Source organism: Flavobacterium ammonificans, assembly GCF_020886115.1.
In the GTDB taxonomy this organism is placed as follows: domain Bacteria; phylum Bacteroidota; class Bacteroidia; order Flavobacteriales; family Flavobacteriaceae; genus Flavobacterium; species Flavobacterium ammonificans.
The window spans coordinates 2018503-2133845 of sequence record NZ_AP025185.1 but is presented as its reverse complement, the minus strand read 5'-3'; the positions used below and the strand labels follow the sequence as shown (position 1 = coordinate 2133845).

Sequence of the window (115343 nt, the reverse complement as noted above, 5' to 3'; positions counted from 1 at the left end):
AAATTTTTATATATCTGTTTTGTTTTAACTTGTTGTCAGTCGATTTTTGCTCAAGACTTTTTGGTGAAAAACCAAAATAAAGTAATGGGTATGATTAATCCGAGTTTTTATGGTTTTGGAGAATCTTCAAAGGCAGGAGTTGTTTATGGAACCGAGGGTTATAATGATGGCAATAAAATTGAGTCTCGTTTTGGCTTTGCCAATCATTATTTTGATAGGAGTGATTTTTCTTTAGCCTTGGATGTACAATCTACAAAAATAACGCAGCTAGGTTTTTCAACAGCTCAAGCAAATTTGCACTATATTTATAAAACACAATTATCGTATGATTGGACATTTAATCCTTCTGTGTCTGTGGGTTATGGTAATAGCAGATTGGATTTTTCTTCACTCGTGTTTGAAGATCAAATTAATGTTTTGACTGGTTTCATAGCTGGGGTTTCTAGAGATCCGGTAACTATTGATAATAGAATTAATTATATGGATATTGGAGCAGGAGCTACCGTTCATAATAATCGTAACTTATTCTTTGGATTAAATCTAAAGCATATCAATAGACCTGAAACTTCATTTAATAGTGAATCCAGTAACAAGAGAGAATTATCTATGTCATTTCAATCAGGATTTGAAAAAGATATCAATCCATACGGGCAAAGTTTATTTTTACCTGAGAATTCCTATTTGTATTTGTTTAATTCGATAACAAAACAAGGGGATAGATTGCGAATGGATTTGTATCAAGAATTAATTTTAGGTAATATTTCGGTGGGAATAAATCAGCACTTGAATAAGTTCGAATCTTTTTCGATTGGACAATTAGGAACTTCTTTGAGTATCTTTATTGAAGAAATTGAGATTGGGGCTAATTACTCCTTTGATATTGGAACTAAAAAAATAGGAGGGACTACCTATAATACTTTCGAACTGTACGTAACTTTTGATTTTAATCCATTCAAGAAAAATAGAAGAGGTAACAATAGCCGTTTCTACGATATGCAATAAATTTATTCAAGTTGATTGTATTAAAAAAGGCTACCAACAGGTAGCCTTTTTTAATTGTATTAATACAAATCTGGAAATTGATTTGGTTTAACTTCTCCCATCATAGCGTAAACTTTTTCAAATATATCTTCAACTGAAGGCTTTGAGAAATAATCTCCATCGGTGCCATAAGCTGGACGATGAGCTTTAGAGGTTAAAGTTTGCGGTTTGCTGTCTAAATATTCATACGCATTTTGTTCTTCTAGTATTTGTTGTAATATATAAGCTGAAGCGCCGCCCGGAACATCTTCATCAATTACAAGTAAGCGATTTGTTTTTGCCAAACTTTTGACAATGTCTTTATTAATGTCAAAAGGAAGTAGCGATTGGATATCAATCACTTCACACTCAATTCCGAATTCACTCAACTCATTTGCAGCTTGTTCCACTAAACGTAAAGTAGAACCGTAAGAAACTAAAGTAATGTCTTTTCCTTCTCTTAGTGTTTCTACAATTCCAATTGGTGTTTTGAATTCTCCATAATTTAGAGGTGCTTTTTCTTTTAAACGGTACCCATTCAAACATTCGATAACTAAAGCAGGTTCATCTGCTTCAAATAAAGTATTGTAAAAACCAGCAGCTTGCGTCATATTTCTTGGAACCAAAACATGTATTCCTCTCAAAGCATTAATGATCATTCCCATTGGCGATCCAGAATGCCAAATTCCTTCTAAACGATGTCCTCGGGTACGAATAATTAATGGAGCTTTTTGTTTTCCACTAGTTCGGTATTGTAAAGTAGCCAAATCGTCACTTAAAATTTGCAAGCCATAAAGTAAATAATCTAAATATTGGATTTCAGCAATAGGACGAAGTCCTCTTAAAGCCAAACCAATACCTTGTCCAATAATAGTAGCTTCTCTAATTCCTGCATCCGATACTCGAAGCTCACCATATTTTTCTTGCATTCCTTCTAAACCTTGATTCACATCGCCAATATTTCCCGCATCTTCCCCAAAAACAAGCGCTTCAGGGTATTTGGTAAATAAGGCGTCGAAATTATCTCTTAAGATAACTCTGCCATCGGTATCTAAATCACTTTTTTCAGAATAGCGAGGCGCACTACTTGGTATGTTTAATACGTTAGAATTCGATTCAGAAAATAAATTACTGCTAAATTTCTTTTGAGTTTTGTTAAGGTAGTTGGTAATCCATTCTGAAATTTCTTGTTTTCCACTTTCATTAACAACCAAACGAAGAATTTTTCTAGCAGTACCTAATATTTCTTTTTTTAATGGATCTTTAATTCCTCTAAGCGAATTTAAAAGTTGGTTGATTTTTACTTTATTGGAACTGTTAAACGTAACTTTTTCTACTAAATCTATAAATTCTTTTTGTTCATTAATAATTGGGCCAATAAAATTTTTCCAAGCCTCTTTTTTGCCTTCCAAAACTTGTTTTTTAGCCTCTATTTCAATCACATCTAATTCTTCTGGTGAAGCAATATTAATAGCAATCATCCAAAGTCTCATTTGTCTAATGCAATCAAACTCTCTTTCCCAGGCTAATCTTTCAGTGCTTTTATATCTTTCATGTGATCCTGAACTAGAATGTCCTTGAGGCTGCGTCAACTGAGAAACATGAACTAAAACAGGTACATGTTCTTCACGGGCAATTTTTGCTGCTTTTTCATAAGTAGCAATTAAATCAGCATAATCCCATCCTTTGACATTGAATATTTCATATCCTTTATTCTCATTATCTCTCTGATATCCTTTCAAGATTTCAGAAATATTCTCTTTAGTAGTTTGGTATTTTGCATGAACAGAAATCCCATATTCATCATCCCAAACACTCATAATCATAGGAACTTGTAAAACTCCTGCAGCATTAATTGTTTCAAAGAAAATACCTTCTGAAGTGCTTGCGTTTCCTATAGTACCCCATGCCACTTCGTTACCTTCATTAGAAAAATTAGAGGCAATTTTAATTCCTGGGACTTGTTTGTAAATTTTTGACGCATAGGCCAATCCAAGTAGTCTTGGCATTTGAGCAGCAGTCGGAGAAATATCTGAACTGGAATTTTTTTGTTTTGTTAGGTCTTTCCATGAACCATCTGAATTCAAACTGTGGGTCATAAAATGTCCTCCCATTTGTCTTCCTGCTGACATTGGATCAGAATCAATATCCGTATGTCCGTAAAGGCCAGCAAAAAACTCTTGAATGGTTAACTTACCAATAGCCATCATGAAAGTTTGATCTCGATAATAACCGGATCTAAAATCACCATCTTTGAAAAATTTAGCCATAGCAAGTTGAGGCACTTCTTTTCCATCTCCGAAAATACCAAACTTAGCTTTACCAGTTAGTACTTCTTTACGTCCTAAAAGGCTGCATTCTCTACTAACAACTGCTAATTTGTAATCACTTAAAACCTCAGTTTTAAAGTCTTCAAAAGTTAACGTGGTTTTTGTTTCTTCTTTTACCATGATTTAATGAGCTAACATATTCTACAAATTTAAGTAAAAACTAACTATTTTCAACACAGCAATTGGATTAAAATTTTATTTTCAATAATTTTTAGGTAAAAAAAGCAATTTTTGTTGAATAATTATCTTTAAAATGACTATTTGTTAAATAATTATGTAATTTAAAACCATTTCCTGTTAAATAAATTAATTAGGGTAGCTGGAGATAATGTTAAAACAAAACGTATTTTTTCATTGTAACTGTTTTGAAGTGGTTCGAAACCATTACTAGAGTACAATGGGAAATACACTTCAAAATAGTCTGTTACTAAATTCAATCGCAATCCACTATCATATAAAAACTGACCTTTTGAATGTCTATTTTTTAGATAACCGATATCTCCATATAGTTCTATCCAATTCCAAATATTAAAGCTGCCATTTATGGTAGATATCCATTGATTTGAAAAAGATTGATTTAATTTTGATTTAAAACCTCCTTCACTTTGAATGTATTGTTGACTAAAAAAACCACTACTTTCTGACCTTCCATAAAAGCCATAATCAAATAAGTAATCCGTAGGTCTATCCAATCCAAAACTAAAAAAATCGGAATTAGTTGTATTGAATAAGAATACTCCAGTATAAAAACGAATGTTAATTTGCCTATTATTTTCAAATAACTTTCTATACTCAATTTCACTAGCAATCTTGCCAAAGTTTCTGGCGAACTGAACATCAGTTAAACTGCTAAAATGATGAGTTACTTCTGTTTTTGAATTGGAATATCTAAAATTGAAAATGGAATAGTTTTCGGTTAAATCGGAACTATTTATTTCACTTTGTTCTCTATTGACCATCACCTGACGAGCCATAAAGCTTTGCTTTCTATTATCCCTCAAATCGGCTTCTCTAATTCTAAATTCAACTGATGGAGTTATTTTTGAGTACGAGGCATTAGGAGCATAATGAAAATACGATCCAGATAATGCATAGCGAATAGTATATAAACTACTATTCCTGTAATTTTCATTCATGATTAAAGCGCCACTACCTATTAAATTATTTGTTTTTGAAGAAAAAGCAGGATTTATATCAAAGGTTATTGGCTTGTCTAAAATGGTTTTATTGTGTAATCTAATTCCTGGTGAAACGCCATCATAAAGGTTATAGGTTACTGTAGGAATGTAGAGTATCTGATTAAAGTAGGGATCTTCTAAATCCTTCATAAAAACGAATTTTATTGGTCGATTATTTGGAAAAAAGCCCTCTAATTTTTTCCAATTATTACGTAAATTAATTTCAGGAACTTCATTATTATAGTTGAGTATAATTCGGTCAGCTTGATTTCTTTTAATTGTAAAAGTGCTATCACATTCTTTCAAATCAAGCCAATCTTTGAAAACAATTTCTTTTTTCTTCACTCCATAAATTGGAATAGGAATGGGTAAATCTGTTTTATTTTTGATAGAAAAAGTAATACTATCTTTTGTTTTGGAAACTTTAGCAAACTTGTAGTCAATTAATTCTCTTGAGTGTACAATCGTACTAAAAAACCAGTTAATATTTTTGGTAGCATTCGATTTTAAAATACTTTCAAAATCTTTGCTTGAAGTTTGTTGCGACTTGTTTAGAGTATAAAATTCTTGAATACTTTTCTTAACAATTCCGTTTTGCAAGTATTTGTCTAAGAAGTTGATACTTAAACCAGCTCTGTATTTACTAGCAATTTGTTCGTTAAACTTTATCAATTCAGTCTTTGAACTACTTAACGATTGATCTAAATTCTTTCTAGCCATTAACATATAAAAATAGCTGTACTGTTGGTTGAATTTTAGTGTTGCTAGATTGTAATTTTTCAATAATTTAAATTGAGATGCCTTTCCCAACATAGTCGTAGTTGGATGAAACTGTTCAATATATTTGATCATCAAATCCATTTGGATGGCATCATAAATCCAATTGTCTTTTCTAGGATCTAAACGCAAACTGGTTTTTAAATAGGTCTCAACATAGGTTTTTAGAAATTTTATTTCAAACAAAAAATCATCCTCAAAGGGATTTAAAAATTGAGGCAATTGATTCAGTCCATAAAAAGGATTTCGGTCATAATTGGTTTGAGTTACCAATATTTTTGGATGAGGATATGCTCCTATAATTTCATCAACAAAATGAGCAATTCTATTTATAATTAATATTTTTTGAATAGCATCTAATTTAGCAGAATTGATATCTGTAATCACTTCATTTTTATCGTTTTGATAGCTTATGAAATTGGATTTTGATTCAATAAATAAATTAAAATCAGTTCTACTTTTTCCTTCTAAATGATAATTAATTTGTGCTTTATCTTCGATTTGATTAGTTACAACTAGGTCAGTGGTTAAAACAGCTTCTTTAGGTATTTTGAATTGAATAAAGAAATCTACTGTTCCATTAGCGCTATCGTCTAAGTTGCAATTACTGTATTTAACAAACGCGCTGTTTTCATATCGAGCAGGGGTTACATACCAATTTTTGAGATTCAAATTTCCATTAGAAGCATATCCATATTTGGTAAACTGATTACTCGGAATTTTAGAGAAATAGGTAAGGTAAAGTGTTACGGATTGATTTGGCATTAATTTATCCCGTAAATCGACAGTAATTAAATCTGGGTTTTCTGTACTTCTATTCCAAGAAAGAAATAATTTCTCGAAATTTAAAATCGTTAAATTAGAAGTTCCTCCACGTTCAGAATCCTTTGCCAAATGGAATCCTCTATAAAATTCATCAGAGAATCGTTGCGCTAAGGGAGTGTTTTTATCAGAATAAGCGTGATTCCAATCGTTTAAAACAATCGAACTTAATGTATCATTGGATTGATTAGTAAAAGTGATTTCTTGTTGAATTCGCAGTGTGTGCGTTGCAGGAACTAGTTCAACAATTATTTTAGATTGATGTTGCGCTAGAGTTCCAATAGAACTAAATACTATTAAATAATAAAGAACTATTTTGTACAATGATTTCAAAACAAAAAGATTTACCTACAAGATACGTTATATTGTCTAACAAAATCAATAAAATGGGAACCTAATTTTAAAAATTAGGACTTAAATCATATTTTTTATAAAAAGAGTCTAAAACAGCAAGAACTTCGTCTTCCGTATCAACAATCTTGATTAAATTTAAATCGGAATCACTTACAGTTTTTTCTTGTTCTATTAATGTAGTTGTTATCCAATCCACCAATCCAGACCAAAATGATTTACCAACAAGAATTATTGGGAAACGACCTATTTTTTTAGTTTGTATTAATGTAATTGCTTCAAAAAGTTCGTCTAATGTTCCGAACCCCCCTGGCATTACTACAAATCCTTGGGAATATTTTACAAACATTACTTTTCGAACAAAGAAATAATCAAAGTTCAAATTTTTATCTCTGTCAATATAAGGATTGTGGTGCTGTTCAAATGGTAATTCAATATTCAATCCTACAGAAGTTCCACCACCTAAATGAGCTCCTTTATTTCCAGCTTCCATAATTCCAGGACCACCACCAGTAATTACTCCATAACCGGCTTTACTGATTTTATAAGCAATTTTTTCAGCTAATAAATAATAGTGATCTTCAGGTTTAATCCTAGCTGAACCAAAAATACTCACACAAGGCCCGATTCGTCCCATAGATTCATAACCATTAACAAATTCAGACATGATTTTAAAAATACCCCAACTATCATTGGTTCGTATTTCATTCCATGTTTTTTGTTTCAATTTATCTTGGATTACCTTTTCCTCGTCGTTTTCAAAATCTTGTAATTTCATATTTCGTACTATTTATTTCTTTTACTGAATACTTTTTTCCACTTCTGGATTTACAATACTAAACTAATTCTTTTTTCAAAAATTGCGCAGTGTAACTTTTTTTATTTTTAATTATTTCTTCGGGAGTTCCTTTTGCAACTAGTTGTCCACCACCTTTTCCACCTTCTGGGCCAATATCAATAATGTAATCGGCTAGTTTAATCACATCCATATTGTGTTCAATAATTAAAATGGTATTGCCTTTGTCTACCAATTTATTAATTACGCCCATCAAAACCCGAATGTCTTCAAAATGCAATCCAGTAGTAGGCTCGTCTAAAATATAGAAAGTATTTCCTGTGTCTTTTTTCGACAATTCGCCAGCTAGTTTGATACGTTGTGCTTCGCCTCCCGAGAGTGTTGTGCTTTGTTGTCCTAAAGTGATATAACCCAATCCTACTTCCTGAATGGTTTTTACTTTTCGGTAAATTTTCGGAATGTTTTCAAAGAAAGGAACAGCTTCATCCACTGTCATATTCAATACATCCGAAATGGACTTTCCTTTATATCGAATCTCCAAAGTTTCTCTGTTAAAACGTTTTCCTTGACAAGTTTCGCATTCTACATAAACATCGGGTAAAAAGTTCATTTCAATAGTTCGTACCCCCGAACCTTCACAAGTTTCACAACGACCGCCATTTACGTTAAAACTAAAACGACCAGCTTTATAACCGCGAATCATACTTTCAGAAGTCATCGTAAATAAATTTCGAATCTCAGAAAATACTTCAGTATATGTAGCTGGATTCGACCTTGGCGTACGCCCAATTGGACTTTGATCAATATCAATAACCTTGTCAATGTTTTCTAAACCTTCAATTTTTGTGTAAGGTTGTGGTTTTTTAACTCCGTTGAAATAGTAGGCGTTTAAAATAGGGTAGAGGGTCTCGTTAATCAAAGTAGATTTTCCACTACCTGAAACTCCCGTCACGCAAATTAGTTGTCCTAAAGGCAATTCGATGGAAACATTTTTTAAATTGTTTCCTGTGGCGCCTGTTAGTTTTAAGAATTTACCATTGCCTTCGCGACGCTTTTTAGGAACTTCGATTTTCATATCGCCATTCATAAATTGAGCGGTAATCGTATTGCTTTTTAAAATCTCAGCAGGCGTTCCTTGACTGATGATTTCACCACCATATTTTCCAGCTCTTGGACCAATATCAATCACATAATCGGCACGTTCAATCATGTCTTTATCGTGTTCTACCACTATGACTGAATTGCCAATATCTCGTAATTGTTCCAAAGAATGAATCAATTTCTCGTTGTCTCTTTGGTGTAAACCAATACTTGGTTCGTCCAAAATATACAACACGCCAACTAACTGTGAACCAATTTGAGTAGCTAGTCGAATGCGTTGTGCTTCACCACCCGAAAGGGATTTTGAACTTCGGCTTAATGCCAAATAATTCAATCCCACATTCATTAAGAAATCCAATCGGTCTTTGATTTCTTTGATGACTTCAGAAGCAATCTTTTTTTGTTTGTCAGTTAACTGACTTTCTAATTCTTGGAACCATTTGGTCAAATCTGAAATATCTAAATCGCTTAATTCGGCAATATTTTTATCGTTTACTTTAAAAAACAATGCTTCTTTTTTCAATCGTGAACCCTCACATTCAGGACATTTTACTTCGTCCATAAATTCTTTAGCCCAGCGTTTAATTGTAGCCGAACCACTTTCGTCGTGTTGGTTTTTGATAAAATGAGCAATACCCTCAAAGTCTATTTTGTATTCTCTGGTTACACCTAAATCTTTTGAATTGATGGTAAATTTTTCTTTTCCGCCGTTCAAAATCATTTCCATGGCTTCTTCCGAAATGGTTTCTACCGCATCGGTTAACTTGAAACCATATTTCTCACCTATAATTTCCAATTGCTTAAAAATCCAAGATGATTTGTATTCTCCCAAAGGAGCAAATCCTCCGTTTTTAATGGATAATTTAGGATTCGGAATAATTTTTTTACGATTGATTTCATTCACTGTTCCCAATCCGTTACAATTCGCACAAGCGCCTTTTGGTGAATTGAAAGAAAATAAATTAGGTTCTGGATTTTGATACGAAATCCCGGTAGTTGGACACATTAAATTCCTACTAAAATAGCGTACTTCGTTGGAATCTTGATCTAAAACCATTAATACATTTTCACCATGATGCATCGCCGTGTTAATGCTTTCTGACAATCTTTTCTGATTGTCTTCGCTGTTGTCGACTAGGAGTCTATCGACTACAATTTCAATGTCATGGGTTTTATAACGATCTAATTTCATGCCACTAACCAAATCTTGAATTTCACCATTCACACGCACTTTTAAAAAACCTTGCTTGGTGATTTGTTGGAAAAGCTCAGCATAATGTCCTTTTCTAGCTCGGATAATTGGTGCTAAAATATTGATTCGTTTACCTGTAAAATCTTGAATTATCAACTCTTTGATTTGCTCATCAGAGTACGAAACCATTTTTTCTCCCGTATTGTAACTATAGGCATCAGCACCACGGGCATACAACAAACGTAAAAAATCATAGATTTCAGTAATTGTCCCCACAGTTGAGCGAGGACTTTTACTAGTTGTTTTTTGCTCAATGGCAATTACGGGTGAAAGTCCATCAATTTTATCTACATCTGGACGTTCTAATCCGCCTAAAAACTGTCGTGCATAGGCCGAGAAGGTTTCGACATAACGACGTTGACCTTCGGCATAAATGGTATCAAAAGCCAAGGATGATTTTCCAGAACCCGAAAGCCCAGTGATCACCACTAATTGTTCACGCGGAATTGAAATATCGATGTTTTTTAGGTTGTGAACGCGCGCGCCTTGAACGTCAATTGTATTCTCAGTTTCTACCATAATTTTTGCAAAAAAACAAAGTTACCATTTTGATTGATTCTTTTGGTACAACAGTATAGAAGTTTATGTTAAAATGAAGCATAAAAAAACGCTAATTTATCTTAGCGTTTACGTTTTCTATTACTAATGTAATCTTCAACGGCTTCTCTTGTTGTGAGCCAATTCCGACCTTCTTTGTACGCATCAATCTTACCTGTTCTAGCTAATAAGCTGATATATTCTTGACCATAAGGCATGTTAGGTTCTTGAACCAAATTAGAAATTTCAACGTATTCAGTGTCATTATCAGGTAATGCATTGATGTAAATGTTCAAAGTACGCTCTAAAGATTGACACATCAACAACGTTAATTTTTGATAATTACCATTATTGGCCTGGTTGAGTGCTTCGTAATATTTCTTACGATCATTTTTTAAAATGATTGCAGGCGGAAAACCACAACGCATTAATAATAAATTCATTGACAAACGAACGGTTCTTCCATTGCCATCAAAAAAAGGATGAATCCAAACTAATTTATGATGAAAAAAAGTTGCTAATTCAATAGCATTCAAATTCAAAGGATTGGTATTTATAAAATCAATCAATTCATCTAATAAATCAGGAACTTTATTGGCATTTGGTGGAGTAAAATTAGCTCCTGTAATGCGAACCCCTCCATTGCGAATACGACCTGCAAAATCCTCCTCAATAGACCGAAGTACTAAACCGTGTAAAGATAAAATATCGATACTTCGTAGTGTATATTCTTCATTAATGATAGAATACAAATAATCAATGGCTTTGTCGTGATTATGGGTTTCAAAATGCTCTCTCAGTGATTTGCCTTTTACAGTAATTCCTTCTTGCAAAACCATTTGAGTCTCACGCAAGCTCATAGTATTTCCTTCTATACTATTCGAATTGTAAGTCCATTCTATGGAAAGACTTTCTCTAATTTTATTTAATGCAATTGCTGGCAGCGGTCTGCTTGATTGCAAATGCTGTTTTTTGTGATACAATCTTTCAAAAGTAGATTGTAGTTCTTCTCTGTATGATAAATCAATATTCCACATAACACCACAAAGATACAATAATATCGGTTGAATTAAAAAATAATACTATCCGATATTAAAATTATTCTATCGTCATTGATTTAAGTTTGGTACGATAAGCTTCTAATGCAAGTGATTTGGAGATAAAACCGTAGTATTTATCGTTTTTAAGTACGGGTAAAAAGGCTACTTTGGTTTGTTCAAATTTATCCATTACCATTTCCATACTGTCATCAAGCGTGATGATCTGTTTTGGAGCGGTCATAATTTCTTTAATTTGCGTGTACTTTACCCGGTAGCTATTGAAGATAATTTCCTTGATATCATTGAAATAGACTACGCCAACCAATTCGTTTTCTATGTTGACCACTGCGAAAACAACTTGAGTAGAATTGGAAATTAAGTCTACTAATTTATCTAAATTTTCTTCTGGAGAAACAGTCAAATAATCCGTTTGTATAACTGAGTTCATATCTAAAGTAGATAATACATTGGCATCTTTATTACTAGTAAATGCATGACCTTTCTTGGCTAAATTCTTCACATCCATTGAATGTTTTTCGAAACGTTTTGAAATAGCAAAACTAATCGATGAAACAATCATCAAAGGAATCATCAAGTTATATCCTCCAGTAATTTCTGCAATTAAGAAAATAGCAGTTAATGGTGCGTGAAATAAACCACTTAATATTCCTGCCATTCCTACTAAAGTAAAGTTGCTTATCGGTAATTTGGCAAGACCAATAAGATTAATCAATTTCGAAAAGAAAAAACCTACATAGGAACCTAAGAATAAAGAGGGAGCAAAGTTACCACCATTTCCTCCACTTCCGATAGTTAAACCTGAAGCAAAAGCTTTAAGTAGCATCGTACAGCCAACAAAAAGTAAAAGCGCCCAGCTATTGTTTCTAAATCCGCTAAACAAAGTGTCTTCTAATAATTGTCCAGGATCACTTTCTGATAAAATTCGGATACTTTCGTATCCTTCACCAAAAAGCGTAGGGAATACATAAATTAAAATAGCTAAAAGTGTCGAACCAAAAAGTGCTTTTTTATAAGGTCCTAATTTTAAACGACTGAAAAAATGTTCCACTCGTTGAAAATTTCTAGAATAATAAATAGAAACTAAACCGGTAAAAACTCCTAAGAAAGCGTAAAATGGGATGTTGTGAAAATTAAAATCTTCTTGTTGCTGAAAGGAAAGTAAGATGCTTTCGTCCAAAACAATTACTGAAACTAATGCACCTGTAGCAGCAGCAATCATGATGGGTGTGAAAGCAGCAATACTTACGTCGACCAAAAGGACTTCAATGGCAAAAAGGACTCCTGCAATTGGTGCATTAAACGCAGCAGCGATACCAGCAGCAACTCCGCATCCAATAAGTAAAGTTCTGTCTTTATAATTTAATCTGTATTTCTGTGCAAAATTGGACCCAAAGGCCGCTCCTGTAATTACAATTGGACTTTCCAATCCAGCAGAACCACCCATACCAACGGTTAATGAACTGGTGATAATTTGCGCGTACATTTGTTTTCTAGGAATTAGACTAGCTTTTTTGGCAACAGCATATAAAATTTGAGAGGTGCCTTTTTGAATTGTGCCACTCAAGAACTTTTTGACAACAAAAACGGTCAATAGAATACCAATAATAGGTAAAAAACTATTTAAAAAACCTAATTTTAAAATTCTACTAACATAAGTAGCAAAGGTAAAAACCCCATGAGCAAAAGCTTTTAATAAAATAACTGCCAAAGCTGCTGAAATACCCACCAATACTGCTGATAAAAAAATAAATTGTTTGTCACCCAATTTTGATCTTGACCAAGCAATAGTGCCTTCTATTTTAAGAATAATTTTTTTAAACATGTGATTTTTTTCAGCCCGCTAATTTACAATTAAATATTTTTTAATGCTTCTTTTTTACTCAAAGGCTTTAAGTTGGATTGCAATACAAATTCCCGAACCGCTTCTGGATCGGTTTTGGCATACTCGCGAAGCGCCCAACCAATTGCTTTCCGAATGAAGAACTCATTATAATGACTGTGTTTTAGACATAAAGATTGTAAAAGATGAAAATTAGTTTTTGATTTGTAACCCAGTTGGAACAAGATTACGCTTCGGTTCAACCACATATTTTCTGCATTTGAAAATCGTTGTACAACAGTAGCAATTTCTGTTGGGAATTGTTCTAAATAACTACCAAGAATATATTTAGAAATAGTATCTACACTATCCCACCAAGAATTGGTAATCAATAATTTTTCTATCCAAACTATATCTTCAATTATATAGTTATTTTTTAAGCTTTTAATTATGATTTCAATTCCACAGTACTGCAGTTCTCTTTCTTTTTTTAGAAATAGCTCCCACGCAATTGTTCTTGCATTACTATCAATATCTGCCTGGTGTTTTTTGCAAACGGACTTTAAAATAGCTCTTCTTTCGTCTGTTTTGATTCCATAAAACGGAAATAAATCCTTCATGTACTTGGCCATAGCCAAAGCATTTTCTGCATTGGAACTCGCAGCGAATGTATTTTCTAATTCAGTAATAAAGGTCATAATTGATATTTATAATCCAACCGCTTTGTCATCTCCTCTATAATCGGCACCACCTTCTATTTTTCCATTAGGTAAAACCAAAATAGCATCTACCTTACCAATAATAGGAGTAGTTTTTTCGTTTACTAAATAGGATTTTGATTTTAATGTTTCTAATGTTTTTGTATCAAAGGCTTTAGGTTCAAAAGTAATTAAATCGGGCAACCATTGATGGTGGAAGCGTGGGGCATTGACTGCATCTTGCATCCCTAAACGAAACTCATATACATTTAAAATAGTTTGCAAAACGGATGTAATAATTGTAGAACCTCCTGGCGAACCCACTACCATAAACAATTTTCCATTTTTTTCGACAATTGTTGGTGTCATGGAACTTAACATACGTTTTTGAGGAGCAATGCTATTGGCTTCATTTCCAATTAATCCAAACATATTAGGTTCTCCTGGTTTGGCACTGAAATCATCCATTTCGTTATTCAAGAAAAAACCTAATTCTTCGCAATAGTATTTTGAACCATAACCCGCATTAATGGTTGTAGTTGCCGAGACTGCATTTCCAAAAGAGTCGACAATTGAATAATGTGTAGTTTCTGTACTTTCATTAATTGAAATCGTACCTTCCTTTACAGTAGAGGATAAAGTAGCTTTATTGAAATCAAAATTAGACATTCTGTCTCTAAGATATTGGTCGTCCTTTAATTCTTTTAACGGAATTTTTGTAAAGTCAGGATCACCTAAAAAGAAACTTCTATCGGCATAGGCTCTTCGTTCTGCTTCTACAATAACTTGAATGGCATCAGGCGAATTATGACCCATTGTTGCCAAATCAAAGGGGGCAATCATTTTCATGATTTGTGCCAGGCAAATTCCGCCACTGCTAGGTGGCGCCATGGAAATTATCTTTAAATCTTTGTATCCAAATTCGATTGTCTTTCTCCATTTGGCTTCGTATTGTGCCAAATCTTCTTTGGTAATTATTGCGCCTATTTTTTCAAAATAATGAACTAATTTTTCAGCAGTTTGTCCTTTGTAAAATTCTTCTTTTCCATTTTGTGCAATTCGTTTGAGCGTTTCAGCTAGTGCCGGATATTTGATGGTATCATTTTCTTTGAATACAGTAGCAAATTTGGTATTCTTTCCATTGGCTTTAATAATTGATTCGCGATATTCATTTAAACTTTTTTCTTGTTTTTTAGTAACAATAACTCCTTTCTCTGCTAATTCAATTACCGGTTTCATAATTTCAGACATAGGTAGCGAACCCATTTTTTCATGAACAGCAAATACGCCAGCAATAGTTCCAGGAACTCCAATGGCTAATGGAGAGTCGGTGCTTTTATCAGGGATGACTTTCCCGTCTTTATCCAAGAACATATTTTTAGTGGCAGATAGTGGGGCTTTCTCCCGATAGTCTAAAGAACCTGTTACTCCATTGGCTTTGCGATAAACCATAAAACCACCCCCTCCAATGTTTCCAGCGAAAGGGTAGGCTACAGCCAAAGCCAATTCAGTAGCTACCATAGCATCAAAGGCATTACCGCCTTTCTTGATGATAGCAACCCCAATTTTAGAAGCTTCTTCTCGAGCGGATACAACCATAGCTTTATCGGCAACTAAACCGCTTTGTGCTTTAGTTAAATTGGAAATAAATAGTACTATAAAACAATAAAAAATACGGTAAGTTAACTTCATAATTCGTTGAGTTTATTTTTTGAAAATAGTTGTACTTCTTTATAAAAAAGCGAAAATTCTGCTTCAAATTCATCATAGTGAGCCACTAGTTCTTCGGCGGCAAATCGCATCAAAGATTGATTTTTGGTACGATGATCCATTTGGTTTAAAATACGTTCTATTCCTGAAACGGATTGGTAATTGACTAACCAATTGTATTCCATCATATAGGGCAGTAAATGTTGTGCTTTAGAAGTTAGAATCGAATGATTGTCTAACAACGATTGGTAAAATTTTTCAGAATAAAGTGCTAAACTTTCATTGTGATAATCCGACCAGTTTTTAGCCAAAAAATGATCGTAATACATGTCCACAATTACTCCGGCGTAATGGTGGTATCGTGAGTGCAACTTTTTAGTGCTTTGTCTAAAGACGGGATGCGCATCAGTAAAAGTATCGATAGCCCGATGCAATAAAATTCCTTTTTGAATTTCGCTAGAAAAATTTTCATACTGCTTGCCACGAACCCCATCGGCCATAAAATTGCCGATTTTGATCATTTCGTTTTCACCAGAAAGATGAATGTGCGCAAGGAAATTCATAGTATTTATCAAGTTGTTGCTTTTCAAATATACAAAGTTCAGTTCATTAAAGAATTTCATTTTTAAGAAAAAACTTAGTAATTATATGGTTTAGCTTATCGCGAACTTTTATATTTGTATTTCAAATAAAAATTTAATTCATATATACATGACTTTAATAAAATCAATCTCAGGAATTCGAGGAACAATAGGTGGCAAAGTGGGCGATAATTTGACGCCAGTTGATGCAGTCAAATTTGCTTCGGCATACGGAACTTGGTTAAAAAACTATTCGGGCAAGGAAAAACTATCAGTGGTAATTGGACGTGATGCTAGAATTTCAGGGCCGATGATTCACAATTTAGTTGTAAACACTTTAGTTGGACTAGGAATTGATGTAATTGATTTAGGATTGTCTACTACACCAACAGTAGAAGTAGCCGTGCCTTTAGAAAAAGCTGACGGTGGAATTATCTTAACGGCTTCTCATAATCCAAAGCAATGGAATGCCTTGAAGTTACTAAACGAAAAAGGAGAGTTTTTGAATGGAGTAGAAGGGGAGAAAATTTTAGAAATTGCTGAAGCAGAAGCTTTTGATTTTTCAGATGTGGATTCGTTAGGAACTATTGTAGAAAATGATGCCTATATGGACATTCATATTGATGAAGTGTTGAATTTGCCTTTAGTGGACGTCGCTGCTGTAAAAGCGGCTCAATTCAAAGTAGTAGTTGATGGTGTGAATTCGTCTGGCGGAATTATTATTCCAAAATTATTAGAATTAATGGGCGTGGAAGTAGTAAAATTATACTGCGAACCTAACGGACATTTTCCTCACAATCCTGAACCACTGAAAGAACATTTGACGGATATTTCAGAATTGGTAGTCAAAGAAAAAGCCCATCTTGGAATTGTTGTAGATCCAGATGTAGATCGTTTGGCTTTCATTTCTGAAGATGGCGAAATGTTTGGGGAAGAATATACTCTTGTAGCTTGTGCCGATTATGTGTTGAGTAAAACTCCTGGAAATACGGTTTCTAATATGTCTTCGTCTCGTGCATTACGTGATGTGACCAATGCACATAATGGAAGTTACGAAGCTAGTGCTGTGGGTGAAGTGAATGTGGTTGAGTTAATGAAGAAGAACAATGCCATTATTGGTGGTGAAGGAAACGGCGGAATTATTTATCCTGAATTGCACTATGGTCGTGATAGCTTGGTGGGAGTAGCTTTGTTTTTAACTCATTTGGCCAACAAAAAAATGACGGTTTCTGCTTTACGCGCTTCATATCCAGAATATTATATGAGCAAAAATAAAATCGAATTGACTCCTCAAATTGATGTGGATGCGATTTTGGTAGCGATGACTGAGAAATACAAAAACGAAGATATAACGACGATTGATGGCGTAAAAATTGATTTTGCATCAGAATGGGTGCATTTAAGAAAATCAAATACAGAACCGATTATTAGAATCTATACTGAGGCTCCTTCACAAAAAGAAGCAGATGTATTAGCATTGCGCATTATCGATGAAATAAAAGCAATTGCAGGAATCTAATTGCAATCTGATTTAAAATTAAAATCCCCTTTCTGAAAAGAAAGGGGATTTTTTTTATGATTTACGATGTTTCCATCTTTTGTGTGTCCAAAAATAATACTCAGGTGCTTCTATAATTTGTTTTTCAACTTCATTCAAGTAAGTATCAGTAATTTCATAATTAGGAATGGATTTTGAAGCAGTCGATATCGGAACAAAAGTGGCTTCATAGTAGCCTCGTTTTACCTTTCTTACTTGGGCGAAAAGTACGTCCAAATCGTATTTTTTTGCTAGCATCTCAGCCCCAGTGTGAACTGGAACTTCTATCCCCATGAATTTTTGCCAGTGATATGTTTTATGAACTTGCGGCGATTGATCACTTGCTAATCCATACAAACTAACGATTCCTTTTGTTTCATTTTCTTGGATTAAGCTTATCGTTTTACTTGTAGTTACCAATTCAGATTTGAATTTGGAACGAATGGCTCTTACTTTAGCATCAAAGTATTTATTACTTAATTTTTTATAAACACCATAACATTTAAAGCTTGTACTTTCATTGATTGATAAAAGCCATTCCCAACTAGCATAATGCGATGCAAGCAGAATTACACTTTTATTCTTTTGTTCGTATTCCTTAAGTAATTCAATATTGGTAATCACAAAGCGTTTTTTCATTTCCTCCGATGAGATAGAAATAGTTTTTATCATTTCTAGAAAAACATCACACATGTGTTGGTAGAATTTTTTTTCTATTGCCAAACGTTCCTTATCGGATAAATGAGGAAGTGCAATTGATAGATTATGACGCACTATTTTTTTTCGGTACCCAATGCCATAATAAACTAAATAATAAATACCGTCTGAAAACCAATAAAATAGTCTAAAAGGCAGGATAGAGATGATCCAAAGAAAGGGAAAGCTTATGTTAAATATAAGAAACTGCATCGGGTAATTTTTGACAAATATAATTCAAAAAAAAATGAAAATTTTAACTAAAACAGTAACAACTTCATTTTAACTGAATGACTATCTTTACCCATACGATAAACGATAATTTATGAACGTGATTTTAATTATAGTCATCGCTGTTACAGTTTTGATTAGCTACAAAGGGTTTAACGATACCAGTTTTTTTAGAAAGTTTGAGTTTCATTTGGGAAGCATTCAAAAAGGAGAGCAAATTAGGATGATTTCTTCAGGTTTTCTCCATGTCGATATGACGCACCTATTATTAAATATGTTGACGCTTTGGTTTTTTGCGCCTTTAGTTTTAGCCTATATGGGCAATTGGACTTTTATACTGATCTATATGGGTAGTTTGATTTTCGGAAACTTATTGACTTATGTTTTCAAAAAAAACGATTATAATTATCGCGCTGTCGGAGCATCTGGCGCAGTCACAGGTGTCTTATATTCTGCTATTCTATTGCAACCCGACATGATGTTGGGGCTTTTCTTTATAATTCCTATACCAGCTTACTTATTCGGAATTTTGTACTTACTGTATTCTATTTACGGAATGAAATCTCAAAATGATAACATTGGACATTCAGCACACTTTGGAGGAGCTGTTGGTGGTTATGTCATTACATTGATTGAACAACCACAATTACTAGTAGATCATACCTTAATGGTCATTTTGTTAACGATTCCAATCATTGTGCTATTTCTATTGCAGCGTTTAGGAAAGTTGTAATTAAAAATTGACTTGTGCTTGAATACGAACTAAACCTCCTTTTTGTAGATTATCTTGTCTTGTAAAATCTTCAAATCGTCGGTTTGAGTTGGTATAATTTACAACCAATTCAAAGTTTTTATTTACTTGCCATTCTGCACCAAGTTCAAATTCTTTAACATTATAACTACGAGCATCTCTTTCATGTTTTTTTCCACCATCATAATATTGATATCTTAAAAATGGAATTAATACTTGTTTTTTTATTTTGAGTAAATAACTAGTAGTAATATATCCTCCATGTAAAGAAGTTAAATCAATTGAATCAGTATTCTTATTAAATTCAGGTCCTCTTCCTATGGTGTATTCCGTTTGAATCCCGAATGGTTTTGGATATAAAATAAAACTTGCAGCAACTCGTTCGTCTTTGTAACCAAGATCAGAATTTGTTTTTACTTGTGATGAAATATTTGACTTTGGTAATGTATAAGTTCCTGAATAGGCTTGCAAGCTAAGTTCTACTATTTGTTTTTTTAATTGAAATGGATAGGTGATTCTTGAAACAACATGTGGTTTATTGTTTAATTCAGGATTGTTAGCGGTTTGACCATTAAATACTCCAAAAGCAAAAATTCCATAATCACCGCTGCCTTTCAATCCATCATTTACTAATTCTGAAAATAATTTTCTCTTTTTTTTTGGCGCCCAATAAAAAAATACACCTAAATCTCTTTCATTAGATACAGCACTGTTTAACGCATCATTTCGATCAAGTGGAATTCTATTTTGACTAGACTGCATATTTTCAAACCCATAAGGGATTTTACTTTGTCCGATTCTAAATCGGTATTCATTATCGGAGTCTATTCCAACATCAAAATAAGCATCTCTAATTTGTCCAAAATGTAATCTGTCAGCAGAGGGACTGCTCGCGAAGTCTGGTTGAATATAGAAATAAACATTTTTATTTATTTGTCCGAATAAAATTACTCGCATTCGTCTCATAAAAAAACCACCGTCTTTTCCCCATGATCGATCACATTGTTCACATGATAAATTTTCATTAGTTTCAAGAAGTCTATTGTATCTAATTTGCGTATAACCTCTTATTGAAAATGTTTCGTACCATTTTTTTGGTAAATCAATCTGTTTTTTGGGGATTGAATCGGTTTGAGAAAAAAGATTAAGTGAAATAAATAGTAAAATAAAATACCTCATAGATAATATTGGGTTTAAATTGCAAAACTAACATTTAATTTTAGTCATTAGTTTAGAAAAGCAAAAAAATGAAATGGATTAAGTTAAATCGTTTGTTGATAGTTAATAGAAGGAAAAATTAAAAACTAAATTATTAGGGTGTTTAATAATTAATAACAAAAAAAAATGACCTTAGATTAAGGTCATTAAAAAAAAGTGGGGAGAGCAGGATTCGAACCTGCGAAGTTTTCACAGCAGATTTACAGTCTGCCCTCGTTGGCCGCTTGAGTATCTCCCCATTTCCTAGACTTGGCCGTATGTGTTTGTCTAAGCGGTTGCAAATATATAAACTGTTTTGATGTTTCCAAATTAAAATAACACTTAATTTCAATTAAAATAACACTTAATTTCAGCATTATTTTTAACCTATTGGAAGTGAATTAAATAAAAAAATCTCCCGTTAAGGAGATTCTTTATATTTGATTGATGCCAACCTTTATTTAGACAAAAGTTCGGCAATTTTATTGCGCAATTCTACTCCTCTAAGATCTTTTGCAACTACTTTACCAGTAGCGTCTAAAATGAAGGTAGCTGGAATCGATTCCACATTGTATTGTTTAGCTATCGGTTCATCCCAAAACTTTAAATTCGATACATGAATCCAGTTCAATTGGTCTTTTGCAATTGCTTCTTTCCAAGCTTTCGCCTCTTTGTCTAAGGAAACTCCAACGATATTTAAACCTTTGCCATGAAACTCTTTATACAAAGCTACCATGTTAGGATTTTCTTTTCGACAAGGACCGCACCAAGACGCCCAGAAATCGACAATAGTGATTTTACCTAAACTTTCTTTTAAAGAAATAACTTTTCCTGCAGGATTAGGTGCAGAAAAATCCGCTCTTCATTTAGCACCGCCCATAGAAGGTGCCGCAGTAGGTCCTCCTTTTAGTCTTGCTAAAGCTTCTTTTACTGCTTTACCAGGTTTTGAGTTTTGCAATTTTTCTTCAAACTCATTGAACATGGCTTCTGCCTTTTTGATGTCAGTACTTGGATCATTTAACATTCCTTGTAAAATAAGAACTGAAATGAATGATTTTGGATGACTTTCAGCATAAGCCAAATATTTAGCTTTAGTAGTTACTCCAACCTCTTCTTGAATTTTTCCAAATTCTTGCATTAATTTGTTGATTGCAACAGTATCTTTAGACTGCTGAGCCGCTTGCATAGCTGGTGTGTTTTTAGTTTGAAAATCAACTAATTTCTTTTGAATTTTAGTAAGCTCTTCAGTAAATTTCACATACTCATCATTATTGTAAGTTCCTGAAACTTTTGATTTTTGGATACTATCTTTGTTCACTTCAATAGTAACTTCTTCACCTTCTTCTAAGATAAAAGGAATAGGAGCTTGAGCACCTTCCACTTTAATGGTATAAAATGCAGGTTCAGTAATTTTACCATTCATTTCAAATTTACCATTTTCTACCTTCACAGTATCTTTAGCAATAAGCATTCCTGTTTCATCTTGTGTTTCAAGGATAATCGTTTTTCCGTTTTCAATTCCCTTTGCTGTACCAGAAATCATGTATTCTCCTTTTCCAACTTTGCTACAAGCAACAATTACTAAAGCTGCAGAAAGTAATAAAATTATTTTTTTCATTTCGATTTTGTTAAATGATTTAAGTGGCAAAAGTATTTAAAATTATAAATTATAACCACTTTTTGCACCTAAATTTTTGTTATAGTTAGTTTTTGGGTTTTAATTTGAGGATATAAGAGGGTATTTTCTTAATTTTCAAATAATTAGAATAAAAAAAGCACACTATTCAGTGTGCTTTTTTAAAACGTTGTATTAATCTTGGTTAATGGTTTTTCTCCAAGTAAAATTATTTAGGATATGTCTTTTAGCAAAACGTCCCGGAGAATCAGCATTGACCATTTTTACGTAAGTTGCTTTTGGTACACTTATGTATTCATAAACACTTCCGTTAGAAAAGTTGATGATTAATCTACCATCCACAAATTTATAATCAGTAATGGTTGATGTTGTAATAGTCTCAGTGTATTCTGGCATGTTTTGTTTAATCGTTTCAGGATTAATACTTACTAAAAAGTGGTACGCCTCAATGATTAACTTACTATTTTCTTCAGCCGCTTTTAAACCATCTTCATCACCTTGAAATTTATCAGGATGTGCATCTTTCATCGCATTGCGATAAATGGTTTTTAAATCTTTTAAATCGACATTTTTGTCAACATTTAATAACTTGCGGTATTCAACTATTTTTTTCATAAATAAAAATAACTATTTGTCGTTTAGTTTGTTTGTAATGGAAATTAGATCCAAAATCGACAAATTTTTTGCAAAGGTACACTTTTTTTTAAGTTTTCGGTTTGGACCAATAAATATTCTTACATAGAAGAGGGGTTTGGCGAATGCTATTCCTCTTTGTAATTGGCTTTATCAAAGTTTTTCGATTTCTTCGGATATTTGTTATAGCTGATGTCACTCGGATTTTCGATAACTGATTTAATAGTGATCCAATCACCAATAGCATGATTAGATGTAGCTAATTTATAGTCCAAAAGGTATTCGCCACAAAAGTAGTTGCCATTTTCATCCTGTTCCATTATTCCTGTAAAAACTCCTTTTTGAAGCATTTTATCATGAGAAGATTTAGACATAATCTTAAATTTAGTAATTTTTAGACTGCAAACTTAATCAATTATTGTTTGTTTAGGCTGAAAAGCAGATTCTACTTACTTTTGCAGCATGACAAATCAATTTCGTCCAAGTCCTAATGCGTTTAAAAACACCTTTTGTGTTTTTGACGAATTACCACTTACTGCTATTGAAGGATTGTCCGTTCAGTATGAAAGTAAGGCGGGAAGTTCGTATTATTATACCAAGCAAGGAATGTACCGATTGTCAAACCATTGGGGGAGACTCGCTAATAGTAAGTGGCGATTAGAGCCAATGGAACCGGAGTCGCCTACAAAACACAAATTAGGTTTTGCGCTTTGGACTAGTTTTTATCCAGATAATCCTACAGATAAGTTGTATTATCTCCAAGCTAATTTCGAAAAGAAAACGGTAAATTACCAACACAAAAACAATCCTACTTACGATCAAAAAGCAGTGCTTCGAACGAGTTTTGAAACGGCTAAAAGAATCAAACAAGTTCGGAATTTATTCGAACTAACTTCTTGGGCAAAGTATTTTGAGTATGATGATATAGACGATTTAAGAATGAAGATTATTAACGGACTTATCTATACGGACAAGTCGTTGGAAGAAATAAAACGAGAACAACTGTAACAAAAGCATGGGAAGAAACAACGAAAGAAATATCAAAAAGCATAACGACAAATTGCACAAGGAGCAAGACAAAGCCAAAAAAGCAGCCATGGCTCGTAAAGAAAAGCTAAAGCAAATTACCAAGCAATTTAACGCTAACAAGCAAGACGAAACAACTAATTAAGATATGGAACAGAACGATTTTAATTTATTGCAACAAGAAGTGCAAAAAATAATTGATTTAATTGCCGCCAAAAACGGTAAAGATGCCAATAATAAATTGGTAGAAATTAGCCAGCAACTGGATGATTTTCTTGATTTTTCTGACGATGATGCTGATTTGATTGAAATAAGTCGCTACCAAGTCTTATTGAATCAATTGCATCAAAAAATTAACGAACTGAATTAATACTAATGGATAATTGTTATTGTGGTTCAGGAGTTTTATTTAATCAATGTTGTCAGCCCATTATTGAAGGAACGCAAGCTGCCACTACCGCTGAGGCGTTAATGCGTTCACGTTATGTAGCCTATGTACTAAAAGAAGCCGATTATTTAATTGCAACTACAGCCCCCTCACATCAGGCACTTTATTCAAAGCAAGACATTTTAGATTGGGCAACACAAAATCAATGGCAACGATTAGAAATTACTAATGTGACACCAACTACTGTTACATTTAAAGCGTATTTTATAGATGATGAAAATCAATCACAGATTCATCATGAACATTCCCGTTTTGTATTTGAAAATGGAGCATGGTTCTATGTGGATGGGGATTATTTCGACAATTAGATTAATTAATTTTATCCAATTCAAGATTCAATCGGTTTTGTTCGGCTTCTAAATCTTCTAATTCTTTTTCAAACGATTCAATTTCCAATTGTATCTTTTTTATTTCTTCTGATTTTTCATTGGATGTTCGTAATACCTTGAAATTAGAAGCTTTTGCTAATTTTTCTTTAGCAGTATCTAAATTATCTTTAATTACGGCCATTTCGCTTTCAATTTCTGAAATACGATCTATCGCAGCTTGTTTTTTATCTCTAGCATTCCGTTCTTCTTCTGCTAATTGTTGTTCTTCGATTAATTTCTTTTGTTCTTCTATTTCTTTTTGTTGTAACAAAAATTGTCTGTTTTCAATTTCTGTTTTTTTATTTTTTGCTTCTAATTCTTCACTTCGATTATTTTGAATAATATTGATAGCAATTGTAGAAGCAACAACAATTACGACAATAACCGTAATAAATGTATTTTTAGACAAACCCAGAAACGTAGCGTTTGAAGTCGTTTGAGTCGTTTGAGTTGGTTGAGGAATACTTTTTTCTTCTACTTGAAATGGTGGTGGGGTAACGGCAACTAATTCATACAGTTCTTCCACATCTTTTGCATATTTCCATTTTTCCATTCCTTCAAACCAAACCGGAGTGGTTTTGGTGATATTCATAGCTCTCAATTCGTCAAAACTAAATGGTCCAGAGCTTTCGGTTCCGTTATGTAAAAAATATTTTTTCATGAGTGAATTTATATTCAAAAATAGGGTTTTTATTTCCCGATACAAAAATTAGCAAATATATTTCCAAGTAACTCATCATTAGTCACTTGTCCTGTAATCAATCCGAAATGATACAAGGCTTCTTTAATATCCAAAGCCATTAAATCACTGGATAAGTTGGATTCCAATCCAAATTTTACTTTTTGAATTTCGTCCAAAGCTTTGAGTAAGGAATCATAATGACGGGTATTGGTCACAATCGTTTCATTATTACGCAAAGCACCTGTATTGACAAAAGAAAGCAAGGTGTTTTTCAGTTCGTCAATACCCGTTTTTTGTTTGGCTGAGATTAAAATTTGTTTCAGCTGTAATTTTTCAAGTTGTTGAAGCAAACTTTGTGTTTCTTCAGCTGAAATTAAATCCGATTTATTGATTACAATTACTAGAGGTTTAAGCGGATATTTGTTTTTAACTTTTTCAATTTCAGTAATATATTCAGAACCTGAAACTTTAAACTTTAAACTTTCAAATAAATAAAGAACCACTTGCGCTTGTTCAATTTTTTCAAATGTTTTTTGGATTCCAATGCTTTCCACTACATCTTTCGTTTCTCGGATTCCAGCAGTATCAATGAATCGAAATCCAATTCCGCCAATATTCAATTCGTCTTCAACGGTGTCGCGCGTGGTTCCAGCAATGTCTGAAACAATAGCACGTTCTTCGTTCAACAACGCATTCAGCAAAGTTGATTTTCCTACATTGGGTTCGCCCACAATAGCCACAGGAATTCCGTTTTTAATGACGTTACCTACCGCAAAAGAGTCAATCAATCTTTTTAGAACAAACTCGATTCGGTTCAATAATTCATGAAATTGAGTTCGGTCAGCAAATTCTACATCTTCTTCGGCAAAGTCCAATTCCAATTCAATAAGCGAAGCAAAATTCAATAATTCTTCACGCAATTTGGCAATTTCGTTAGAGAATCCTCCACGCATTTGTTTCATCGCAATTTGGTGTGAAGCTTCATTGTCTGACGAAATTAAATCCGCAACTGCTTCGGCTTGAGATAAATCGAGTTTTCCATTCAAGAACGCTCGTAAGGTAAATTCGCCAGCATCGGCCATGCGACAGCCTTTTCGAAGTAATAATTGAATAATTTGTTGCTGAATATAAGTAGATCCGTGACAGGAAATTTCTATTGTGTTTTCTCCTGTGTACGAATTGGGTCCTTTGAAAATAGAAATCAAAACTTCGTCCAAGGTTTTACTCTCGTCAATAATATGTCCTAAATGTAAGGTATGGGTTTTTTGTTGGTTTAAATCCTTGTTTTTGATAGATTTAAACACACTAGCACCAATTTGGATGGCGTCTTGACCAGAAACCCTAATTATTGAAATTGCTCCCGCTCCCGAAGGGGTTGCCAAGGCTACAATAGCATCGTTTTGTATCATTTTTTTGATTCTTCTAAGTCACAAAGATAATAAAACTCTGGCTCTCTATTTTCATATTGTTGTTTGTGTGATTTTATTTATTGCTTAATTGTAAATAACTGATAATTATCATATTGAGTGATATGAATTATGACTAACTTAGAGGTAGATAAATACATAAATCTAATAAAAATGAAAAAGATTCTATTTCCAACAGATTTTTCTGAAGCTTCACATAATGCTTTTGTTCATGCATTAAAGTGGTCCAAATTGGTTCAAGGCGAACTAGTTTTATTGCACACATTTGAGTTACCTATTTATGATAACCAATTTTTCCCTGAAAATTATATCACAATATATAATTCAATTGAGTTGAGTCAATTTGAAATGTTTAAGCACGAAATTCCTAAACTGAGGGCTATTGCTGAAAAGGAACATTTAGATAAAATAAAAATGTCTCATCGACTCAAGCAAGGTGATTTAGTTTCCAATATAAAAGAAACCATCAAGGAAGAATCAATTGATTATGTGGTTATGGGAACTTCGGGAGCGACCGGTTGGGAAAGTTTTTTTATTGGAACCAATGCCACTTCAGTAATTATAGATGCGGGTATTCCTGTCTTTTGTGTTCCGTCTGATGCGCCCTTTCAAAATATCAATACAATTGGATTTACTACACGTTTTAGAGCTAAAGATAAAAAAGCTTTAGAATTGGTTTTACAATTGGCACACAAAGCCAAAGCAAAGGTGAAGTGTTTGTATGTTAAAACCTCAGATTCCGATGTTACTAAAGCTACTATTGCCGCATGGAAAGAAGAATACAAATCAGAACCTATTGAGTTTTTTGTTATTGAAGACGATGATGTCCAAGCAATAATTACCGATTTTATAATGTACAAAGAAGTAGACTTATTGATTATGTTGCCCTATAAAAGAGGTTTTTTTGAAGGACTTTTCAAACCAAGCTTGACTAAAAAATTAACAATAGATTTTGAAATTCCTATTTTGTCTATCCCTGTGGAATAATCTCTTGTAAAAAAGAAAAACCGCTATCCTTTTAAGAATAGCGGTTTTTTTTATTTCAATTTTGGATGGTTGTTTTATGCATTCAACATTACTGGCATAACTAACATCGTTACGGTTTCTCCTTCTTCTAAACCATCAACTGGAGTAAGGATTCCGGCACGGTTAGGTAATGACATTTCTAACATAATCATATCCGATTGTAAGTTGGTCAACATTTCAGTTAAGAAACGAGAGTTAAACCCAATTTGCATATCGTCTCCTTGATAATCACAAGTCAATCTTTCTTCCGCTTTGTTAGAGTAGTCAATATCTTCTGCAGAAACGTTCAATTCAGCACCTGCAATTTTCAAACGAATTTGGTGAGTGGTTTTGTTAGAGAAAATCGCCACACGACGAACAGAACTCAAGAATTGAGAACGATCAATCATTAATTTGTTTGGATTTTCTTTTGGAATAACGGCTTCGTAGTTTGGATATTTTCCATCGATTAAACGACACATCAACAAATAATTGTCAAATGAGAAAGTCGCGTTAGAATCGTTGTATTCAATTTTTACTTCCGCATCTGAAGCACCTAAAATACTTTTTAAGATGTTCAACGGTTTCTTTGGCATGATGAAATCAGCTACTTGAGAAGCCGTAACATCAGTACGTGCATATTTTACTAATTTATGAGCATCAGTTGCCACAAAAGTCAAGCCTTGTGGAGAGAATTGGAAAAACACTCCTGACATAACTGGACGTAAATCATCGTTTCCAGCAGCAAAAATAGTTTTGCTAATTGCTGTTGCTAAAACATCAGCAGGAACTAAAGTTACAGAAGGTTCGTCTAAGTTAACTGATTTAGGGAATTCTTCACCTGGAGCATACGCCAATGCATATTTACCAGAATTCGAACTGATTTCGATAGTACTGTTTTCTTCAACTGTGAAAGTTAAGGGTTGTTCAGGAAAAGTTTTAAGGATTTCCAAAAGCAATTTAGCAGGAACAGCAACACTTCCTTGACTGGTAGAATCAATATCCAAAGTAGCCGACATGGTAGTCTCTAAATCAGAAGCTGAAACAGTCAAAAGATTGTTGTTCAATTCAAATAGGAAATTATCTAAAATAGGTAAGGTATTGTTACTATTGATAACGCTCCCTAGAACTTGTAATTGTTTCAATAAGTACGAACTCGATACTATAAATTTCATCTGTTATATTTTATATTTTTTGGGATATACTTTTTTACAAATATATCGTAAACTAGTTTAGTATGGAAAATTTTTTATTAACATCTACCTACTGTATTTTCTTTTTCTGAGGAAAGTAAATTGAAAGCCAAAAGCTGCTAAAATTACTATTGGCAGTCCGATAGTTAGGAATTGTATGTAGGTGTAGTTTTCATAGACCTTTTCTTTGTCTAATAAAGGCAAATCTAAATCCTTGGAGCGAATGTTAATAAGTCCAGTATCATCCAATAAATAATTGACACAATTCATTAGAAAATCTTTGTTGTCGTATAAATTTCCTGAGCGTTGATCGTAGCCCAATTCGACAGGAAGTAAATTTTTATCCAATTGGTTTTTTATCACATCTCCATCCGAAATGACAATCATTTTACCGCTTTTTCCACTAGCTTGAAAATTAGTTTGGTCAAAAGCCAACACTCTGTTTTCGAACATCGAATGGAAATTACCTTCTAAAAGAACCGCAAGCGGAATAGTGCCTTTATTCAAATAATCAGCAGGCGTAGTTTCCTCGTTAACGCTATTCAAGTTGATTTCGGTTGGTGTACCAATTCGTTTCGAATAAAGTGAAGATTGTAATAAAACCGTTTTCTTAATGCCGTTTTTCAAGGTATCAATGGCATTGGCAAAATCAAATTTAATTCCGCCCAAATTTTTCACAATGGGATGCTTACTCTGTGGATAAACCTGAGGTGCAAATTTCCAATTGAATTCTTGAAATTGAGTGGCACTTCCTTGTTCGCCAGTAGCTAATTTTATAGGACTTCCTTGTTCGTCTTTGACTAAATCAGGATAAATTCGAACGCCATATTTAAAGAAAAAATCATTCAGATTTAAGTCTCTTGAAAACGCCATTGCACTTCCTGTCGGACTATACAAGCTATCCATTTCGGCTACAACTTGTTCCATTAACCAAATGGTTTTTCCTCCATTGACAATGTATTGATCCAATACTTGTTTTTCGCTTTCAGAAAAAGCTTCGGTAGGTTTAGCAACAATGGCTAAATCGTATTTTTTTAATGCCTCAAGCGTATTGACAGGTTGTTTGGTTACCGAATCCAAAGTAAATGGTCCAATGTGGTAACTCTCTTTGGTTTGCAACAAAAACTTAGCAATATAGGCTTCGTGCAATTCGCCGTTTCCTTTGATAATGGCGATTTTCTTTTGCTTTTCTTTTGTGATTTTGTTAAGTGCATCGGCAATGGAATATTCCAGATGTTGCACCGAACCAATTACTTTATCGGTAGTCGATGCGCCCATGATATTTTTCAATAAAGGAATGTTGACTTCTTTGTTGTCATATACGGCAATAGCCCAAGGAAAAACCATTGCTTGCGACTGCTTTCCTTTGTCATCAACTGAAATGTTGATAGGCGTAAGCCCTTTACGGTACAATTCTTTGATATTGTCCATGCTGGTTGCTTCGTCTTCCAAAGGATCAATAAATTCAAAAACGATTTTGGAATTATAGCCTTGAAATTCCTCCAACATTTGGCGCGTTTCCAATTGCAATCGCTTGAATTCAGCAGGCAATTCTCCTTGCATATATACTTTGATGTACAACGGATTTTTAACTTGTTCAATAATTTGTAACGAAGTAGGAGAGAGTGTATATCTTTTGTCTTTGGTTAAATCAAATCGAAAGAAAAAGAAACTCCCAATGGCATTTAAAACCAATAGTAGTACTATAGTTATTCCTACTGATTTCAGCCTGTTTTTAGTTGCAGTATTCATTAGGATTGAAACGATTTTAATTGGTTAACAGTCAAAGAAAGAAAAACCACCATGATACTTGAAAAATAGAGAATATCTCGAGTGTCCAACACGCCGCGGCTCATGCTTTTATAATGATCTTGCATACCTAAGTAAGCAATTGTATTTGAAATATTAGGAAAAACCGAAGCTAAACCTTCAAAACCAAAAAAGAACAAAAAGCATAAAAACACAGCAAGAATAAAGGCAACAATTTGATTCTCTGAAAGTGTCGAGGTAAAAATTCCGATAGCAGCATAAGCTCCTATTAGGAAAAGCAATCCAAAATACGAGCCTAAAGTACTGCCCATATCAATATTTCCTTCGGGCATTCCTAAACTGGAAATGGCTTCTACGTAGATAAAAGTAGGAACAATTGCCATACCAATTAGAAGAGTTGCTCCGATGAATTTGCCAGAGACAATTTCCCAAACACTCAAGGGCTTGGTAAGCAATAATTCTAAGGTACCTTGTTTCTTTTCATCCGAAAAACTGCGCATCGTTACCGCAGGAATTAAGAAAATCAGAATCCAAGGTGCCAATGTGAAAAACGGAGTCAAATCAGCAAATCCTGAGTTTAAAATATTGTAATCTCCTTCAAAAACCCAAAGAAACAGTCCGTTTAAAATAAGAAAAATAGCAATCACCAAATAACCTATTGGTGAGCCAAAGAACGATTTTATTTCACGTAATACTATTGATTTCATATTTAAGCCCCACCCTAACCCTCCCCTAAGGGAAGGGAACCGATTGTGGAAATTAGGTTCAAAAATTATTTGTTTTTATCAATTTACTATGTTGCTCATTCCCCCTTTGGGGGTTAGGGGGCTTAATTTATCGACACTCCAAGCTTCTGGTTTGTCATTGAATAATTTCTTGGTAAAATCCCAAACTTCATTAAAAAGCGCTGATTTTCTATAGTTTTCCAAATCGTCTTCGCTTTCCCAATAACTGTAAGTAAAGAAAATCGATGCGTTGTTTTTGTCTTGATACAATTCTAATAAACGATTTCCTGGGAAATTTCGTATTTGATCCTTAACCAATTCAAAATTTTCTAGAAACGCAGGAATATTTTCCTCGTGAAAACTCAATTTTACGATGCGTATCAACATAGCCGAATTAATTTTTAAATTGAATTAGTACAACGTCTCTGTAACTCAAACCAAGTAAACTACTTGCGGAACCAATTTTTGAAGGATTACTTCTAAAAATGGCAATTTCTAAAAAACCAGCTTCGTTAAAAAGAGCTAATTTTTCGCCTTCATAATTCTTTATGGCATATTTTTCATTGGTTGCAATAGAAGAATAGTTAGGTAAAATAGTTTTGATGTTTTTGGTTTTCATAACAATTTCATAAGGCCTTCCTTTGGCAACATCTAGAAATTGTTTTTTTGAAATATTGGTGACCACATTACCAAAATGATCGATGTAAATCACATTCCCTTTGATAGAATTAAAATCATTCGCCACAGTTGCTTGTAAACCAGTAACTGCTTTTAATTGGGTAATTTCTTTACCAATTACATTTAGTAAACCACCTTTAGATAAATGACAGGCCACTTTTACAAAAACATCTAAGTCAGTAGCGTCGTTATGCAGACGGTCGTGAATGGTAATAGCCACCATTTTTTGAGGAACCACTTTTTGCGTAAGCATACTCAAAATTCCATTATCAGCACCTATAAAAAACTGATCGTTCCATTGGATAGTAATGTGTTGGTTTTCTTTATTTCGCTCACTATCTACTCCAATGATATGTACTGTTCCTTTAGGAAAACTGCTGTAAGCTGCTCCAATTATATAACTAGCTTCAAGTATGTTGAATGGATCGATATCGTGCGAAATATCAATAATGGTAATTTCAGGATATTCAGAAATAATTTTCCCTTTAAGAGCACCCACAAAGTGATCTTTCAAGCCGTAATCGGTAGTAAGGGTAATTATTGACATAATTTTGTTTATAAGTATTGGGGTTGGGTAAGCCTAATTTTCATTAAATTTGAGAATTGCAAAGCTAACAATAGTAAATTCAAAAACGAAATAAAGAAAAATATTTTCTAATTTGAATCTTTAATTATTTTAGACCTGCTCAAGATGAATTAATCTACTAAATACTACCACTTTTGAACGAAAGAATAATTGATTTGGTTGACATCGCTCCAAAGGAATTTTGGGGAGACCAAGATGCTCATTTAGAAACCATAAAAAAATACTATCCTAAATTAAAAATAGTTGCTCGTGGGACTACTTTGAAAGCTTTTGGCGAAAGAGAAGTTTTGGACGAGTTTGAAAAACGATTCCAACGTTTGATGCTGCATTTTACCCGTTATAATAACATTGATGTTAATGTAATTGAACGAGTGATTCTAGGCGATGGTCAAGAGGAACGAAAAATCCAAGGACACGACAAAATATTAGTTCATGGTGTAGGCGGAAAATTGATCAAAGCCTTGACTCCAAATCAACAATTACTCGTTGATACCTTACTAAAAAACGATATGGTTTTTGCTGTTGGACCTGCGGGAACTGGTAAAACATACACAGGTGTGGCGATGGCGGTTAAAGCCTTGAAAGAAAAAGAAGTCAAGCGAATTATTCTAACTCGCCCAGCAGTTGAAGCCGGAGAAAATCTTGGTTTTTTACCTGGAGACATGAAGGAAAAACTAGATCCGTACATGCAGCCTTTGTATGATGCGTTGCGAGACATGTTACCTAGTGAAAAAATTGAAGACTATATTTTGAAAGGAATCATCCAAATTGCACCTTTAGCATTTATGCGCGGACGAACCTTAGATAATGCGTTTGTTATTCTAGACGAAGCACAAAACACGACCCATTCCCAAATGAAAATGTTTTTGACCCGTATGGGGAAAAATGCCAAGTTCATGATTACGGGCGATCCTGGGCAAGTCGATTTGCCTCGCCGAACCATTTCAGGTTTAAAAGAAGCGCTTTTGGTTTTGAAAGATGTGGATGGTATTGGAATCATTTACTTGGATGATAAAGATGTCGTGCGCCACCGATTGGTTAAAAAAGTAATTGAGGCCTATAAAAAAATAGAGAATAACGATTAATTAAGTCGAAGCAGTTATACAATGATAAGAGAAAATTGTAAGGTTATTATTAGTGACTTGGATGGGACTTTATTAAATCAACATCACGTAATTTCCGATTACACAAGATCCGTTTTTCAAGAATTACACCAACAAGATTATTTGATAGTTGTGGCTACAGGTCGGCATCATTTAGATGCAATCCCTTTGGTCGAAAGACTAGGAGTTCCATTGTACTTAGTCACTTCTAATGGTGCAAGAATCCATTCGCCAGAAAAAGAATTGCTTTTTTCAATTAACATGGATAGCCAAGCCGTAAAATCAATTTTGGATTTGGATATTGACCCAGATATTACCACTGTTTTGTTTAAGGAAGAGGTGTGGCAAACCAACATCCACAATGAAAAATTGAATAGTTTTTCTAAAGAAGTAACCTATCATCGCGAATTAGTTAATTTTGGAGAGTTAGAGGATTTTGAAGCGATTAAAATTTTCTTTACGCATGAAAATCAAGATAAATTAATTGCGGTTCGTGATTTGATTTTAGAACATCACCCAGAATCATTTAACCATGCTTTTAGTCTTCCAATTTGTCTTGAATTTATGGATAAAGCAGTTGACAAAAGCCATGCTATTGCTAAAATATTGGAGAAAGAGAATTTAGATTTTAGCCATGCGGTTTCTTTTGGTGACGGATTTAATGACGAACTAATGCTTGTTACCACCGGAAAAGGTTTGATTATGGGCAACGCTCCTGAAACTTTAAAAAATAAATTATCTCACTTAGAAGTAATTGCTACCAATCATGAAGATGGAGTGGCAAAATACCTTTCAGAGACAATATTGAACTATTAATAAACCAAACCCAATTACTATGAAAAATAATATAGTATTACTTATTTGTATTTTGTTTTCTTCTTTTTTTCAAGCACAAACATTGAAAATGGAAGAGATTATGAAGGGGAATGATTTTATTGGAAATCTTCCTGAAAACGAAAGATGGTCTCTGGATGGAATCACAATTTATTTTGATTGGAATCCGAATAAAGAATGGGGCAATTCGACTTATTTCTGGAAGAAAGGAATGAAGGCTCCTCAAAAAGCTTCCAAAGAAGAAGCTAAATTTTCGAAGTTGAGAATGCTTCAAAAAGAGGGGACAGGAATCTATTATTTTGTAGACAAAGGACAACTTTTTTCTTATTCGATTAAAGACAAAAAAACACAAAAGATATACCAGCATAGTGTACCGGTTTCTTCTCTTCAAATAGGTAAAGAACTAGGCGTTCTATTTTTCAAACAAAGCGACAACCTATTTAAATTCGACACAAAACTAGGTTCGTTAGTTCAGTTGACAAATTTCAGAAAAGGGAAATCAGATGATAAACCAAAAGAAAAAGAGACTTTCCTGAAAGAACAACAAAAAGAATTGTTTCAGTTTGTTAGAGACCAAGAAGAAAAAGAGAAATGGAATACTGCTAATGAAGATCCAAAATTGGATTTTCCTAGACCTTATTTCGTTGGAAAAAACACGATTGAAGCCTCAAAAGTTAGTCCTAAAGGAGATTTTGTCACTTTTCGTTTAAGAGAAGAATCTGAGGTGAAGCAGGAAGAAATGGAAGTGTTTATTACTGCTGACGGTTACAATAAATCAAAAGATACCAAATCCAAAGTGTCAATAAACAATTTGGTAAACACTAAATTTGGTATTTACAATGTAGCAAAAGATACGGTTTACACCGTTAATTTTTCGTCTTTAAGTCATATACAAGATGTTCCAGAATATTTTAAATTGTATGAGAAGAATAAAAATGCAGACAAAAAAGACAAATTAATTGTTGCTCAAGCTCCCATCTATAATGAAGATGGTTCGTATGCAATAGTTGAAATTAGAAGTCAGGATAACAAAGACCGTTGGTTAGTTAATTTGAATTTAGCTACAGGAAGCTTTAAAGAAATTGAACACCAACACGATGAGGCTTGGATAGGTGGACCTGGAATTCCATCATACGCTTTTAGTTCTGGAACCTTAGGTTTCCTTGCAGATAATGAAACCATTTATTTTCAATCTGAAAAAACTGGTTACTCGCATTTGTATACCTATAATTTGAGAACCAATAAGAAAGTGCAACTCACTCAAGGAAATTGGGAAGTACGTGGCGTTGTTTTGTCAAAAGATAAAAAAGCGTTTTATTTAACCACCAATCAGACACATCCTGGGAATAGAGGTTTTTATAAAATGAACCTTTCGGATGCTGTTTTACAGCCTATTTTAACGAAAGATGGCGCTCATGAAGTAAGTCTTTCACCAGATGAGAAAAATTTGTTAGTTCGTTATTCGTATAAAAATAAACCTTGGGAATTGTATTGGGCTTCCAATAAAAAAGGGAGTACTTTAGAACAAATTACCGTTTCAACCACCAAGGAATTTGAATCATACAAATGGAGAACACCAGAAGTGATTACTTTCAAAGCGCAAGATGGAACATCGGTTTATGCTCGTTTGTACAAACCATCTACTAGTCAAGCCAACAAAGCGGCCGTGATTTTTGTGCATGGTGCTGGGTATTTGCAAAACGCTCATAATCATTGGAGTACTTACCATAGAGAATATATGTTTCATAATATGTTGACTGATTTAGGGTATACTGTTTTGGACATTGATTACCGTGGAAGCGATGGTTACGGACGTGATGTGAGAACAGGAATTTACCGTTTTATGGGCGGAAAAGATTTGTCAGACCAAATTGATGGAAAAAAATTCTTAGTTCAAAATTGTGGAGTAGATGAAAACCGAGTTGGAATTTATGGAGGCTCTTACGGGGGATTTATCACTTTAATGGGTATGTTAACTACTCCTAAAGAGTTTGCGGCAGGTGCTGCATTGCGTTCGGTGACGGATTGGGCACATTACAATCATGGTTACACAGGAAACATTCTGAACTTTCCAGAAACCGATCCCGATGCCTACAAAAAAAGTTCGCCAATCTATTTTGCGAATAATTTAGAAGGCAACTTATTGATGTTACACGGTATGGTGGATGACAATGTAGAATACAAAGATATTGTGCGTTTATCCCAACGTTTTATTGAATTAGGAAAGAAGAAATGGAGTTTAGCTAGTTTTCCAGTAGAATCACATGGATTTAAAGAAACCTATTCGTGGGTAGATGAGTACAGTAGAATCTTAGATTTATTCAATTCAACATTGCTAAATAAATAGTTTTATTCACTTCCATTCTAGATGAATTAATGCTAAATTTGCAGCCATTACAAACAACACTATTATATAATGAGTACTACAATTACAACTACTAACTTTAATTTTCCAGGTCAAAAATCAGTGTATCGCGGAAAAGTTCGTGAAGTTTACACTATAAATGATGATCTATTAGTCATGATTGCTACGGATAGATTGTCGGCATTTGATGTGGTTTTGCCAAAAGGTATTCCATATAAAGGACAAATTCTAAATCAAATAGCAACCCAATTCATGAACATGACGCAAGACATCGTTCCTAATTGGTTAGTCGCAACACCAGATCCTAATGTAGCTGTAGGGCATTTATGCGAGCCTTTCAAAGTAGAAATGGTCATTCGCGGGTATGTCTCAGGACATGCAGCTAGAGAATATGCAGCAGGAAAACGAATGCTTTGCGGGGTAACCATGCCTGAAGGATTAAAGGAAAATGACAAATTTCCAACACCAATAATTACGCCAACTACCAAAGCTGATAATGGTTCTCATGATGAAGATATTTCGCGCGAAGCTATTTTAGCTAACGGAATCGTAACCGAAGAAGATTACCTAACTTTAGAAAAATACACGAGAGCTTTATACCAAAGAGGAACTGAAATTGCTGCGAGTCGCGGATTGATTTTAGTAGATACCAAATATGAGTTTGGTAAAACCAAAGACGGTAAAATTGTGTTGATTGACGAAATTCATACTCCTGATTCTTCTCGTTATTTCTACGCAGAAGGATATGCTGAAAGACAAGCAAATGGAGAAGAACAAAAACAATTATCAAAAGAGTTCGTACGTCGTTGGTTAATTGAAAACGGGTTCCAAGGACAAGACGGACAACAAATTCCGGATATGACAGACACTTACATCGAATCGGTTTCAGAACGATACATTGAGTTGTACGAAAATATCTTGGGTGAGAAATTTGTAAAAGCCGACATTACGAATATTAATGAGCGAATTGAAAAGAACGTTGTAGATTTCTTGAAGAACAGATAAGAATTCCAATTTGATATAAAAAAACGCAATTCGTAAGAATTGCGTTTTTTTATTTAGCCCCGATTGAAGAGGCATCCTTTATAGTCTTAAAGCTGAGATTCTCGAAGCTAGGGCTATAAAGATATAGCGAAAAGCGGGAATAGCTCCTAAACTATTTGAAATACGAAAAAGTTTCTTCGTTTTCTATTTTTAATAAGGTTTCATAAATCAAATTAATGACATTTTCCACGTCCTCGCGATGCACCATTTCTACGGTGGTGTGCATGTAACGTAACGGAAGTGAAATTAAAGCCGAAGCCACACCGCCATTGCTGTATGCAAAAGCATCCGTATCAGTTCCAGTCACTCTTGACGAAGCCAATCGCTGAAAAGGAATGTTTTTCTCGGTGGCAGTATTTAAAATCAATTCTCTTAAATTATTCTGTACAGCAGGAGCGTAAGTAACAACAGGTCCTTTGCCAATTTTCGTTTCTCCTTCAATTTTTTTATCAATCATTGGAGTAGTAGAGTCGTGACACACATCGGTTACAATGGCTACGTTAGGTTTGATGGTTTGAGTAATCATTTCGGCACCACGTAATCCCACTTCTTCTTGAACCGAATTGGTGATATACAATCCGAAAGGTAATTTTTTACCATTTTCGTGTAACAATCGCGCCACTTCAGCAATCATGAAACCTCCCATACGGTTGTCAATGGCACGACAAACGAATTTGTTTTCGTTCAATACCATGAATTCGTCAGGATAGGTAATTACACAACCTACGTGAACGCCTAGTTTTTCAACTTGTTCTTTGTTTTCGCAACCGCAATCAATAAAAATATTGTCGGTTTTGGCTGGCTCTTCTTTTCCTCTGTTGCGAGTATGAATGGCTGGCCAACCAAAGACTCCTTTTACGATTCCGTTTTTAGTATGAATGTTTACTCGTTTAGAAGGTGCAATTTGATGATCAGAACCACCATTTCTAATTACGTAAATTAATCCGTCGTCAGTAATATAGTTGACATACCAAGCAATTTCGTCAGCATGACCTTCAATCACCACTTTATAAGGAGCATCCGGATTGATGATTCCCACAGCGGTTCCGTAGGTATCAGTGATAAAAGTGTCCACATACGGTTTTACATATTCCATCCAAATTTTCTGACCTTCGGCCTCAAATCCAGTCGGAGATGCATTATTAAGGTAGCTTTCTAAAAAGCTAATCGATTTTTCGTTTAATATAGATGTAGTGCTCATAAATTATTTTTTTGCTAAATTATAAATTTGGCATTAGAGTTGTGTATAGAATGTATAATTTTGTAATTAAACTTTTCAACGATGAAACGCACACTATTTTTAATTTGCTTCCTACTACTTACTTCAGCTATTCAAGCCCAAGTGATTCAAAAAGAGTCGGACATTATTATAGAGAACGACACGATTTTAAATGATACTATTGAACTTCCGGAGTTAATTGTTCGAAAAGAAAAATTAGATATCGAAGCGAGAAAACAATTTGCCTTGCTTCAAAACCGAGTTTTAAAAGTATATCCTTATGCTAAAATTACTGCAGAGAGATTGACGGCTTTAAACAGAGGTATGGCAAATCTTAAAACAGAACGCGAAAAAAAGAAATACTTCAAGATTGTCGAAAATTATTTAACCAACGAGTTTGAGGCAAAACTTAAAAAGTTATCCCGTAAACAAGGTCAGATTCTAGTTAAATTAATTCACAGACAAACAGGTACATCAACTTATGATTTAATTGCTGATCTCAAGAGTGGTTGGAAAGCCTTTTGGTCCAATACCACAGCAAGAGTTTTTGACATTAATTTAAAAACCAAATACGATCCGTACAACAATAATGAAGACTACTTGATAGAATCCATTTTGGTCTACGCCTTCGAAACGGGTCGTTTACAAAATCAACCACCAGCAATTAAAGTAGATTTTGATAATCTAAGTGCGACTTGGGAAGCCAAAGTTAGTTCTGCCAATAAATAATTGTGTCCACTGAGCTTGTCGATGTGGGGCGTTCCCTTTCAGGTCGGGCTATCCGCTTTATCTTTTTAAAAGTTGACTTCGAGTTCCTCAGTCCCCTTTTAAAAAGGATGCCGCTACTATCCCTAACGCGGGTTGAACTTCAATAATAATTTCAAAGTTCAAAATTCAATATTCGTTGTTCAACATTCCAAGTTCAATAACAATATCAAATTTCCCAAACCTTATATTCTCTTATATTCCTTATACGGTTAAATGCAATTTCAAAATTCAATATTCGTTATTCAACATTCCAAGTTCAATAACAATTCAACATTCCAATTTTCTTGATATAGCATCATAATTCATTATTCAAAATTCGTAATTCAAAAAAACTTTCATTTATAGAAAACGGGTTATCAGCAAGTTAAGAAAAAGAACAAAAATAAAGTGTAGAAAAGCTTGTGAGAGCGGATTTAGGTTGTACTTTTGCACCCGCAATAAAGCAGACGTTCTTACTTCAATATTGAAAAGCAAACCAAATAAGATAAAAGAAATTTTGCTTTAAAAATTTGCCAGAGATAAAAAAGTAATTATCTTTGCCCTCCCGAAAAGGAGACAAGTTCTTGAATAGATTGAGTGAGTAAAAAGAGAGAAAAAAGGAAAAGTAATTTTCTTAAAAAAAACTTTTAATAATACTTGCGAGATAAAAAAGAAGTTGTACTTTTGCACCCGCTTTGAGAAACAAGCGACAAACAAAAAAGACACGTTCCTAGACATATTGAATTGACAGCCGTTTTGAAAGAGATTTCAAAACAAATTAAAGAGTAATAGAATCGTAAGATTCGAAAAAGACCATTAGATCATTGTCATAATACATAGAAGTAAATTTATTTGCTTCGCATAATATACGATGAAGAGTTTGATCCTGGCTCAGGATGAACGCTAGCGGCAGGCTTAACACATGCAAGTCGAGGGGTATAGTTCTTCGGAACTAGAGACCGGCGCACGGGTGCGTAACGCGTATGCAATCTACCTTTTACAGAGGGATAGCCCAGAGAAATTTGGATTAATACCTCATAGTATGTGAGAATCGCATGGTTTTCACATTAAAGTTCCAACGGTAAAAGATGAGCATGCGTCCCATTAGCTAGATGGTAAGGTAACGGCTTACCATGGCGACGATGGGTAGGGGTCCTGAGAGGGAGATCCCCCACACTGGTACTGAGACACGGACCAGACTCCTACGGGAGGCAGCAGTGAGGAATATTGGACAATGGGCGCAAGCCTGATCCAGCCATGCCGCGTGCAGGATGACGGTCCTATGGATTGTAAACTGCTTTTGTACAGGAAGAAACACTCCCTCGTGAGGGAGCTTGACGGTACTGTAAGAATAAGGATCGGCTAACTCCGTGCCAGCAGCCGCGGTAATACGGAGGATCCAAGCGTTATCCGGAATCATTGGGTTTAAAGGGTCCGTAGGCGGTTTAATAAGTCAGTGGTGAAAGCCCATCGCTCAACGGTGGAACGGCCATTGATACTGTTAAACTTGAATTATTAGGAAGTAACTAGAATATGTAGTGTAGCGGTGAAATGCTTAGAGATTACATGGAATACCAATTGCGAAGGCAGGTTACTACTAATGGATTGACGCTGATGGACGAAAGCGTGGGTAGCGAACAGGATTAGATACCCTGGTAGTCCACGCCGTAAACGATGGATACTAGCTGTTGGGAGCAATCTCAGTGGCTAAGCGAAAGTGATAAGTATCCCACCTGGGGAGTACGTTCGCAAGAATGAAACTCAAAGGAATTGACGGGGGCCCGCACAAGCGGTGGAGCATGTGGTTTAATTCGATGATACGCGAGGAACCTTACCAAGGCTTAAATGTAGTTTGACCGTTTTGGAAACAGAACTTTCGCAAGACAAATTACAAGGTGCTGCATGGTTGTCGTCAGCTCGTGCCGTGAGGTGTCAGGTTAAGTCCTATAACGAGCGCAACCCCTGTTGTTAGTTGCCAGCGAGTCATGTCGGGAACTCTAACAAGACTGCCAGTGTAAACTGTGAGGAAGGTGGGGATGACGTCAAATCATCACGGCCCTTACGCCTTGGGCTACACACGTGCTACAATGGCCGGTACAGAGAGCAGCCACTGGGCGACCAGGAGCGAATCTACAAAACCGGTCACAGTTCGGATCGGAGTCTGCAACTCGACTCCGTGAAGCTGGAATCGCTAGTAATCGGATATCAGCCATGATCCGGTGAATACGTTCCCGGGCCTTGTACACACCGCCCGTCAAGCCATGGAAGCTGGGGGTGCCTGAAGTCGGTGACCGCAAGGAGCTGCCTAGGGTAAAACTGGTAACTAGGGCTAAGTCGTAACAAGGTAGCCGTACCGGAAGGTGCGGCTGGAACACCTCCTTTCTAGAGCTTGAATGTTAGTTGCCTTGGTAACACTTTCAAGAAAGAAGACGATAGATCGACATGGGATTGAATTTCATGATAATATTACTCTTGCTGTTAGTTCAAATAATACAAATAAGTAAAAAACAGAGTCTCGTAGCTCAGCTGGTTAGAGTACTACACTGATAATGTAGGGGTCCCCAGTTCGAGTCTGGGCGGGACTACTATTTTTTAACTTATGGAAATTTTAGAAGTTGAGTCATCCGATGGATGTTGTCTTTATCATTATACTGTCAACAGACGACTGATAACTGACAACTAAAACACGGGGGATTAGCTCAGCTGGCTAGAGCGCCTGCCTTGCACGCAGGAGGTCAACGGTTCGACTCCGTTATTCTCCACAAAAACAGTGGACAGTCCACAGGACTTAGTTATCAGTAGTAACTGAATACTAAAATCTGAATACTGCACACTAGTTTAACGTTCATTGACATATTGAGATAAGAAAATAATAAAGTAGAAAACATTTTTGCTTGTTTATCATTAGACAAGTAAAAGAAACGGCTTATTTTAATTAATAAGTTGGTACAATAAGCAAAATAAGGGCGTATGGGGGATGCCTAGGCTCTCAGAGGCGATGAAAGGCGTGATAAGCTGCGAAAAGTTACGGGGATTGGCACACACGATACGATCCGTAAATACCTGAATGGGGCAACCCACTATGTTGAAGACATAGTACACCGATAGGTGGGCAAACCCGCTGAACTGAAACATCTAAGTAGGCGGAGGAGAAGAAAACAAAAGTGATTCCGTAAGTAGTGGCGAGCGAACGCGGATTAGCCCAAACCAATGTTGTTACGGCAATGTTGGGGTTGTAGGACCACGAGATTTCTTGCACAAAGAACTAGAATCTACTGGAAAGTAGGACCGTAGAGGGTGATAGTCCCGTATAGGTAATGAGTGTAAAGGATAGTGGTATCCTGAGTAGGGCGGGGCACGTGAAACCCTGTCTGAATTTGGCGGGACCATCCGCTAAGGCTAAATACTCCTGAGAGACCGATAGTGAACCAGTACCGTGAGGGAAAGGTGAAAAGAACCGTGAATAACGGAGTGAAATAGATCCTGAAACCATACGCTTACAAGCGGTCGGAGCCCTTTCGTGGGGTGACGGCGTGCCTTTTGCATAATGAGCCTACGAGTTAACGTTGCTGGCAAGGATAAGTGGTTAAGTCACGGATCCGTAGCGAAAGCGAGTCTGAATAGGGCGCTTTAGTCAGTAGTGTTAGACGCGAAACCGTGTGATCTACCCATGGGCAGGATGAAGCTGTGGTAACACATAGTGGAGGTCCGAACCGGTTGACGTTGAAAAGTCTTCGGATGACCTGTGGGTAGGGGTGAAAGGCCAATCAAACTCGGAAATAGCTCGTACTCCCCGAAATGCATTTAGGTGCAGCGCTGGATTTAAGTTATATAGAGGTAGAGCTACTGATTGGATGCGGGGGCTTCACCGCCTACCAATTCCTGACAAACTCCGAATGCTATATAATGTTTACCAGCAGTGAGGGCTTGGGTGCTAAGGTCCAAGTCCGAGAGGGAAAGAACCCAGACCATCAGCTAAGGTCCCCAAATCTATACTAAGTTGAAAGAACGAGGTTTGTCTGCCCAGACAGCTAGGATGTTGGCTTGGAAGCAGCCATTCATTTAAAGAGTGCGTAACAGCTCACTAGTCGAGCGGACGAGCATGGATAATAATCGGGCATAAGTATAGTACCGAAGCTATGGATTTGTATTATATACAAGTGGTAGGGGAGCATTCCAGCAGGGTTGAAGGTGTATCGTAAGGTATGCTGGACTGGCTGGAAAAGAAAATGTAGGCATAAGTAACGATAATGCGGGCGAGAAACCCGCACACCGAAAGACTAAGGTTTCCACAGCTATGCTAATCAGCTGTGGGTTAGTCGGGACCTAAGGCGAACCCGAAAGGGACAGTCGATGGACAACGGGTTAATATTCCCGTACTACTTATTACTGTGATGGGGTGACGGAGTGATGAAAGCGCCGCGAACTGACGGAATAGTTCGTTGAAGTACCTACCTATAAGATCTGCAGGCAAATCCACAGATCTTGGGGAAATACGATAGTACTCGGAGACTTCGGTCAAAGAGATAGTGCGCCTAAGGGCTTCCAAGAAAAACCTCTAAACTTCAGGTAATAAGTACCCGTACCGCAAACCGACACAGGTAGTCGAGGAGAGAATCCTAAGGTGCTCGAGAGATTCATGGCTAAGGAATTAGGCAAAATAGACCTGTAACTTCGGGAGAAAGGTCGCCAGCGCAAGCTGGCCGCAGTGAAGAGGTCCAGGCGACTGTTTATCAAAAACACAGGGCTCTGCAAAATCGTAAGATGAAGTATAGGGCCTGACACCTGCCCGGTGCTGGAAGGTTAAGAGGAGATGTTATCTTCGGAGAAGCATTGAATTGAAGCCCCAGTAAACGGCGGCCGTAACTATAACGGTCCTAAGGTAGCGAAATTCCTTGTCGGGTAAGTTCCGACCTGCACGAATGGTGTAACGATCTGGACACTGTCTCAGCCATGAGCTCGGTGAAATTGTAGTAACGGTGAAGATGCCGTTTACCCGCAGTGGGACGAAAAGACCCTGTGCACCTTTACTATAGCTTAGTATTGACCTTGGATAAATGATGTGTAGGATAGGTTGGAGACTATGAAGTGGCGTCGCCAGGCGTTGTGGAGTCATTGTTGAAATACAACCCTTTGTTTATCTGAGGCCTAACCCCGCTTAAGCGGGGGACATTGCTTGGTGGGTAGTTTGACTGGGGTGGTCGCCTCCAAAAGAGTAACGGAGGCTTCTAAAGGTTCCCTCAGTACGCTTGGTAACCGTGCGTAGAGTGCAATGGCATAAGGGAGCTTGACTGAGAGACATACAGGTCGATCAGGTACGAAAGTAGAGCATAGTGATCCGGTGGTTCCGCATGGAAGGGCCATCGCTCAAAGGATAAAAGGTACGCCGGGGATAACAGGCTGATCTCCCCCAAGAGCTCATATCGACGGGGGGGTTTGGCACCTCGATGTCGGCTCGTCACATCCTGGGGCTGGAGAAGGTCCCAAGGGTTGGGCTGTTCGCCCATTAAAGTGGCACGCGAGCTGGGTTCAGAACGTCGTGAGACAGTTCGGTCTCTATCTACTGTGGGCGCAAGAAATTTGAGTGGATCTGATTCTAGTACGAGAGGACCGAATTGGACAAACCTCTAGTGTATCTGTTGTCCCGCCAGGGGCACCGCAGAGTAGCTACGTTTGGAAGGGATAAGCGCTGAAAGCATATAAGCGCGAAACCCACCACAAGATGAGATTTCTTTTAAGGGTCGTGGGAGATGACCACGTTGATAGGCTATAGATGTAAAGGCAGTAATGTCATAGTCGAGTAGTACTAATAACCCGTAAGCTTATGTACGTTTTCCCTCCTCCCTTCGAGTCACCTCAGGGGAAGGAGGGGAGAAATTTTCTAATTACTTTTCTTTATCTCAGTATGTTAAGATATTTGCAGCGAAGCTGCGTTTGAAGTTCAATGTTTAAAGTTCAAGGTTACAACCTTAAACTAAAAAAACTTGAAACCTTAAACAATAATCTTAAGGTGGTTATTGCGGCGGGGCTCACCTCTTCCCATCCCGAACAGAGTAGTTAAGCCCGCCTGCGCAGATGGTACTGCAGTTATGTGGGAGAGTATGTCGTCGCCTTTCTTTTTAAAACCCTGTTTCTAACGAAACGGGGTTTTTGTTTTATACCTGAAGCCTACTGGGCTTCCTCCTCTTAAAATCAAATGTCGCCTTTAGCTTCGCTCAGTCGGGCATAGCCCTCAAGTCTTTTAAAAACCCTGTTTCTAACGAAACGGGGTTTTTTGTTTTAAAATGATTGTGTTTTGTTATAGAATACAAACGTCTTTAGTAGCCCCGATAGAAGCTAGCTACCTTGTAGCGCGGATAGCGGGACAGTTCATGTTCCGGTACTACAACTGCTGCTCTTATAAAGTAATGGAATAGGCTCTCTAGAGTGGGAAAACTTTTGTAACTTTAGTACTTTACTCTATGCTATGATGCCTACCACTATTGTTGATCAACACCAAATTCTACAACGCTACCAACCGATGGTTGCTACTACTCATAAAGGGAGGCAAGGACATGTGTTGTTAGTAGGAGGGAGTTATGGTAAGATGGGTTCGGTTTGTTTGTCGGCTAAAGCGGCGATGAAGTCGGGCTGTGGATTGGTCACTGCTTTTATTCCTCAATGTGGTTATGAGATTGTACAAATAGCGGTACCTGAAGTCATGGTGTTGACGGATGTTCAAGACCATTGTATATCGGTAATTCATTTTGATATAGTGCCTAATGCTATTGGTATTGGTCCTGGTTTGGGTCAAGATGCCATTACGCAACAGGGATTGTATGAATTTTTGAAAACGAATACCATTCCTCTAGTTCTTGATGCGGATGCGTTGAATATTTTGGCATTGCATCCGGATTGGTTGTCTTTGCTGGCTCCTAAAACAATTGTCACGCCACATCTAAAAGAATTGGAACGTTTGATTGGGAAATGGAATTCGGAAGCCGAACTGTTTGAAAAAACAATTGCTTTTTCTAAAAAATACCAATTGATTGTTGTGATGAAAGGGGCTCCCACGCATTGTATTGATGGCGATTTGGTTTATAAAAATACCACAGGCAATTCGGCTTTGGCTACGGCGGGTAGTGGCGATGTGTTGACGGGAATGATTACTAGTTTATTGGCACAGTCGTATGAACCCATCGACGCGGCACTTTTAGGGGTGTGTCTTCACGGATTGACGGCAGACATTGCCTTGCATGAAACAGGTTATCAATCGTTTATCGCTTCGGATATCATTTCGTATTTAGGGAAAGCGTATTTGAGTTTGGGTCTGTAATTATGCAATTACTTTTTCCAAGACCATAAACTCCAAAGGTTCTTGTGTTATTGGATTGAAAACGTCGCTCACAGGGAAAGGCTCTCTGGCTCCTGTATCCACATATCCATTTCGTTTGTACCAGGCAATCAATTCTTCACGTACTGTAATTACAGTCATGATTATTTTTGGCAGGCGTATTGCAGCGGCGAAAACTTCGGCTTGATGCAATAATTTTTTTCCGATACCACTATTTTGCAAGTCAGGAGAAACAGTTAGCATTCCTAAATACAGTTCGTTTGCTTTGACTTTTAAAAGTACACAACCTATTATTTTACCGTTGTCCGAATATTTTAGAATGGTGTTGGAAGCGTCTAGAATGATGTCAAGTAGTTCAGCTTCAGTGGTTCGACCACCTTCCAAAAGATGGGCTTCGGTAGTCCAGCCTTTTTTGGAAAACTCGCCACGATAAGCCGAATTGATTAGTGTATTTAAAGAGGCAATGTCTTCTGCTACTGCTTTTGCAATCATACTATAGTTTTTACTTAGAATCTATCGAGTGTAAATTTCGGAATTTTATCCCAAATAGGCTTTCAACTCTTCGTAAGTTTTGATTTTGGTTCTTACTTTTTCTTTTCCTAAGACACTTTCGATTTGTGGTGGAATAGGCAATTTTACATTCAGCGCCGGTTCTACCACATCTAAAAACTTGATAGGATGCGCGGTTTCTAAGAATATTCCAATCGCATCCGAATGGTTTTCTAATTCTTTTTTCAATCCTAAATAACCTACAGCGCCATGCGGTTCAGCTATATATCCATTGGTAGTGTAAATGGTTTTCATTGCTTCCAAAGTGGCTTCGTCTGAAAAAGTATAGGAAGAAAAATCGGTTTTGAATTGCTCCAAATCGTTCTGATACATTTCTTGGATTCGGATGAAATTACTTGGGTTACCCACATCCATAGCATTAGAAATCGTAGCGATAGATGGTTTTGGGTCGTAAATTCCATTGATTAAAAATCTTGGAACCGTATCGTTTACATTCGTAGATGCTACAAAGTGCTGTACCGGTAATCCCATTTTTTTAGCAATGATACCGGCACAAATATTTCCGAAATTACCACTTGGGCAAGAGAATACTAAGGGTTTTTTTTGGCTTTTCAATGCTTTGTAAGCAAAGAAGAAATAAAACATTTGCGGTAACCAACGGGCAATATTAATGGAATTGGCTGAAGTTAAATTGTGATGTTTCAGACTTTCGTCCAAAAACGCTTTTTTGACCATGTCTTGGCAATTATCGAAAACGCCATCCACTTCTAAGGCTTTGATGTTTTGTCCCAAAGTAGTCAATTGTCTTTCTTGAATGTCGCTTACTTTTCCTGAAGGATAAAGTATAATTACATCTACACCTTCCACACCAAGAAAACCACTTGCTACGGCTCCTCCTGTATCTCCAGAAGTAGCGACTAAAACGGTATTTTTTGCGGTCTTGTCATTGCGATTGAAATAACCCAAAAAACGTGACATAAATCGCGCTCCCACATCCTTAAACGCCATTGTTGGACCATGAAATAATTCTAAGGAATAAATTCCTTTTTCTACTTCGACCACCGGAAAATCAAAACACAAGGTTTCTTTAATAATAGCTCGAAGTTCGGTTTCAGGAATCTCATCGCCTACAAATTGTTGTATAGCTTGAAAAGCAATTTCTTCGTTGCTTTGATTTTCGATGGTATCAAAAAAGGCTGCAGGTAATGGGGTAATGTTTTCTGGAAAATACAATCCTCTATCGGTTGCTAATCCTTGTATAACAGCTTCTTCGAAAGAAACTTTAGGTGCGTTATGGTTTAAACTGTAATATTTCATTTGATTTTAGATTGAAGATTGTGGATTAACGATTTTTGATTTTTTAGTAACTTGGGTTACATCTGCAATCAAAAATCGTTAATCAGAAATCTTAAATAATTTTTATAGTATTTTAACTCCTTCTGAATTCACTTTGGATACATGAATTTCATAAGGTAAGTTGATCGCGTCATATACCGCACTCATGGCTTTGGCGATTTTTTCGGCGGTTGCCGCTCCTTTGCTTAACGCAAAAATCGAAGGACCTGAACCGGATATTCCTGACCCTAGCGCGCCATTTTCAAGAGCAGCTTGTTTGATTAAATCAAATCCTGGAATAAGAACACTTCGTAACGGTTCTACAATTTCATCGTGTAAGGAACGACCAATTAAATCGTAATCTTGGGTGTACAATCCCGCGATTAATCCGCCCACATTTCCCCATTGCATGATAGCACTTTTTAAAGAAACGGTTTGTTTCAATACCGAACGCGCATCCGAAGTTTTTAATTCAATTTGTGGATGTACTACTGTCGCATACAATTCGGATGGACTTTCTATTTTGATAATATCCAAAGGGCTGTAGCTTCTTACCAAGGTAAAACCACCCAAAAGGGCAGGAGCTACGTTATCGGCATGTGCATTGCCACAGGCTAATTTTTCGCCTTGCATGGCAAACTGCACTAAATCTTTGGTAGAATAGGGATATCCTAACAAGGCATTGATTCCAAAAACAGCTCCAGCCGAACTTGCCGCACTACTACCAATTCCGCTACCTGCTTTGATGTTTTTATAAATCTCAATCTCAAAACCAAAGTCAGTGTTCACCGTTTCTAATAATGCCAATCCGGCTACTCCTGAAACATTGTTTTCGGTTTCCAAAGGCAAGTCAGCCCCAATAATTTTAGTAATTCGAATCCCTTTTTGAGCTGATTTCCGAATCACCATTTCGTCACCTACATTGTCAAGACAAAGGCCTAAAACGTCGAATCCACAAGACAGGTTAGCAATGGTTGCTGGGCAAAATAGTTTTATTTCATTCATAATTCATTGCGAGGCACGAAGCAATCTCATTTTATGTTTTACATTTTTTTTGCCACGAAGGCACAAAGACACTAAGTTTTTTTTGTTTCAGGTTTAAAGTTTAAAGTTATCTCGAAACTAGCAACTTTATATATGAACCTATATTTTATACATTTCCAATTCCCCCTTCGGGGGTTAGGGGGCTTTTATACGTTTCCAATTCGGATAACATCAGCAAATATTCCTGAAGCCGTTACCGCAGCACCAGCACCAGCACCTTTGATTAATAAAGGTTGGTCCACATAACGATCGGTGTAAAACAATACGATATTGTCTTTTCCTTCTAAATTGTAAAAAGGATGGTCTTTCGGTATGAATTGCAAACCAACGCTTGCTTTCCCATTTTCAAATTGCGCCACATATTTCAAACGCGATTCTTTGCTTTGGGCTTCCTTATACAATGCATCAAAATGTGCTGCATGTTTTTGCAATGACGAAAAGAAGGCTTCATTTGATGTTGTTTCCAAACATTCCGATGGCATAAACGATTCGTTAGCAATAGATTCAATATCCATTTGGTAACCGCTTTCGCGAATTAATATTAGGATTTTTCGAGCTACGTCAATTCCGCTCAAATCAATTTTTGGATCAGGTTCAGTAAAGCCTTGTACTCCAGCTTCTTTCACCACATCGTGAAAAGAATTATTTTCGTCAAAATTATTGAAGATAAAATTCAAACTTCCGGATAAAACGGCTTGAATCTTATTTACTTTATCACCTGAAGCAATTAAGTTTTTTACAGTGTCAATAATAGGTAAACCCGCTCCAACATTCGTTTCAAATAAGAAAGGCGCATTGTATTGGCGGGATAGATTTTTTAAATTTTTGTAATTGTCGTAAGCCGATGAACAAGCAATTTTGTTACAAGTTACGACACCAACGCTTTGTTTTAAGAAATGTTCGTAGGTTTTTGAAACACTTTCGTTAGCTGTGATGTCAACAAAAATGCTGTTTCGTAGATTCAATTCTTTTACTTTAGCGATGAATAGGTCTTGGTTCGCCGTTTCTCCATTGTTCAAAACTGTTTGCCATTCTTTCAAAGAAATTCCGTCTTCGTCAAAGTGCATTTTTCTAGAATTAGATAAAGCAACAACTCTTACATTGATCTTAAGATTTTCTTTTAAGAATTTTTTCTGTTGGTGAATTTGCTCGATGAATTTCTCTCCAACATTTCCAACGCCCATTACAAATAGGTTCAATTGCTTTGTGTTTTCTTCAAAGAAGTTTTCGTGTAATGTATTTAATGCTTTTTTGACATCACGCTCATTGATTACCGCAGAAATATTTCTTTCGGAAGCACCTTGAGCAATAGCGCGAATGTTTACGTTGTTTTTTCCTAAAGTACTGAACATCCTTCCGCTCAACCCTTGGTGGTTTTTCATATTTTCGCCTACCAATGCAATGATGCATAAGTTGTTCTCTACAATACAAGGATCGATTTTGTTTTGGGCAATTTCAATTTCAAAAGCTTTGTTGATGGCTATTTCTGCTGTTTCTGCATCTGAATTTAATATTCCGATACAAATAGAATGCTCCGAAGAAGCTTGTGTAATAAAAATCACGTTGATGTTTTCATGTGATAAGACCTCAAATAATCGTTTTGACGAACCTGAAACTCCCACCATTCCCGGACCTTCTAATGTTAGTAAGGCAATATTATCAATATGACTAATTCCTTTTACAGGATTGGTTTGCGAAATCACATCATTTGAAATATAAGTACCAATAGCTTCTGGCTCAAACGTATTTTTGATTAGAATTGGAATATTCTTTCTCAATACCGGTTGAATGGTTGGCGGGTACAATACTTTGGCACCAAAATGCGACAATTCCATCGCTTCTTGATACGAAATGGTAGCAATAGGTTGGGCTTGTTTTACAATTTTTGGATTGGCGGTAAACATGCCGTTGACGTCTGTCCAAATTTCTAAATCCGTTGCATTCAAAGCAGCTGCAATGATTGCTGCAGTATAATCCGATCCTCCACGTCCTAGAGTAGTTGGTATTTTGTCGGCAGTAGAAGCAATAAAACCAGGTAGTATTACCACTTGATTTTGGTTAGTAGCAAAAAAATCAGCCACCAATTTGTTGGTCGTTTCAAAGTCTACCACTGCTTTTCCAAAAGTAGCATTGGTTTTGATTAGTTCACGACTATCTGTATATCCATTATTTTTTTCTTTTTGTTTTAGTGCTTCCGCAATAATATAAGACGAAAGTAATTCGCCAAAACCTAAAATAGTATCTGAAGTTCTAGGAGAAAGTTCGCCCAAAAGGAAACAACCGTCTAATAAGGTTTCTAGATGATTGACAATTCTTTTTACATGGCTTAGTAAGCTACTTTGTTCGCTTACCGGAATTAATTCCTTTAAGGTATCTAAATGTTTCTTTTCAATCTCAGTTACAATTTCTTTATAATTTTCGTCATTCGAAGCCGCTTTTTGCGAAGCCAATTGTAATAAGTCGGTTACCTTACTTAAAGCCGAAACGACTACCACTAGTTTCTCGTGTTTTGTTTTTTCAGTAACTATAGTAAGGACTCGTTTTATATTTTGAGCATTGGCAACTGAAGTTCCGCCAAATTTTAATACTTTCATTGTGTGTGTTTTATTTTAAAATGCAATTATTTTCTATACTTCCATTAACTTTTCCCCTTTTAGAAAAAGTACTATATAGCAAGATTATATGTAAAATGTATACCCCTAAGGGGTAGTAGTTGTTGTAGTAGTAAATGTAACAGAAAACGCAACTTCAGTTGAAGTTGTTATTGTAGATGGATATGTAATTCTGTTGCTTTTCATTTGTTCCAAAGGTACTACATAATATTAGCTAGAAAAGGGAGAGCTTGATTTTTACGAATAGTTGAATTTAGCACTATTTATAATGGGTGATTTAATCAATCTCAAAAAAAATAGCTGTATTTATTGAATGCTAAGCTTATTTACTACTATTATTCTCTTTTAAATTAGTGTACTTTTAATCAAGAAAATGGGTAAATTTTATGTTTTTGGACGCTATCTCTATCTATACTTTATAATTGTATAGAAAGGATATTGTAAGTTATTAACTTAAAACTTAACACTGACTTAACGTTAGCCATATATAATAATCTAATTTTGCTAAAAAATAATATAAGATGTCGATAAACAGTTTTTTTCAGTTTTTAGTACCAAAAGACAAAAAGTTTTTCCCTCTATTTGAAGAGGCAACTACTAATTTAGTTCAATTGGCTTCGTATTTACATGAAGCAGTTAATTTGCCATTAAAAGAAAGAGAAGCTCTTTTTCAAAAGATTGATGAATTAGAACAAAAAGGTGAAGATATTACTCGCCAAACAAATCTTGAGTTGAGTAGAAATTTCATTACTCCATTTGATAGAGAAGATATCTATTCTCTTATTATTTCTATTGACAATGTTGCTGATAATCTTCAAGGTGCTGCAAGTAGAATGAGACTTTATCATGTAGATAAGATTACAAAATCAATCCGAAAGTTAACTGAAATTAACTTAGAAGCTTGTCAAAATATTGAATTGGCAGTTAGAGAGTTAAAAGATTTAAAGTCGGTTAAGAACATCACTAGCGCTTGTTCTAAGATAAGTAAGTTGGAAAACAAATCAGACGGTGTTTATAACAAAGCTGTATTTGAAATTTTTGAAAATGAAACGGATGCTATCAATGTAATTAAATACAAAGAAGTATTGTCTGTTTTAGAGTCAGCTACTGATAAATGTAAAAGTGTTGCTAGTGTTTTAGAATCAATTGCAGTAAAACATTCTTAATTAATTTCAGTTTACTGATATACATCTATGGATTTTACTTTATTAATTATTATCATATTGTTAGCATTAGTCTTTGATTATATCAATGGATTTCATGATGCTGCAAATTCTATTGCAACTATAGTTGCTACCAAAGTATTGACTCCTTTTCAAGCAGTTGTTTGGGCCGCTTTTTTTAATTTTTTAGCCTATTGGGTTTTTGGTTTTGGAGTTGCTAATACAGTAGCTAAGACTGCTAATCCAGATTATATTGATCTTTCAGTAATTTTAGCGGGTGTTATTGCGGCCATTATTTGGAATCTTTTTACTTGGTGGAAAGGAATTCCGTCTTCATCATCACATACCTTAATTGGAGGTTTTGCGGGAGCGGCAATAGCGCATGGTTTTAGAGGTGTTACTGATCCTGAACATGCAGGCTTTAAAATCGTAAATTGGTTGAAAGCAGCTAAAGAAGGAGAATTATTACCCTCTGGAGTATTAATCGTAATAATATTTATCGTTTTTGCTCCTCTGCTAGGAATGATTATTTCCTATTTTATCTCTCTTTGGTTGATGTATTCTTCCAAGAAAAATATCTATCCTAAGCTTCTAACCGTTTCATTGATGCTAATAGTGGCTTGGTTTTTATCTTTAGTCCTAGTTTTTGATTATGTGCCAGAAAAGGCTCTTTTTCATAATTCCTTTTGGTATTTTTTAAGTGAACCTCACAATATTAAATGGTTTTTGGTTGCTATAATTTTTTATAGTTTGGCAATTTTCAATTTATTTTTCAGTTCATTTTCTACGGCAAAAGCCGAAGCTATACTTAAGAAAATGCAATTACTGTCTTCTGCCGCTTTTAGTTTAGGCCATGGAGGAAATGATTCGCAAAAAGTGATGGGAATTATTGCAGCAGCCGTTACTGTATATGTAAATGCAAATCCGGGTTCTACTTTGTCTATTGCAGGAGTTTTGGACTTAAACATCGATATTGATAAAGGAATTATGCCAGGTTGGATTCCTTTGACTTGTTATTCTGTAATTGCTATTGGAACACTAAGTGGTGGTTGGAAAATTGTGAAAACAATGGGTTCTAAAATCACAAAAGTAAATGCTTTTGAAGGAGTAGTTGCTGAATCGGCTGGTGCGGTTACTTTATTTTTAACCGAGCACTTTAAAATACCGGTGTCTACGACCCATACTATTACCGGTTCTATCATTGGAGTTGGTGTAACTAAACGTGTTTCTGCAGTGCGCTGGGGTGTAACTGTTAGTTTACTTTGGGCATGGATATTGACCATTCCAGTTTCTGCTGTTTTAGCAGCTGTGACCTACTATGTTATCAATTTATTTTTGAATTAAATAGAACTTTATAATAAAAAAAAGCTGACTAATTAGTCAGCTTTTTTTATTTAAAGAAGTAGCAACTATTTAGTTGGTTCTTCTGTTTTGTGCACTCTTACAGTTAATTCTTCTGCGCCCTCTTCAATATCCATAAAGATTTCATCACCCAATCCTATTTTTGAAGTAATAATCTCTTCGGCTAAGGAATCTTCTACATATTTTTGAATCGCGCGTTTTAATGGTCTTGCGCCAAATTGTTTGTCAAAACCTTTATCGGCAATGAACTCTTTGGCTTTATCGGATAAAGATAGGGTATATCCTAAGTCGGTAATACGAGCACATAATTTCTTCAATTCAATTTCAATAATCAAATTGATATCGTGTTTCTCTAATGCATTGAAAACAATAACATCGTCAATACGATTTAAAAATTCTGGTGCGAATGTTTTCTTTAAAGCATTTTCAATAATACTTTTCGAATTATCATCGACTTGAGCAGTTCTAGCTGCCGTTCCAAAACCAACACCCTGACCGAAATCTTTTAATTGTCTTGCACCCACATTGGATGTCATTATGATGATAGTGTTTTTAAAGTCAATTTTACGGCCTAAACTATCGGTTAAGAATCCGTCATCCAATACTTGAAGTAACATGTTGAATACATCTGGATGCGCTTTCTCGATCTCGTCTAATAAGACTACGCAATACGGTTTTCTTCGTACTTTTTCAGTTAATTGTCCACCTTCTTCGTAACCCACGTATCCTGGAGGAGCACCAATTAATCTGGAAATCGCAAATTTCTCCATGTACTCGCTCATGTCGATACGCACTAAAGCGTCTTCTGAATCGAATAATTCTTTTGCAATTACTTTGGCTAATTGTGTTTTACCAACACCCGTTTGTCCCAAGAAGATAAAAGAACCAATTGGTCGATTAGGATCTTTTAACCCAGCACGATTTCTTTGAATAGAACGAGCAATTTTCAATACTGCTTCTTTTTGCCCAATTACCTTTCCTTCAATAAGTTCAGGAAGCTGAGCTAATTTATTACTTTCAGTCTGTGCAATTCGGTTTACTGGAATTCCTGTCATCATCGAAACCACGTCAGCCACATTGTCTTCCGTAACTTGAATACGGTTATTTTTCGATTCTTCTTCCCATTGTTCTTGGGCTATAGCCAAATCTTTTTCAATACGCTTTTCGTCATCACGAAGCTTGGCAGCTTCCTCGTATTTTTGTTTTTTAACGACTTCATTCTTTAATACACGCACATCTTCCAACTGACGTTCCAAATCCAAAATTTGCTTAGGAACTTCAATATTAGTAATGTGTACTCTTGAACCTGCTTCGTCTAGAGCATCAATCGCTTTGTCTGGTAAAAAACGTTCCGACATGTATCGGTCAGTTAATTTGACACAGGCTTCAATTGCTTCAGCTGTATAGGTTACATTATGATGGTCTTCGTATTTATTTTTGATATTGTTCAAAATGGTAATTGTTTCCGGAACCGAAGTAGGCTCCACAATTATCTTTTGAAAACGTCTCTCTAAAGCGCCGTCTTTTTCAATATACTGTCTGTATTCGTCTAAAGTAGTCGCTCCAATACATTGGATTTCGCCACGTGCCAAAGCAGGTTTAAACATATTGGAAGCGTCCAAAGAACCGGTAGCGCCTCCAGCACCAACAATGGTGTGTATTTCGTCAATAAAAAGAATGATGTCGTCATTTTTTTCTAGCTCGTTCATTACGGCTTTCATGCGTTCTTCAAACTGACCACGGTATTTGGTTCCGGCAACTAAACTCGCTAAATCCAAGGTAACCACACGTTTGTTGAACAAGATACGCGACACCTTTTTCTGAATAATTCGCAAAGCTAAACCTTCTGCAATAGCTGATTTTCCCACTCCAGGCTCTCCAATTAATAATGGATTGTTCTTCTTTCTACGGCTTAGAATTTGCGATACACGCTCAATTTCTTTTTCGCGACCTACAACTGGATCAAGCTTTCCTTCCTCAGCCATTTCCGTTAAATCTCTACCAAAGTTATCTAGAACAGGTGTTTTTGACTTCTTATTGGATTTATTAGAAGGCATATTGAAACTGCTTTCTTTCAGGCTGTCATCTTGTCCTGATTCGTCATTATACGACTCGTTTTTTGGCAAGTTTTCCATAAAATCATCTTCTGATGGAGTCATATTTACGTATTGTTCTTTAACTACATCATAGTCGATTTTCATCTTATTGAGTAGTTTGGTTGTTGGATCGTTTTCATTTCGCAGGATGCACAAAAGCAAGTGTGCGGTACTGATAGAGGGGCTTTGAAATACTTTAGCCTCTAAAAATGTAGTTTTTAAAGCTCTTTCCGCTTGGCGTGTCAGGTGCAAGTTTTTCTTGTCGAGATTAAGATCACTAGTTGGATTTGCAGGGCTTAAAATTTCTACTTTTCTGCGTAAGTGATTTAAATCGACAGCCAAATTATTTAAAATTTGAATTGCTTTGCCATTTCCATCGCGAAGTATTCCTAACATAAGATGCTCTGTGCCAATAAAATCATGGCTTAAGCGTAAGGCTTCTTCTTTGCTGTACGTAATAACATCTTTTACTCTCGGTGAAAAATTATCATCCATATGTATCTATTTGATAGTGTAAATTTAAGTAATTGAGGTTTCAAAAACAAATATCATTCCGTAACCAACGGCTGTCAGCTAATTGACAAAAAAAATACCAAAAAAACTCAAAAGAGCTTCCTATTTTATTAACTAAATTACCTTTAAAACTTGTTAATAAATCATTGAAATAAGTAGCGTAAATTAGTTCTAAAAATTTCAAATATCCGTATATTGGCACGTTTGAAACTAATATAATTTTTTAATATAATAACTTATGTCTGAAGGAGAAAAGTTAATTCCTATTAACATAGAAGATGAAATGAAATCAGCTTACATCGATTATTCGATGTCGGTAATTGTATCAAGAGCACTTCCAGATGTTAGAGACGGTTTAAAACCGGTGCATCGAAGAGTACTTTATGGAATGTATGATTTAGGAGTTTTTTCAAATAAAGCCCACAAAAAATCCGCAAGAATTGTTGGAGAAGTTTTAGGTAAGTACCACCCTCATGGTGACACCTCTGTTTATGACGCTATGGTGCGTATGGCTCAAGAATGGAGTATGCGTTATTTATTAGTTGATGGACAAGGTAACTTTGGTTCTGTCGATGGTGATAGTCCAGCAGCAATGCGTTATACTGAGGCTAGAATGCGTAAGATTTCGGAAGAAATTATGGCTGATATCGAAAAAGAGACAGTGGACTTTCAACTGAACTTTGACGATACCTTGTATGAGCCGAAAGTAATGCCAACACGAGTTCCTACCTTATTAATTAATGGAGCTACAGGTATTGCTGTAGGTATGGCAACCAATATGCCGCCGCACAATTTAACTGAAGTAATTAATGGAACCATTGCTTATATTGAGAATAACGATATTGAAATAGACGAATTAATCACTCATATTAAAGCGCCTGATTTCCCGACAGGTGGAATTATTTACGGATATGAAGGTGTTCGTGAAGCATTTAAAACAGGTCGTGGACGTGTCGTTATTCGTGCTAAAGTAGGTTTTGAAGAAGTTGATGGTAGAGAATCTATCATTGTGACTGAAATTCCGTACCAAGTGAATAAAGCAGATATGATCAAACGTACTGCTGATTTGGTAAACGAAAAGAAAATTGAAGGTATTGCCAATATTCGTGATGAATCGGATAGAAATGGTATGCGTATCGTGTATATCTTGAAACGTGATGCTACACCAAATGTAGTATTGAATACCTTATATAAGTATACCCAATTACAATCATCATTTAGTGTTAATAATATTGCCTTAGTAAAAGGGCGTCCAGAAACGTTGAATCTGAAAGATATGATTCATCATTTCGTAGAACACCGTCATGATGTGGTAATTCGTAGAACACAATTTGAATTACGAAAAGCAGAGGAAAGAGCCCATATTTTAGAAGGATTAATTATTGCTTCGGATAACATTGACGAAGTAATTGCTTTAATCAAAGCGTCTAAAAACACGGATGAAGCCAAAGAAAAATTAATCGAGAGATTCAAATTATCGGATATTCAAGCACGTGCTATTGTTGAAATGCGTTTACGTCAATTGACAGGTTTAGAGCAAGATAAATTGCGTGCTGAGTACGAAGAAATCATGAAGTTAATTGAGCATTTAAGAGCTTTATTAGCCGATGTGAATTTGAGAATTGCATTAATTAAAGAAGAGTTAATTGAAATCAGAGATAAATATGGTGATGAGCGTCGTTCTCAAATCGAATATTCTGGTGGAGATGTAAGTATTGAAGACTTAATTGCTGATGAAAATGTAGTGATTACTATTTCGCACGCAGGGTATATTAAGCGTACGAACTTGTCTGAGTACAAAACTCAAAATAGAGGAGGAGTAGGACAAAAAAGTGCTGGAACCCGTGACCAAGATTTCTTAGAACACATGTTTGTGGCTACGAATCACCAGTACATGATGTTCTTTACGCAAAAAGGAAAATGTTTCTGGATGCGTGTGTACGAAATTCCAGAAGGAAGTAAAACTGCTAAAGGAAGAGCGTTACAGAACTTAATCAACATTGAGTCAGATGATAAAGTGAAAGCATTTATCTGTACACAAGACTTGAAAGATAAAGAGTATGTAAGCAGTCATAATTTAGTAATGGTAACTAAACAAGGACAGGTAAAGAAAACGTCTTTAGAGAAATATTCTAAACCTCGAGTGAATGGTGTTGCTGCCATTACGATTAAAGAAGGCGACGAATTATTAGCGGCTCAATTAACCAACGGTGAGAGTCAAATTATTTTGGCTGTTAAATCTGGTAAATTAGTTCGTTTTGAAGAAACTAAAACCCGTCCAATGGGAAGAACAGCTTCTGGAGTTCGTGGTATTACTTTAAAAGATGACAAAGACGAAGTAATCGGAATGGTAACGGTAAACGATATGAGCAGCGAAATTTTAGTTGTTGCTGAAAATGGTTACGGTAAACGTTCTAGCCTAGATGAGTACAGAATCACGAATCGTGGAGGAAAAGGGGTGAAAACCTTGAATATTACTGAGAAAACAGGTCAGTTGATCTCGATCAATGCTGTGACTGACAATGACGACTTGATGATTATCAACAAATCAGGATTGACTATCAGAATGGCAGTGGAAGATCTTCGTGTAATGGGACGTGCTACTCAAGGTGTTAAATTAATCAACATCAAAGGAAACGATTCTATTGCAGCGGTAACTAAAGTAATGAAAGACGATCCAGCTGAAATTGAATTAGACGAAGATGGCAATCCAATTGAAGTCGAAGTTATTGAAAGAGTGAAGCCTGTTCTAGAAGTACTAGAAGATGATGGCGCTGCAGATGACGACGATGAAGAAGACGAGGAAATCGAAGACGAAGAAGATATCGATGATACTGATGAAGACGATTCAGACGAATAATTAAAAACAAATTCAACCAAAAATTAAATTAGAATATTATGAAAAGTAAATATGTACTACTAGCATCAGCATTATTGATATCAGTTGCCACTTTTGCTCAAAAAGATCAAATTAAAGCAGCTGAAAAGGCTTTAAAAGCAGGAAATGCTCAAGAAGCAATTACTATTTTGCAAGGAGCAGAAGCTGCGTCAGCTGCAGCACCAGATGCTGAAAAAGCCCAGTTTCATTTTGTAAAGGCTAATGCTCATTTGGCTTTAGCTACTAAAAATGAGGATGTAGATACCAACCTTTCGGCTGCTGCCAAAGGATACCAAGAAGTAGTTTCAATTGAAAAAGCTTCTGGAAAAGACAAGTTCGCTGCTCAAGCTACTAAATCAATTATTGATGTTAAATACAAATTAATCAATGGCGCTATTGCAGATTCTAAAGCAGAAAAACATGCTTCAGGAGCAAAAAAACTATACGATGCATATCTGTTAGATAAAAGAGACACCATCAATTTGTATTATGCGGCATCGACTTTTGTAAATGCTAAAGAGTATGAGACTGCTTACAACGCTTACGATGAGCTTAAGAGATTAAACTATTCTGGAAAGGGAACCAATTATTATGCTGTTAACAAAGTTAATGGTGAAGAACAATTTTTCTCTACAGCGAAAGAGAGAGACCAAATGGTTAAACTTGGAACTCATGAAAAACCAAGAACAGAAGCAATTCCATCAAAAAGAGGTGAAATCTATAAAAATATGGCTTTGATTTTAGTTCAAAATGGAAAAATTGCTGAAGCTAAAAAAGCAGTTGCCGAAGCTAGAGTTACTAATCCAGATGATAAATCATTGATTTTGACTGAAGCTAATTTGTATTTAGATACTAAAGATTATGATACTTACAAAAAATTAATCACTGAGGTTTTGGCTCAAAGCCCAAATGATGCGGATTTAGTTTTTAACTTAGGAGTAATTAGTTACAATGCTAAGAATTTTGCTGAAGCTGAAACGTATTACAAAAGAGCTGTCGAAATTAAGCCAGATTATGTAAATGCGTATTTGAATTTAGCTATTTTGAAATTAGATGCTGATAAAAAATTATTTGATGAAATTCAAAAGTTAGGTAATTCGGAAAAAGATAATAAACGTTACGAAGTGCTAAAAAAACAAAGAGAGGCAGTATTTACTTCTGCTTTGCCTTATCTTGAAAAAGCCGCTGAGTTAGACGATACTAATGAAGAGGTTAAGTCAACCTTATTAAGTGTTTTCAGAGCATTAGAAATGACAGAAAAAGCTAAAGCGTTGAAAGCTAGAATGAAAAAATAGGCTTTAGATTTAAACCAAAAAAAAACCGAATTGAAAAATTCGGTTTTTTTATTTAAATTATTTTTTTGATTACTCTTAGTTTGTGTGTATGTTTTTGTGTTTCGGGATTGAATATTCCCAAGTGATCAAGGCGATCTACTCGAACTTTTCCGCTAGCGTGAATAATGTAATTGTTTTCCATTATAATTCCCACATGAATGATAGCACCTTCTTCGTTATCAAAGAAAGCCAAATCACCAGGTTCGCTTTCTTCAATAAAGCTTAAAGCATCGCCTTGAGTTGCTTGCTGCGAAGCATCTCTTGATAACCTGTAACCATTTAATTTATATACCATTTGCGTAAAACCAGAACAATCGATTCCAAAAGGTGTTTTTCCTCCCCATAAATAAGGTGCATTCAAATACATAAATGCGGTAGTGATTAGTTGGCTTTTATCCTGTATTCCGCTTATTTTGCTGCCATCAAAAACAAACTGCGAGGAGTTAATTTCGGAATGATCTAAAAATGAAAGCGATGCTCCTAAAGGAATAGGAAGCAAGGTATTATTTGGTGCTGAAATGTAATCAATCAAATCTGCATTTAATGTAATAGGTTCTTTTGAAAGTGTTTTGTAATCAGTTTCGCTAATAATTTGAAATTGTTTGAAGTCTACCCAACCTTCATAGTTGTCAAATTGCAGTCGGATTTTGCGCCATTGTTTTAGTTCTTCTACCACTTCAAAATGTTCACCAAACAAGACTTGAGAAACGATTTCGCTTCTGTCATTTGGTTCCGCTCGAAGTGGGATTATGGCTAGGTTACAAATTCCAAACATGGACAACTCTTTCTATTTTTGAGGTTACTTTTAGAGGCAATTTATGCTCTCTCAATTACTATGGCAGAAGCACCACCACCACCATTACAGATAGCAGCTGCTCCAATTTTACCATTATTTTGTTGTAATACATTCAATAAAGTCACAATGATTCTGGCTCCTGAACAACCCAACGGATGTCCTAATGAAACAGCACCACCATTAACATTCATTTTATTCAAATCAATATTTAATAATTTGGCATTAGCCAAACCTACAACAGAAAAAGCTTCGTTAAATTCAAAATAATCTACATCTTCAATTGAAAGATTAGCCTTCTTAAGTGCTTTTGGTAATGCTAAAGCTGGACTCGTTGTAAACCATTTAGGTTCCTGAGCAGCATCGGCATAGGAAAGAATATACGCTAGAGGTTGAAAACCCAAAGCAATTGCTTTTTCCTCACTCATGATTACCAATGCAGCTGCTCCATCATTAATTGTTGAGGCATTTGCAGCAGTAACAGTTCCTTCTTTAGTAAAAGCAGGGTTTAAGCTACTAACTCTATCTAACTTCACATTGGTGTACTCTTCGTCTTTTGATACAATTACAGGCTCTCCTTTTCGTTGAGGCACAGCAACCGGAACTATTTCATTATCAAATTTCCCTGCTTCCCAAGCTTTAGCACTTTTCTCATAGGATTGAATTGCAAATTGGTCTTGTTCTTCTCTAGAAATTTTATGTTCTGAGGCACAAAGATCGGCACTCACACCCATAGCGTTGTTATCATAAGCATCAGTAAGTCCATCCTTTTGCATTCCATCAATTAAAGCATTTGGACCAAATTTAGTACCCGCTCTTAAATAAGTATAATGTGGGATAAGGCTCATGTTTTCCATTCCGCCTGCAACAATAATTTCAGCATCACCTGATTGAATGGATTGTGCAGCAAACATAACTGCTTTCATTCCTGAAGCACAAACTTTATTTACAGTAGTACAAGGAACCGAATTGGGTAAACCAGCAAATAGGGCTGCTTGTCTAGCTGGAGCTTGACCAACACCAGATTGAACTACATTTCCCATAAATACCTCGTCTACTAAATCAGGACTAAGGTTGATCTTCTCCAAAGCACCTTTGATTGCTACTGCACCTAGTTGAGATGCGCTTACGGTGGACAAACTTCCCATAAAACTTCCCATAGGGGTACGAGTGGCAGCAACAATTACGACTCTTTTATTCATAATATTTAGAATTTAGATGATAAGCAAATTTAATCTTTTTTATGCAATTTCAAATGGTGATTATAGTATTCTGATTTAAATGATTTTGATTGTAGCTAGTATGTTGATTGTGAACTCATTTAACGACAATTAAAAAATAAAAAGAAAAAAAACTTTAAAATAGTTGTGATTAATACAATGATGTGCTACATTTGCCACCGCAAAATAGGACAGGTTTCTTGAGCTTGGAGAGGTGCCAGAGTGGTAATGGAGCAGATTGCTAATCTGTCGACGAGCAATCGTCGCCAGGGTTCGAGTCCCTGTCTCTCCGCTTTTTAATTTTGCTTTTTCGGGGTGTAGCGTAGCCCGGTTATCGCGCCTGCTTTGGGAGCAGGAGGCCGCAGGTTCGAATCCTGCCACCCCGACAACAATAAGACTGGTCGCATAGCTCAGCTGGATAGAGCACCTGCCTTCTAAGCAGGCGGTCGAAGGTTCGAATCCTTCTGCGATCACATTACAAACCTACTGGAAACAGTAGGTTTTTTTGTTTTTGGTAGTTATTTTGTTATTAATTGTATTTTGGTTTCTTAAATTATATGATCCAATATATAGTTTGCACACTTATTTTTTCTTTTCCAATTGCTCTATAATCTTGGTGTAATTTTCAGGACCTACTTTTTTAGCAATAATTTTTTTGTCCTGATCCAAAAGATACATAACTGGAGTTTGTCTCACATTATACAAAGTTTGGAAATCAACATCTTCCTTGGTGTAATTCCCTGTAACTACGGGAGCAGGGTACACATTAATCCAACTGGATAGTTTTTCTTTTTCAATAAACTCTTTCCATTTTGCCATTTCGTTCGTATTGTTGTTTATGGCAAAAACGACTACGCCTTTTTGCTTCCATTCGGTTTCATACAATTGAAGCATTTTTGGAATTTCGGTCGCACAATGTCCGCAAGTAGGATCCCAGAAGGCAACAACCGTATATTTAGCCTTAATATCGTATAAATCAATTCGTTTTTGATCTTGAGTTAGCATGAATAGGTTTTTACCTTTATCGCCAATTAAATTATCCTTGATACTCGATACTTTAAATTTGAAAAACTCTTTTTGTTTGAGTTGTAACCAAGGATATTCTTTGTTCTTAAAAAAGCTATTGTAAATATTAATAAATACTCGATCCATTCCCATGATTTTTGCTTCAGCATACAAATCAATGAAATGTAAACTCAGGTATTTAAATACTTCTCCATTGGGTTGGTCCGTTTGGTTTAAAATTTGTGTAATTTCCTGAGTTACTGCTTCAGGAGTAACAGGGATAAAGGTGTTGAAGTAGGTAGTGATTCGGTTTTCTAAAAAGGGATTGCGCAATAGTCGTGCGTCTTTAAAATTAATTCCATCAAAAAAATGCTTTTTTAAGTAAGCGATCGAGTCGGTTTTAGTAGCCAGTTTTTCTTCTTCGGCTTTGTTTAAAAAGTTGTCAATTGGTTGGCTCATACTGAACAAAAGCGCCATCGTATTTCCTGAATTAGTTTTGATATACTCATTTTTGAACAAGTTAATCTCTGCTTGAATTTTCTTTAAATCAGTAATTACGAATGCACTATCTTGTTTGGTCTTTTTATCGGCTAAGCTTTTTTCTAAGTTTTTGATAACTTCCATTTTAGTTCTAAAAAAGGAATTGAAATTAGCAAAATCTTGGTTCAAATTGGAATTACGTATCTCCAACGTTTTTTCGGTTGGATTGGTAACTTTGATGGCAAATTTTTGTTCATTGTCCATCAAAAACTCTAGATCTATCTTCTTGTCAGGTGTTACTAACATATAGATACCTTCAATGTATTTTTGGTCTTTTTTGAAGATTAATTTTCCGTCAGCTGTTCCTTTTACGGAATCTAACAAGGTTTGATATTTGCCGTAATGACTCGCTATATAATACATCTTATTAGCGTATTCCGGAGATTGAAATTCAATTTGGCTTGCAGGAATCGTCTTTTTGACTTGTGCAAAAAAAGAATTACTAAAGAGTAAAAAAAGTAAAGAGAATACGAGCGATTGGGTTTTCATAATTATCTAATTTTAACCAAAAATAAGTTTTTCTTATGGGTTTTACTTTATTGGAATCAAATTTAGTTCATACACGCTTAAAGAGTCAAAAATAATAAATACTTTTAACAGATAATTAATATTAAATTTTGCCATGCGAACTCTTTGGTCCTTATTTTTTTTGTTTTTTTTCTCAACAATAAACACCATTCATGCCCAGACTGATGAAACGATTGCAGATTCTTCTTTTGTGAATCTGAAAGACTATAGTGCTGATTTTGTTTACGATATGAAGTATGCAACGGCGGATAATTTTTTGAAAGCAAAAGTCTATGATTGTCCAGAATGTCTTTTACGTTTTAAAACAGTAAAAGCTTTAGTAAAAGCCAACGAGAAATTCATGAAAAAAGGGTATCGTATAAAGATTTATGACTGTTATCGTCCATTAGATATTCAAAAAAAAATGTGGCAAATTATACCCAATCCAGAATATGTCGCAAATCCTGCAAAAGGTTCGATTCACAATAGAGGAGGAGCAGTTGATATTACTTTAGTCGATAGTACTGGAGCAGAATTAGACATGGGAACATCATTTGATTTTTTTGGTCCAGAAGCGAGTCATTTCTATGAGAATCTTCCAGATGAAGTAAAACAGAATCGATTGCTTCTGAAAAAAATAATGAGAAAAAGTAATTTTATTTCTTTTGATTCTGAGTGGTGGCATTATAATGTAAAAAATGCTTCCAAGGAGAAGGTTTCTAATGCTAAATGGAATTGTGATTAATATAGGTTAATTTTTAATCACAAAGGTTTTCTAAGAAGGCACTAAGTTGCACAAAATTATCAGTTTAGTTTAGTCAAAACAGAACGCTTTTCATAAGGATATGATAGCATTTATAGTATTTCTTGATACTTTGAAAGGTGAAAAAATTTGCGAATTTGCGGTAATTATTTAATCACAGAGAATCCAAATAAGTCAAGCAGATGCTATTTTGAATAAGGGTTATTTATTCCGCACAGTGGATATTTTGCATAAAATAAGTTTCAGGTTCATATACCTCATTATTCATTTCTGATGTAAACTGTTTTTTGAGTATGTAATCTTCAACATCTGTCAGGAATTTAATACGCATTAGTGAAACAGGTGATTTTTTCAATTCCTCAAAACTATCTTTCATAAACATAAAAGTACCCGGAGTTATTCTGTTGTCAAAACCCTTATCATCTCGCAATACTGTCCCGCAATTTTCTTGATCAATATGCAATAAGGTTATTACTTTACCATTGTTTAATTGTAAGAAAATCTTAGAATCTTTATCAAAACAATTGGCTTTAATAAAGTCTTTACTCTTTTGAATAAGTTGCACATTTAATAAAGGCATTCCGTCAGATACAGCCAATGAAAAGAAAATATAATTAGATGTTCCTGCAAAATTTTTCTCTGCAATAATATATTCTTTGGTCGTTTTATATGTTCCAATAGAATCGGTTACATTAGTAGTGTATTCGCATGGTTTTTGAGCAAAAATTGCTGAACTGATTAGGGAAAGGGCAAGTAATAATAGGTTTTTCATGGTTATTGTAATTTGTTGCAAAGTAAAACTATTTTATCATTATTCATATCGGTTGTAAAAAAACAATAGGAATCTCCACCGTCTTTTATTTTCCATTTTTTTCGAATGTTTTCTACAGTTTCAGGAAAGTTGCGAGTTGTGAGGTTGAGTTTTGAATTTTCGAGATGAATTTTTATTTCTTTTTTTGTGTAGGGAATAATATGCTGTATTTCAAAAATACGTCCAGGAAAATTGAATACTTCATTTGAGGTATACAAATGTGAATGTTTGTGTAATTTATCAAGTTGGTACTGCGAACTAATTTCATTGAAACCGCCTGATTTCATGATGGCACTATTGGGCTCGAATAAGTAGCGTTTTGGTAATGAATATTTAGCATCGGCACTATCCTGGTCAAGAATAAATTCAAAAGTGATATCTCCTTCTTTTGTAAGATTTACCGTTTTGATGCTAATAGCACCGGAGTAATTTTTATGTAATTCCCAAAGCAACTCTTTAACTTCATTTTCCAGAGCCACAATATGAATTGTTTTTACATTTTGTAGTTCTGATAGACCTGCTGCTAGATCTAATAATGGAGCGGTTTTTATTAAAATAGCCTCTGATTTTTCAAAATACAAATCTAAATTTTCAGGTACATTTGGTAAACAGTCTTTTAGCATGAATACTTTGCCTTTGGCATCATTGCGTCGAGAAGGATCGATGTAGATCCAATCCCATTTTTCAGTAGTCGTTTGTAAAGTAGTTAAGCTATCACCCGCTATGCAGTCAATATTAGTAACTCCTAATTGTTTAAAATTGTGTTTGACAACCTCTGATAAATCTGAATTGATTTCGCAGTGAGTCACACTTTTCATCGTATTGGCAAAGTAATAATCATCTACCCCAAAACCACCCGTAAGGTCAATTAAACTTGAGCCATTTAGCAAACCCGACTTGTATTCGGCTGTTCTTTCTGAGGAAGTTTGTTCAACAGATATTTTAGATGGGTACAGGATGTTAGCCGTGTTAAACCAAGTGGGTAGCTTTGTTCTTGCTTTTGCTTTCGCTTCAATTTGGTTTACAATAGTAATCCATTCAATATCTGGAAATGGATTTTTTTGAAGGGCTAATTGAGGAATTGAAACTCCTAATTGGCTATCAATGAATTGCTGTATTTCAGGGTTTAAAATTTTGAAATCCAAGATTATATGTTTTTGGTAATAAGCTGAATAACAACATTATTAGGAAAAAATTCTTTACCAATAACCTTTAAAATCGTGTACAAAGGAACTGCGATAACCATTCCCAAAATACCAGATATAAAACCAGCAATTAAAATAACTAAGAAAATTTCTAAGGGATGCGAGCTGACACTTTTAGAAAAAATTATGGGTTGGGATAAATTATTGTCAATTAATTGCACTATCCAAAAGCCAATCAAAATGTAGATAGTTGTGGGTAATGTTTCTGTTTGAAAATCATTTCCTAAATGACTAATCATAGTTAAAATCGCAGCGATTATTGACGCAATTAACGGACCTATGTAAGGAATGATATTGAGTACCGCACACAAAAATGCAATTATAAACGCATTCGAAATCCCAAAGATGGACAACACAATTAAATACAAAATAAAAACGATTCCTAGTTGTAATAACAAGCCAATAAAGTAGCGAGACAACAAATGATTGATTTTATCTAAGGAATTTAGAATAGGCTCTTCGTGGGTATCCGGTATTAATTTTTTTAGGTTTTCAATAAAGTGAACTTTGTCTTTCATAAAGAAGAAAGTGATAAAAAATACCGAAGCCAATCCAACTCCAAAACTTCCAATTGTATTGAGAATAGTATTTAATAATTCGGGTACGAAATTGAAGTCTATTTTTGAACTAATATCGGTTTCACTTAAAAATCGAGCCGAATCAATGTTATGATTGTCTAAAAACACGACTATTTGATGCAGAAGTTGGTCAATGTTTTGCTCTATTTTTGCAGTATTGAGTAAAGATAAACTTTCACTTTGTGATAAAATCAAAGGAATAAATAAAGAAATAAATCCTACGAATAAAAGAAAAAAGAAAACTAATGTTGTGACTGATGCTACTACATTCGGAAATTTCAAACGTGTTTGTAGAAAACTCATGATTGGTTTTCCAATCAATGTTAAAATTAGCGAAACAATCAAATAAATAAGTACCGCTTGAATTTGGTATAAAAAATATAGTGAGATAGCAATCAATACTAAAAAACCTATAGATCTTAAAATTCCGTTTGCAATTGTTTTAGATGTAATCATTGGGCAGTAGTAGGTTTGAAAAGCTATTAAAAGATAAAGATAGGAAAACTTTCAAAAGAAGCAATTGACTTTTTAGATTTCATTCAGTCGATTGCTAATTTCATACAATGCAATACTAGTAGCCTGAACCACATTCATACTACTATTATTTCCGTACATTGTTATATGAGTAGTTTGGTTAGCAATTGCTAATAATGCTTCACTTACGCCATCAATTTCATTACCTATGAGCAAAGCAATTTTTTGGTCTTTAGGTGTAGTAATTTTTTGAATTGGAACGCTTGTACTTGTTATTTCTAGAGCTATAATTTCATATTGGTCTTTCAACAATAAAGCAATAGCGTCATTTGTTTCTTCGATAATAAAATGCGGAATCTGTAAATGAGTGCTTCGGGATGTTTTGTTTATTTTTCTGGGAGTGAGCGGAATTTCTTTACCGATGAAAATTATTTTTTCAATGCCAAAGGCTTCGCCAATTCGGAATAAAGAACCAATGTTTTGCTGAAAATAAATACGATCGCAAACAATTGTGACAGGAAATTTTCTTTTTACAAAGCGAGTATTTTCGTGGGTAAGTTGCATTAATTATTGAAAATGTAATATATAATATTAGCTCCCATTTTAAGTGCTTTCTGGCGCACTTCTATAGGGTCGTTGTTGACTTCGGCATCTTCCCATCCATCACCTAAATCGCATTCGTAGGTGTACAACAAAATCAATCTATTTTTTACAAAAATTCCCAAAGCCTGAGGCCGCTTATTATCGTGTTCGTGAATTTTAGGCAATCCATTTGGAAAAGAAAAAGGTTTTTGAAAAATAGGATGAGTTGAAGGGATTTCAATTAAATCTTCAGCTGGAAACAATTTTTTGATGGCTTTTCTGATGTATTCGTTCATACCATAATTATCATCTATGTGAAGAAACCCACCTGAATTTAAATAGTTCCTTATATTTATTTCTTCATCGGTATTGAAAACTACATTTCCGTGACCAGTAAGGTGAAGGTAAGGATAGCTAAATATATTAGGGCTATTGGGTTCAACTATAGCTGGCTTACCCTTGATTGTAGTTTGGATAGTTGAATTACAAAAACGAATTAGATTGGGTAAAGAAGTTGGATTAGCATACCAATCACCTCCACCACGGTATTTAACCAGAGCAATTTCTTGCGAAAAACAATTCATCGCAAGTACTACAAAGAGCAAGACTAGTTTTTGCTTCATCAAGTTAGGAGTTTTCGTTTAGAAAAACAACACTGTGACAGGCTACTATAGCTGCGGTTTCAGTTCGCAATCGAGTATTTCCTAAAGTAACCGGAAGGTAATTGTGCTCGATAGCTAAATTTATTTCCTTATCTGAAAAATCACCCTCAGGACCAATCAAAATGGTGGCATTTTCATTGGCACGTATTACCGATTTTAGTGACTTTTTATCCGTTTCTTCACAATGTGCGATAAGCTGTAGACCTTCCTTTTTTTGCTTTACAAAATCTTTAAACGAAATCGCAGGATTTAGTTTTGGTAAAAATAAAGCGTTAGACTGTTTCATGGCAGAAAGAATGATTTTTTCAAAACGCTCGGTATTGATTACTTTTCTTTCGGAACGATCACAAATAATTGGGGTAATTTCTTGAATACCAATTTCGGTTGCTTTTTCTAAAAACCATTCGTAACGGTCATTCATTTTAGTAGGTGCTACGGCTAAATGTAACTGTATTTTGGGTTCTGGCGCTTTTTCAAAAGAAACAATTTGAACCGTACATTTAGCATCGGATGCTAAAATAATTTCCGTTTTAAATAAATACCCTAAACCATTAGTTACAAATAATATATCCCCGTCTTTTTTACGTAATACTTTAATAATATGCTTGCTTTCTTCTTTGTCAAAAATTAAGCTTTCAGTTGACTCGTTTATGGTGGTATTGTAAAATAACTGCATAGTTTTAGAATTGGATTCGTGCTTTTGAGACTACTGAAGAGTCTTCAAATTGTTGGTGTAAATATTTTTGATATCCTACGATTCCAATCATAGCTGCATTATCTGTAGTGTATTCAAATTTAGGAATAAAAGTTGTCCAACCGTATTTTTTCTCGGCTTCTTTTAGTGTATTTCGAATTCCGGAATTAGCTGAGACACCTCCGCCAATAGCTATTTGAGTGATACCTGTCTCTTTTACTGCCAATTTCAATTTGCCCATTAAAATTTCAATAATTGTATGTTGAATGGAAGCGCAAATATCGTCTCTATTTTCTTCGATAAAATTCGGATTCTCTAGTTTGTTTTTTTGGATAAAATATAAAATAGCAGTTTTCAATCCTGAAAAACTAAAATCCAATCCGGGTACTTTAGGTTTCGTAAATGCAAAAGCTTTTGGGTTTCCTAATTGTGCATATTTGTCAACCAAAGGTCCGCCAGGATAAGGAAGTCCGAGTATTTTGGCACTTTTGTCAAATGCTTCACCAACAGCATCGTCTGTAGTTTCTCCAATAATAGTCATGTTGAAGAAACCATCAACTCGAACAATCTGGGTATGACCGCCGCTAATAGTTAATGCTAAAAATGGAAATTCAGGTTTATCAAAACCTTCTTCGTCAATAAAATGAGCTAGTATGTGCGCATGCATGTGATTTACCGCAATCAAAGGAATTTGTAATGCTAGAGCCAATGATTTAGCAAAAGAACTACCAACTAGTAAAGACCCCATTAAGCCAGGACCTTGGGTAAATGCAATTGCAGAGAGTTGTTCTTTTTGTATATTTGCTTTTCGCAGTGCTGCATCAATTACTGGAACTATATTTTGTTGGTGCGCTCTCGAGGCTAATTCTGGAACAACACCACCGTATTGATTGTGAATCAATTGATTAGCAACAATGTTAGACACTACTTTGTTGTTGTGTAAAACCGCTGCAGCTGTGTCGTCGCAGGAACTTTCGATAGCAAGAATAAAAACCTCGGAATTTTGCATAAAAAAGCGCGAATTTTAAATTATATTTGGCGTGCTGTATCTATTTTCAGCGTTGCCAAAATTAAAGAATTTTTATTTAAAGCCTATTCTTTAGAAAAGTAAAATAGAATTAAAAACAACTTAATCGACATTAGTATCAAAAACGTCAAAAAAATAGTATCACTTACGCTAATTGGGTTGGTTCTCTTTTTGCTTTTGCTTGGTATTACATTAAGTTTACCAGTGGTGCAAACTCGAATTGCACAGTACGTCACTACAACACTTAATAACGATTTTGGGACTAATATATCTGTTGGACAAGTAGCCATATCTCCTTTTGGCAGTGTTAAATTTAAAAAAGTACTAATTCGGGATCACCATCAAGATACTTTGATTTTTAGCAATCGAATCAAAACTACCATTTCGGATGGTAAAAAACTTCTCGATGGGGATTTGATTTTTAGTGATTTGCATTTGGACGGCTTAGTTTTCCATCTTAAAACTTACAAAAAAGAAAAGCTTACTAATTTAGATGTTTTTGTTAATGCCTTTGGAGAAGACACTACTTCGACAGGGAAACATTTTTTATTGACTGCTAAACAAGCTACTATTACCAAGGGACATTTTACTGTGTTTGATGAAAATCGTGTAATTCCTAAAGATGTTGATTTTACCAAGTTAAATATTCAATTATCTGATTTTAAATTGTACGGACCTGATGTGAATACCAACATTCTCAAAATGTCATTTTTAGACCATAGAGGCGTTTATGTTAAAAAGTTAAGTGGAGTTTTAAGTTATACCAAAAAGCAAATAAAGCTTACCAAGTTACTAGTGGAGACAAAGGAAAATTCTGAAATCAAAGCTAATGTAGTGTTGAATTATAAAATTTCCGATTTTTCGGATTTTAATAATAAAGTCCAGTTTGATGTTCAGTTAGCTTCCTCCACATTGGCTAGTAATGATATTCGTTGCTTTTATAATGAATTAGGTAAAAACCAATTTTTCTACATCAAAACTAATCTTTCTGGAACTCTAAATGATTTGAAATTAAATCAACTGAATTTAGTTGATTCTCAAAAAAGTAAAATGATTGGTGCCATTCGATTTAAGAATTTATTTCCTTCTAAAGATCAAGAGTTTTACATGAAAGGGAAGTTTAAGACGCTTTCGTCAAGCTATGATAATCTAGCGGTTTTATTACCTAATGTTTTGGGTAAGAAATTACCAGTCGAAATGAAACGGTTGGGGCAATTTAACATAGTGGGCACAACAGAACTTACTGCTAAAACAATCAATGCTGCTTTTAAAATGAACTCTGGTTTGGGGCTTGTTTCAACTGATTTTGTGATGAGCAACATTGATTTTATAGACAAAGCAGCCTATGTTGGTGATGTTGTTTTGGAACAGTTTGATTTAGGTACTTTAGTAGCACAAGACGATTTAGGGAAAATTAGTGCCAACCTTTCAATAGACGGAATTGGTTTTACCGACAAATATTTAAATACCAAAATTGAAGGCGCTATTTCACAATTGGATTACAATAAGTATTCGTATTCTAATTTAGAGGTTAATGGCACCTTTAAAATGCCAATTTATCAAGGGAATTTGACTATAAATGATCCTAATTTAAATGTAAGTTTTGATGGTTTAATTGATTGGTCAAAAAAAGACAGTCGTTTTGATTTTCATCTAGCGATTGATAATGCAAATTTGTACAATCTTAAATTCACAAACGATTCCACATCGGTCTTAAAAGGAGATATTGTAACTCAAGTGGAAGGGAATTCAATAGATAATATTAGAGGAAACGTTTTTGTAAATAAAACAACCTATACCAATTCTAAATCGGTATATTATTTTGATGATTTTTCTATAAACTCGAGCTTTGATAGTGCCAACAATAGAACAATAACGGTTAATTCTCCTGATATTGTTGAAGGTAAAATTGAAGGAAAATATAAGTTCAACCAACTTCAAGATTTGATCGAAAACTCATTAGGTAGTTTGTATGCTAATTACAAGCCTAATAAAGTAGACAAAGGTCAGTTTTTGAATTTTGATTTGTCTATCAATAATAAAATTGTGGAAGTATTTTTTCCTCAAGTTTCAATTGGTGAAAATACGAAGATGAGTGGCGTTATAAATTCAGATAAAAATGAATTTCAATTTAAATTTAATTCTCCACAGATTGTTGCTTCAGAAAATACATTAGACAATATTAGAGTTACTGTTGATAATCAAAATCCGCTATACAATGCCTATGTAGAAATGGATTCAATCAAATCTAAGTTCTATAAAATTAGAGATTTTAGTTTAATTAATGTAACAATGAAAGACTCATTGTTCTTTAGAACTGAATTTAAAGGAGGAAATAAAGGTGAAGATTATTTCAATTTAAACTTGTATCACACGATTAACAAGGATAATAAAAATGTTGTCGGGATAAGTAAATCGGAAGTTAAGTTTAAAGATTATTTATGGTTCTTAAATGAGAATGATACGCAGGATAATCGTATCGTTTTTGACAAAAATTTAAATGAGTTTACTATTGAGGATATCATCCTATCTCACGAAGATCAACGTATTGAGTTGTTAGGTAAATTAAAAGGTTCCAATTATAAAGACTTAAAATTAAGTTTTAAAGATGTGAATTTCAATAAAATTACCCCAGATAATGAACTATTTGTTTTCGATGGTAGTATCAACGGAGAAATTAACTTCAATCAAGAGAATAAAATTTTCAGACCTACAGCTAATTTGAATATATCAGAGTTTATTTTGAATAAAAATAACCTTGGCGCCCTTTCATTAAATATTACTGGAGACGAAAACCTTTCTAATTTTGCTATAGCATCCTCTATTAAAAATGACAATTTTGAATCATTTAATACTAGCGGAAACCTTTCAATTATCAATGATGAAACTGTTTTCGATTTACGAGTAATGCTTGATAAATTTAATTTAGCAACTTTAGGCCCCGTAGGAGGAGAGGTTTTATCTAACATACGTGGATTTGTTTCTGGGAATGCTACTATACAAGGAAATATAAATAAGCCTGAAATTAATGGAAGGTTGTTTATTGACAAGGCTGGTATGGGAATTTCTTATCTTGGAACAGATTATAATCTAGTTGATAAAACAATAGTTGACTTAACAGATGAAAGATTTTTGTTTAGAAACAATCTTTTGATTGACTCCAAATTTGGAACAAAAGGAATTTTAAATGGAGTAATTGAGCACAAGAATTTTTCGGATTGGAAGTTGGATCTTAGCTTAAACTCAAAACGATTACTAGCTTTAGATACCAAAGATAGTGAAGATGCTGCTTATTTTGGAACGGCATTCATTAACGGAACGGCAAAAATTACAGGTCCAACTACTAGTTTATTCATTTCGGTTGATGCCAAGTCCGAAAAAGGGACCTCGGTAAAAATTCCAATTAATAATGCAGAGGAGGTTGGAGACAATTCTTTTTTACATTTTATAACGCCTAAAGAAAAGTACAACTTACAAAAAGGAATTGTAACAAATCAAAGAGATTATAAAGGATTAGAATTAGAGTTTGATTTCAATATAACCCCGGACGCAGAAGTTGAGGTTATTCTTGATAGAAGTTCAGGACATGGTATGAAAGGTAAGGGTAATGGTTCACTTTTATTTAAGATAAACACACTCGGTAAGTTCAATATGTGGGGCGATTTCCAAGCTTACGAGGGAACTTATAACTTTAGAACTACAGGCATAAACAAACGTTTTTCAGTAAAAAAAGGAGGTTCTATTTCATGGGACGGAAACCCACTTAAGGCATTGTTAAACTTAGAGGCAGTTTACAAAACTACAGCGAACCCATCTTTGTTAATTGATAATACATCCTTTAATAGAAAAGTCCCGGTAGAGGTTGTAATTGGTATAAAGGGAGATTTAATGAGTCCGGAACCTGATTTTAATATTGAGTTCCCAACAGTTAGTAATGTACTTAAATCAGAAATCCAAACCAAGCTATACGATAAAGAAGTTCGACAAACTCAAGCGCTTTACTTACTTTCAACTGGGAGTTTCCTTAGTGCAGAGGGAATCAATCAAAATGATATTTCTGGAAGTTTATTTGAAACAGCAGCTGGACTTTTAGGAGATTTGATTCAATCAGATAATGATAAATTCGAAGTTGGAATTAATGTAGTAGGAGCAGATAGGAGATTGGGAAGAGAGACAGATGGTCGATTTGAAGCTTCAGTGTCTTCAAAAATTAATGAAAGAATAACTTTTAATGGGAAGCTAGGAGTTCCTTTTGGAGGAATTAACCAAACCGCTTTTGTTGGAAATGTAGAATTACTTTGGAGATTAGATCAAGAAGGGGATTTAAATGCCAGAATTTTTAATAAAGAGAATGACATCAACTTTATTGGTCAAGGTATTGGATATACCCAAGGAATTGGTTTATCCTATCAGGTTGATTTTGATACTTTCAGAGAGTTAATTCAAAAAATGTTTAAGAGAAACCGTGTAATTCAAACGATACCTTCCGAATATTTAAATCCAGATTCAGAGTTGTCTCCTGATTTTATAAATTTTTCAAACTCCAAAAAACCTACCAAAGAATTACCTAAACAAAATAGGGAAGGACTTGCTCCTGAGGAAGACTAATCTTAGAAAATAGATTTATCGTTAGAATATCACGAAATAATTACATTTTCGTAATTAAATACCATTTATAAATTAATATTTTAAAACTTATTAACGAAAACGTTTGAATTCTTTACAGTTCAATAATTAATTAATTACATCGCTTTGAAACTAATTCATGTTTCTTAATTTAGCGCCAAATACTATCAATAATGTCAAACAAAATTAGAAAAATAGGAGTTTTAACTTCCGGTGGTGATTCCCCTGGAATGAATGCTGCAATTCGCTCAGTTGTTAGAACTTGTGCTTTCCACAACATTGGATGTGTAGGAATCTATAGAGGTTATCAAGGTATGATTGAAGGAGACTTCAAAGAAATGGGCCCTCGAACAGTGAACAACATTATTAATAAAGGAGGAACAATTTTAAAGTCGGCTCGTTCTATGGAATTCAAAACTCCAGAAGGAAGAAAAAAGGCCTACGATAATTTGGTAAAAGCAGAAATTGATGCATTTGTTGTTATTGGTGGAGATGGAAGTTTTACCGGTGCTTTGTTGTTTAATACAGAGTATAATTTTCCTGTAATTGGAATTCCAGGTACTATTGACAATGATATTTTTGGGACCAGCTTCACTTTAGGATATGACACGGCTTTGAATACAGTAGTTGAGGTTATTGATAAAATTCGAGATACAGCTAGTTCACACAATCGTTTGTTTCTTGTAGAAGTAATGGGAAGAGATGCTGGACATATTGCTTTGAATGCAGGAATTGGTGCTGGTGCTGAAGAGATTTTAATTCCAGAGGAAGATATGGGACTTGAGCGATTATTAGATTCACTTAAGAAAAGTAAGGCAACTGGAAAATCATCTAGTATAGTAGTAATTGCAGAAGGAGACAAGATTGGTAAAAGCGTTTTTGAATTGAAAGATTATGTAGAATCAAATTTACCAGAATATGATGTAAGAGTTTCTGTTCTAGGTCATATGCAACGTGGTGGATCTCCATCTTGTTTTGATAGGGTTTTAGCGAGTAGATTAGGAGTTAAAGCTGTCGAATCGCTATTGGAAGGAAAATCAAATTATATGGCGGGAATTTACCAAGATAAAATAACATTAACTCCTTTAGAACAAGCAATAAAAGGTCACTCTGAAATTGATAAAGAGTTGTTAAGAGTATCCGATATAGTTTCTATATAATAATACTCAACTAAAAAATTAAATATTTACACAAACTAAAAATAAATTTAAAATGTCAAAAGTAAAATTAGGAATAAACGGTTTTGGAAGAATTGGAAGAATAGTTTTCAGAGAATCGTTTAACAGAGATAATGTTGAGGTTGTTGCAATCAATGATTTGCTAGATGTAGATCATTTAGCTTACTTATTAAAATACGATTCTGTTCACGGTCGTTTTAATGGAACTGTTGAAGTAAAAGAAGGTAAATTATATGTAAATGGAAGACACATTCGAATTACTGCTGAAAGAAACCCAGCAGATTTGAAATGGAATGAAGTTGATGTTGATGTTGTTGCTGAATGTACAGGTTTTTTCACCACTGTTGAAACTGCAACTGAGCACATCAAAGGTGGTGCTAAGAAAGTAATTATTTCTGCTCCTTCTGCTGATGCGCCAATGTTTGTAATGGGTGTGAATCACGAAACTGCAAAAGCTACAGATTTAGTTGTTTCTAATGCTTCTTGTACTACAAACTGTTTGGCTCCAATGGCAAAAGTAATTCACGATAACTTCGAAATAGTTGAAGGTTTAATGACAACAGTTCACGCTACCACTTCAACTCAAATGACTAATGATGGTCCTTCTAGAAAAGATTTCAGAGGTGGTCGTTCCGCATTAGTGAATATGATTCCTTCTTCTACAGGAGCTGCTAAAGCAGTAGGAGTTGTAATTCCTTCATTAAACGGAAAATTAACTGGTATGTCAATGCGTGTTCCTACTGTTGACGTTTCTGCAGTGGATTTAACTGTGAAATTGGCTAAAGAGACTTCGTATGCTGAAATCATGGCTGTATTAAAAAAAGCTTCTGAAACTACAATGAAAGGAATCTTAGGATTTACTGAAGATGATGTAGTATCTAATGATTTTGTTTCTGATGCAAGAACTTCAATTATTGATGCTAAAGCTGGAATTGGTTTGAATTCTACTTTCTTCAAAATTATTTCTTGGTATGATAATGAGTATGGATATTCAAGTAAATTAATTGATTTATCTGTTCATATTTCAGGTTTAAAATAATCAAAACCTTTTCAATAAAATCCCGTTATTGTTTATTGTAACGGGATTTTATTTTTTTACTATTTCCCTATTTCTTTACTGTTATAAAAAGTTTAATTTTATAACTTTAAATTTCAAAAATAAAACCTAAAGAAACCAAAAGATGAAATTAATTGTTGATAGTGGCTCAACCAAAGCTGATTGGATTGCAATAGATGAAAGTGGTAAAATTTTATTTACTACTCAAACCTTAGGGTTAAATCCAGAAATTTTAAATGAAGAAGAAGTTGTTGAGCGTTTGAATGACCGTTTTGATATACTACAAAATAAAAATGAGGCGACTCATCTATTCTTTTACGGAGCAGGTTGCGGTACGGAACGAATGAAAATATTTCTTTCTCAGGTTTTTCAAGCCTATTTTCCTAATGCAATTGTTTCTGTTGAAGAGGATACTTATGCGGCTGTTTTTGCAACTACTCCTAAAGGGGAAAAAGCTATCGTAAGTATTTTAGGAACGGGTTCTAATTGTAGTTTCTTTGACGGAAAAGATTTGCATCAAAAGGTACAATCGTTAGGATATATTATCATGGATGATTGTAGTGGGAATGTTTTTGGAAAAGAACTAATTAGAAAATATTATTTCAACAAAATGCCACAACATTTAGCAGTTGAATTTGAGAAGGAGTACGATATGTCTCCTGATTATATTAAAAGTAAGTTATATAAAGAATCTAACCCAAATGCTTATTTAGCTACTTTTGCTAAATTTTTAATTCAACATAAAGAAGATCCATTTTGTAAAAAAATTATCTATAAAGGGATGAAGTCTTTTGTGAAAAATTATATCAAGCAATTTGATAATTATCAAGAAGTGCCAGTACATTTTGTAGGATCTATTGCTTTCTACTTGAAAGACGAATTAGAAGTAACCTTTGAAAAATACCAAATTAAATTAGGAAACGTATTGCGAAGACCAATTGATGGTTTGATAGCCTACCATGTTGCTAATCAATAATTATAACATAGAATAGCAAAATGCCTTAGTGAATTCACTAAGGCATTTTTTTATTGTACTGCAATCATTGAAATTTCAACGTTCACATTTTTGGGTAAACCTGCTACTTGAACAGTTTCCCTGGCTGGCGCTGACTTTTCGTCAAAATAAGCCCCATAAATAGAATTGATGGCAGTGAAATCATTCATGTCAGAAATGAAAATAGTAGATTTTATTACATTTTCAAATGTCATGTTTGCTGCCTCTAAAACAGCTTTTAAATTTTCCATTACTTGTTTCGTCTCTGTTTCGATAGAGTCAGTTACCAATTCTCCTGTAGATGGATTGATTGCAATTTGCCCAGAAGTGTAAAGTGTGTTTCCTGTTAATACAGCCTGATTGTAAGGTCCGATAGGTGCTGGGGCTTTTTCAGTAAAAATAATTGTTTTCATATGTTTATCGTATTATTGTGCTTCTCTTATCCCATTTAATATCGCTAAGAACTCCCGATTTGATTCCAATAAAGAAACCCCAATTTGCGTTGTTTCCAAATGGAGTCCAATTAAAATCCATTCTCCAGCTTAATAAGTCTCTCTCAAATCTAAGTTGTGTAAAAGTAACTCCTTTTTGTACAAAATCATAACCCGTTGAAATTCCAGTTTTCCATTTTGGTGTTAAATCAGCGTTGATTGAAATCATGATTGAGTTTCCAATTATTTTATTTTCTCTATTGTTATTGCCGTAAGTTAGTGCATAAGCAAAGGTCATATCCCAAGGTAAAGTATAATTAAAAAAATCAGATTCTGACTCTTTTTTATTGTCAGTATCTTCATCGTCAAACATGCTTCTTTGAATATTTCCCGTAATTGGTTTTCCAAACAAATCGTCCTCACGCCCTCCATTTCGTATCGTTTCGGGATTGTTAGATTTATTTGTTTTTTTATTTTCACTGCTCGCTAAAGAATAATTGATAGTCATATTAGCACTACTCATTCGAAATAGGCTTCCACCATTATCAATATTGAACTTGTTGATTCTTTGTCCAGAGTTATTAACTGCATAGGGATCCAATGTTGCTCCAAAATTCAAGTTCATTTTATTATCAAAAAACTGTGTTCCACCGCTTACACGAACTGGAGTCCAAGCAAGTGTTCTTTTTCCATCAGCATTAAAATCATAACTAGTAGACAGGTTTAAATTATTCAAAAGCATGATTTTTTTAGCCTCTGTTTTAGTGCTATCCTTGTCAGTGACTTTTGCTTCAAATGTATTACTTAGATCAAATCCTACCGAGTTTGAATTGACATTTCCTGGAGCTCCATAAATACCACCTTCAAATCTTGAATATTCTTTAACCATAGTACCGCTTCCATCTGCTGCATAAGTGTCATAATATTTTTCAAAACTTGGGGTATAACCATAGGATACCGAAGGTCGCATAACATGTCGTATGGCTTGAATTCTTTTATTTTTTTTAAAGTTAAACGTACCATAAACAGTTGTACCGATACTCGAACTAAAAGAGTAGGTTCTAAAAGCATCAAAACCATTAACTTGTGTATCAACAACTTTATTCTGATTGGTGTCAAACTGGCGATTAATGGTTTTTAAATACCAAACTTCTCTATAATTTACAGCTGATGTAGCACTAAAATATTTGAATAGCTTAAAGTTGGTATTCAAAGGAATTGAGTGTTGGAAACCTACTCTTGCATTTTCAAACATTTGAGGTCTAAAAAATAGAGAGTCAGTTGTCGTAAAACTATTACTTGCGCTCAAATCATATTGTAAATTAATGTTCTTAAAAAAACCTTTTCTAACGCCATCTTTTTTAACAAATGGATACACCCTGTCAACACTATATTGTAGTGTAGGTAAAGTCATATCTATTTGTTGAGTTTGTGTATTTTGCGAATGCGTTGCGGTTATAGCAAGTCTTGATTGTGGTCCAGATCCTGTAAAAATTCTACTATACGATACAGACGAATTCAGGGTGTTGTTTAAATTTGATCCAATATTATTTTGATTAATCGATTGTCTAAAGAAAGTACTACTTCCAAGGTTTACTGAGGCAGAAAAGCTAGAGTTTGGGTTGGCTTTAGCATCCCTAGAATGAGACCATTGAATATTATAAATATTTTGTTTTGAATAATCTGGAAATCCTCTTTCACTAGTAATTAAATTTTCAAATCGGATATTGACATTTCCTCTATAATTATAACGTTTAGCATAATTAGATTCGAAACGCATTCCATAACTTCCATTGGTATAGTAATCTCCTAACACGGTTAAATCATATTGATCACTTAAAGCAAAATAGTACCCGCCATTTTGTAAAGAAAAACCTCTTGTATTGGAGTCATTATAACTTGGTAGTAATATACCAGAAATACTAGTTTCTTTTGTCATTGGGAAGAAGGCAAAAGGAAGAGCAATTGGTGTTGGGACATTAGCAATAACCATATTGGTTAAACCCGTCACTACTTTTTTTCCAGGAACAAACTTTACTTTATTCGTCTGAAAATAGTATTCTGGATTATCTACATCTTTAGAAGTTGTAAATCTTGCCCCTTTCAAAAAGTAAACAGAATCATTTTCTTTTTTTGTTAATGCCGCTTTAATTTTAAATTCCCCTTGATCGGATCTAGAATTCCAAATAATCGCTTTTTTAGTTTTAAAGTTAAATCGAATGGAATCGGGTTCAACTACATTAGCGCCTTGTTTAAAGTTAGGAAATTGAGTATATTTTCCTGTGGAGTCTTTAATTCTTCCCGCATACACTTCATCTTTTTCATAATCTAAAAGAATAATTCCTGATTTCAACTCTACATCTTGATAATATAATTCGGCAGTATCATAGAGTAAAATATTTTTTTTCTTTTGATCAATTTTTGTAAACTCTTTAGCCTTGTATTTCACTTTTCCATCTAAAAAAGCTTTTTTTGTTTTGGCACTGTCTTTTTTTATAGAATCGGTTACTATTGGATTGGGTTTATTTTTTTCGACAGCAGTAGTGGTGGGTTTGGTTACAGGTTTAATTATCGTTTTTTTTAGTGGACTATCTTGACAATAGACATTGGTTGATCCAATTGTTAGGAAAATGGATAATAAAACGATATTAAATAAGTTTGTACGCAAAGGTTTAAATGCTATTTTTGTAAATTATCACCAATTGAGATGTCTAATCTTAACTTGGTTTATTTACCGGCAAAAATAGTCAAATATATTTTTAATAGCTATTGAGGTTTAATTTATATTAACAATACATATTTATGAATTTTAGTTATAGAGTAAAAGCAGTATTTTTATTAGTTTTTCTGACAGTTACTCAATTAATTTACAGTCAAAATTCTAAGTTTACTGTAACATTAGATGCAGGACACGGAGCACACGATTATGGAGCTGTTTATAGTGGTAGGATTGAAAAAAACATTGCTTTAGCTGTTGTGCTTAAAGTAGGTGCCATTTTAGAGAAAACAAGGAAAATAGATGTAATTTATACACGTAAGACCGATGTTTTTATTGATTTAATAGAACGTGCCAATATAGCGAATCGAGCCAAGTCTGATATTTTTGTTTCCATACATTGTAATGCTAACAAAAATACCGCCGCAGACGGAACAGAAACTTACGTAATGGGTTTGAGTAAATTAGCTTCCAATTTAGAGGTGGCCAAAAAGGAAAACTCTGTAATCACCAAAGAAAAGGATTACAAACAAAAATACGATGGGTTTGATCCAAATTCTCCTGAATCACTATTAGGATTTACATTAATGCAAGAAGAATATTTAGATAATAGTATAAATCTTGCCAGTAAAATTGAAGAACAGTTTGGGAAGTTAGGCAAGAAGTTGCGTCAAGGTGGCGTAAAACAAGAACGATTTATGGTATTGCACAAAGCTTATATGCCAAGAGTATTAGTTGAAATGGGTTTTATATCCAATCCAATCGAAGGAGAGATTTTAAATTCTGAGGAAGGTCAAGACGAACTAGCTGATGCCATTGCAAATGCAATAATCAGTTACAGAAATGAAAATTTTGGTGATGGAAATCTACCAATTAAAGAGTTGAAACCTTCAAAAAGAGTGGTGGTGAAGCAGGTAAAAGATACTATAACCAAACCATCGACTGTTGAAAAAACAACAGAAGCCAAACAAGATGAATTAAAAAAAGAAGATAAATCGAATGGTATTATTTATAAAGTTCAGATTGGAACAAGCCCTAAAAAAGTAGCTTTAGAATCAAAAAATTTTAAAGGTTTAGAACCTATTTCAATGAATGAATTAAATAAATCATTTGTGTATTTGTATGGCGAAACTACTGACATGCAAGAAGCTAAACAATTTTTGGCTACTGCCAAATCAAAAGGATATACGACTGCCTTTATTGTTCCATTTAAAAATGGTCAAAAAATTAGCCTTCAGGAAGCGTTAAAATTGTAGCCTAAGTCATTTTTTTTATATTAATTTGTAAACTAAAATTATATTTTGAAGATATCAAGAGAAATAAAAGCCGCTGTACTGGTTATAGCTTCAATTATGTTATTTATATGGGGATATAGTTTCTTGAAAGGGAAAGCTATTTTCTCAAATTATCAAACTTATTATGTCAATTTTGATAATGTCGAAGGTTTAGCTAAATCAGCTCCAGTTACTTTAAACGGTCTTGCAATTGGAAAAGTAAATACTATTTCGATAAATCCTAAGAACGGAAAATTAGAAGTAGAGTTACAAATTACTACTGACTTCCCAATTTCTGCAACTAGTAAAGCAGTTCTATACGAGCCAGGATTAATTGGTGGAAAACAAATTTTGATTGAACCTGATTTTACGAATCCTACATTAGCTAAGAATGGACAACTATTAGTTGGAGATGTAAAGTTAAGTTTGAGTGCATCAATCCAAGAAAAACTAGTACCTCTTCAAGAAAAATTCGAGAAGGTGATAGTAGAAGTAGACCATTTATTATCAGGAGTAAATAATGTGCTTGACGAAACCACTCAAAAAGAATTAAAAATCACCTTGTCAGAGTTAAGTAAGACAATGAAACAAGTTAATGCAGCTACTTCAACTGCATCTAACATGTTAAACGAAAACAAGTCTGATCTTAGAACTGTTGTTGCTAATTTCAAGAAAGTGTCTTCTGATTTTACTAAAATTTCAGATTCGTTAAACAAAGCAGATTTGGGTAAAACCGTTACTCGCTTTAATTCTACCTTAGCTAAGGTGGATGCAATTCTGGCAGATTTACAGTCTGGTAAAGGATCTGCAGGAAAATTGCTAAAAGATGATAATTTATATAATAATCTAAAAGCTACTACTAAAGAAATGGAATTATTGTTACAAGACGTTCGTTTGTACCCAACTCGATACATTAATGTATCTGTTTTTGGTAAAAAAAATAAGCCATACATTGGTAAAGTAAATGACTCTATTTCCAAAGAAAAATAATAATTATGAATTATTTAGATACTATTTTATTTGCAGTTATTCTGTCGTTAGGTTTCGGATTTTTTTATCTGAACATCAAAAAAATGATAAGAAATATTAATTTAGGTAGAGATGTCAACCGCTTTGACAATCCTAAAATTAGATGGAATAATATGGCGATGATTGCTTTAGGTCAATCTAAAATGGTGAAGCGTCCTATTTCTGGAATATTTCATATCATTGTTTATGTTGGTTTTGTAATTATCAATATTGAATTACTAGAGATTATCATAGACGGTTTATTTGGAACACATAGAATATTTGCCTTCTTGGGTGGAATTTATGATGTTTTGATAGCTAGTTTTGAAATATTAGCAGTGTTAGTTTTGTTTGCTGTAGCTGTTTTTTGGATACGTAGAAATGTAATTCAATTGAAGCGTTTTACTAGCCCAGAATTGAATGGAGCTCCTAAAAAAGATGCAAACTACATATTGTATTTTGAAGTTGTTTTGATGACTTTATTTTTACTAATGAATGCCTCAGATTTACACTTGCAAAATGTACCGGGAGGATATTCTCACTTTATTAAGGCGGGGTCTTTTCCTATAAGTCAATTTATAGAGCCTATTTTCAATGGTATGTCTAATGAATTGGTCATGCTTTTATCGGAATTATTTTGGTGGATGCACATCATTGGAATTTTAATTTTCATGAATTATTTGTACTACTCAAAACACTTGCACATTTTGTTGGCATTTCCTAATACTTACTTTGCCAATTTAAATGCTGATGGTCAATTTGATAATTTAGAGTCTGTTACAAAAGAGGTCAAATTAATGATGGATCCTAATGCTGATCCATTCGCTGCAACAGCTGAACCTGATGCAGCTCCAGCTAAATTTGGAGCGAGTGATGTTCAAGACTTGAATTGGGTACAATTACTAAATGCTTACACTTGTACTGAATGTGGTCGTTGTACTTCTTCTTGTCCAGCCAATCAAACTGGAAAGAAATTATCTCCTCGAAAAATTATGATGGATACCCGTGACCGTTTGGAGGAAGTGGGTAAAAATATAGATGCAAATAAAGGTGTATTTATTCCTGATAATAAATCATTATTAAATGATTATATAACAGCAGAAGAACTTTGGGCATGTACCTCTTGTAATGCTTGTGTGGAGGAATGTCCGGTAAGTATTAGTCCTTTATCAATTATAATGGATATGAGACGCTATTTAGTAATGGAACAAAGTGCAGCGCCAATGTCTTTAAATGCCATGATGTCAAATATTGAGAATAATGGTGCACCTTGGCAATACAATCAACAAGATCGATTGAACTGGAAGAACGAATAAATAATGATTTCTATAATATAGAATCCCTTAATTATAAAGAATTTTTATGTCAGATAATTTAGTAGTACCCACAATGGCTGAAATGCTTGCTCAAGGAAAACAACCTGAAGTTTTATTTTGGGTGGGTTGTTCAGGAAGTTTTGACGATAGAGCAAAAAAAATTACAAAAGCTTTTGTGCGAATTTTAAATCGTGCAGAAGTATCATTTGCAGTTTTAGGCGCAGAAGAAAGTTGTACCGGAGATCCTGCTAAAAGAGCAGGTAATGAATTTTTATTTCAGATGCAGGCCATGATGAATATCGAGGTGCTAAATGCCTATGAAGCAAAAAAAATTGTTACCGCTTGCCCTCATTGTTTTAATACTTTAAAAAATGAATATCCCGAGTTAGGTGGTAACTACGAAGTGGTTCATCATACGGAATTTCTTAAATCTTTGTTAGATGAAGGTCGATTAACTATTGAAGGGGGACAATATAAAGGAAAGAAAATTACCTTTCACGACCCTTGTTATTTAGGACGTGCAAACAAAATTTATGAGGCACCACGAGATTTAATTCAAAAATTAGATGTAGAATTGGTTGAAATGAAGCGTTCTAAAGCAAATGGGTTATGTTGTGGAGCGGGGGGAGCACAAATGTTTAAGGATGCAGAACCTGGCTCAAAAGAAATCAACATCGAGAGAACCGAAGATGCTTTAGAAACACAACCTGATATTATAGCTGCTGGTTGTCCTTTTTGTAACACTATGTTGACAGATGGGATTAAAAATAAAGAAAAAGAAAGTGAAGTAAAGGTTCTGGATATAGCTGAACTTATAGCAAATGCTCAAGATTTATAGTCTTTTGTAACTAAATTAATACAACAACAAAGATGTACGTTCCGTTTGAAAGTTTACCTACTGATTCTAGAATTTGGATTTATCAATCCAATAGAAAATTCTCTGATGAAGAAATGAATGAAATCGAAACAGCTTTACAAGCTTTTTTGGTAAATTGGAGTGCACATGGAACAAGTTTAGAATCTTCCTATCAGTTACGATACAATCGATTTATTATTTTGGCTGTTAATCAAGAAGTACAAAACGCAACAGGATGCTCAATTGATGCTTCTGTTGAGTTTATCCAAAGTTTAGAGGCTAAATATAACGTTGATCTTTTAGATAAAATGAACGTTACTTTCAAGTTAGGCGAACATATTGCTCACAAGCAATTAATTGATTTTAAGAAAATGGTAAAAGATAAAGCTGTTACTGAAAATACCATTGTATTTAATAATTTGATCAACAATATCGAAGAGTTTAATGAATCGTGGGAAGTTCCGGCTGTAGATAGCTGGCACAGTCGTTTCTTCTAAAATTGAATAGATGAAAACGATCTTTAGTAGAGTTGTACTTTGTATTGTATTATTGTTTTTGGTTTCAAATTGTGTTACCATTAAGAATAAATTCGTTGCAACTGACCCAATCGTAATAAATAAACCTGAGATTTCTGATTTTGAAGAAGTCTATATTCCTCAAACCAAATCCGCTAGAAAAAACTTTTTTAAAGATTCAGAAGCCGAAAATCGCTGGGCAGATAGTATTTTTAGCCAAATGTCGCTACAAGAAAAAGTGGGACAATTATTTATGGTTGCCGCCTATTCTAATAAAGACAATCTTCATACAAACGCCATTGAAAAGTTAATTAGAGACCATAAGATTGGTGGTCTGATTTTTTTTCAGGGCGGGCCTTTGCGTCAAGCGAATTTGACTAACCGTTATCAATCCAAATCAAAAATTCCATTATTTATTGGAATTGATGCAGAGTGGGGACTGAGCATGCGCTTGGATTCGACTTACCGTTATCCGTGGAATATGACATTAGGTGCTATACAGGATCTTAAGTTAATTGAGAATGTTGGAGAGTTAATGGGTAAAGAAAGCCGAAGAATGGGAGTACACTTTAATTTTGCACCTGTTTTAGATATTAATACGAATCCAAAGAACCCAATTATTGGCAACCGATCTTTTGGTGAAAATAAATTCAATGTAACCGAGAAGGCAATTGCTTTAATGAGTGGAGTACAAAGGCAGGGTGTTTTTTCAACAGGGAAACATTTTCCAGGTCATGGAGATACCTCTATTGATTCTCATTTAGGGTTACCAACGGTGTCTTTTTCAAAAGAACATTTAGATAAAGTAGAGCTATATCCGTACAATAAAATTATCGATGAAGGTCTAGCTTCAGTAATGGTAGGTCATTTAGATGTTCCTAGTTTAGAATTCCGTCAAAATTACCCCACTTCCATTTCGTATAATGTAGTCACCAATTTATTGCAAAACGAACTAAAATTTGAAGGGTTAATCTTCACCGACGCTTTAAACATGAAAGGTGTTAGTAAATTTAAGAAACCAGGCGATGTTGATTTAGATGCATTTCTAGCTGGAAATGACATTTTACTTTTTTCGGAAAATGTCCCGTTAGGTATTGAAACTATAATTAAAGCTTATGAAGATAAAATTGTTTCAGAGGAGCGATTGGAACAATCTGTAAAGAAGATTTTAAAATACAAGTTCAAGGCGGGTCTTCATAACTACAAACCTATAGCAGTTCAAAATTTAATTCAAGAGATTAATCCTGTTGCAAATGAAGCTTTGCAATACCAATTGTATGAAAATGCAATTACAGTTTTGAAAAATGATAAAAACCTTTTGCCTATAAAGGATTTGAACCTTCAAAAGATTGCGTATGTGAAACTTGGAGATGATTTCAATACTAAGTTTGTGTCAACACTAAAGAAATTTACTGAAGTTACTGAAATTAATGCGACAAGTTTAGATAGCCTTAACCTAAAGTTAAAAGAATATTCTACTGTAATTATTGGTTATCATAAAGCAGATAAACCATGGAAGAATAATGATTTTACATCCACTGAAAAGCTTTGGCTTCAAGAAATCGCAAAAAACAATAGAGTTATATTAGATGTATTTGCTAAACCGTATTCGTTATTACCAATATCAAATTTCGATGATATAGAAGGACTTGTTGTTTCCTATCAAAACAATGATATTGCTCAAGAGGTTAGTGCTGAATTATTATTTGGCGCTATTGAGGCTAAGGGTAAATTACCTGTTTCTATCAACGAATCGTTTAAAGTTAATGAAGGACTTTCCACACAGAAATTAAATAGATTAGGTTTTACAGCACCTGAGAATGTCGGAATGAGTTCAGAAAAACTAAAACAAATTGATGTTTTGGCTCAAAAAGCAATTGCAGGTAAGATGGCTCCAGGAGTTCAAGTGTTGGTGGCTAGAAAAGGGAAAGTGATTTATCAAAAGGCCTTTGGACATTACACTTATGATTCGAATGAAAAAGTAACCAACGAAACCATTTTTGATGTTGCTTCTGTGAGTAAAATTGTTGGGACTTTGCCCAATGTGATGAAGTTATATGATCAAAATAAAATTAATTTGAATACCACTTTAGCCGAAATGCTACCCATTTTCGCTGCTTCTGATAAAAAAGATATTCATTTTAAAGAATTGCTAACACACTCTGCAGGTCTAGTGGCATGGATTCCTTTTTATAAAGCCACTTTAGATTCTAATAATAAGCCTTTATCTAAATATTATAGAAAATTAGCTGATTCTCAATTTTCAAAGAAAGTAGCTGACAGCCTTTTCATTCGTAATGATTATCATGATACAATTATGAAAATGATTGTCAATAGTAAATTGTCTCCTAAAAAAGAATACAAATACAGTGATTTTACCTTTATTATTCTAGGCAATTATTTAGAAAGGGTGATGGGAGTTTCACTAGATGTTTTAGCAACAGAGCAGTTTTTTAAACCTATTGGCGCTACTAATACAATGTATAATCCGTTGACTAAAATTGAAAAGAATCGAATAGCGCCAACAGAAGTTGATGATTATTTTAGACACCAAACTGTTCAGGGCTATGTTCACGATATGGCTGCTGCATTAGAAGGAGGAGTTGCTGGTCATGCTGGATTGTTTTCGAATGCAATGGACATTGCAAAAATGATGCAACTGTTTTTACAAAAAGGAAACTATGGGGATCAACAGTTTTTTTCTGAAAAAACCTTCGATGATTTCAACACTTGTTATTTTTGCTCTGATGGCAATCGAAGAGGTTTAGGATTTGATAAACCGCAATTAAGTGGTGATAGTCCAACTTGTGGTTGTGTTTCTATGTCAAGCTTCGGACATACTGGTTTTACAGGAATTATGACTTGGGCTGATCCAAAAACTGAAATTATTTATGTATTTATTTCGAATAGAACCTATCCCACTAATCCGATCAATACATTGTCTAAAGAACACATTAGAGAAGATATTCAAAAGGTTATTACCGAATCAATTTTAAATTAATTACAATGAATAAAGTAATTGGGTTTTTTATATTCTTTTTTTGTGTAAGTACCATTCATGCTCAAAATGTAGATATAGATGTCTTAAAAAAAATAAACATTAATAGGAATACATCTTTGGATGGTACATTTAAATCTATTAGTCAATCAGCAGTACCTATTAGTGTAGCTACTCCAATTCTAATTTATACATTAGGAATGATTAATAATGATTCAGTTGCAAAACAAAAAGCTTTGTTTATAGGTGAAACATTTTTAGCTTCAGCATTTATAACTGTTGTTTCAAAAAAGATTATAAAAACAGATCGTCCATACGATACCTATCCAATGGTACAACCTGTAGTTTCAGAAGCTTCTTACTCAATGCCATCGGGACATACCTCTACAGCTTTTGCAACAGCAACATCATTGAGCTTAGCCTATCCAAAATGGTATGTTGTAGCCCCATCATTTGTATGGGCAGGAGCGATTGGTTATTCTAGAATGCATTTAGGAGTTCATTATCCCTCTGATGTTTTAGCAGGTGCGATTGTTGGCAGTGGTTCAGCCTATCTAACCTACAAAGCAAATCAATGGATCAATAAAAAGCGAAAGAAAAAATGATTAAAGTAAGTTAGTATTATTTCTTTATGAAATAGGAAAGCCGTTGTAATTTCATTAAATTCGTATTCTTAAATTATACAAATGAAAATTGCTATCGTATGTTATCCCACCTTTGGTGGAAGTGGAGTTGTAGCGACTGAGTTGGGTCTTGAATTGGCTCGTCGAGGGCATGAAATCCATTTTATTACTTATAGTCAACCAGTACGATTGGCTCTTTTGAATCCTAATGTTCATTACCACGAAGTTAACGTTCCAGAATATCCTTTATTCCATTATCAACCTTATGAATTGGCTTTGTCAAGTAAGTTGGTAGATATGGTTAAATTACATAAGATTGAACTATTGCACGTTCATTATGCTATCCCTCACGCTTATGCGGGTTATATGGCGAAGCAAATGCTGAAAGATGAGGGAATTAATATTCCAATGGTCACCACTTTGCACGGAACAGACATCACCTTAGTAGGTAACCATCCTTTCTATAAACCAGCAGTAACTTTCAGTATTAACAAATCTGATTTTGTTACTTCAGTATCTCAAAATTTGAAAGATGATACCTTGCAATTGTTTAATATTTCCAAGGATATTGAAGTGATACCCAATTTTATAGAATTAGATAAAGTTAATTCAGAAAATAAAATGCCCTGTCAACGCTCTGTTATGGCTAAAGAAAATGAGCGAATTATAACCCATATCAGTAATTTTAGGGAGGTAAAACGAATACCGGATATCATTAAAATATTTTATGCCATTCAAAAAGAAATTCCTGCAAAGTTAATGATGGTTGGGGATGGACCAGAAAAAGAAAAAGCTGAATACCTATGCAAAGAGTTAGGTATTTTAGACAAAGTAATTTTCTTTGGTAATAGTAATGAAATTGATAAAATTTTATGCCAAACAGATTTATTTTTATTACCATCCAAAACTGAAAGCTTTGGATTAGTTGCATTAGAAGCTATGGCTTGTAGTGTTCCAGTTATTTCAAGTAATGCAGGAGGCTTGCCAGAAGTAAATAGGAATGGTTTTTCAGGTTTTCTAAGTGATGTTGGAGATGTCGATACTATGGCCAAAAACGCGCTTACAATTTTAAAAGACGATTTAACTTTAGCCGAGTTTAAGAAAAATGCTTTGGCGACAGCTCAAAAGTTTGACATCAAAAATATTCTTCCACTTTATGAAGATTTATATCGTAGAGCAATTGCTAAGTTTACATAAATAAGTAAATGCCGCTTTTTAAAGCGGCATTTATATTTTTTAGAATTTATAACGAATTCCAAGCGCGATATCTGAACCATAATTATTTTGGAAATAACCTTTCCCACCAAATTCGGGTCTGAAATCTAGCGAAAGTAGTAGGGGTAGTTCTTTTAAGTTGTATTCTATTCCTACATTTCCTGCCACATAAACAAAACTTCCATTATCTTCTGTTGTACTCCAACTGCCAAGGCCAGCACCTGCTCCAGCATACCAATTGAAAGAATTGTCAATTTCCCATACCCATTGGTAGACTCCTGTTAGTTTGAATGCGCTTACAGCACGATTATCTCTCCAACCTAAATTAGCTTCCAGTCGATTGTTTTCAGACAACGAACGTTGGTATGATATTTCAGCGCCAAAACCATTGTTATCTCCTAATCGCAAACCAATTGCATTTTTTGATATTTCTTGAGCTTGCGATGTAAATCCTAATCCAATTAGTAGTACAGCGGTTACAATATTTTTTTTCATAAGTAATTATATTTTTTCTAAGTTACTAAATAAACGAACCATAATGAAATTTAGTATTAATTTTCGTTGTTATATTTGATGTAAGCAGACTAAAAATCACACAATAAATCCATTTATTCAGCAAAAACTTTAATCCTTATATTTTTAATCTTTAAACTAAAATGGTACTTTTGTTTAAAACTAATTACAATGGCAGGGAATAGCTACGGAACACTTTTTAGAATTACTACTTTTGGAGAATCACATGGTGAAGCTTTAGGTGGTGTCATCGATGGATGTCCTCCTGGAATCACTTTAGATTTAGAAGCCGTTCAATTAGAAATGTCCAGAAGAAAACCAGGTCAATCGGCTATTGTAACTCAAAGAAAAGAACCTGACGAAGTACAATTCTTGTCCGGTATTTTTGAAGGAAAAACTACAGGAACACCAATTGGTTTTATTATTCCAAATACCAATCAAAAGTCGGATGATTATTCCCACATCAAAGATAATTATAGACCGAGTCATGCAGACTATGTATATGACCAAAAATATGGTTTTAGAGATTACCGTGGTGGTGGAAGAAGTTCGGCTAGAGAAACAGCAAGTAGAGTAGTAGCGGGAGCTATTGCGAAGCAAATGCTTCCTGATATTAAAATTAATGCTTTTGTTTCTTCTGTTGGTCACATTCATTTAGATAAAAATTACCAAGAATTAGACTTTTCAAAGACAGAAAGTAATCCAGTTCGTTGCCCTGATGAAAGTTCTGCAGCTAGAATGGAAGACTATATTCGTGAAATTCGTAAACAAGGAGATACTGTTGGTGGAGTAGTGTCTTGTGTAATTCAAAATGTACCTGTTGGATTGGGCGAACCCGTATTTGATAAACTACATGCCGAGTTAGGAAAAGCAATGTTATCAATTAATGCAGTTAAAGGTTTTGAATATGGAAGTGGCTTTTGCGGCGCCGAAATGAAAGGCAGTGACCACAATGATTTATACCACGCTGACGGAACAACCAAAACGAATTTATCGGGCGGAATTCAAGGCGGAATTAGCAACGGAATGGATATTTATTTCCGTGTAGCATTCAAACCAGTTGCCACAATCATGCAAAAACAAGAGTCATTAGATAATAAAGGAAATATAACAGAAATGACAGGAAAAGGGCGTCATGATCCTTGTGTCGTTCCTCGCGCTGTTCCTATTGTTGAAGCGATGGCCGCTATTGTTTTGGCTGATTTTTATTTATTAAACAAAATCTATTAATATTCTAAACAATTTATTTCTGCTTTTCGCTCTATTTTTTAGTTGTTAGGTTTTGATTTTTAAATCTCTTCTCGCAAATAGTTTGACGCTTACAGTTGGTAAATTATTAATTACAAAAAATGAAAGAAACTACTACAAAACCATCGTTTTTATCAGGACTTACGGGACAAATTCTAATAGCAATGATAATTGGCGCTATTTTAGGTATAGCTATTCATACTAATTTTTCTACTGAGATTGCTCAGTCGTTTAGTTCTAAAATTAAAATTTTAGCTACCGTATTTATCCGATTGGTACAAATGATTATTTCACCATTGGTTTTTACCACTTTAGTAGTTGGTATCGCTAAACTTGGAGATATTAAAGCAGTTGGAAGAATTGGTGGGAAAGCCTTAGGTTGGTTTTTTACCGCTTCATTCATTTCGTTATTATTAGGAATGTTTTTTGTAAATATTTTACAACCGGGAGTAGGTTTAAATCTTTCTAATGTTGATTTAACTACTGCCTCAGAAGTTACGGCTAAAACCACCACCTTATCTTTTGAAAATTTCATTGAGCATATTGTTCCTAAAAGTATATTCGAAGCCATGGCTACTAACGAAATATTACAAATTGTAATTTTCTCCATCTTTTTTGGTTTAGCCGCTGCAGCAATTGGAGATACAGTTAAGCCTGTTGTTAATGCTTTAGATAAGACCTCTCATATTGTTCTAAAAATGGTTAATTATGTAATGAAATTCGCTCCAATAGGAGTTTTTGGTGCCATTGCGGGAGTATTTGCAGTACGTGATTTCCAAGAATTAGCAATTACTTACTTCAAATACTTCGGTTCTTTTTTAATTGGAATTGCATCATTATGGGTAGTTCTTATTTTAGTGGGTTATATCTTTTTAAAATCGAGAATGTCAACTTTATTAAAAAGAATTTCAAGTCCATTAATTGTTGCTTTTGGTACAACGAGTAGTGAGGCTGTTTTTCCAAAATTAACAGAAGAATTAGAACGTTTTGGTGTGAAAGACAAAATAGTTTCATTCATGTTGCCTTTGGGGTATTCGTTTAACTTAGACGGAAGTATGATGTACATGACTTTTGCGAGTATTTTTATTGCACAAGCCTATGGAATTGACTTGGATATTGGTACACAATTGACAATGTTATTGGTATTAATGCTTACAAGTAAAGGAATTGCAGGTGTTCCAAGAGCTAGTTTAGTAGTAGTAGCGGCTACTTGTGGAATGTTTGACATTCCAATAGAAGGTATTGCGTTGATTTTACCTATTGATCATTTCTGCGATATGTTTCGATCTGCTACAAATGTTCTCGGAAACGCTTTAGCTACTTCTGTAGTAGGACAGTGGGAAGATAAAATCGAAGACGCTAGTTAATCTAAAAATAAATTATAAAAAAAACGTTGGTATTAATACCAACGTTTTTTGTTTTGTTTTGATGCGCTTGATTTTCTTGATTTATGGGCGCCTCCACTTCGATTAGAATTTTTAGGTTTCTCCGCAATGGCATCAGGACTTCCAGAGTGCCAAGGATACGGATGATCTGAAATAGTCTTAACATCTACTTTTATTAATTTTTGAATGTCTTTCCAGTATGGCTCTTCGTCTTTACTGCAAAATGAAATTGCCATTCCGCCATTTCCTGCTCGACCAGTTCTACCAATTCGGTGCACATAGGTTTCAGGAATATTTGGTAAATCAAAATTAATTACAAAAGGTAATTGATCAATATCGATTCCACGTGCAGCAATATCAGTTGCTACAAGTACGCCCACTTCTTTATTTTTGAATGCTTCTAAAACACGTTGTCTTGCGTTTTGAGATTTGTCACCATGAATGGCTTCTGCAGCAATATTGTTTTTTCGCAACGCCTTAACTACATTGTCAGCTCCGTGTTTAGTTCTTGAAAACACCAATACATCGGACAAATTTTCATTCTTTATTAAATGATATAACAAATTTCTTTTTTCTGTTTTTTCAACAAAATAGACCTGTTGTTCAATTTTTTCAGCAGTTGAAGAAACTGGAGAAACTTCTACTTTTGCTGGATCTTTTAAAAACATTTCTGCTAACTCCCGAATAGCAATTGGCATCGTAGCAGAAAATAATAATGTTTGACGGTTGTTAGGCGTAAGCTTCACAATTTTTTTCACATCATTAATAAATCCCATATCCAACATTTGATCGGCTTCGTCAAGAACCAAGGTATGTAAGTGGTCAAAATTGATAAATCCTTGTTTGTGCAAATCCAATAATCTTCCAGGTGTAGCAATTACCACATCAACTCCCTTTTTTAAAGTGTCAACTTGTGGAACTTGCGAAACGCCACCAAAAAGTGTAATCTGTGTTAGATTAGTATATTTTGCATAGGTGTCAAAATTCTGACCAATTTGAACGGCCAATTCACGGGTTGGAGTTACAATTAAAGCTCTAATTTCTTTGGCTTTTTTTGACGAACCTACGATTCGATGTAATTGATGAATAATTGGAATGGCAAATGCCGCCGTTTTTCCAGTACCAGTTTGCGCACAACCAATTAAATCTCTACCAGATAAAACGATAGGAATAGATTGTTCTTGAATAGGAGTGGGGTGTGTATAGCCTTCTTCATGAACGGCTTTTTGGATACTTTTTGAAAGTGATAAATCTTCGAATAACATAATTTTACTATTAATGTATTGCATTAAGTACAGCAATACTTGGCAAAGATAGTGTTATTATTTTTGATGCATCCAACTAGGAACAATCGTTTGGTGCTGTACATCGGATTCGTTCCTTGATTTTATAAAGTCAGTTATCAAGTGTCCTATTATTTTACCTACTAAATGATCATTTTTAAGTTCACCTAAATCAGGCGCACCTTCGCAAAGATGCAAGTAAGTAGCATTTTTGAATTTCCCAAAATAAGAGACAAATTGTCGTAATTCTTCAACAGAAAAACCAGTAAGAGTCATTGTGCTGCTAGCAATATTAGGAATGGCTCCCAAGTCAACTTCTAAACCGAATGGATCTTGATTGATAAACTCTAAAGCTTGAGTCATTTCTTTTTCAAATTCTTTTTCTTTTCGAATTTTGATACTATCATAAGTAACATAGCGTACTCGATCTTCAATCTTCTTAAATGTATCCAATACACTTTTGGAAACATGATTCTCATGCAAACCAAAGACAAAATATTTTTTTAAGAAACCTTCTTCAAAAGCATAGGAAAATGCGTTTCCGCTATGTCGACCTTCTAAAATTCTAAAATCGGAATGGGCATCAAAATTTATGGCATTAACAGGTTTTCCTTTGGCTAAAGCCGTTCCTTTGATATTCCCATAAGCATTGTTATGGCCTCCACCAATAATAATAGGTGTTTTACCTAGTTTGACAATATTGAAAATAATATGAGAAACTTCTTTATCAATTTTTTCTACCAGTTGGCTTAATTTAGAACGATCGTCAATATCATTAAAGTCAAGATTTTCCACCTCTGCCATTTCATGGGCTACATTAAGTGATCCTAAGACTATAATTTGATTTCCTTTACTAAATCGGTTATGCTGAATATTAGCAATGCTTTTGATGGCGCTATTCCAAGCTGAAGCTGCACCAGGGCGGCCATAATTAGCTCTGATTCCAATATCTTCAGGGATTCCAAATAAAACATATTTTGCTTCGCAACTTGAAAGGAATTCCAAAGCATCGACTCCTTTTGGTACAGTAATCATTTTCTCACCAAATTTAATTTCACCATTTCTTTGGTTGGTAATTTTGCCGAGATCAGTTAAAGTAAAAGGAATTATTTTGTCCATTTTATAAAAAGTTTTAGCCAAAAATACTATAAATGTGTCAAAATACGTTGTGTAGTATGGATATATTATTATTTTTGTCGCAAACAATTAAACTATAAAAATTAAAAATGGAAAATCAAAAAAGCAATTCAAATTTGAAAGCAATCGTAATTGTACTATTACTATTACTTTTAGGGAGTTTAGGTTATATTTTCAAAATGTCAACTGACGCTGAAATTGTTCGTACTGAGTTGAAAACTACATTAACTGAAAAAGAATCAGTGATGAAAGATTTACAAGATTTAAAAGCTACTTATGACGCTGCGATTGCTGAAAATACTACAATGTCTGAGGAATTAATTAAAGAAAGAGATAAAGTAGTTGCTTTAATGTCAGATTTAAAAAAATCTAATGGTGATGTTTCAAAATTCAAATCTCAATTGACTGCTTTACAAAGTAATATGAAAGTGTTAATTGCTGAAAATGACAACTTGAAAAAACAAAATGTTACTTTGACTGTTCAACGTGATAGTACAAGAGTAGTCTTGGTAGAATCTAAAAAAGCAAACGAAGTATTATCTTCTCAAAATTCAGAGTTAGCTAAAACAGTTGAAAAAGGATCAGTTTTAACTGTGTTGAATACTAAAGGTGCTGCTTACAAAGTAAGAAGTTCAGGTAAGCAAATAGAAACTGAAAAAGCGAATAGAGCTGATATTTTAAAAGTTAGTTTTACTATAGCTGAAAATAAAATCGCAAAATCAGGTACAAAAATGTATTATGTACAAGTTATTGATAGCGAAAATAATGTTGTAGGAGAAAAGAAAGTGGAGAATTTCGGAACAAAATCGTTAACATACAGTTTTACAACTAATGTAAAATATGAGAATAAAACAGTTGATGTTTCAGAAGATTTGGCAGGAAGTAAATTTGCGAAAGGTACCTACACAGTTAACGTGTATGATAAAGCAGAATTAGTTTCAAAAACATCATTCTCTTTAAGATAATTTTCAACAGAGTATATAAAAAAGGGAGCTATTTGCTCCCTTTTTTTATTCAATAATTTGAAAGGAAAAATTATTCAATTATTTTAATTTCAAATAGCGTATCCCAATTTTTACCAGTAACAAAAAGGGTTTTAGTTTTTGAATTGTAAGCTATACCATTAAGCACGTCTGTGTTTTCTGTTTGCTTAATTTTAGTTTTTAATTCAGCAAGGTTTATAATACCTTCTACAGCACCATTTTTAGGATTAATTACAGCTATAGCATCTTTCTGGTACACATTTCCATAAATTTTTCCATCTATCCATTCCAGTTCATTTACAGCTTTCACTTTGTTGGCTAAAGAATACACATTGATAGAACCTATCTCGGCAAATGTATCAGGATTTAAAATATGGATAGTTTCGGAGCTATCTGACATATACAACGATTTACCATCTGTTGTTAATCCCCAACCTTCCATTTTTTTAAAATAAGGTATTGTTTTTTCTTTTTTGAAAGTATCAGCATTATAAACATAACCTTCATTATTTAGCCAAGTAAGTTGGTATACTTTGTTATTTAAAATAGTGATTCCTTCTCCAAAATACTGTTCAGCTAATTCTATTTTTTTGTAAACTTCACCAGTTTTAAAATTAGTCTTTCTTAAGCTTGAAATTCCTTTACTTCCCGATGGACTACTGCCATTACCAGTCCCTTCAAATAAAGTATCCCGATAAAATTCTAATCCTTGAGTATACGCTTGAACATCATGAGGATAAGTGTTTACTATAGTGTATTTTAATAATTGAGGTGAAACACTCGATACCAATTCTACTTGCTCGTTAATTTCAGCTAGTTCCCCTTCATAATATACAATAGCTTTTAGATTTTGATTGCCTAATTTTTGATCTTTAAATTCAAATGACAATTTTCCTAATCCTTTTGTAGTTCCAATTTTCACATCGTTAATATAAAAGACAATACTATCAACTTCTTTTGAGCTAGAATTTGACAGACTTAAATTGATTGATTCCTCGGGTACATATTGTTTTTTAGTACTTGCTGTTTCAAAGCTAAATAATGAATTGTCTTCTTTTTTTGCTCCGCCACAATTCGAAAGACTTATGGCTAACAAAATGATAAATAAGCAGTTGTATTTTTTCATGATTTGTATTTTAAAATTCGAATATACAACCTTATTTTATTAGTAGCAATGACTTGCAAAAATATAAAAAGGTTGTATATTTGCACCGGCAAGTCCTACACGACCAGCTCCTGCAGAATCCCCCAGGATGGGAACATAGCAAGGGTAAGCGGTTGAGCGGTGCGATGTAGGTCGCTTGCCATTTTTTATGAATCTTCCTCTAGGAAGATTTTTTTGTTTATAGGGATTCAAAACTTTTATTTTTGATTATTTTTATAAGCTAAATAACTGATAATAAATTGATTTGAATGAGTAAAGTTGTGTTGATTACAGGCGGATCTTCGGGTATAGGGAAATCTATAGGAGAGTTTTTACATCAAAAAGGTTTCATCGTATACGGAACAAGTAGAAATCCTGAAAAGGTGTTGAATTCTATTTTTCCGTTAGTCGCTTTAGATGTTAGAGATGTTGAGTCAATTCATTTGGCTGTAGCCCAAATTATTCAATCAACAGGTAGATTGGATGTTGTAATTAATAATGCTGGAGTTGGAATTACAGGACCTTTAGAAGAAATCCCAATGGAAGAGATTAAAAATAATTTTGATACCAATTTTTTTGGTCCAATAGCTCTAATGAAGGCTGTTTTGCCTCAAATGCGCCAACAAAAATCGGGCTTGATTGTCAATATCACTAGTATAGCAGGATATATGGGATTGCCGTATCGAAGTGTCTATTCAGCTTCAAAAGGCGCTTTGGAATTAATTACTGAGGCGTTACGAATGGAGGTGAAGTCTTTTGGAATTCAAATTACCAATGTTGCTCCTGGAGATTTTGCCACCAATATTGCCGCAGGACGTTTTCATGCTCCAATAATTCAAGGTTCAGATTATGAACGAGCTTATGGATCTATTTTAAAAACTATGGATGAGCATGTGGATAGTGGAAGTAATCCAAATGAAATGGCTGAAGCGGTTTTCCAAATTATTCAAGACAAAAATCCAAGAATTCATTATAAAGTAGGGGCGTTTATGCAAAAATTTTCCATAGTTCTAAAAAGAATACTTCCAGATACTGTGTACGAAAAAATGCTAATGAAACATTACAAACTCTAATTTGAATTTATTTTTTTTGGTACATATTTAATATGACAATAAAATGCGGAAAAGTTATTGAGGCTAAAAAAGCGAAAAATAATGCGTCAAATACAACCATATCTTTCGCTATATAGTACAAGCCAAAAACACCTACCAAAGAAATAAACCAATAAATAAAAGCTGTTTTGAAATATTTTTTAAAATCAGCCCAGGTAGAAGAGCCATATAAAAAAATCAGTTGATCATTTAGCGATGGAATACTGTGCCAAAAAATAAAGTAAATGGTAAATCCCCAAATTAAACTCGAAGCTTTAAATACAATTGCTAAAACAACGAGATAAAACAGTTGTTCGATTAGGTTATTCTTAAACTCAGTTGAAATTTGATATAACCGAATAGATAAAACCACAAATAAGCTTAATGTAATTAGTAGCGCAGTTTCAATAAATTCTGTTGAAAGGGTGTACTTAGTTATTTCAAAAATGATTTCAATTACTTCCTTTGAATTAAAGTAAAATAAAATCACCAAGATTAGCAATCCATAATTAAATTGAAATATTGGTGTTATAAATGATTTATTTGTTTTAATAATTTCATTCCAATGTTGTTCTCCGAAATGGTAACTACTTACCAAAATAAACAATAATAAAGCCACAATTGGAATATTAGTAAATAGAAGAACGGATATTCCAACAATTGAAACATAAATTCCAATTATTTTGACAAAATCGAGTTTTTTATTTGATTTTAACTGGTCAATTAGAACCAAATCATTGGCTCCATGAAGTACTCCAAATGACAAAATCAAAAAAAAACCTAAAATTATTTGGTATTTATTTGATAAATAAGAAGTTAGCCAAAGTCCCGCAAAGCTTGTTATGACTGATAATTTTAATGTATTTGACATAATTAATTGTTTTTGTTTAATCTTTTTTCAAAAAAAATAAACACAAAAATGTAATTTGTATTACTTAATACTGTAAATTTACTTTATTAATTAACCTAATTTTTTATTTTATGTCAAATTTTATGTTTATTTCTGCTAATGTAGCAAAAATGCTACCAAACGACTATGTTGGATTTACATTCTTCATTGGAAGCATGGCCATGATGGCTGCTTCAGCTTTTTTCTTCTTATCGCTAAGTCAGTTCGATAAGAAATGGCGTACTTCAGTATTAGTATCAGGATTGATTACTTTTATTGCTGCAGTACACTACTTTTACATGCGTGATTATTGGAATGCATTCCAAGAATCACCAACGTTCTTTAGATACGTGGATTGGGTACTTACTGTGCCATTGATGTGTCTAGAGTTTTATTTAATTCTAAAAGTTGCTGGTGCAAAACAGGGCTTGTTGTGGAAAATGATTTTCTACTCAATCATCATGTTAGTAACAGGATACTTTGGAGAAACAATTTTTAGTGACCAAGCAGCTTTTTGGGGATTCATCTCAGGACTTGCTTATTTCTTAATTGTTTACGAAATTTGGTTAGGCGAAGCTTCAAAACTAGCAAAAGCTGCTGGTGGAGATGTATTGGCTTCACACAAAATCTTATGTTGGTTCGTACTTGTTGGATGGGCAATTTACCCATTAGGATACATGTTAGGAACTGATGGTTGGTACACAAGTTTCCTTGGTAAAGGGAGTGTAGATGTTGCTTACAACATTGCGGATGCTATCAACAAAATCGGATTTGGATTAGTTGTTTACAACTTAGCTGTTAAATCTACTTCTAGTTCAAACTAGAAATTCTAAGATATTAGTTCCAAAACCGCCTCTGAAAAGAGGCGGTTTTTTTTATGCAGTTAATTTATTTTTAGTTCTCAATTCATTTCTTACTTTTGTTAGCGTATTCACAACTAAATATTTTTGGAATGAAATTTTTTATAGACACAGCTAATTTAGCTCAAATTAAAGAAGCACAAGCTTTAGGTGTTTTGGATGGTGTAACTACTAATCCGTCGTTAATGGCAAAAGAAGGTATTACCGGAAAAAATAATATCTTAAAACATTATGTAGACATTTGTAATTTAGTAGATGGAGATGTAAGTGCCGAAGTAAATGCTCTTGATTTTGAAGGCATGGTAAAAGAAGGTGAGGAGTTGGCTGATTTGCACGAGCAAATTGTAGTTAAATTACCAATGACCAAAGAAGGGGTTATGGCTGCCAAATATTTTTCTGATAAAGGAATTAGAACGAATGTTACTTTAGTTTTTTCTGCTGGTCAAGCATTATTAGCTGCTAAAGCAGGAGCTACTTACGTTTCTCCATTCATTGGTCGTTTGGACGATGTTTCTACAGATGGATTAGCACTGATTGAAGAGATTCGTTTGATTTATGATAATTACGGATTTGAAACGCAAATTTTAGCAGCTTCTGTGCGTCATACGATGCATATTATGAACTGTGCTAAAATTGGTGCCGATGTGATGACAGGACCTCTTTCTGCTATCTACGGATTATTGAAACACCCATTAACAGATATTGGATTGGCACAATTTGTTGCTGATTTTGAAAAGGGGAATAAATAATATTTTTCTTTTATAAATTAAAAAATCCCATCAATTGATGGGATTTTTTTGGTTTTGGTTAGTTGCGTATTTTTAGTGTCCACCACCCACTTCGATATCGTTTCCAATACCTTGTTTTTCTAAAATTCCGATTACTTTCCATCCGTAGAATGCAATAAATGCAAAACACAATACAGGAATAAAGTACGAAGTATGAATACCAATTACATCGGCTAATTTACCTTGTAATGGCGGAATAATACCACCACCTAAAATCATCATTACTAAGAAAGCAGCTCCTTGAGAAGTGTATTTTCCTAATCCTGCAATTCCTAAAGAGAAGATACAAGGCCACATAATACTCAAGAATAAACCACCACTCATAAAAGCAAAAATTGCAATTGTTCCTGTTGTAGCTAATCCAATGATCATTGCAATTGCTCCTAGTAAACCAAAAATTAATAAAGTTCTTGATGGTTGATCTTTTCCTAAGAAGAAACCAACAATTTGGAATACAATTACAAAAGCATAAGCATATAGCGGAGTAATATCTTGTCCAGAAATTGCGTTAGCAGTCAGTACAACTCCAAAAGCTACATAAGGAACTACAATTAGTAAAATTTTTCTCATTTGAGAAGACGGATTGAAAACTGAAATTGCACCAGCCCAACGACCAATCATTAAACTTCCCCAATACATAGACATGAATGGCGCAAGTCCAGGACCGTCAATTGCCCCAAAATCTTTAGTTGCTAATAACTCTCCTAAATTACTACCTATTGTAACTTCTACACCCACATAAGAGAATAAGGCTAGCATTCCTAACACTAATTGTGGGTATTTCATTGCACCCCAACCTTGTGGATTTTTTTGAGCTGTAGCATTCGCAAATAAAAGACCAATTACCACTACTAATAAAGTAGATATAGTTAATCCAAGTCCTAAGTAATCAACTTCTTTGTTTTCTATAAAACGTCTAATAAATTCTGGATCTTCATATCGAGCGAAGATATACCCAAATATCACTACTAATAAAACAGTAATTACAACAAGCGTAGTTAAAGCTTTGTTAGCTGTTTCAAACGTAGCATCACTTTTTCCAGCAGGTAATTTTTTAGAAAAATGAAATAAAGCAGCAGCCAACAAGAACAAGCCACCAACAGCCATATACAAAGTAATCATAGAATCTAGGGAGTCGGCTTTTTGAGCAAATTCTTCAATACTTACTCCTGAAATAACTCCAAAAAGTGCAAAAGAAACAACGATAGGTCCTATAGTTGTTCCTAATGAATTAATTCCTCCAGCTAAGTTCAATCGACTAGAAGCCGAATGTGGTTCACCTAAGGAAGCTGCAAACGGTTGTGCTGAAGTTTGTTGTAATGAAAATCCTAAGGCTACAATAAATAAAGCTCCCAAGATGAACAAATAACTTCCTTGCAAAACAGCTAAAATCATTAAAGCAGCCCCAAAAGTACTGATTAACAATCCGTAAATAATTCCTTTTTTGAATCCCCAGCCGTTAAGAATATCTCTTTTAGCAACACTACTAAATATAAACAATAATAACGCTCCGATATAATATGCCCCGTAGAAGGCAAAATCAATTAACTGACTTTGGAATTGATCCAATCCAAATTTAGCCTTGCAAAAAGGGATGAAAACACCGTTAGATGCTCCAATAAATCCCCAAAAGAAGAAGACCGTGATTAGGGTCGAAAGTGCCGAATTATTCGACTTCGTTTGTTCTGAATTCATTTTAGTTTTTGGTTTTTTTAGTTTGTGATAATTAATTGCTTAAAATGTAAAAGTATTTGATACTAAAATCAAAAAAAAATAATTCATAATAAATCTTTTCAAAATTATAGAATAAATAGTTTTTGATGTAAATCATTGATTTTTTTCTAATGATATGTTCAAGATGTTATTTCGTTTCAGTATATAAATGAAATCCTTGTGTAATTTAATTTTAAAATAAAGCTATTTAGTTTTTTGCTATTTTTGCAAAAAAATATACGACATGTTATCAATTAATAATTTATCAGTTCAGTTTGGCAAACGAATTTTATTCGACGAGGTCAATACCACTTTTACTCAAGGTAATATTTATGGTGTTATTGGTGCCAATGGTGCTGGAAAATCTACTTTTTTAAAAATTATTTCGGGTGAGATGGATCCTACTTCAGGTCATATTCACTTGGAACCAGGAAAACGTATGTCGGTTTTAAACCAAAACCACAATATGTTCGACGAATTTACTGTTTTGGAAACGGTAATGATGGGAAACAAAGTGTTGTATGCCGTTAAAAAAGAAATGGATGAATTGTACTTGGATTATAATGATTCTAATGCCGATAGAATAGGAGAGTTGCAAGTGCAATTTGAGGAGATGAACGGTTGGAATGCTGATTCGGATGCTGCGTCGATGTTATCTAATCTTGGTATTTCTGAAGACAATCATTATACTATGATGGGTGATTTAGAAGGAAAAATCAAGGTACGAGTCCTTTTGGCACAAGCCCTTTTTGGAAATCCTGACGTGTTGATTATGGATGAGCCTACCAATGATTTGGATTTTGAAACCATTGCTTGGTTAGAAAATTTCTTGGCAAATTATGACAATACAGTAATTGTTGTATCGCATGACCGTCACTTTTTAGATGCGGTTTGTACGCATATTTCAGATATAGATTTTGGAAAAATTAACCATTATTCAGGAAACTATACTTTTTGGTACGAATCAAGTCAGTTAGCGGCTAAACAACGTGCACAACAAAACAAAAAAGCGGAAGAAAAGAAACAAGAATTGGAAGAATTTATTCGTCGTTTTTCTGCGAATGTGGCTAAATCTAAACAAGCTACATCTCGTAAAAAGATGATTTCTAAATTGAATATTTCTGAGATTAAACCCTCAAGCCGTCGTTATCCAGCGATTATTTTTGACCAAGATAGAGAAGCGGGTGACCAAATTCTGAATGTTGAAAATTTGAGTGCTTCTATAGATGGAGAAACCTTGTTCAAAGGAGTGGACTTGAATATGGCGAAAGGCGATAAAATTGTTCTTTTCTCAAAAGATTCACGTGCTACGACTGCATTTTACGAAATTTTGAATGGCAATCAGAACGCTGATTCAGGAACATTTGATTGGGGAATTACAACTAACCAAGCGTATTTGCCAGCTGAGAATCATTCGTATTTTGAGAACGACTTGACTTTAGTAGATTGGTTACGCCAATGGGCAAAAACTGAAGAAGAAAGAGACGAAGTGTTTATTAGAGGTTTCTTGGGGAAAATGATTTTCTCTGGAGAAGAAGCTTTAAAAACTAGTCGCGTATTATCAGGAGGAGAAAAAGTACGTTGTATGTTGTCTCGTATGATGATGGAACGCGCGAATATTTTAATGTTGGATGAGCCTACGAATCACTTGGACTTGGAGTCGATTACAGCATTTAATAATTCGTTAAAAAACTTTAAAGGATCGGTTATATTCACAACTCATGACCACGAATTTGCACAAACAGTGGGTAATAGAGTAGTGGAGTTAACTCCAAATGGAGCCATAGACCGTTACATGACTTTTGACGATTATTTAGACGATGAAAAAGTTCAAGAATTAAGAACTAAAATGTATTCTTAATTTTTACTATTTAAAAAGCCTTGATTTTTCAAGGCTTTTTTTCTGTAATTTTTAATTATCAATCATTAAACAGAATTTGTATATTTGCAAACCAAACATAACACTTTACCATGAGTCAAAAAGTATTACTTACTGCAAAAGAAGTTACTATCATACTACATCGTTTGGCTTGTCAATTGGTTGAAAAACACTTAGATTTCTCGGATACAATTTTAGTTGGAATACAACCTAGAGGGGTTTTTTTAGCAGAGCGTTTAAAAGAAATTTTAGAAACAGAATACCAAACTTTAGATATTACTTTGGGTTATTTGGACATTACTTTTTTCAGAGATGATTTTAGAAGAACTGAAAAACCTTTAGAAGCGAATAAAACCAACATCAATTTTATTGTAGAAAACAAAAAAGTCATTTTTATTGACGACGTCTTGTTTACAGGGCGAAGTATTCGTTCAGCTTTAACAGCTATTCAGTCCTTTGGAAGACCTTCTGAGATTGAATTATTGGTATTGATTGATAGACGTTTTAGTCGTAATTTACCCATTCAGCCCGATTACCGAGGAAGACAGGTAGATGCCATCAATAACGAAAAAGTAAAGGTGTGTTGGAAAGAAAATGATGGAGAAGACGGCGTATATTTAATAACCAATTAAATAGAAAGTCAATCCTTATAAAATTATAATTGTAAAGAAAAATGAAAGAATTAAGCGTAAATCATTTATTAGGAATTAAATACATTAACAAAAATGATATTGACTTAATATTTGAAACTGCTGATCATTTTAAGGAAGTTATCAATCGACCGATTAAAAAAGTTCCTTCTTTACGAGACATTACCATTGCCAATATCTTTTTTGAAAACAGTACCCGAACCAAACTTTCCTTTGAATTAGCCCAAAAACGATTGTCGGCCGATGTGATTAGTTTTTCTGCAGCACAGTCTTCAGTTAAGAAAGGGGAAACATTGATCGATACTGTAAATAACATCCTTTCAATGAAAGTGGATATGGTAGTAATGCGTCATGCTAATCCAGGTGCGGCTTATTTCTTATCTAAAAACGTAAAAGCAAGTATAGTTAATGCAGGAGATGGAGCACACGAACATCCAACACAAGCTTTGTTAGATAGTTATTCCATCCGCGAAAAATTAGGTAATGTAGCGGGTAAAAAAGTGGTCATTGTGGGGGATATTTTACACTCTCGTGTTGCCTTGTCTAATATCTACGCCCTGCAAATGCAAGGTGCCGAAGTAAAGGTTTGCGGGCCTAAAACTTTGATTCCTAAATACATTGAATCACTTGGAGTAACAGTTGAGTCAAACTTACGTAAGGCATTAGAATGGTGTGATGTAGCTAATATGTTACGAGTGCAAAATGAACGTATGGACGTTAATTACTTTCCTTCAACAAGAGAATATGCACAACAATATGGGGTAGATAAAAATCTATTAGATTCCTTAAATAAAGAAATTGTAATTATGCATCCCGGACCAATTAATCGTGGTGTCGAAATTACGAGCGATGTTGCCGATTCTCAACAATCGGTTATTTTAGACCAAGTAGAGAACGGTGTAGCGATACGAATGGCGGTTATCTATCTTTTGGCTTCAAAAATTCAATAGTTTATTTGAAATAAACTTGGCAATTATATTTTAATAAACTGTTTTAGTTTTAATTCCCCATTTATGAAAGTAGATCAAAAAGGACATACCATAACAATACAAGATACCCAAGGAGATTTCGCTTCATTTTTAGATAAAGTGTCACAATCTAAAACAGCATTTGATACCCATAATGTAATCATCGATTTATCTCATAATCCATCAGTTACTCTTGCAGATTTAAAATTGTTGCTACCTTTGGCTAAACAACATAAAAAACTAAAAAAATCATTTGTGGTAGTGGCAGAAGGGATCGATTTTAATGCTGTTCCTGCTCAATTATCTGTAGTGCCTTCTAATTTAGAAGCACATGATATTATTGAGATGGAAGAAATTGAACGTGATTTAGGTTTCTAAGTATGAAAGTAAACATCAAAACCATAATATATCTCTACACAATAGCGCTATTTTTGCTCACATTTCTTTTTGCAAGAGATATAATTCACGGTATTAAAACGGGAAATTTTGATTTTATAAGCCTAATTATCTATGCTGTGTGTGTTGGCTTTTTTGCAATTAAAATCAATAGATTAGGTGCTAAATCCAATTCAAAAGAAGATTAATTTCGGATAAGAAATTAAATACATGAAACTAACCATTTTAGGCTGCTATGCCGCTACACCTCGAACGATTACGAATCCAACTTCTCAGTTATTAGAGATTAAGAACAGAATGTTTTTAATTGATTGCGGAGAAGGTACTCAGGTGCAGCTTAGAAAGAACAAGATTAAGTTTTCTAAAATCAATCAAGTTTTTATTTCCCATTTGCATGGCGACCATTTTTTTGGTTTGATAGGACTGATTTCTACTTTTAGTTTGTTAGGAAGAACAACGGATTTACATATTTATGGTCCAAAAGGAATCAAAGAAATTATTCTGTTGCAATTGCGATTGTCTAATTCGTGGACGAATTACGGTTTGTATTTTCATGAATTGGAATCGGAGGAAAGTGAGACTATTTTTGAAGATGAAAAAGTGATGGTTACAACCATACCTTTAAAACATCGTGTGTATACTAATGGTTTTTTATTCCAAGAAAAAGTAGGTGAACGCAAGTTGAATATGGATGCGGTGCTGAATTATGAAATAGAGAGCTGTTATTATCAAAAAATTAAAAACGGGAAAGACATTGCTCTAGAAGACGGTAGAACTATACCCAATTCAGAATTGACTTTTGACCCAATCGAGCCTAAAAGTTATGCTTTTTGCTCAGACACCGTGTATCATGAAGCTATTCTTCCAATTATCGAAAATGTAGATGTTTTGTATCACGAATCTACTTTTTTGGAATCAGAAGAAGGTTTAGCTCAAAAGACTTTGCATTCTACTGCAAAAGAAGCGGCTCGAATTGCTTTGAAAGCCAATGTAAAACAATTAATTTTAGGGCATTATTCAACCCGTTACGAAAGCATAAGCTTGTTTAAGGAAGAAGCAGCAACTATTTTTTCAGAAGTAGCATTAGCAGAAGACGGAAAAACATTTGAATTGTAAAACAAAACTAGTCATGAAAGATTTAAGCGATTACAGAAAAACCTACGATAAAAGTGAATTATTAGAAACTTCAATTCCTGAAGACCCTATTAACTTGTTCAATAGATGGTTTCATGAAGTAGAAGATTTTGGCGGTAGCGAAGAAGTCAACGCCATGACGGTTGCAACTATTGGTTTGGATGGATTTCCAAAATCAAGAGTGGTTTTACTTAAGAAGTTTAACGAAGAAGGATTTATTTTTTATACCAATTATAATTCCGAAAAAGGAAAGGCAATCACTGCGAATCCTAATGTTTGTTTGTCATTCTTTTGGCATAGTATGGAACGTCAAGTGATTATTAAAGGTATTGCTCAAAAAACTGCCGAAGCGATTTCTGACAATTATTTTGCTTCAAGGCCAGACGGAAGTAAATTAGGAGCAATAGTTTCTAATCAGTCAGAAGTGGTTCCATCAAGAGAATACTTAGAAGAAAACTTAAAACAATTAGAATCCAATTTTGAAGGTATGGTTATTCCAAGACCCGAACACTGGGGAGGATTTTTAGTTACACCTCTCGAAGTGGAGTTTTGGCAGGGAAGACCTAACCGACTTCACGATCGAATTCGTTATCAAGCGCAGTCTGATTTTTCATGGAAAATTGACCGTTTGTCACCTTGATATTGAATAATTTGCTATTTTATTTAGATTTCCGATTTGGTTCAAAGAGTTATTGAAAAGAAATTTTTCATCCATTTGTAATTTGTATTTTATTCTTTCGTAAATTAGGGGTTGAAGATGTTGTTGATGTGTACATTAATTTTTAACTAATAATCCCCCATAATATTATGAAAAATTTAATCTTAGTTCGACACGCAAAATCAAGTTGGGAAGCGCCGCTTCAAGATGTTGACCGCCCACTTTTACATCGAGGAATTGTAGATGCGCATCTAGTTTCTTCTACTATTTCTAATTACATTCCCAAAACTTTTTTACTTTGGAGTAGTATTGCAAAAAGGGCCGCTGATACTGCCTTAATTTTTGCACAAAACATTTCATTCCCCATAGAGAATATAATTTACAAAGAGGATTTATACACTTTTGATGAATTTCAACTCGAAAAAGTGATTAAATCGTGTAATAATCTTTATGAAACTGTTATTCTTTTCGGCCATAATGAGGCTATTACAAATTTTGTTAATAAATTTGGAGATTGCATCCTGCCTAATGTTCCAACCTCCGGTTTTGTTTCAATTCAATTCGACGATGATCAATGGAGTAACATTAAAAATGGTAGGATCTTAAAAACTATTTTTCCAAAAGATTTAAAATAATTAAGTGTTGCAACAAAGATATATTGATAGAGAAAAAAGTTGGTTAGCCTTTAATGCCCGTGTTTTACAAGAAGCGGGTGACGTAACGGTTCCATTATTAGACAGAATGCGTTTTCTTGGAATTTTCTCCAATAACTTAGATGAGTTTTTTAGAGTTCGTTTTGCTGCAATTCGCAGGTTAACTTTAAATGGAATTTCTGGTGAGAAATACTTTAACGGAATTTCATCAAGTCAGTTATTGCATGATATAACAGAAATCGTAATTGATCAACAAGCGGAAAGCTTAGCCATATTAAGTGATATTGAAGCTCGCTTAGAGAAAGAAAATATATTTACTATTGATGAAAATGATGTAACTCCAGATCAAGAATTGTACTTAAAAGATTTTTTTGTACAAAAAGTAAGTCCTGAGTTAGTTACCATTATCTTAAATGATTTAGATCATTTTCCGGTATTAAAGGATACTTCGGGCTATTTGGCAGTCAAATTAGTAATTAACGGATTTTCAAAAGAAATTGAAGAGCGTTCTTTTAATTTTCGTTCATTATTGAAAAGAAATGCTAAAGAAACCAATAAAAAAAGTAAGAAAGAAGTCCTTTATGCAGTAATCGAAATTCCAAAAACAATCAATCGTTTTGTGGTTTTACCTCCTGAAGGTGAAAAACAATTCGTGATTATGCTTGATGATGTTATCCGTTTAAATTTAAACAAAATCTTTGATATTTTTGATTATGAAAGCGTTGATGCCCATATGATTAAAATTACAAGAGATGCTCAGTTGGATATTGACAGTGACTTGAGTAAAAGTATGTTGGAAAAAATAGCATCAAGTGTAAAAGACAGAAGGATTGGAGAGCCGGTTCGTTTTATTTACGATCAGAATATTGATAAAGACACACTTGATTTCTTCCTGACGAATATGAAAATTGATGCTACTGATAGTATCATTCCTGGTGGTAAATACCATAACAGAAGGGATTATATGGATTTTCCAAACCTTGGGAGGTTTGATTTATTATACAAAACAAATCCGCCTTTACCTATACCAGGATTGAGTTTGGATGAAAATATAATGAAGAAAATTGCGGTTAAGGATTATATGGTTAGTGCTCCTTATCAATCGTATTCGTATGTGATTAAGTTTTTAAGAGAAGCAGCATTGGATCCTGCAGTAACTACAATTAAAATTACGTTATACCGATTAGCAAAAAACTCTCAAATTATCAGTTCATTAATTAACGCTGCTAAAAATGGAAAAAAAGTAACTGTCCAAATTGAATTGCAAGCGCGATTTGACGAAGCCAGTAATATTTTTTATTCTGAACAAATGCAGATGGAGGGAATTGAACTTATTTTTGGTGTAAAAGGATTAAAAGTACACAGTAAAATATGTGTTATCGAAAGATTGGAAGGATCTAAAATTCACCGATACGGTATAATTTCGACAGGAAACTTTAATGAATCTACCGCAAAAGTATATACCGATGTTACTTTATTTACAGCACATCAAAAAATACTTAAAGATGTATCTAAAGTTTTTGAATTTTTTGAAATCAACTATCGCATTTACAATTACCAGCATATTATTACTTCACCTCATTTCACTAGAAATAAGTTTAATAAGCTTATAAACAGAGAGATTGCTCATGCAAAAGAAGGTAATACAACTTACATGAAGTTGAAAATGAACAGTTTATCTGACATTGAAATGATTGATAAATTATACGAAGCAAGTAATGCAGGTGTAAATATTAAATTAGAAGTTAGAGGTATTTGCTCTTTAATTCCCGGAATACCTGGCTTAAGCGAGAATATAGAAGCTATAAGTATCGTAGATAATTATTTAGAACATTCTCGTATTTATATATTTGGTAATGCAGGGGATCCTGAGGTGTTTATTTCCTCAGCTGATATGATGACTCGTAATTTAGATGGACGTGTAGAAGTAACTTGTCCTATTTATGATGAAGATATTAAAAGAGAGTTAATTGATAATTTTGACTTAGGTTGGCAGGGTAATGTAAAAGCTAGATTGCATTCACATCTTTTAGATAACAAATACCGACAAAGAGGCAACAAACCTATTTTTAGAGCTCAATTAGAGACGTATAATTATTATAAGAACCAATTAGAAGGTGGTGAAATAAACTAGTTGTTTTTATCCCTTTCCAATTTTATAATTCAGAATTTATTTAATGCTAAATATA

The 115343-nt window shown here is 34.3% G+C and carries 92 protein-coding genes, 6 tRNA genes, 3 rRNA genes, 1 other RNA gene and 1 pseudogene (2 of these 103 only partly in view); 56 read left to right on the top strand and 47 right to left on the bottom strand.

Features of this window, described 5'->3' with window-relative positions:
• Positions 1 to 1002, top strand: partial view of a type IX secretion system membrane protein PorP/SprF gene (locus LPC20_RS09465; RefSeq protein WP_229324792.1) — the 3' portion only. It extends 9 nt beyond the left edge of the window; only the last 1002 of its 1011 coding nucleotides appear in the window; its start codon lies off the left edge, out of view; the stop codon is at positions 1000 to 1002.
• Positions 1003 to 1061: 59 nt separating this feature from the next.
• Here LPC20_RS09465 and LPC20_RS09460 read toward each other — a convergent pair whose 3' ends face one another.
• The 9 genes from LPC20_RS09460 to LPC20_RS09420 all read right to left on the bottom strand — a co-directional run bounded on the left by LPC20_RS09460 (position 1062) and on the right by LPC20_RS09420 (position 16015).
• Positions 1062 to 3470, bottom strand: coding sequence for an alpha-ketoacid dehydrogenase subunit alpha/beta (locus LPC20_RS09460; protein ID WP_229324790.1), 2409 nt, complete (start codon positions 3468 to 3470; stop codon positions 1062 to 1064).
• A 161-nt stretch (positions 3471 to 3631) separates the two neighbouring features.
• Entirely contained in the window at positions 3632 to 6460 is a 2829-nt protein-coding gene (locus LPC20_RS09455; RefSeq protein WP_229324788.1) for a gluzincin family metallopeptidase, read from the bottom strand.
• Positions 6461 to 6527: 67 nt separating this feature from the next.
• The gene (locus LPC20_RS09450) at positions 6528 to 7256 is read right to left on the bottom strand and encodes an LOG family protein (protein ID WP_229324786.1); all 729 of its coding nucleotides are present in this window, start codon (positions 7254 to 7256) and stop codon (positions 6528 to 6530) included.
• A 58-nt stretch (positions 7257 to 7314) separates the two neighbouring features.
• Entirely contained in the window at positions 7315 to 10146 is a 2832-nt protein-coding gene (gene uvrA / locus LPC20_RS09445; protein ID WP_229324784.1) for an excinuclease ABC subunit UvrA, read from the bottom strand.
• 101 nt (positions 10147 to 10247) lie between these two features.
• Positions 10248 to 11201 carry a Fic family protein gene (locus LPC20_RS09440; protein ID WP_229324782.1) on the bottom strand — a complete coding sequence of 318 codons (954 nt, stop codon included), beginning with the start codon at positions 11199 to 11201 and terminating at the stop codon, positions 10248 to 10250.
• Positions 11202 to 11262: 61 nt separating this feature from the next.
• Complete coding sequence (locus tag LPC20_RS09435; RefSeq protein WP_229324780.1) at positions 11263 to 13047, bottom strand: chloride channel protein; 1785 nt, start codon at positions 13045 to 13047, stop codon at positions 11263 to 11265.
• Between the two features lie 29 nt (positions 13048 to 13076).
• Complete coding sequence (locus LPC20_RS09430) at positions 13077 to 13742, bottom strand: DNA alkylation repair protein (RefSeq protein WP_229324779.1); 666 nt, start codon at positions 13740 to 13742, stop codon at positions 13077 to 13079.
• 9 nt (positions 13743 to 13751) lie between these two features.
• On the bottom strand, positions 13752 to 15434 hold the full coding sequence (ggt, locus tag LPC20_RS09425; protein WP_229324777.1) for a gamma-glutamyltransferase: 1683 nt from the start codon (positions 15432 to 15434) through the stop codon (positions 13752 to 13754).
• Positions 15431 to 16015, bottom strand: a complete 585-nt coding sequence (locus tag LPC20_RS09420; RefSeq protein WP_229324775.1) for an acyl carrier protein phosphodiesterase — start codon at positions 16013 to 16015, stop codon at positions 15431 to 15433. Before LPC20_RS09420 ends, ggt begins: the two co-directional genes overlap by 4 nt.
• Positions 16016 to 16163: 148 nt before the next feature.
• Between LPC20_RS09420 and glmM the strand changes: the two genes are divergently transcribed.
• Entirely contained in the window at positions 16164 to 17552 is a 1389-nt protein-coding gene (gene glmM, locus LPC20_RS09415) for a phosphoglucosamine mutase (protein WP_229324773.1), read from the top strand.
• A gap of 54 nt (positions 17553 to 17606) precedes the next feature.
• Here glmM and LPC20_RS09410 read toward each other — a convergent pair whose 3' ends face one another.
• The gene (locus LPC20_RS09410; RefSeq protein ID WP_229324771.1) at positions 17607 to 18479 is read right to left on the bottom strand and encodes a lysophospholipid acyltransferase family protein; all 873 of its coding nucleotides are present in this window, start codon (positions 18477 to 18479) and stop codon (positions 17607 to 17609) included.
• A 112-nt stretch (positions 18480 to 18591) separates the two neighbouring features.
• On the opposite strand from LPC20_RS09410, the gene LPC20_RS09405 reads away from it, so the two are divergent.
• Positions 18592 to 19230, top strand: a complete 639-nt coding sequence (locus LPC20_RS09405) for a rhomboid family intramembrane serine protease (protein ID WP_229324769.1) — start codon at positions 18592 to 18594, stop codon at positions 19228 to 19230.
• Here the strand turns inward: LPC20_RS09405 and LPC20_RS09400 are convergent, their stop codons facing one another.
• From LPC20_RS09400 to LPC20_RS09375, 6 genes and pseudogenes are all read right to left on the bottom strand, one after another.
• Positions 19231 to 20427 carry a porin gene (locus LPC20_RS09400; protein WP_229324767.1) on the bottom strand — a complete coding sequence of 399 codons (1197 nt, stop codon included), beginning with the start codon at positions 20425 to 20427 and terminating at the stop codon, positions 19231 to 19233.
• 196 nt (positions 20428 to 20623) lie between these two features.
• Positions 20624 to 20704: transfer RNA gene (locus LPC20_RS09395), tRNA-Tyr, on the bottom strand.
• A 198-nt stretch (positions 20705 to 20902) separates the two neighbouring features.
• A pseudogene (locus tag LPC20_RS09390) lies at positions 20903 to 21289 on the bottom strand (peroxiredoxin family protein); the annotation flags it as partial.
• Between the two features lie 18 nt (positions 21290 to 21307).
• Positions 21308 to 22063 carry a DUF4369 domain-containing protein gene (locus LPC20_RS09385; RefSeq protein ID WP_229324765.1) on the bottom strand — a complete coding sequence of 252 codons (756 nt, stop codon included), beginning with the start codon at positions 22061 to 22063 and terminating at the stop codon, positions 21308 to 21310.
• A 192-nt stretch (positions 22064 to 22255) separates the two neighbouring features.
• Complete coding sequence (locus LPC20_RS09380; protein ID WP_229324763.1) at positions 22256 to 22696, bottom strand: KTSC domain-containing protein; 441 nt, start codon at positions 22694 to 22696, stop codon at positions 22256 to 22258.
• Positions 22697 to 22842: 146 nt separating this feature from the next.
• Complete coding sequence (locus LPC20_RS09375) at positions 22843 to 23088, bottom strand: hypothetical protein (protein ID WP_229324761.1); 246 nt, start codon at positions 23086 to 23088, stop codon at positions 22843 to 22845.
• 88 nt (positions 23089 to 23176) lie between these two features.
• Between LPC20_RS09375 and LPC20_RS09370 the strand changes: the two genes are divergently transcribed.
• Genes LPC20_RS09370 through LPC20_RS09355 form a run of 4 tightly spaced genes read left to right on the top strand, consistent with a single transcriptional unit; the run spans position 23177 to position 24496 of the window.
• Positions 23177 to 23722, top strand: coding sequence for a hypothetical protein (locus LPC20_RS09370; protein ID WP_229324759.1), 546 nt, complete (start codon positions 23177 to 23179; stop codon positions 23720 to 23722).
• A gap of 7 nt (positions 23723 to 23729) precedes the next feature.
• Positions 23730 to 23885, top strand: coding sequence for a hypothetical protein (locus LPC20_RS09365; protein WP_229324757.1), 156 nt, complete (start codon positions 23730 to 23732; stop codon positions 23883 to 23885).
• Positions 23886 to 23888: 3 nt separating this feature from the next.
• Positions 23889 to 24110, top strand: a complete 222-nt coding sequence (locus LPC20_RS09360; RefSeq protein ID WP_229324755.1) for a hypothetical protein — start codon at positions 23889 to 23891, stop codon at positions 24108 to 24110.
• Between the two features lie 5 nt (positions 24111 to 24115).
• Positions 24116 to 24496 carry a YchJ family protein gene (locus tag LPC20_RS09355; RefSeq protein WP_229324753.1) on the top strand — a complete coding sequence of 127 codons (381 nt, stop codon included), beginning with the start codon at positions 24116 to 24118 and terminating at the stop codon, positions 24494 to 24496.
• A gap of 1 nt (position 24497) precedes the next feature.
• On the opposite strand, the gene LPC20_RS09350 is transcribed toward LPC20_RS09355, so the two are convergent.
• Both LPC20_RS09350 and mnmE read right to left on the bottom strand, forming a co-directional pair.
• Positions 24498 to 25217, bottom strand: a complete 720-nt coding sequence (locus tag LPC20_RS09350) for a DUF4339 domain-containing protein (protein WP_229324751.1) — start codon at positions 25215 to 25217, stop codon at positions 24498 to 24500.
• A 29-nt stretch (positions 25218 to 25246) separates the two neighbouring features.
• A complete protein-coding gene (gene mnmE / locus LPC20_RS09345) occupies positions 25247 to 26647 on the bottom strand; it encodes a tRNA uridine-5-carboxymethylaminomethyl(34) synthesis GTPase MnmE (protein WP_229324749.1) in 1401 nt (466 codons plus the stop codon).
• Positions 26648 to 26818: 171 nt separating this feature from the next.
• Here mnmE and LPC20_RS09340 point away from each other — a divergent pair, with 171 nt between their 5' ends.
• The gene (locus LPC20_RS09340) at positions 26819 to 27652 is read left to right on the top strand and encodes a universal stress protein (RefSeq protein ID WP_229324747.1); all 834 of its coding nucleotides are present in this window, start codon (positions 26819 to 26821) and stop codon (positions 27650 to 27652) included.
• A gap of 74 nt (positions 27653 to 27726) precedes the next feature.
• On the opposite strand, the gene dnaN is transcribed toward LPC20_RS09340, so the two are convergent.
• The 5 genes from dnaN to LPC20_RS09315 form a co-directional block, all read right to left on the bottom strand.
• A complete protein-coding gene (dnaN, locus tag LPC20_RS09335) occupies positions 27727 to 28845 on the bottom strand; it encodes a DNA polymerase III subunit beta (RefSeq protein ID WP_229324745.1) in 1119 nt (372 codons plus the stop codon).
• A gap of 84 nt (positions 28846 to 28929) precedes the next feature.
• Entirely contained in the window at positions 28930 to 30615 is a 1686-nt protein-coding gene (gene gldG / locus LPC20_RS09330; protein WP_229324743.1) for a gliding motility-associated ABC transporter substrate-binding protein GldG, read from the bottom strand.
• Positions 30615 to 31340 carry a gliding motility-associated ABC transporter permease subunit GldF gene (gene gldF / locus LPC20_RS09325; RefSeq protein ID WP_229324741.1) on the bottom strand — a complete coding sequence of 242 codons (726 nt, stop codon included), beginning with the start codon at positions 31338 to 31340 and terminating at the stop codon, positions 30615 to 30617. The genes gldG and gldF overlap by 1 nt, the downstream gene beginning before the upstream one ends.
• Positions 31341 to 31418: 78 nt before the next feature.
• Complete coding sequence (locus LPC20_RS09320) at positions 31419 to 31745, bottom strand: putative quinol monooxygenase (protein WP_229324739.1); 327 nt, start codon at positions 31743 to 31745, stop codon at positions 31419 to 31421.
• A gap of 7 nt (positions 31746 to 31752) precedes the next feature.
• Positions 31753 to 32583, bottom strand: a complete 831-nt coding sequence (locus LPC20_RS09315; RefSeq protein WP_229324737.1) for an SAM hydrolase/SAM-dependent halogenase family protein — start codon at positions 32581 to 32583, stop codon at positions 31753 to 31755.
• 173 nt (positions 32584 to 32756) lie between these two features.
• Here LPC20_RS09315 and LPC20_RS09310 point away from each other — a divergent pair, with 173 nt between their 5' ends.
• From LPC20_RS09310 to LPC20_RS09295, 4 genes are all read left to right on the top strand, one after another.
• Positions 32757 to 33707, top strand: coding sequence for a PhoH family protein (locus LPC20_RS09310; RefSeq protein ID WP_229324735.1), 951 nt, complete (start codon positions 32757 to 32759; stop codon positions 33705 to 33707).
• Positions 33708 to 33728: 21 nt separating this feature from the next.
• The gene (locus tag LPC20_RS09305; protein ID WP_229324734.1) at positions 33729 to 34541 is read left to right on the top strand and encodes a Cof-type HAD-IIB family hydrolase; all 813 of its coding nucleotides are present in this window, start codon (positions 33729 to 33731) and stop codon (positions 34539 to 34541) included.
• Between the two features lie 19 nt (positions 34542 to 34560).
• Positions 34561 to 36906: a S9 family peptidase gene (locus LPC20_RS09300; protein ID WP_229324732.1), complete on the top strand. Its 2346-nt coding sequence runs from the start codon at positions 34561 to 34563 to the stop codon at positions 36904 to 36906.
• 69 nt (positions 36907 to 36975) lie between these two features.
• The gene (locus tag LPC20_RS09295; RefSeq protein ID WP_229324730.1) at positions 36976 to 37929 is read left to right on the top strand and encodes a phosphoribosylaminoimidazolesuccinocarboxamide synthase; all 954 of its coding nucleotides are present in this window, start codon (positions 36976 to 36978) and stop codon (positions 37927 to 37929) included.
• Between the two features lie 151 nt (positions 37930 to 38080).
• Here LPC20_RS09295 and LPC20_RS09290 read toward each other — a convergent pair whose 3' ends face one another.
• On the bottom strand, positions 38081 to 39169 hold the full coding sequence (locus LPC20_RS09290; protein ID WP_229324728.1) for a M42 family metallopeptidase: 1089 nt from the start codon (positions 39167 to 39169) through the stop codon (positions 38081 to 38083).
• Positions 39170 to 39250: 81 nt separating this feature from the next.
• On the opposite strand from LPC20_RS09290, the gene LPC20_RS09285 reads away from it, so the two are divergent.
• The 7 genes from LPC20_RS09285 (at position 39251) to LPC20_RS09255 (ending at position 47249) form a co-directional block, all read left to right on the top strand.
• Positions 39251 to 39916, top strand: coding sequence for a DUF4294 domain-containing protein (locus tag LPC20_RS09285; RefSeq protein ID WP_229324726.1), 666 nt, complete (start codon positions 39251 to 39253; stop codon positions 39914 to 39916).
• Positions 39917 to 40802: 886 nt separating this feature from the next.
• Positions 40803 to 42316, top strand: a 16S ribosomal RNA gene (locus LPC20_RS09280).
• 129 nt (positions 42317 to 42445) lie between these two features.
• Positions 42446 to 42519: transfer RNA gene (locus LPC20_RS09275), tRNA-Ile, on the top strand.
• 103 nt (positions 42520 to 42622) lie between these two features.
• Positions 42623 to 42696: transfer RNA gene (locus tag LPC20_RS09270), tRNA-Ala, on the top strand.
• A 187-nt stretch (positions 42697 to 42883) separates the two neighbouring features.
• A 23S ribosomal RNA gene (locus LPC20_RS09265) occupies positions 42884 to 45764 on the top strand.
• Positions 45765 to 45940: 176 nt separating this feature from the next.
• Positions 45941 to 46050: ribosomal RNA gene (rrf, locus tag LPC20_RS09260) — 5S ribosomal RNA — on the top strand.
• The 16S, 23S and 5S rRNA genes sit together here with 2 tRNA genes alongside, the layout of an rRNA operon.
• A 350-nt stretch (positions 46051 to 46400) precedes the next feature.
• A complete protein-coding gene (locus tag LPC20_RS09255; RefSeq protein WP_229324725.1) occupies positions 46401 to 47249 on the top strand; it encodes an NAD(P)H-hydrate dehydratase in 849 nt (282 codons plus the stop codon).
• Here the strand turns inward: LPC20_RS09255 and LPC20_RS09250 are convergent, their stop codons facing one another.
• The 4 genes from LPC20_RS09250 to thrA all read right to left on the bottom strand — a co-directional run bounded on the left by LPC20_RS09250 (position 47250) and on the right by thrA (position 52750).
• Complete coding sequence (locus LPC20_RS09250; RefSeq protein WP_229324723.1) at positions 47250 to 47759, bottom strand: GNAT family N-acetyltransferase; 510 nt, start codon at positions 47757 to 47759, stop codon at positions 47250 to 47252.
• A 45-nt stretch (positions 47760 to 47804) separates the two neighbouring features.
• The gene (gene thrC / locus LPC20_RS09245) at positions 47805 to 49094 is read right to left on the bottom strand and encodes a threonine synthase (protein WP_229324721.1); all 1290 of its coding nucleotides are present in this window, start codon (positions 49092 to 49094) and stop codon (positions 47805 to 47807) included.
• A 102-nt stretch (positions 49095 to 49196) separates the two neighbouring features.
• Complete coding sequence (locus LPC20_RS09240; protein WP_229324719.1) at positions 49197 to 50117, bottom strand: homoserine kinase; 921 nt, start codon at positions 50115 to 50117, stop codon at positions 49197 to 49199.
• Between the two features lie 185 nt (positions 50118 to 50302).
• Positions 50303 to 52750, bottom strand: a complete 2448-nt coding sequence (gene thrA, locus LPC20_RS09235) for a bifunctional aspartate kinase/homoserine dehydrogenase I (RefSeq protein ID WP_229324717.1) — start codon at positions 52748 to 52750, stop codon at positions 50303 to 50305.
• A 539-nt stretch (positions 52751 to 53289) separates the two neighbouring features.
• On the opposite strand from thrA, the gene LPC20_RS09230 reads away from it, so the two are divergent.
• Positions 53290 to 53934 carry a DUF47 domain-containing protein gene (locus LPC20_RS09230; RefSeq protein WP_229324715.1) on the top strand — a complete coding sequence of 215 codons (645 nt, stop codon included), beginning with the start codon at positions 53290 to 53292 and terminating at the stop codon, positions 53932 to 53934.
• A 27-nt stretch (positions 53935 to 53961) separates the two neighbouring features.
• Entirely contained in the window at positions 53962 to 55275 is a 1314-nt protein-coding gene (locus LPC20_RS09225; protein WP_229324713.1) for an inorganic phosphate transporter, read from the top strand.
• Positions 55276 to 55340: 65 nt separating this feature from the next.
• Here the strand turns inward: LPC20_RS09225 and LPC20_RS09220 are convergent, their stop codons facing one another.
• Entirely contained in the window at positions 55341 to 57884 is a 2544-nt protein-coding gene (locus LPC20_RS09220; protein ID WP_229324711.1) for an ATP-dependent Clp protease ATP-binding subunit, read from the bottom strand.
• A 256-nt stretch (positions 57885 to 58140) separates the two neighbouring features.
• Here LPC20_RS09220 and gyrA point away from each other — a divergent pair, with 256 nt between their 5' ends.
• Positions 58141 to 60762, top strand: a complete 2622-nt coding sequence (gyrA, locus tag LPC20_RS09215) for a DNA gyrase subunit A (protein WP_229324709.1) — start codon at positions 58141 to 58143, stop codon at positions 60760 to 60762.
• Positions 60763 to 60800: 38 nt separating this feature from the next.
• Positions 60801 to 62075, top strand: coding sequence for a tetratricopeptide repeat protein (locus LPC20_RS09210; protein WP_229324708.1), 1275 nt, complete (start codon positions 60801 to 60803; stop codon positions 62073 to 62075).
• 52 nt (positions 62076 to 62127) lie between these two features.
• On the opposite strand, the gene LPC20_RS09205 is transcribed toward LPC20_RS09210, so the two are convergent.
• The gene (locus LPC20_RS09205; protein ID WP_229324706.1) at positions 62128 to 62889 is read right to left on the bottom strand and encodes a C40 family peptidase; all 762 of its coding nucleotides are present in this window, start codon (positions 62887 to 62889) and stop codon (positions 62128 to 62130) included.
• A gap of 41 nt (positions 62890 to 62930) precedes the next feature.
• Positions 62931 to 64109, bottom strand: coding sequence for an acetyl-CoA C-acyltransferase (locus tag LPC20_RS09200; RefSeq protein ID WP_229324704.1), 1179 nt, complete (start codon positions 64107 to 64109; stop codon positions 62931 to 62933).
• A 226-nt stretch (positions 64110 to 64335) separates the two neighbouring features.
• Here LPC20_RS09200 and LPC20_RS09195 point away from each other — a divergent pair.
• The 3 genes from LPC20_RS09195 (at position 64336) to LPC20_RS09185 (ending at position 64600) form a co-directional block, all read left to right on the top strand.
• Positions 64336 to 64419 (top strand) — tRNA-Ser (locus tag LPC20_RS09195).
• A gap of 19 nt (positions 64420 to 64438) precedes the next feature.
• Positions 64439 to 64513: transfer RNA gene (locus LPC20_RS09190), tRNA-Pro, on the top strand.
• A 13-nt stretch (positions 64514 to 64526) separates the two neighbouring features.
• Positions 64527 to 64600, top strand: a tRNA-Arg gene (locus LPC20_RS09185).
• Between the two features lie 109 nt (positions 64601 to 64709).
• Here LPC20_RS09185 and LPC20_RS09180 read toward each other — a convergent pair.
• Positions 64710 to 66161: a redoxin domain-containing protein gene (locus LPC20_RS09180; RefSeq protein WP_229324702.1), complete on the bottom strand. Its 1452-nt coding sequence runs from the start codon at positions 66159 to 66161 to the stop codon at positions 64710 to 64712.
• A gap of 133 nt (positions 66162 to 66294) precedes the next feature.
• On the opposite strand from LPC20_RS09180, the gene ddpX reads away from it, so the two are divergent.
• Positions 66295 to 66924 (top strand): D-alanyl-D-alanine dipeptidase, encoded by a 630-nt coding sequence (ddpX, locus tag LPC20_RS09175; RefSeq protein ID WP_229324700.1) that lies wholly within the window; start codon positions 66295 to 66297, stop codon positions 66922 to 66924.
• 223 nt (positions 66925 to 67147) lie between these two features.
• On the opposite strand, the gene LPC20_RS09170 is transcribed toward ddpX, so the two are convergent.
• The 7 genes from LPC20_RS09170 to tsaD all read right to left on the bottom strand — a co-directional run bounded on the left by LPC20_RS09170 (position 67148) and on the right by tsaD (position 72957).
• Positions 67148 to 67714, bottom strand: a complete 567-nt coding sequence (locus LPC20_RS09170; protein WP_229324698.1) for a hypothetical protein — start codon at positions 67712 to 67714, stop codon at positions 67148 to 67150.
• 2 nt (positions 67715 to 67716) lie between these two features.
• Complete coding sequence (locus tag LPC20_RS09165) at positions 67717 to 68898, bottom strand: class I SAM-dependent methyltransferase (RefSeq protein ID WP_229324696.1); 1182 nt, start codon at positions 68896 to 68898, stop codon at positions 67717 to 67719.
• Positions 68899 to 68900: 2 nt separating this feature from the next.
• The gene (locus LPC20_RS09160; RefSeq protein WP_229324694.1) at positions 68901 to 69992 is read right to left on the bottom strand and encodes an AI-2E family transporter; all 1092 of its coding nucleotides are present in this window, start codon (positions 69990 to 69992) and stop codon (positions 68901 to 68903) included.
• A gap of 72 nt (positions 69993 to 70064) precedes the next feature.
• Positions 70065 to 70574 carry a TrmH family RNA methyltransferase gene (locus tag LPC20_RS09155; protein WP_229324692.1) on the bottom strand — a complete coding sequence of 170 codons (510 nt, stop codon included), beginning with the start codon at positions 70572 to 70574 and terminating at the stop codon, positions 70065 to 70067.
• Positions 70574 to 71215 carry a DUF4159 domain-containing protein gene (locus LPC20_RS09150; protein WP_229324690.1) on the bottom strand — a complete coding sequence of 214 codons (642 nt, stop codon included), beginning with the start codon at positions 71213 to 71215 and terminating at the stop codon, positions 70574 to 70576. Before LPC20_RS09150 ends, LPC20_RS09155 begins: the two co-directional genes overlap by 1 nt.
• A gap of 4 nt (positions 71216 to 71219) precedes the next feature.
• A complete protein-coding gene (locus LPC20_RS09145) occupies positions 71220 to 71930 on the bottom strand; it encodes a 16S rRNA (uracil(1498)-N(3))-methyltransferase (protein WP_229324688.1) in 711 nt (236 codons plus the stop codon).
• Positions 71931 to 71934: 4 nt separating this feature from the next.
• Positions 71935 to 72957, bottom strand: coding sequence for a tRNA (adenosine(37)-N6)-threonylcarbamoyltransferase complex transferase subunit TsaD (gene tsaD, locus LPC20_RS09140; protein ID WP_229324686.1), 1023 nt, complete (start codon positions 72955 to 72957; stop codon positions 71935 to 71937).
• Between the two features lie 195 nt (positions 72958 to 73152).
• Here tsaD and LPC20_RS09135 point away from each other — a divergent pair, with 195 nt between their 5' ends.
• The 4 genes from LPC20_RS09135 (at position 73153) to LPC20_RS09120 (ending at position 80812) form a co-directional block, all read left to right on the top strand.
• Entirely contained in the window at positions 73153 to 77583 is a 4431-nt protein-coding gene (locus LPC20_RS09135; RefSeq protein WP_338083177.1) for a translocation/assembly module TamB domain-containing protein, read from the top strand.
• A gap of 191 nt (positions 77584 to 77774) precedes the next feature.
• The gene (pfkA, locus tag LPC20_RS09130; RefSeq protein ID WP_229324682.1) at positions 77775 to 78761 is read left to right on the top strand and encodes a 6-phosphofructokinase; all 987 of its coding nucleotides are present in this window, start codon (positions 77775 to 77777) and stop codon (positions 78759 to 78761) included.
• 52 nt (positions 78762 to 78813) lie between these two features.
• On the top strand, positions 78814 to 79818 hold the full coding sequence (gene gap / locus LPC20_RS09125) for a type I glyceraldehyde-3-phosphate dehydrogenase (RefSeq protein ID WP_229324680.1): 1005 nt from the start codon (positions 78814 to 78816) through the stop codon (positions 79816 to 79818).
• A 142-nt stretch (positions 79819 to 79960) separates the two neighbouring features.
• On the top strand, positions 79961 to 80812 hold the full coding sequence (locus LPC20_RS09120) for an N-acetylglucosamine kinase (RefSeq protein WP_229324678.1): 852 nt from the start codon (positions 79961 to 79963) through the stop codon (positions 80810 to 80812).
• 50 nt (positions 80813 to 80862) lie between these two features.
• Here the strand turns inward: LPC20_RS09120 and LPC20_RS09115 are convergent, their stop codons facing one another.
• Entirely contained in the window at positions 80863 to 81243 is a 381-nt protein-coding gene (locus LPC20_RS09115) for a RidA family protein (protein WP_229324676.1), read from the bottom strand.
• 4 nt (positions 81244 to 81247) lie between these two features.
• Complete coding sequence (locus LPC20_RS09110) at positions 81248 to 83929, bottom strand: putative LPS assembly protein LptD (protein WP_229324674.1); 2682 nt, start codon at positions 83927 to 83929, stop codon at positions 81248 to 81250.
• A gap of 134 nt (positions 83930 to 84063) precedes the next feature.
• On the opposite strand from LPC20_RS09110, the gene LPC20_RS09105 reads away from it, so the two are divergent.
• The 8 genes from LPC20_RS09105 (at position 84064) to bshA (ending at position 93764) form a co-directional block, all read left to right on the top strand.
• Positions 84064 to 85233: an N-acetylmuramoyl-L-alanine amidase family protein gene (locus tag LPC20_RS09105; protein WP_229324672.1), complete on the top strand. Its 1170-nt coding sequence runs from the start codon at positions 84064 to 84066 to the stop codon at positions 85231 to 85233.
• 45 nt (positions 85234 to 85278) lie between these two features.
• Entirely contained in the window at positions 85279 to 86241 is a 963-nt protein-coding gene (locus LPC20_RS09100) for an MlaD family protein (RefSeq protein ID WP_229324670.1), read from the top strand.
• Positions 86242 to 86246: 5 nt separating this feature from the next.
• Positions 86247 to 87575, top strand: a complete 1329-nt coding sequence (locus LPC20_RS09095; protein WP_229324668.1) for a 4Fe-4S dicluster domain-containing protein — start codon at positions 86247 to 86249, stop codon at positions 87573 to 87575.
• Positions 87576 to 87621: 46 nt separating this feature from the next.
• On the top strand, positions 87622 to 88413 hold the full coding sequence (locus LPC20_RS09090; RefSeq protein ID WP_229324666.1) for a (Fe-S)-binding protein: 792 nt from the start codon (positions 87622 to 87624) through the stop codon (positions 88411 to 88413).
• Positions 88414 to 88445: 32 nt separating this feature from the next.
• Positions 88446 to 88928, top strand: a complete 483-nt coding sequence (locus tag LPC20_RS09085; protein ID WP_229324664.1) for an ABC transporter ATPase — start codon at positions 88446 to 88448, stop codon at positions 88926 to 88928.
• A gap of 10 nt (positions 88929 to 88938) precedes the next feature.
• Entirely contained in the window at positions 88939 to 91947 is a 3009-nt protein-coding gene (locus LPC20_RS09080; RefSeq protein ID WP_229324662.1) for a serine hydrolase domain-containing protein, read from the top strand.
• Positions 91948 to 91952: 5 nt separating this feature from the next.
• On the top strand, positions 91953 to 92549 hold the full coding sequence (locus LPC20_RS09075) for a phosphatase PAP2 family protein (protein ID WP_229324660.1): 597 nt from the start codon (positions 91953 to 91955) through the stop codon (positions 92547 to 92549).
• An 81-nt stretch (positions 92550 to 92630) separates the two neighbouring features.
• Positions 92631 to 93764: an N-acetyl-alpha-D-glucosaminyl L-malate synthase BshA gene (gene bshA, locus LPC20_RS09070; protein WP_229324657.1), complete on the top strand. Its 1134-nt coding sequence runs from the start codon at positions 92631 to 92633 to the stop codon at positions 93762 to 93764.
• Between the two features lie 39 nt (positions 93765 to 93803).
• On the opposite strand, the gene LPC20_RS09065 is transcribed toward bshA, so the two are convergent.
• The gene (locus LPC20_RS09065; RefSeq protein WP_229324655.1) at positions 93804 to 94277 is read right to left on the bottom strand and encodes a hypothetical protein; all 474 of its coding nucleotides are present in this window, start codon (positions 94275 to 94277) and stop codon (positions 93804 to 93806) included.
• Positions 94278 to 94466: 189 nt separating this feature from the next.
• Between LPC20_RS09065 and aroC the strand changes: the two genes are divergently transcribed.
• The gene (aroC, locus tag LPC20_RS09060) at positions 94467 to 95525 is read left to right on the top strand and encodes a chorismate synthase (protein ID WP_229324653.1); all 1059 of its coding nucleotides are present in this window, start codon (positions 94467 to 94469) and stop codon (positions 95523 to 95525) included.
• 119 nt (positions 95526 to 95644) lie between these two features.
• Positions 95645 to 96910: a dicarboxylate/amino acid:cation symporter gene (locus LPC20_RS09055; protein ID WP_229324651.1), complete on the top strand. Its 1266-nt coding sequence runs from the start codon at positions 95645 to 95647 to the stop codon at positions 96908 to 96910.
• Between the two features lie 32 nt (positions 96911 to 96942).
• On the opposite strand, the gene LPC20_RS09050 is transcribed toward LPC20_RS09055, so the two are convergent.
• On the bottom strand, positions 96943 to 98193 hold the full coding sequence (locus tag LPC20_RS09050) for a DEAD/DEAH box helicase (protein ID WP_229324650.1): 1251 nt from the start codon (positions 98191 to 98193) through the stop codon (positions 96943 to 96945).
• Positions 98194 to 98250: 57 nt separating this feature from the next.
• Complete coding sequence (locus LPC20_RS09045; protein WP_229324648.1) at positions 98251 to 99330, bottom strand: formimidoylglutamase; 1080 nt, start codon at positions 99328 to 99330, stop codon at positions 98251 to 98253.
• Between the two features lie 107 nt (positions 99331 to 99437).
• On the opposite strand from LPC20_RS09045, the gene LPC20_RS09040 reads away from it, so the two are divergent.
• Complete coding sequence (locus tag LPC20_RS09040; protein WP_229324646.1) at positions 99438 to 100313, top strand: hypothetical protein; 876 nt, start codon at positions 99438 to 99440, stop codon at positions 100311 to 100313.
• 70 nt (positions 100314 to 100383) lie between these two features.
• On the opposite strand, the gene LPC20_RS09035 is transcribed toward LPC20_RS09040, so the two are convergent.
• Positions 100384 to 101457, bottom strand: a complete 1074-nt coding sequence (locus LPC20_RS09035; protein WP_229324644.1) for a glutaminyl-peptide cyclotransferase — start codon at positions 101455 to 101457, stop codon at positions 100384 to 100386.
• Between the two features lie 86 nt (positions 101458 to 101543).
• Between LPC20_RS09035 and ffs the strand changes: the two genes are divergently transcribed.
• An RNA gene (gene ffs / locus LPC20_RS09030) (signal recognition particle sRNA small type) lies at positions 101544 to 101641 on the top strand.
• A gap of 103 nt (positions 101642 to 101744) precedes the next feature.
• A complete protein-coding gene (locus LPC20_RS09025) occupies positions 101745 to 102548 on the top strand; it encodes an SDR family oxidoreductase (protein ID WP_229324642.1) in 804 nt (267 codons plus the stop codon).
• Positions 102549 to 102555: 7 nt separating this feature from the next.
• On the opposite strand, the gene LPC20_RS09020 is transcribed toward LPC20_RS09025, so the two are convergent.
• The gene (locus LPC20_RS09020; protein WP_229324640.1) at positions 102556 to 103437 is read right to left on the bottom strand and encodes a Brp/Blh family beta-carotene 15,15'-dioxygenase; all 882 of its coding nucleotides are present in this window, start codon (positions 103435 to 103437) and stop codon (positions 102556 to 102558) included.
• Between the two features lie 110 nt (positions 103438 to 103547).
• Here LPC20_RS09020 and LPC20_RS09015 point away from each other — a divergent pair, with 110 nt between their 5' ends.
• Complete coding sequence (locus LPC20_RS09015) at positions 103548 to 104279, top strand: bacteriorhodopsin-like (RefSeq protein ID WP_229324638.1); 732 nt, start codon at positions 103548 to 103550, stop codon at positions 104277 to 104279.
• 128 nt (positions 104280 to 104407) lie between these two features.
• On the top strand, positions 104408 to 105064 hold the full coding sequence (gene fsa, locus LPC20_RS09010) for a fructose-6-phosphate aldolase (RefSeq protein ID WP_229324636.1): 657 nt from the start codon (positions 104408 to 104410) through the stop codon (positions 105062 to 105064).
• 72 nt (positions 105065 to 105136) lie between these two features.
• Here the strand turns inward: fsa and LPC20_RS09005 are convergent, their stop codons facing one another.
• A complete protein-coding gene (locus tag LPC20_RS09005) occupies positions 105137 to 106798 on the bottom strand; it encodes an MFS transporter (RefSeq protein ID WP_229324634.1) in 1662 nt (553 codons plus the stop codon).
• Between the two features lie 262 nt (positions 106799 to 107060).
• Here LPC20_RS09005 and LPC20_RS09000 point away from each other — a divergent pair, with 262 nt between their 5' ends.
• The 10 genes from LPC20_RS09000 to LPC20_RS08955 all read left to right on the top strand — a co-directional run.
• Complete coding sequence (locus LPC20_RS09000) at positions 107061 to 108677, top strand: ABC-F family ATP-binding cassette domain-containing protein (RefSeq protein ID WP_229324633.1); 1617 nt, start codon at positions 107061 to 107063, stop codon at positions 108675 to 108677.
• A 110-nt stretch (positions 108678 to 108787) separates the two neighbouring features.
• Entirely contained in the window at positions 108788 to 109327 is a 540-nt protein-coding gene (pyrR, locus tag LPC20_RS08995) for a bifunctional pyr operon transcriptional regulator/uracil phosphoribosyltransferase PyrR (RefSeq protein WP_229324631.1), read from the top strand.
• A 41-nt stretch (positions 109328 to 109368) separates the two neighbouring features.
• Positions 109369 to 110295 carry an aspartate carbamoyltransferase catalytic subunit gene (locus LPC20_RS08990; RefSeq protein ID WP_229324629.1) on the top strand — a complete coding sequence of 309 codons (927 nt, stop codon included), beginning with the start codon at positions 109369 to 109371 and terminating at the stop codon, positions 110293 to 110295.
• A gap of 63 nt (positions 110296 to 110358) precedes the next feature.
• A complete protein-coding gene (locus LPC20_RS08985) occupies positions 110359 to 110691 on the top strand; it encodes a ribonuclease Z (protein ID WP_229324627.1) in 333 nt (110 codons plus the stop codon).
• A gap of 2 nt (positions 110692 to 110693) precedes the next feature.
• A complete protein-coding gene (locus LPC20_RS08980; RefSeq protein WP_229324625.1) occupies positions 110694 to 110897 on the top strand; it encodes a hypothetical protein in 204 nt (67 codons plus the stop codon).
• A gap of 22 nt (positions 110898 to 110919) precedes the next feature.
• Positions 110920 to 111825 carry a ribonuclease Z gene (locus LPC20_RS08975; protein WP_229324623.1) on the top strand — a complete coding sequence of 302 codons (906 nt, stop codon included), beginning with the start codon at positions 110920 to 110922 and terminating at the stop codon, positions 111823 to 111825.
• Between the two features lie 13 nt (positions 111826 to 111838).
• Complete coding sequence (gene pdxH / locus LPC20_RS08970) at positions 111839 to 112483, top strand: pyridoxamine 5'-phosphate oxidase (protein WP_229324621.1); 645 nt, start codon at positions 111839 to 111841, stop codon at positions 112481 to 112483.
• Positions 112484 to 112650: 167 nt separating this feature from the next.
• On the top strand, positions 112651 to 113136 hold the full coding sequence (locus LPC20_RS08965; RefSeq protein ID WP_229324619.1) for a SixA phosphatase family protein: 486 nt from the start codon (positions 112651 to 112653) through the stop codon (positions 113134 to 113136).
• 4 nt (positions 113137 to 113140) lie between these two features.
• Positions 113141 to 115288 (top strand): polyphosphate kinase 1, encoded by a 2148-nt coding sequence (ppk1, locus tag LPC20_RS08960; protein WP_229324617.1) that lies wholly within the window; start codon positions 113141 to 113143, stop codon positions 115286 to 115288.
• 43 nt (positions 115289 to 115331) lie between these two features.
• Positions 115332 to 115343 carry the beginning of a Ppx/GppA phosphatase family protein gene (locus LPC20_RS08955; RefSeq protein ID WP_229324615.1) on the top strand. The gene runs 879 nt beyond the window's last position, so only the first 12 of its 891 coding nucleotides appear in the window; the start codon lies at positions 115332 to 115334; its stop codon lies beyond the right edge, outside the window.

Bases quoted from the DNA above. Each gene is read 5' to 3' on its own strand.
- LPC20_RS09145 (WP_229324688.1), bottom strand. From the start codon at position 71,930: ATGCAGTTATTTTACAATACCACCATAAACGAGTCAACTGAAAGCTTA.
- LPC20_RS09460 (WP_229324790.1), bottom strand. From the start codon at position 3,470: ATGGTAAAAGAAGAAACAAAAACCACGTTAACTTTTGAAGACTTTAAA.
- LPC20_RS09300 (WP_229324732.1), top strand. From the start codon at position 34,561: ATGAAAAATAATATAGTATTACTTATTTGTATTTTGTTTTCTTCTTTT.
- ggt (WP_229324777.1), bottom strand. From the start codon at position 15,434: ATGAAGTTAACTTACCGTATTTTTTATTGTTTTATAGTACTATTTATT.
- LPC20_RS09315 (WP_229324737.1), bottom strand. From the start codon at position 32,583: ATGTCAATAATTACCCTTACTACCGATTACGGCTTGAAAGATCACTTT.
- LPC20_RS09170 (WP_229324698.1), bottom strand. From the start codon at position 67,714: ATGAAAAACCTATTATTACTTGCCCTTTCCCTAATCAGTTCAGCAATT.
- pyrR (WP_229324631.1), top strand. From the start codon at position 108,788: ATGAGTCAAAAAGTATTACTTACTGCAAAAGAAGTTACTATCATACTA.
- LPC20_RS09180 (WP_229324702.1), bottom strand. From the start codon at position 66,161: ATGAAAACCCAATCGCTCGTATTCTCTTTACTTTTTTTACTCTTTAGT.
- dnaN (WP_229324745.1), bottom strand. From the start codon at position 28,845: ATGAAATTTATAGTATCGAGTTCGTACTTATTGAAACAATTACAAGTT.
- LPC20_RS09420 (WP_229324775.1), bottom strand. From the start codon at position 16,015: ATGAATTTCCTTGCGCACATTCATCTTTCTGGTGAAAACGAAATGATC.
- LPC20_RS09435 (WP_229324780.1), bottom strand. From the start codon at position 13,047: ATGTTTAAAAAAATTATTCTTAAAATAGAAGGCACTATTGCTTGGTCA.
- LPC20_RS09095 (WP_229324668.1), top strand. From the start codon at position 86,247: ATGAATTATTTAGATACTATTTTATTTGCAGTTATTCTGTCGTTAGGT.
- gldG (WP_229324743.1), bottom strand. From the start codon at position 30,615: ATGAATACTGCAACTAAAAACAGGCTGAAATCAGTAGGAATAACTATA.
- LPC20_RS09290 (WP_229324728.1), bottom strand. From the start codon at position 39,169: ATGAGCACTACATCTATATTAAACGAAAAATCGATTAGCTTTTTAGAA.
- LPC20_RS09340 (WP_229324747.1), top strand. From the start codon at position 26,819: ATGAAAAAGATTCTATTTCCAACAGATTTTTCTGAAGCTTCACATAAT.
- gyrA (WP_229324709.1), top strand. From the start codon at position 58,141: ATGTCTGAAGGAGAAAAGTTAATTCCTATTAACATAGAAGATGAAATG.
- LPC20_RS09450 (WP_229324786.1), bottom strand. From the start codon at position 7,256: ATGAAATTACAAGATTTTGAAAACGACGAGGAAAAGGTAATCCAAGAT.
- LPC20_RS09075 (WP_229324660.1), top strand. From the start codon at position 91,953: ATGAATAAAGTAATTGGGTTTTTTATATTCTTTTTTTGTGTAAGTACC.
- LPC20_RS09255 (WP_229324725.1), top strand. From the start codon at position 46,401: ATGATGCCTACCACTATTGTTGATCAACACCAAATTCTACAACGCTAC.
- mnmE (WP_229324749.1), bottom strand. From the start codon at position 26,647: ATGATACAAAACGATGCTATTGTAGCCTTGGCAACCCCTTCGGGAGCG.
- pdxH (WP_229324621.1), top strand. From the start codon at position 111,839: ATGAAAGATTTAAGCGATTACAGAAAAACCTACGATAAAAGTGAATTA.
- thrA (WP_229324717.1), bottom strand. From the start codon at position 52,750: ATGAAAGTATTAAAATTTGGCGGAACTTCAGTTGCCAATGCTCAAAAT.
- LPC20_RS09050 (WP_229324650.1), bottom strand. From the start codon at position 98,193: ATGTTATTCGAAGATTTATCACTTTCAAAAAGTATCCAAAAAGCCGTT.
- LPC20_RS09025 (WP_229324642.1), top strand. From the start codon at position 101,745: ATGAGTAAAGTTGTGTTGATTACAGGCGGATCTTCGGGTATAGGGAAA.
- LPC20_RS09080 (WP_229324662.1), top strand. From the start codon at position 88,939: ATGAAAACGATCTTTAGTAGAGTTGTACTTTGTATTGTATTATTGTTT.
- LPC20_RS09375 (WP_229324761.1), bottom strand. From the start codon at position 23,088: ATGTCTAAATCTTCTCATGATAAAATGCTTCAAAAAGGAGTTTTTACA.
- fsa (WP_229324636.1), top strand. From the start codon at position 104,408: ATGAAATTTTTTATAGACACAGCTAATTTAGCTCAAATTAAAGAAGCA.
- LPC20_RS09440 (WP_229324782.1), bottom strand. From the start codon at position 11,201: ATGTGGAATATTGATTTATCATACAGAGAAGAACTACAATCTACTTTT.
- LPC20_RS09205 (WP_229324706.1), bottom strand. From the start codon at position 62,889: ATGTTTGGAATTTGTAACCTAGCCATAATCCCACTTCGAGCGGAACCA.
- LPC20_RS09115 (WP_229324676.1), bottom strand. From the start codon at position 81,243: ATGAAAACAATTATTTTTACTGAAAAAGCCCCAGCACCTATCGGACCT.
- LPC20_RS09430 (WP_229324779.1), bottom strand. From the start codon at position 13,742: ATGACCTTTATTACTGAATTAGAAAATACATTCGCTGCGAGTTCCAAT.
- LPC20_RS09230 (WP_229324715.1), top strand. From the start codon at position 53,290: ATGTCGATAAACAGTTTTTTTCAGTTTTTAGTACCAAAAGACAAAAAG.
- aroC (WP_229324653.1), top strand. From the start codon at position 94,467: ATGGCAGGGAATAGCTACGGAACACTTTTTAGAATTACTACTTTTGGA.
- LPC20_RS09155 (WP_229324692.1), bottom strand. From the start codon at position 70,574: ATGCAACTTACCCACGAAAATACTCGCTTTGTAAAAAGAAAATTTCCT.
- LPC20_RS09250 (WP_229324723.1), bottom strand. From the start codon at position 47,759: ATGATTGCAAAAGCAGTAGCAGAAGACATTGCCTCTTTAAATACACTA.
- glmM (WP_229324773.1), top strand. From the start codon at position 16,164: ATGACTTTAATAAAATCAATCTCAGGAATTCGAGGAACAATAGGTGGC.
- LPC20_RS08990 (WP_229324629.1), top strand. From the start codon at position 109,369: ATGAAAGAATTAAGCGTAAATCATTTATTAGGAATTAAATACATTAAC.
- LPC20_RS09355 (WP_229324753.1), top strand. From the start codon at position 24,116: ATGGATAATTGTTATTGTGGTTCAGGAGTTTTATTTAATCAATGTTGT.
- LPC20_RS09085 (WP_229324664.1), top strand. From the start codon at position 88,446: ATGTACGTTCCGTTTGAAAGTTTACCTACTGATTCTAGAATTTGGATT.
- LPC20_RS09065 (WP_229324655.1), bottom strand. From the start codon at position 94,277: ATGAAAAAAAATATTGTAACCGCTGTACTACTAATTGGATTAGGATTT.
- thrC (WP_229324721.1), bottom strand. From the start codon at position 49,094: ATGAAATATTACAGTTTAAACCATAACGCACCTAAAGTTTCTTTCGAA.
- LPC20_RS09400 (WP_229324767.1), bottom strand. From the start codon at position 20,427: ATGAGGTATTTTATTTTACTATTTATTTCACTTAATCTTTTTTCTCAA.
- LPC20_RS09350 (WP_229324751.1), bottom strand. From the start codon at position 25,217: ATGAAAAAATATTTTTTACATAACGGAACCGAAAGCTCTGGACCATTT.
- LPC20_RS08975 (WP_229324623.1), top strand. From the start codon at position 110,920: ATGAAACTAACCATTTTAGGCTGCTATGCCGCTACACCTCGAACGATT.
- LPC20_RS09000 (WP_229324633.1), top strand. From the start codon at position 107,061: ATGTTATCAATTAATAATTTATCAGTTCAGTTTGGCAAACGAATTTTA.
- LPC20_RS09055 (WP_229324651.1), top strand. From the start codon at position 95,645: ATGAAAGAAACTACTACAAAACCATCGTTTTTATCAGGACTTACGGGA.
- LPC20_RS09410 (WP_229324771.1), bottom strand. From the start codon at position 18,479: ATGCAGTTTCTTATATTTAACATAAGCTTTCCCTTTCTTTGGATCATC.
- LPC20_RS09380 (WP_229324763.1), bottom strand. From the start codon at position 22,696: ATGAAAAAAATAGTTGAATACCGCAAGTTATTAAATGTTGACAAAAAT.
- LPC20_RS09015 (WP_229324638.1), top strand. From the start codon at position 103,548: ATGTCAAATTTTATGTTTATTTCTGCTAATGTAGCAAAAATGCTACCA.
- LPC20_RS09160 (WP_229324694.1), bottom strand. From the start codon at position 69,992: ATGATTACATCTAAAACAATTGCAAACGGAATTTTAAGATCTATAGGT.
- LPC20_RS09365 (WP_229324757.1), top strand. From the start codon at position 23,730: ATGGGAAGAAACAACGAAAGAAATATCAAAAAGCATAACGACAAATTG.
- LPC20_RS09225 (WP_229324713.1), top strand. From the start codon at position 53,962: ATGGATTTTACTTTATTAATTATTATCATATTGTTAGCATTAGTCTTT.
- LPC20_RS09040 (WP_229324646.1), top strand. From the start codon at position 99,438: ATGGAAAATCAAAAAAGCAATTCAAATTTGAAAGCAATCGTAATTGTA.
- LPC20_RS09405 (WP_229324769.1), top strand. From the start codon at position 18,592: ATGAACGTGATTTTAATTATAGTCATCGCTGTTACAGTTTTGATTAGC.
- LPC20_RS09005 (WP_229324634.1), bottom strand. From the start codon at position 106,798: ATGAATTCAGAACAAACGAAGTCGAATAATTCGGCACTTTCGACCCTA.
- LPC20_RS09045 (WP_229324648.1), bottom strand. From the start codon at position 99,330: ATGGACAAAATAATTCCTTTTACTTTAACTGATCTCGGCAAAATTACC.
- LPC20_RS09120 (WP_229324678.1), top strand. From the start codon at position 79,961: ATGAAATTAATTGTTGATAGTGGCTCAACCAAAGCTGATTGGATTGCA.
- pfkA (WP_229324682.1), top strand. From the start codon at position 77,775: ATGTCAAACAAAATTAGAAAAATAGGAGTTTTAACTTCCGGTGGTGAT.
- LPC20_RS09320 (WP_229324739.1), bottom strand. From the start codon at position 31,745: ATGTTGATACGCATCGTAAAATTGAGTTTTCACGAGGAAAATATTCCT.
- LPC20_RS09370 (WP_229324759.1), top strand. From the start codon at position 23,177: ATGACAAATCAATTTCGTCCAAGTCCTAATGCGTTTAAAAACACCTTT.
- gap (WP_229324680.1), top strand. From the start codon at position 78,814: ATGTCAAAAGTAAAATTAGGAATAAACGGTTTTGGAAGAATTGGAAGA.
- LPC20_RS09385 (WP_229324765.1), bottom strand. From the start codon at position 22,063: ATGAAAAAAATAATTTTATTACTTTCTGCAGCTTTAGTAATTGTTGCT.
- bshA (WP_229324657.1), top strand. From the start codon at position 92,631: ATGAAAATTGCTATCGTATGTTATCCCACCTTTGGTGGAAGTGGAGTT.
- LPC20_RS09210 (WP_229324708.1), top strand. From the start codon at position 60,801: ATGAAAAGTAAATATGTACTACTAGCATCAGCATTATTGATATCAGTT.
- LPC20_RS09360 (WP_229324755.1), top strand. From the start codon at position 23,889: ATGGAACAGAACGATTTTAATTTATTGCAACAAGAAGTGCAAAAAATA.
- uvrA (WP_229324784.1), bottom strand. From the start codon at position 10,146: ATGGTAGAAACTGAGAATACAATTGACGTTCAAGGCGCGCGCGTTCAC.
- LPC20_RS09305 (WP_229324734.1), top strand. From the start codon at position 33,729: ATGATAAGAGAAAATTGTAAGGTTATTATTAGTGACTTGGATGGGACT.
- LPC20_RS09035 (WP_229324644.1), bottom strand. From the start codon at position 101,457: ATGAAAAAATACAACTGCTTATTTATCATTTTGTTAGCCATAAGTCTT.
- LPC20_RS09240 (WP_229324719.1), bottom strand. From the start codon at position 50,117: ATGAATGAAATAAAACTATTTTGCCCAGCAACCATTGCTAACCTGTCT.
- LPC20_RS09220 (WP_229324711.1), bottom strand. From the start codon at position 57,884: ATGGATGATAATTTTTCACCGAGAGTAAAAGATGTTATTACGTACAGC.
- LPC20_RS09105 (WP_229324672.1), top strand. From the start codon at position 84,064: ATGAATTTTAGTTATAGAGTAAAAGCAGTATTTTTATTAGTTTTTCTG.
- gldF (WP_229324741.1), bottom strand. From the start codon at position 31,340: ATGAAATCAATAGTATTACGTGAAATAAAATCGTTCTTTGGCTCACCA.
- LPC20_RS08980 (WP_229324625.1), top strand. From the start codon at position 110,694: ATGAAAGTAAACATCAAAACCATAATATATCTCTACACAATAGCGCTA.
- LPC20_RS09090 (WP_229324666.1), top strand. From the start codon at position 87,622: ATGTCAGATAATTTAGTAGTACCCACAATGGCTGAAATGCTTGCTCAA.
- LPC20_RS09150 (WP_229324690.1), bottom strand. From the start codon at position 71,215: ATGAAGCAAAAACTAGTCTTGCTCTTTGTAGTACTTGCGATGAATTGT.
- LPC20_RS09295 (WP_229324730.1), top strand. From the start codon at position 36,976: ATGAGTACTACAATTACAACTACTAACTTTAATTTTCCAGGTCAAAAA.
- LPC20_RS09200 (WP_229324704.1), bottom strand. From the start codon at position 64,109: ATGAATAAAAGAGTCGTAATTGTTGCTGCCACTCGTACCCCTATGGGA.
- LPC20_RS08965 (WP_229324619.1), top strand. From the start codon at position 112,651: ATGAAAAATTTAATCTTAGTTCGACACGCAAAATCAAGTTGGGAAGCG.
- tsaD (WP_229324686.1), bottom strand. From the start codon at position 72,957: ATGCAAAATTCCGAGGTTTTTATTCTTGCTATCGAAAGTTCCTGCGAC.
- LPC20_RS09020 (WP_229324640.1), bottom strand. From the start codon at position 103,437: ATGTCAAATACATTAAAATTATCAGTCATAACAAGCTTTGCGGGACTT.
- LPC20_RS08985 (WP_229324627.1), top strand. From the start codon at position 110,359: ATGAAAGTAGATCAAAAAGGACATACCATAACAATACAAGATACCCAA.
- ddpX (WP_229324700.1), top strand. From the start codon at position 66,295: ATGCGAACTCTTTGGTCCTTATTTTTTTTGTTTTTTTTCTCAACAATA.
- LPC20_RS09285 (WP_229324726.1), top strand. From the start codon at position 39,251: ATGAAACGCACACTATTTTTAATTTGCTTCCTACTACTTACTTCAGCT.